This is a genomic window from Flavobacterium sp. 25HG05S-40, assembly GCF_052654735.1.
In genome coordinates, this window is sequence record NZ_CP199750.1 from 1,326,446 (window position 1) to 1,441,788 (window position 115,343).

81 protein-coding genes, 2 other RNA genes and 1 pseudogene (1 of these 84 cut by a window edge) are annotated in these 115,343 nt (G+C 37.6%); 39 read left to right on the plus strand and 45 right to left on the minus strand.

The genetic code is table 11. From position 1 onward, the window contains the following. Positions 1-4,396 precede the first annotated feature (4,396 nt). Together ACULEU_RS05700 and ACULEU_RS05705 are read left to right on the plus strand one after the other, a co-directional pair. Positions 4,397-6,121, plus strand: coding sequence for a MopE-related protein (locus ACULEU_RS05700; protein WP_445454832.1), 1,725 nt, complete (start codon positions 4,397-4,399; stop codon positions 6,119-6,121). A gap of 278 nt (positions 6,122-6,399) precedes the next feature. Beyond that, on the plus strand, positions 6,400-12,315 hold the full coding sequence (locus ACULEU_RS05705; RefSeq protein WP_445454483.1) for a T9SS type A sorting domain-containing protein: 5,916 nt from the start codon (positions 6,400-6,402) through the stop codon (positions 12,313-12,315). Positions 12,316-12,680: 365 nt separating this feature from the next. Here ACULEU_RS05705 and ACULEU_RS05710 read toward each other — a convergent pair whose 3' ends face one another. Both ACULEU_RS05710 and ACULEU_RS05715 read right to left on the minus strand, forming a co-directional pair. Further along, the gene (locus tag ACULEU_RS05710) at positions 12,681-13,268 is read right to left on the minus strand and encodes a hypothetical protein (RefSeq protein WP_445454484.1); all 588 of its coding nucleotides are present in this window, start codon (positions 13,266-13,268) and stop codon (positions 12,681-12,683) included. A gap of 5 nt (positions 13,269-13,273) precedes the next feature. After that, complete coding sequence (locus ACULEU_RS05715; RefSeq protein WP_445454485.1) at positions 13,274-13,837, minus strand: YceI family protein; 564 nt, start codon at positions 13,835-13,837, stop codon at positions 13,274-13,276. Positions 13,838-14,068: 231 nt separating this feature from the next. Here ACULEU_RS05715 and ACULEU_RS05720 point away from each other — a divergent pair, with 231 nt between their 5' ends. Then, positions 14,069-14,977: a winged helix-turn-helix domain-containing protein gene (locus tag ACULEU_RS05720; protein ID WP_445454486.1), complete on the plus strand. Its 909-nt coding sequence runs from the start codon at positions 14,069-14,071 to the stop codon at positions 14,975-14,977. A gap of 87 nt (positions 14,978-15,064) precedes the next feature. Beyond that, entirely contained in the window at positions 15,065-16,147 is a 1,083-nt protein-coding gene (locus ACULEU_RS05725) for a ligand-binding sensor domain-containing protein (protein ID WP_445454487.1), read from the plus strand. Positions 16,148-16,282: 135 nt separating this feature from the next. Here ACULEU_RS05725 and ACULEU_RS05730 read toward each other — a convergent pair whose 3' ends face one another. Then, on the minus strand, positions 16,283-17,050 hold the full coding sequence (locus tag ACULEU_RS05730; RefSeq protein WP_445454488.1) for a DUF4382 domain-containing protein: 768 nt from the start codon (positions 17,048-17,050) through the stop codon (positions 16,283-16,285). Between the two features lie 414 nt (positions 17,051-17,464). Then, the gene (locus tag ACULEU_RS05735; protein ID WP_445454489.1) at positions 17,465-17,851 is read right to left on the minus strand and encodes a hypothetical protein; all 387 of its coding nucleotides are present in this window, start codon (positions 17,849-17,851) and stop codon (positions 17,465-17,467) included. Between the two features lie 638 nt (positions 17,852-18,489). Between ACULEU_RS05735 and ACULEU_RS05740 the strand changes: the two genes are divergently transcribed. Both ACULEU_RS05740 and ACULEU_RS05745 read left to right on the plus strand, forming a co-directional pair. Next, the gene (locus ACULEU_RS05740) at positions 18,490-21,024 is read left to right on the plus strand and encodes a beta strand repeat-containing protein (protein WP_445454490.1); all 2,535 of its coding nucleotides are present in this window, start codon (positions 18,490-18,492) and stop codon (positions 21,022-21,024) included. Positions 21,025-21,511: 487 nt separating this feature from the next. Continuing rightward, entirely contained in the window at positions 21,512-27,226 is a 5,715-nt protein-coding gene (locus ACULEU_RS05745; RefSeq protein WP_445454491.1) for a MopE-related protein, read from the plus strand. Positions 27,227-27,485: 259 nt separating this feature from the next. Here ACULEU_RS05745 and ACULEU_RS05750 read toward each other — a convergent pair whose 3' ends face one another. Continuing rightward, entirely contained in the window at positions 27,486-29,258 is a 1,773-nt protein-coding gene (locus tag ACULEU_RS05750; protein WP_445454492.1) for an AMP-dependent synthetase/ligase, read from the minus strand. A gap of 119 nt (positions 29,259-29,377) precedes the next feature. Here ACULEU_RS05750 and ACULEU_RS05755 point away from each other — a divergent pair, with 119 nt between their 5' ends. Beyond that, entirely contained in the window at positions 29,378-31,303 is a 1,926-nt protein-coding gene (locus tag ACULEU_RS05755) for an LTA synthase family protein (RefSeq protein WP_445454493.1), read from the plus strand. A gap of 160 nt (positions 31,304-31,463) precedes the next feature. Here the strand turns inward: ACULEU_RS05755 and ACULEU_RS05760 are convergent, their stop codons facing one another. The 9 genes and pseudogenes from ACULEU_RS05760 to pyrE all read right to left on the minus strand — a co-directional run bounded on the left by ACULEU_RS05760 (position 31,464) and on the right by pyrE (position 38,039). Continuing rightward, positions 31,464-33,200 carry a T9SS type A sorting domain-containing protein gene (locus tag ACULEU_RS05760; protein ID WP_445454494.1) on the minus strand — a complete coding sequence of 579 codons (1,737 nt, stop codon included), beginning with the start codon at positions 33,198-33,200 and terminating at the stop codon, positions 31,464-31,466. Positions 33,201-33,249: 49 nt separating this feature from the next. Next, positions 33,250-33,336, minus strand: a pseudogene (locus tag ACULEU_RS05765) (SRPBCC family protein); the annotation flags it as partial. A 33-nt stretch (positions 33,337-33,369) separates the two neighbouring features. Further along, a complete protein-coding gene (locus ACULEU_RS05770) occupies positions 33,370-34,116 on the minus strand; it encodes an SDR family oxidoreductase (protein WP_445454495.1) in 747 nt (248 codons plus the stop codon). 5 nt (positions 34,117-34,121) lie between these two features. Further along, positions 34,122-34,664 (minus strand): NADPH-dependent FMN reductase, encoded by a 543-nt coding sequence (locus ACULEU_RS05775; protein WP_445454496.1) that lies wholly within the window; start codon positions 34,662-34,664, stop codon positions 34,122-34,124. After that, positions 34,661-35,548 (minus strand): pirin family protein, encoded by an 888-nt coding sequence (locus ACULEU_RS05780; protein ID WP_445454497.1) that lies wholly within the window; start codon positions 35,546-35,548, stop codon positions 34,661-34,663. Before ACULEU_RS05780 ends, ACULEU_RS05775 begins: the two co-directional genes overlap by 4 nt. Before the next feature lie 72 nt (positions 35,549-35,620). After that, positions 35,621-36,052: a nuclear transport factor 2 family protein gene (locus ACULEU_RS05785; protein WP_445454498.1), complete on the minus strand. Its 432-nt coding sequence runs from the start codon at positions 36,050-36,052 to the stop codon at positions 35,621-35,623. Between the two features lie 109 nt (positions 36,053-36,161). Further along, positions 36,162-36,740, minus strand: a complete 579-nt coding sequence (locus tag ACULEU_RS05790) for a Crp/Fnr family transcriptional regulator (RefSeq protein ID WP_445454499.1) — start codon at positions 36,738-36,740, stop codon at positions 36,162-36,164. Positions 36,741-36,870: 130 nt separating this feature from the next. Next, positions 36,871-37,263 (minus strand): SRPBCC family protein, encoded by a 393-nt coding sequence (locus tag ACULEU_RS05795; protein WP_445454500.1) that lies wholly within the window; start codon positions 37,261-37,263, stop codon positions 36,871-36,873. A gap of 134 nt (positions 37,264-37,397) precedes the next feature. Next, positions 37,398-38,039 carry an orotate phosphoribosyltransferase gene (pyrE, locus tag ACULEU_RS05800; protein WP_445454501.1) on the minus strand — a complete coding sequence of 214 codons (642 nt, stop codon included), beginning with the start codon at positions 38,037-38,039 and terminating at the stop codon, positions 37,398-37,400. Between the two features lie 7 nt (positions 38,040-38,046). Between pyrE and ACULEU_RS05805 the strand changes: the two genes are divergently transcribed. Both ACULEU_RS05805 and ACULEU_RS05810 read left to right on the plus strand, forming a co-directional pair. After that, positions 38,047-38,649, plus strand: a complete 603-nt coding sequence (locus ACULEU_RS05805; RefSeq protein WP_445454502.1) for an NUDIX hydrolase — start codon at positions 38,047-38,049, stop codon at positions 38,647-38,649. 101 nt (positions 38,650-38,750) lie between these two features. After that, complete coding sequence (locus tag ACULEU_RS05810; protein ID WP_445454503.1) at positions 38,751-40,115, plus strand: DEAD/DEAH box helicase; 1,365 nt, start codon at positions 38,751-38,753, stop codon at positions 40,113-40,115. On the opposite strand, the gene ACULEU_RS05815 is transcribed toward ACULEU_RS05810, so the two are convergent. Then, positions 40,112-40,642: a hypothetical protein gene (locus ACULEU_RS05815; RefSeq protein ID WP_445454504.1), complete on the minus strand. Its 531-nt coding sequence runs from the start codon at positions 40,640-40,642 to the stop codon at positions 40,112-40,114. The genes ACULEU_RS05810 and ACULEU_RS05815 overlap by 4 nt on opposite strands. A 275-nt stretch (positions 40,643-40,917) precedes the next feature. Here ACULEU_RS05815 and ACULEU_RS05820 point away from each other — a divergent pair, with 275 nt between their 5' ends. From ACULEU_RS05820 to ACULEU_RS05845, 6 genes are all read left to right on the plus strand, one after another. Then, positions 40,918-41,589, plus strand: a complete 672-nt coding sequence (locus ACULEU_RS05820) for a hypothetical protein (protein WP_445454505.1) — start codon at positions 40,918-40,920, stop codon at positions 41,587-41,589. Positions 41,590-41,797: 208 nt separating this feature from the next. Beyond that, positions 41,798-43,684: a carboxylesterase family protein gene (locus tag ACULEU_RS05825; RefSeq protein WP_445454506.1), complete on the plus strand. Its 1,887-nt coding sequence runs from the start codon at positions 41,798-41,800 to the stop codon at positions 43,682-43,684. 185 nt (positions 43,685-43,869) lie between these two features. Continuing rightward, a complete protein-coding gene (locus tag ACULEU_RS05830) occupies positions 43,870-44,409 on the plus strand; it encodes a hypothetical protein (RefSeq protein ID WP_445454507.1) in 540 nt (179 codons plus the stop codon). Positions 44,410-44,502: 93 nt separating this feature from the next. Then, on the plus strand, positions 44,503-44,889 hold the full coding sequence (locus tag ACULEU_RS05835) for a hypothetical protein (protein ID WP_445454508.1): 387 nt from the start codon (positions 44,503-44,505) through the stop codon (positions 44,887-44,889). A 163-nt stretch (positions 44,890-45,052) separates the two neighbouring features. Next, a complete protein-coding gene (locus ACULEU_RS05840) occupies positions 45,053-45,886 on the plus strand; it encodes a hypothetical protein (RefSeq protein WP_445454509.1) in 834 nt (277 codons plus the stop codon). Positions 45,887-46,057: 171 nt separating this feature from the next. Then, positions 46,058-46,486: a DUF1801 domain-containing protein gene (locus ACULEU_RS05845; protein ID WP_445454510.1), complete on the plus strand. Its 429-nt coding sequence runs from the start codon at positions 46,058-46,060 to the stop codon at positions 46,484-46,486. A 69-nt stretch (positions 46,487-46,555) separates the two neighbouring features. Here ACULEU_RS05845 and ACULEU_RS05850 read toward each other — a convergent pair whose 3' ends face one another. The 3 genes from ACULEU_RS05850 to ACULEU_RS05860 form a co-directional block, all read right to left on the minus strand. Further along, positions 46,556-48,082: a carboxypeptidase-like regulatory domain-containing protein gene (locus ACULEU_RS05850; RefSeq protein ID WP_445454511.1), complete on the minus strand. Its 1,527-nt coding sequence runs from the start codon at positions 48,080-48,082 to the stop codon at positions 46,556-46,558. A 14-nt stretch (positions 48,083-48,096) separates the two neighbouring features. Next, positions 48,097-48,558 (minus strand): pantetheine-phosphate adenylyltransferase, encoded by a 462-nt coding sequence (gene coaD / locus ACULEU_RS05855; RefSeq protein ID WP_445454512.1) that lies wholly within the window; start codon positions 48,556-48,558, stop codon positions 48,097-48,099. An 81-nt stretch (positions 48,559-48,639) separates the two neighbouring features. Next, the gene (locus tag ACULEU_RS05860; protein WP_445454513.1) at positions 48,640-49,626 is read right to left on the minus strand and encodes a D-alanine--D-alanine ligase; all 987 of its coding nucleotides are present in this window, start codon (positions 49,624-49,626) and stop codon (positions 48,640-48,642) included. Between the two features lie 547 nt (positions 49,627-50,173). Here ACULEU_RS05860 and ACULEU_RS05865 point away from each other — a divergent pair. Next, positions 50,174-50,794: a PASTA domain-containing protein gene (locus tag ACULEU_RS05865; protein WP_445454514.1), complete on the plus strand. Its 621-nt coding sequence runs from the start codon at positions 50,174-50,176 to the stop codon at positions 50,792-50,794. Further along, complete coding sequence (locus ACULEU_RS05870) at positions 50,784-51,827, plus strand: RluA family pseudouridine synthase (protein ID WP_445454515.1); 1,044 nt, start codon at positions 50,784-50,786, stop codon at positions 51,825-51,827. Before ACULEU_RS05865 ends, ACULEU_RS05870 begins: the two co-directional genes overlap by 11 nt. Positions 51,828-51,856: 29 nt before the next feature. Here the strand turns inward: ACULEU_RS05870 and lgt are convergent, their stop codons facing one another. The 4 genes from lgt to folE all read right to left on the minus strand — a co-directional run bounded on the left by lgt (position 51,857) and on the right by folE (position 55,351). Further along, positions 51,857-52,777 (minus strand): prolipoprotein diacylglyceryl transferase, encoded by a 921-nt coding sequence (lgt, locus tag ACULEU_RS05875; RefSeq protein ID WP_445454516.1) that lies wholly within the window; start codon positions 52,775-52,777, stop codon positions 51,857-51,859. A 69-nt stretch (positions 52,778-52,846) separates the two neighbouring features. Continuing rightward, complete coding sequence (yidD, locus tag ACULEU_RS05880; RefSeq protein ID WP_445454517.1) at positions 52,847-53,089, minus strand: membrane protein insertion efficiency factor YidD; 243 nt, start codon at positions 53,087-53,089, stop codon at positions 52,847-52,849. An 11-nt stretch (positions 53,090-53,100) separates the two neighbouring features. Further along, on the minus strand, positions 53,101-54,579 hold the full coding sequence (cysS, locus tag ACULEU_RS05885; protein WP_445454518.1) for a cysteine--tRNA ligase: 1,479 nt from the start codon (positions 54,577-54,579) through the stop codon (positions 53,101-53,103). 100 nt (positions 54,580-54,679) lie between these two features. After that, entirely contained in the window at positions 54,680-55,351 is a 672-nt protein-coding gene (gene folE / locus ACULEU_RS05890) for a GTP cyclohydrolase I FolE (RefSeq protein WP_445454519.1), read from the minus strand. A 157-nt stretch (positions 55,352-55,508) separates the two neighbouring features. Here folE and ACULEU_RS05895 point away from each other — a divergent pair, with 157 nt between their 5' ends. Beyond that, positions 55,509-66,056, plus strand: coding sequence for a T9SS type B sorting domain-containing protein (locus ACULEU_RS05895; RefSeq protein ID WP_445454520.1), 10,548 nt, complete (start codon positions 55,509-55,511; stop codon positions 66,054-66,056). Positions 66,057-66,456: 400 nt separating this feature from the next. Here ACULEU_RS05895 and ssrA read toward each other — a convergent pair. The 13 genes from ssrA to ACULEU_RS05960 all read right to left on the minus strand — a co-directional run bounded on the left by ssrA (position 66,457) and on the right by ACULEU_RS05960 (position 83,495). Continuing rightward, positions 66,457-66,854: a transfer-messenger RNA gene (gene ssrA / locus ACULEU_RS05900) on the minus strand. Positions 66,855-67,186: 332 nt separating this feature from the next. Next, positions 67,187-67,936, minus strand: coding sequence for a maleate cis-trans isomerase family protein (locus tag ACULEU_RS05905; protein ID WP_445454521.1), 750 nt, complete (start codon positions 67,934-67,936; stop codon positions 67,187-67,189). A 99-nt stretch (positions 67,937-68,035) separates the two neighbouring features. Next, a complete protein-coding gene (locus ACULEU_RS05910; RefSeq protein ID WP_445454522.1) occupies positions 68,036-68,953 on the minus strand; it encodes a fumarylacetoacetate hydrolase family protein in 918 nt (305 codons plus the stop codon). 67 nt (positions 68,954-69,020) lie between these two features. Next, positions 69,021-70,127, minus strand: coding sequence for a cupin domain-containing protein (locus tag ACULEU_RS05915; protein ID WP_445454523.1), 1,107 nt, complete (start codon positions 70,125-70,127; stop codon positions 69,021-69,023). Between the two features lies 1 nt (position 70,128). After that, positions 70,129-71,109 carry a carbon-nitrogen hydrolase family protein gene (locus ACULEU_RS05920; RefSeq protein ID WP_445454524.1) on the minus strand — a complete coding sequence of 327 codons (981 nt, stop codon included), beginning with the start codon at positions 71,107-71,109 and terminating at the stop codon, positions 70,129-70,131. Between the two features lie 26 nt (positions 71,110-71,135). Further along, on the minus strand, positions 71,136-71,558 hold the full coding sequence (locus ACULEU_RS05925) for an acyl-CoA thioesterase (RefSeq protein WP_445454525.1): 423 nt from the start codon (positions 71,556-71,558) through the stop codon (positions 71,136-71,138). 2 nt (positions 71,559-71,560) lie between these two features. After that, on the minus strand, positions 71,561-73,141 hold the full coding sequence (locus ACULEU_RS05930) for a T9SS type A sorting domain-containing protein (RefSeq protein WP_445454526.1): 1,581 nt from the start codon (positions 73,139-73,141) through the stop codon (positions 71,561-71,563). Positions 73,142-73,150: 9 nt separating this feature from the next. Next, positions 73,151-74,731, minus strand: coding sequence for an FMN-binding glutamate synthase family protein (locus tag ACULEU_RS05935; RefSeq protein ID WP_445454527.1), 1,581 nt, complete (start codon positions 74,729-74,731; stop codon positions 73,151-73,153). After that, positions 74,728-76,314 carry an AMP-binding protein gene (locus ACULEU_RS05940; RefSeq protein ID WP_445454528.1) on the minus strand — a complete coding sequence of 529 codons (1,587 nt, stop codon included), beginning with the start codon at positions 76,312-76,314 and terminating at the stop codon, positions 74,728-74,730. Before ACULEU_RS05940 ends, ACULEU_RS05935 begins: the two co-directional genes overlap by 4 nt. A 30-nt stretch (positions 76,315-76,344) precedes the next feature. Then, a complete protein-coding gene (locus tag ACULEU_RS05945; protein ID WP_445454529.1) occupies positions 76,345-78,633 on the minus strand; it encodes an oxidoreductase in 2,289 nt (762 codons plus the stop codon). 17 nt (positions 78,634-78,650) lie between these two features. Continuing rightward, positions 78,651-79,256 carry a flavin reductase family protein gene (locus ACULEU_RS05950; RefSeq protein ID WP_445454530.1) on the minus strand — a complete coding sequence of 202 codons (606 nt, stop codon included), beginning with the start codon at positions 79,254-79,256 and terminating at the stop codon, positions 78,651-78,653. Between the two features lie 63 nt (positions 79,257-79,319). Then, positions 79,320-79,754, minus strand: a complete 435-nt coding sequence (locus ACULEU_RS05955) for a response regulator (protein WP_445454531.1) — start codon at positions 79,752-79,754, stop codon at positions 79,320-79,322. A 93-nt stretch (positions 79,755-79,847) separates the two neighbouring features. Then, on the minus strand, positions 79,848-83,495 hold the full coding sequence (locus tag ACULEU_RS05960) for a PAS domain S-box protein (RefSeq protein ID WP_445454532.1): 3,648 nt from the start codon (positions 83,493-83,495) through the stop codon (positions 79,848-79,850). A 236-nt stretch (positions 83,496-83,731) separates the two neighbouring features. Between ACULEU_RS05960 and ACULEU_RS05965 the strand changes: the two genes are divergently transcribed. From ACULEU_RS05965 to acs, 8 genes are all read left to right on the plus strand, one after another. Beyond that, entirely contained in the window at positions 83,732-84,151 is a 420-nt protein-coding gene (locus ACULEU_RS05965; RefSeq protein WP_445454533.1) for an IS1/IS1595 family N-terminal zinc-binding domain-containing protein, read from the plus strand. A gap of 95 nt (positions 84,152-84,246) precedes the next feature. Beyond that, positions 84,247-85,503 (plus strand): DcaP family trimeric outer membrane transporter, encoded by a 1,257-nt coding sequence (locus tag ACULEU_RS05970; protein ID WP_445454534.1) that lies wholly within the window; start codon positions 84,247-84,249, stop codon positions 85,501-85,503. A 27-nt stretch (positions 85,504-85,530) separates the two neighbouring features. Next, positions 85,531-87,069 (plus strand): MFS transporter, encoded by a 1,539-nt coding sequence (locus tag ACULEU_RS05975; protein WP_445454535.1) that lies wholly within the window; start codon positions 85,531-85,533, stop codon positions 87,067-87,069. Positions 87,070-87,080: 11 nt separating this feature from the next. After that, positions 87,081-87,296: a DUF6814 family protein gene (locus ACULEU_RS05980; protein WP_445454536.1), complete on the plus strand. Its 216-nt coding sequence runs from the start codon at positions 87,081-87,083 to the stop codon at positions 87,294-87,296. 261 nt (positions 87,297-87,557) lie between these two features. Beyond that, positions 87,558-90,245 (plus strand): ATP-binding protein, encoded by a 2,688-nt coding sequence (locus ACULEU_RS05985; protein WP_445454537.1) that lies wholly within the window; start codon positions 87,558-87,560, stop codon positions 90,243-90,245. Between the two features lie 2 nt (positions 90,246-90,247). Further along, positions 90,248-90,613, plus strand: a complete 366-nt coding sequence (locus ACULEU_RS05990; protein ID WP_445454538.1) for a response regulator transcription factor — start codon at positions 90,248-90,250, stop codon at positions 90,611-90,613. Between the two features lie 114 nt (positions 90,614-90,727). Continuing rightward, entirely contained in the window at positions 90,728-92,626 is a 1,899-nt protein-coding gene (locus tag ACULEU_RS05995) for an acetate--CoA ligase (RefSeq protein WP_445454833.1), read from the plus strand. A 161-nt stretch (positions 92,627-92,787) separates the two neighbouring features. Further along, on the plus strand, positions 92,788-94,695 hold the full coding sequence (gene acs / locus ACULEU_RS06000; protein WP_445454539.1) for an acetate--CoA ligase: 1,908 nt from the start codon (positions 92,788-92,790) through the stop codon (positions 94,693-94,695). 81 nt (positions 94,696-94,776) lie between these two features. Here the strand turns inward: acs and ACULEU_RS06005 are convergent, their stop codons facing one another. Together ACULEU_RS06005 and ACULEU_RS06010 are read right to left on the minus strand one after the other, a co-directional pair. Next, positions 94,777-95,184 carry a DUF4293 family protein gene (locus tag ACULEU_RS06005; protein ID WP_445454540.1) on the minus strand — a complete coding sequence of 136 codons (408 nt, stop codon included), beginning with the start codon at positions 95,182-95,184 and terminating at the stop codon, positions 94,777-94,779. Between the two features lie 5 nt (positions 95,185-95,189). Then, complete coding sequence (locus tag ACULEU_RS06010; protein ID WP_445454541.1) at positions 95,190-95,345, minus strand: hypothetical protein; 156 nt, start codon at positions 95,343-95,345, stop codon at positions 95,190-95,192. Positions 95,346-95,375: 30 nt separating this feature from the next. Between ACULEU_RS06010 and rho the strand changes: the two genes are divergently transcribed. The 3 genes from rho to dnaK all read left to right on the plus strand — a co-directional run bounded on the left by rho (position 95,376) and on the right by dnaK (position 100,152). Then, a complete protein-coding gene (rho, locus tag ACULEU_RS06015; protein WP_445454542.1) occupies positions 95,376-97,076 on the plus strand; it encodes a transcription termination factor Rho in 1,701 nt (566 codons plus the stop codon). A gap of 94 nt (positions 97,077-97,170) precedes the next feature. Next, positions 97,171-98,067, plus strand: coding sequence for an EamA family transporter (locus ACULEU_RS06020; RefSeq protein WP_445454543.1), 897 nt, complete (start codon positions 97,171-97,173; stop codon positions 98,065-98,067). Positions 98,068-98,265: 198 nt separating this feature from the next. Then, positions 98,266-100,152 carry a molecular chaperone DnaK gene (dnaK, locus tag ACULEU_RS06025; protein WP_445454544.1) on the plus strand — a complete coding sequence of 629 codons (1,887 nt, stop codon included), beginning with the start codon at positions 98,266-98,268 and terminating at the stop codon, positions 100,150-100,152. 34 nt (positions 100,153-100,186) lie between these two features. On the opposite strand, the gene ACULEU_RS06030 is transcribed toward dnaK, so the two are convergent. After that, positions 100,187-101,089, minus strand: a complete 903-nt coding sequence (locus tag ACULEU_RS06030) for a Brp/Blh family beta-carotene 15,15'-dioxygenase (RefSeq protein ID WP_445454545.1) — start codon at positions 101,087-101,089, stop codon at positions 100,187-100,189. 108 nt (positions 101,090-101,197) lie between these two features. On the opposite strand from ACULEU_RS06030, the gene ACULEU_RS06035 reads away from it, so the two are divergent. Together ACULEU_RS06035 and ACULEU_RS06040 are read left to right on the plus strand one after the other, a co-directional pair. Then, positions 101,198-101,923 carry a bacteriorhodopsin-like gene (locus ACULEU_RS06035; protein ID WP_445454546.1) on the plus strand — a complete coding sequence of 242 codons (726 nt, stop codon included), beginning with the start codon at positions 101,198-101,200 and terminating at the stop codon, positions 101,921-101,923. 120 nt (positions 101,924-102,043) lie between these two features. Continuing rightward, complete coding sequence (locus ACULEU_RS06040) at positions 102,044-102,625, plus strand: hypothetical protein (protein WP_445454547.1); 582 nt, start codon at positions 102,044-102,046, stop codon at positions 102,623-102,625. Between the two features lie 46 nt (positions 102,626-102,671). Here ACULEU_RS06040 and ACULEU_RS06045 read toward each other — a convergent pair whose 3' ends face one another. Beyond that, complete coding sequence (locus ACULEU_RS06045; protein ID WP_445454548.1) at positions 102,672-103,727, minus strand: glutaminyl-peptide cyclotransferase; 1,056 nt, start codon at positions 103,725-103,727, stop codon at positions 102,672-102,674. A gap of 85 nt (positions 103,728-103,812) precedes the next feature. Between ACULEU_RS06045 and ffs the strand changes: the two genes are divergently transcribed. The 4 genes from ffs to fsa all read left to right on the plus strand — a co-directional run bounded on the left by ffs (position 103,813) and on the right by fsa (position 106,873). After that, positions 103,813-103,910, plus strand: an RNA gene (gene ffs / locus ACULEU_RS06050) — signal recognition particle sRNA small type. A gap of 51 nt (positions 103,911-103,961) precedes the next feature. After that, positions 103,962-104,960: an enolase C-terminal domain-like protein gene (locus ACULEU_RS06055; RefSeq protein WP_445454549.1), complete on the plus strand. Its 999-nt coding sequence runs from the start codon at positions 103,962-103,964 to the stop codon at positions 104,958-104,960. Between the two features lie 109 nt (positions 104,961-105,069). Further along, positions 105,070-105,873 carry an SDR family oxidoreductase gene (locus ACULEU_RS06060; protein WP_445454550.1) on the plus strand — a complete coding sequence of 268 codons (804 nt, stop codon included), beginning with the start codon at positions 105,070-105,072 and terminating at the stop codon, positions 105,871-105,873. Between the two features lie 343 nt (positions 105,874-106,216). Beyond that, positions 106,217-106,873 carry a fructose-6-phosphate aldolase gene (gene fsa, locus ACULEU_RS06065; protein WP_445454551.1) on the plus strand — a complete coding sequence of 219 codons (657 nt, stop codon included), beginning with the start codon at positions 106,217-106,219 and terminating at the stop codon, positions 106,871-106,873. Between the two features lie 78 nt (positions 106,874-106,951). Here the strand turns inward: fsa and ACULEU_RS06070 are convergent, their stop codons facing one another. The 5 genes from ACULEU_RS06070 to ACULEU_RS06090 form a co-directional block, all read right to left on the minus strand. After that, positions 106,952-108,361 (minus strand): TlpA family protein disulfide reductase, encoded by a 1,410-nt coding sequence (locus ACULEU_RS06070; RefSeq protein WP_445454552.1) that lies wholly within the window; start codon positions 108,359-108,361, stop codon positions 106,952-106,954. A 66-nt stretch (positions 108,362-108,427) separates the two neighbouring features. Continuing rightward, a complete protein-coding gene (locus ACULEU_RS06075; RefSeq protein WP_445454553.1) occupies positions 108,428-108,628 on the minus strand; it encodes a hypothetical protein in 201 nt (66 codons plus the stop codon). Positions 108,629-108,637: 9 nt separating this feature from the next. Then, positions 108,638-108,853, minus strand: coding sequence for a hypothetical protein (locus tag ACULEU_RS06080; protein WP_445454554.1), 216 nt, complete (start codon positions 108,851-108,853; stop codon positions 108,638-108,640). Further along, entirely contained in the window at positions 108,850-110,244 is a 1,395-nt protein-coding gene (locus tag ACULEU_RS06085; protein ID WP_445454555.1) for a radical SAM protein, read from the minus strand. Before ACULEU_RS06085 ends, ACULEU_RS06080 begins: the two co-directional genes overlap by 4 nt. After that, positions 110,234-110,971 (minus strand): prolipoprotein diacylglyceryl transferase, encoded by a 738-nt coding sequence (locus ACULEU_RS06090; RefSeq protein ID WP_445454556.1) that lies wholly within the window; start codon positions 110,969-110,971, stop codon positions 110,234-110,236. Before ACULEU_RS06090 ends, ACULEU_RS06085 begins: the two co-directional genes overlap by 11 nt. Before the next feature lie 108 nt (positions 110,972-111,079). Here ACULEU_RS06090 and ACULEU_RS06095 point away from each other — a divergent pair, with 108 nt between their 5' ends. From ACULEU_RS06095 to ACULEU_RS06105, 3 genes are all read left to right on the plus strand, one after another. Then, entirely contained in the window at positions 111,080-112,699 is a 1,620-nt protein-coding gene (locus ACULEU_RS06095) for an ABC-F family ATP-binding cassette domain-containing protein (RefSeq protein ID WP_445454557.1), read from the plus strand. A 425-nt stretch (positions 112,700-113,124) separates the two neighbouring features. Beyond that, a complete protein-coding gene (gene pyrR, locus ACULEU_RS06100) occupies positions 113,125-113,655 on the plus strand; it encodes a bifunctional pyr operon transcriptional regulator/uracil phosphoribosyltransferase PyrR (RefSeq protein ID WP_445454558.1) in 531 nt (176 codons plus the stop codon). A 62-nt stretch (positions 113,656-113,717) separates the two neighbouring features. Continuing rightward, the gene (locus ACULEU_RS06105; RefSeq protein ID WP_445454559.1) at positions 113,718-114,641 is read left to right on the plus strand and encodes an aspartate carbamoyltransferase catalytic subunit; all 924 of its coding nucleotides are present in this window, start codon (positions 113,718-113,720) and stop codon (positions 114,639-114,641) included. Between the two features lie 26 nt (positions 114,642-114,667). Here the strand turns inward: ACULEU_RS06105 and ACULEU_RS06110 are convergent, their stop codons facing one another. Next, complete coding sequence (locus ACULEU_RS06110) at positions 114,668-115,030, minus strand: helix-turn-helix domain-containing protein (RefSeq protein ID WP_445454560.1); 363 nt, start codon at positions 115,028-115,030, stop codon at positions 114,668-114,670. A 193-nt stretch (positions 115,031-115,223) separates the two neighbouring features. On the opposite strand from ACULEU_RS06110, the gene ACULEU_RS06115 reads away from it, so the two are divergent. Further along, on the plus strand, positions 115,224-115,343 hold the 5' end (the start) of the coding sequence (locus tag ACULEU_RS06115) for a hypothetical protein (RefSeq protein ID WP_445454561.1). It continues 288 nt past the right edge of the window; the window shows 120 of its 408 coding nt (coding positions 1-120); its start codon is at positions 115,224-115,226; its stop codon lies beyond the right edge, outside the window.

The window sequence follows — 115,343 nt, forward strand, 5'->3', positions numbered from 1 at the left end:
GAAGGCGTTTCAAACAACCGACTTCCAACCGCTAACCGGAGACCGTTTTGACAACCACTACTTTCGATTGGTGCAGTTTTATGAATTGCCATCCGACAACCAACGTAAAACCTGGGAAAGTCAGGGCATGGTACTCACCGATTACTTGGCGGCTAACACCTATTTCGCTGTTATTGATCAACAATTTCCAATAGCACAATTGCGACAAAGTGTTAGAGCCATCGCGCCTGTAGAAGCGGCGTTTAAAAAAGAAGCGTCTTTGTTTTTCAAGGGCATTCCGGAACACGCCAAAAAAACTAACAATCAGGCCCAATTGATATTGAGTTACTACAAGTCGCTCAATCCCAACGCAGTGATAGCAGATTTAAAGTCAAAAGGGGTACAGGTATTAGAACACCGTGACTATTCCAATCAGTTAGATGTTTTGATAGAAGCAACTCAGCTCGATGCTGTGACCAATCTTCCTTATGTGCAGTTCGTAGGCGCATCGTCGGAAACACCGGTAAATGAAACACTAGATTATCGCAATACCACCAGTAGAGCCAACTTTTTAAATACCGGCTACAATGGATTAAACTATGCTGGTCAAGGCGTCGTAATCGGAATTGGCGAAGGAGATACCTTGGGCAATGAAATCGATTTTAAAGGAAGATTCTCAGAGGTTGGTTCTAGCGGAGTACCAGGAGATCATAAAATACCCGTTACTCAAAACGCAGCCGGAGCCGGAAACTTAGACCCAAACGATAAAAACAACGCATGGGGCGCTACGATTTTGAGTCTTCCAGGAGGGCCCAATTATAGTTCTCTTTATACCACTCATAATCTGCGGTATACCAACCATTCCTATGGTTTTTCTATCAGCGGTGGGTATGATTCCTCGGCTCGAAATCATGACCTCAGAATTGCATCGTTACCGAATCATTTGGTTTCCTATTCTTGCGGTAACTCGGGCACAGATATAGGCTATGCACCATACAATTTTGCCAATTGGGCCAATATTACGGGACAAGCAAAACAAAACAAAAATCAAATAGCCGTTGGAGCCCTTTCTGCAGAAGATGTGATTACCGGTTTCAGTAGTCGTGGACCTATGTATGACGGACGTATTATTCCACAACTAGTAGTAGAAGGTGGGGGCGGTACTTCTTTTGCTTCTCCCAAAGTAGTAGGTGATTTTGCTATACTAGCCCAAGTATATAAAGATAAAAATGCAGGAGCAGAACCAACATCCTCATTACTAAGAGCGGTAATTATGGATACTGCCGATGATCTTGGTAATCCCGGACCCGATTACATGCACGGTTACGGTAGACCGAATTTAAGAAGAGCCTATAATGTTATCAACGCGAATCAGATGGTTACAAGCAGTGTTGCCAATGGCGGTACCAATAATCATTCGGTGGTAGTTCCTGCCAATACGAAACAAATCCGTGTCATGATCGTTTGGCCTGATGTTGCCGCAGCAGTTAACGCGAACCCAGCTATTGTCAACAATTTGAACCTAACGCTGACGTCTCCTTCCGCTACCGCTTTTAATCCGTGGATATTAGACAGCACGCCCAATGCAGCCAACCTCAATATGCCTGCGACTCGTGGCGTAGACAATATCAATACTATAGAGCAAGTAACGGTTGATAATCCGGATGCTGGTTCGTGGACGGTTTCGGTTAACGGGTTTAGTGTGCCTTCGGGACCGCAAACGTATTATTTGGTGTATGAGTTTTTAACAGATGAACTTCAGATAACCTATCCGCTACAGAACCAAAAGTTTGTATCAGGTGAGGAGTACTTTTTAAGATGGGACAGCTATGGCAGCACAGATACTTTTAGTATTGCTTATGAACTGAATAACAGTGGTACTTGGGTAGCTATTGCCAGTAGTTATGATGCGAACAGCAGAGTATACCGATGGAATGCACCAACGGTTAGCGGTGGGATTAATGCGATTAAGTTTAGGGTACAACGTGGGGCTTTAACGTCGATGAGTGCTGTAAATCAGATTGGAGGACTACCGGATAACTTCAGAATTGCCAAAGTGTGCAGTGATGTCGTAACCTTGAAATGGTCACCTGTAGCTGACGCGACGTCCTATAAAGTCTATCGATTGGGAGCACAATATATGGAAGAAGTAACGACTAATATTACCTATTCTGGCTCTAGCGCCGTTCTTACTGGTCAAAGTACTTCATCGAGCGAGTATTATGCCGTAAGTGCCGTGACGAATACCACAGAGGGACAACGCACCTTAGCCATTGAAAAAGTAGCGGGCGATGCCAATTGTAGCGGAATTAGCTGGACAGGAACCGTTTCCACCGATTGGTTTACACCTGGCAACTGGTCTAGTGGCGCTATTCCAACCGCTACAGATAATGTAGATATACAGTCATCGGCAACTTTTCAACCCAGTATTGCTGCGGCCGGAGCTGTATGTGCCACTATTACGATCAATACTGGAGCTTCGTTATCTATGAGTGCTGCAACAGCATACACGCTGTCGGTTTCCAACGATTGGATTAATAACGGTACGTTTACCAGCGGAATAGGAACCATCGATTTTGTAAATACAAGCGATTACCAAGAAATTTCAGGAGTTTCCACCACTAATTTTTACTTCTTAAAAGTGACCAAAGGAACTCAAGATATCGTTCTCGAAGCCAATGCGCTAATTACATTGAATGCTCCTGCCAACCCTTTAAATTTAGTGTCCGGTACCTTTAAATTATCGAGTAATTCTAATATCACACCGTTTACTTCTGCGGCAAGTTTAAGTAATTTGAACGGTATATGGAATAATGGAGGAACCATTACTTTTGGTAACTTTAGCTGGTTTCTGAATACTGGTCTTTTGAGAACATCGGCAGGCACCACCAACGTGGGAGGAGCCAGTAACAATTCGATTACCTATCTTAATAATGGGCAGCTTATTGTCGAAGGCGGTGCGCTCAATATAGCGGGTAGATTTTCACCCAATAGCGGTACATCAAGTTGTACGGTCAAAATCACTGGTGGTACGCTTACTGTTAACAGATTCGGTTCCACAAGCACTACTAGAGCGCCTTTTGAAATGACGGGCAATGCTAATTTTACCTTCACAGGAGGAACAATCGTTATACAAAGAGCTTCTTCCAATACGGCAGATTATATCAACTTGGCTAATACTAATGTTGTATCAGGCGGTACGCTTCAAATAGGAAATGCTTCAACACCCGTAAGTCAAGTCATTCGTATCAATAGCATAGTACCTATTTATAATCTTACAGTTAATGCTTTCAATGCACCAACTGCCCGATTAGTGACTAACCATTTGACGATTAAAAATGATTTGTTAGTGGGCGGAGGTACTTTTGATGCCAACGCATTCGATACCACTATTCAAGGCAACTGGATCAACAACGGAACCTTTATTCCGAATGTTGGAAAAGTTGTTTTTAACGGTGCTGTTAATCAAAAAATAGAGGGTTCTAATGCCACCACTTTCAAAGGATTAACCCTAAACAATAGCTTAGGCCTAACATTAAACAGCAGTGTTAATGCTTCCGTAGACGGTCAACTGAACCTCACTAATGGCGTACTGACAACAGCTAGTAATAAACTGATCATTACTGCCAATGGTAGTGTACTAAGAACGACCGGACATATTTTCGGTAATTTGCAAAAAGCTTTCAGCGCCGGCAGTCTCAGCAATACTTTCGAAATAGGGGATGCCCTTCTGTCTAAGTATACTCCGGTTACCGTTTCGTTTGCCTCAATTGGTACTGCGGGTAGTGTAACCGCAACAACCCAAGCGGGTGACCATCCGGAGATAGCCTCTTCAACCTTAATTCAGAATAAAAGTGTCAACCGTTACTGGAATTTGCAAAATAGTGGTGTTGGATTTTCTACTTACAATGCTGTTTTTAATTTCCTTGCTTCCGATAAAGACGGGGCAGCTACTGCGGTAAATCTTAAAGCAGGAACTTATACGTCATCGTGGAGTTACCCTACCACAGGGATAGCCAACAGCACTAGTACCGAAGTAATAGGTGCAACTACTTTTGGAGACTTTCAATTGGCAGAAAATTGCGTGGATACTTCAAGTACACAAACAGTTTCCGCTTGTACTAGTTACACCTGGACAGCTAATAATCAAACCTATACCGAAAGTGGGAGCTATGAGTACATAAGTCTTACTCCAAATGGTTGCACGGATACGAAAACCTTGGTGTTAACCATTCTACAGAATGTAATGCCAACTTTTACGCCGGCAGCACCAATTTGTTCCGGAGCTAGTTTATCGGCATTGCCAACAACCTCTAACAACGGTATCATCGGGACCTGGGCACCGCCATTGGATAATACCACCACAACTACCTATACATTTACACCAAATATTGGACAGTGTGCATCAACGACTACGATGACTATCACTGTAGTACCACAGTTGCAATGGTATTTAGATGCGGACGGAGACCACTATTACACTGGAACTGCGGTTTCTTCCTGTACTTCTCCAGGAACAGGATATACTACTACGGTAACAGGTGGTGACGATTGTAATGATGCTTTAGCATCTATAAATCCAGGAGCTACTGAAATTTGCTATAACAACCTAGACGACAATTGCAACGGTACTTCTTCGGAAGGCTGTGCCTCGGTGGTGGTCAATATGACACCATCCTATCATAATACCACATTAGTTTCATTAGCAGCAGCAATTCCGGCCATTGCCTATTCGTATCCCGGAGCTGTAAATCTTAAATACCGTTTCTCTATCAGAAATACTACAACTAACGTAACAGCTCCGGATATTATCCAGATTTCTCGTTATGTAACGATTCCAGCAATTATTCATACGCATGGCGCTAGTTATACCATTACTGCTTCTGCAGTGATTAACGAGGAAATTGTTCCTTTTGCAGGAAATACGATTACGGTAAATTCTCCAGCAGTTCCAGTGATTACGTTAAGTACTTCAAGCTGTGGTGCTACTTTAACTACTTTAGCTTCTAGCTTAACCGCAAATCCTGGATTGAATGCTACAGGATATACCTTCCGTATTCGTTTGAACGATTCTAACCCATCACCAACTTATGGTTTCTCACCATCAGCGACTCGTTTTGTAGGAGCAAATACCTTTACAGGTTTCCCATTACAATACGGATCAAGCTACAGAGTAGCGGTTCAGTATACGTTTACTGACCCTGTAAGTGGTTTACCGGTAGATTCAGGTTATGGTGCAGAGTGTGTTGTAAATACACCTTCTATTCCGGTAACGAGTATGGCTTCACCTTCTTGTGGTGGCACAGTATCCGCTTTGAATGCTAATATGGCAGCTAGAGCAGCTTCATACGCTACAGGATATAGATTCCGTATCCGTTTGTTCTCAGACAATGGCCCAACGCCAACGTATTATCAGACAGCGGTATTACCAAGTCGTTTCTCATCATTGACAGCGTTCCAAGGTATCACGATTGCTTACAGTACAGAATATGCTATTTCAGTACAGTACAGCGTCTTGAACGGAGCTACTACAGAGTGGTCAGCTTTTGGACCAGATTGTAAAGTGACTACACCATTCTTCCCAACAACAAGTTTGGTTCCATCACAATGTGGATTGCTAACACCAACGTCGTTGACTCAACAATTGAACATTACACCTTACCCAGGTTTCCCCAACTACAAAGTGTTGTTAGAAGAAATTGATGGTGAGACAGTAGTTACTTCAGAAGAAAGAGAGATTGTATATTCTAACTTTAAATTGAGTGATTTTGCTATCGCACAATTGGGTAAAAACTACAACATCTCTGTTGCTATCAAATTAAACGGTGTGTTTGGAGACTATTCAACTGCCTGTGATGTCTTTACCGCTGCGGAAAGCAAAGCGTTAATTCAGACTCCATTTACAGCTACGGCGTATCCAAACCCATTTGCGAACAACTTTATGTTGGATGTGAAAACAAGTAGCCAATCATCAGTAAGCGTAAAAGTGTACGATATGGTAGGTAGACTAATTGAACAAAGAGACGTTAGCGTTTCGGAAATGGAATCAACAACCATAGGAAATCAATATCCAAGCGGTGTTTACAACGTAGTGGTCGCACAAGAGGATACTATTCAAACGGTTCGAGTGGTGAAAAGATAAAGCTATCTTTAAATACTAATAAGAAAGACCTTCGAGAAATCGAGGGTCTTTTTGTTCAATGGAGTTAGTTATGTTATAGATACTAATTAGAAGCACCCCCAGTTATCAGAAGTATGTAAAACAAAACAAATGAGAAGTTTGTTCCTTTTAAGTGTATTTCATCGGTGAAAAAACGTATTTAATCTAAAATTTGTTTCATGTTAAAAAATAGTTAACCAAACATTATTTTTATCATCAATAACTTACCTAATTTTAAAGTTCAATTTTAAATAATACCAATGTATAAAAATTACACTTCTATTGGTTTGGGTAGGGATACCTCTTATAGAAAAGAACGAATCTCAAGTTTTGGCTTTTGGTCAAAAGGAAGGTTGTTGAGCTTAATGCTTTCATTCGGTATGCTTTTTACCGGGTTTACGACAAAGGCGCAAGTCAGCAGTCTTATGAATCCAACGTATGGATATACGTTTTTAAACACGACTAGCACGTATACTGCGTTGAGTGGTGCTACAGTGTATCAATCGGGTACTGCAATAAATACAGATGCCGTATCGAGTGCGATTACACTTCCATTTGTATTTACCTATAATGGAATAAAAGAAAGAACTATTTTCATTTCCAACAATGGGTTTATTACGTTTGGGACAGCTCCGGCTGCTGGTAATTATGTGCCAATTTCAACCACTACATCTAGCGGTTATAATGGAGCTATTGCGGGTTTTGCCTTAAATGCTGTAGCATCAACTGCTTCGGGAGCAGCTCCAGAAATAAGCTATGGAACTAATGGTGGTGGAGATTTCGTAATTCAATATCAAGATATCGCTCAAACCGGTGCTGCCGCAGGTAGAATGACTTTTCAAATTGTTTTGAAAGTCGACGGTAAAACAGTACAGATTGTATATGGTCCAAACAATGCAGGTCTTGCCGCTACAACAACAGCTCAGGTGGGATTAAGGGGGACTAATCAACAAGACTGGAATAATCGTACCATTGGTAATACAGGAAACTGGAATACTAGTGGTGGTTCTGCAGGAACATCCAATACCGATGGTATGGGACATAGAGCTGCAGCAGTTTTACCTACATCGGGACGAACTTTTCAATGGTCGCCAACAGCGTATACACCTACTTACTTAGCGAACGCTGGTGGGGTTGTTCAAGAGTTTACTACTTGGACAAACGGTTCAGGATTGGCAAACGTTCCTACGGGCAATTTTGGAACTAATGGCTATGGTAATGCCTCATGGCAAATAGACAATACCACAGCAACTACCACAACTAGTGGTTGGACAGGAACAAGCGGATCCTATTCTCCTGCAGATTATGTAGCTGCAGTGGGTGGACGTTCTGCGCGATTCCATACTTTTAACGCTACTTCTCCGCAAGTAGGTTATTTGGATTATTATGTAGATTTGAGTAGTATTTCAGGAACACCAACAGTGGATTTTTATTCTATCAATCCAACAGGAGTCGATATTTTACAAGTGTTTTTATCTACTAATGGTGGATCAACATTTACGCAGATAGGTTCCAATATAGGAACATCATCTTCATGGACAGCACGTTCTATTTCATTAGGAGCGACGAATTCGGCTACTACCATTATTCGTTTTAAAGCGACTTCAGATTTTGGTAATGATGACATTGGTATTGATCACTTAGTGGTTACACCTCCACCTGCTGTACCTACCATTACTGGTTTTACGCCAACATCGAACTTATGTGTAAACGGTGGGCAAACAGTTACCATTACAGGTACCAACTTTTCCGGAACTAATGCCGTAAAGTTTAATACTGTTAACGCCGCATCCTTTATTGTTGTTAATAGTACTACAATTACAGCAGTTACTCCAGGTGCATTAACATCAGGAACTATTACCGTTACAAATCCAGCAGGTACAGCGACAAGTGGTGCATACACGGCTGTTGCAAATCCAACCGTTGGGGTAACACCATCGATTGCTACTTTTTGTTCCCCTGGTGGAACGCCGGTAGCCTTAACAGCTAGTGGAGCTACAACTTATGCATGGGCTGGTACTGGCACTCCGGGATTATCTGCCTCTTCGGGAACTTCCATAACAGCAAGTCCTACAACTGCTACTACTATAACTGTCACGGGTACTGATGGTAATGGCTGTACCAATACGGCCACATCAAGCATAACTACTGCACCCAATATTACATTCAGTTCAGTAACTGCTACGCCTGCTACTATTTGTACAGGAAGCAATTCACAATTAGCAGCAACAGTCACTACAGCAGCTGCTTACAGCGTATCAGCTATTACTTCTCCTACTTTGGAAACACCTGGAGCAGCTACAGTTACTACACTTTCATCTGCTGCAAGTTTCCCTGTGAATACAAATGGAACTGCCGGAGACGATAGTTATTCTAATGCAATCACACTTCCATTTAGCTTTAGCTTTTTGGGTAGTTCTGTAACACAACTATGGGCAAGTACCAATGGTTACCTGACGTTCACAAATCCAAGTTCGATAAGTGCTGCTAATCAGAGAGCACCTCAAACACTACCTAGTAGCACCAATCCAAGCAATTTAATCTCATTGTTTTGGCACGATATGGATATGAGAACTGCGGGTGATATTAAATATTACACAATAGGTACTGCACCAAACAGAAAATTTGTAATGGAGTTTAATGCGATTCCAAGTTTTTCAGGAGGTCTTTTACATAGTGGACAAGCAGTTTTAAACGAAACATCTAACATTGTTCAAGTGTATATCTCATCATCAGCGGCCGCAACAAAATCACTTGGTATTGAAAATACAGGTGGTACAGCTGGATTAGCGGGTACCGGCAGAAATAATGTAAGTTGGGCTGTTACTGCACTTGAGGGATGGCAATTTGCTCCTCCAGTAGTTACTTACTCCTGGACACCAACTACTTTTTTATCTGACGCTACTATTGCCAATCCTATAGCTACAGCCGTTAATAGTACTACTGCTTACTCAGTTACTGCCTCTGTAGGCGGATGTACGACTGTTACTGCAGGTAATGCAACTGTTACAACTACTTCGGGAGCTATTATTTTAACTGACCCAGCAAACACGACAATATGTGCTACGGAAACAGCGTCACTTTCAGTAGTGGCAAATGGTCCAAGTCTAACTTACCAATGGCGTAAAGGTGGTATTGATATCCCTGTTGGCTTAAATGCTAGTGCTGGAACAAATACTTTACTATTGGCCAATGTTAGTGCTGCTGATGCAGGTACTTATGATGTTATAGTTACTTCTACTTGTGGAAGTCCTGTAACTAGTCTTGCTGCAACGTTAACCATTAATCCGTTACCTGCTGCTGTGCTAGTATCGGGAGGTGGAACTTTTTGTTCGAGTGCTACAATCACTGCTTCTAATGGTAATGATGGTACACTATATTTCCAAGGAACAACTTCAGGAGGAACATCTACTGCTACTCCTTCTGCATCAGAAACAGTAACGGCATCGGGAACTTATTATTTCACTGCCTTATCATCAGGTGGATGTTGGGGACCACAAGGAAGTACTTCTGTAGTCATTCAAACTCCAATAACCGTTAGTGGTTCGGGCACAACTATTTGTGCCGGCGATACGGGATTATTGAATGCTTCTTCTAGCTGTTCCGGTTTTATTAACTCAGGTACATCTATTACAGGTTCATGGTCTTCGACAAGTCCAACTGCTAACAGAATTACAACATCAATGGATAACAATGCCACTTGTGGATTTAGTACGACTGTTAGGAGATATACTGCAACTCAGTTTCAAGTATCTGTTACAGGAGCTTATGTTTTTGCCATGAATGAAAGTGCTTCATTTGATGGTATGGGTTATATTACGTCGGGCGCATTTACCCCTGGTAGTTGTGCAACGGGTACTTGGGTAAGAGGAGATGATGATGGTACCGTTGACGGCACAACAACAGATGAGCCAATTATTGGTTCTGCTGCTGGTGGTGGTGCCATGGTTCTTACTTCAGGTGTTACTTATACCTTATATTCAGGTCTTTTTACCAATGTTGATGCTTCTTATACTTGGACGGTTACTCCTCCTAGTGGTGGTCAAATTATGCTACCAGCTAGTGGCGACATTCAATGGTATACAAGTACAGGTACTCTTATTGGTACCGGATCACCTTTCAATCCAATTGGGGCTAGTGGCTCAGGTTTAACAAACACCAATACGCCAGGAACGACTACATACTATGCAGCTTGTTCTTTAAGTTCTGAATGTAGAACTCCGTTTGATTTTGTAATCAATCCAATACCTGCTACACCAACAATCACAGCAGGAGGTACAACAACGTTCTGCTCAGGCGGAAGTGTTGTGTTAACAGCAAGTGCTGGAGATAGTTATTTATGGTCAAATGGAGCTACTACACAAAGTATTACGGTAACTACATCTGGAAGCTATTCGGTTAGTATTATTAGTTCTTTTGCCTGTCAAAGTGCTTCATCTACTGCAACTTCAGTAACAGTAACAGCACAACCGGTTTGGTATCTTGATGCTGATACTGATGGTTATTATGCAGGAACTGGAAATGCTACAACTTCATGTACTTCTCCAGGTATTGGATATACTACAACGGTGTTAGGAGGAAATGACTGTAACGATGCTAATGATGACATTTACCCAGGTGCCCCAGAGGTTTGTTGGAATGGAATTTTAGAAAACTGTTCGGGTACGTTATCACAAGGTTGCGCACCAGTAGTGGTTAACATGACTCCTTCTTTTAACAACAGTACTTTAGCATCGTTGGCAACAGCGGTTCCAGCGGTAGCTTATTCTTATGGAGGTTTCACGAACATCAAGTATCGTTTCTCTATTACGAATACTACTACAGGCGTAACAGCTCCGGATATTATTCAGACTTCTCGTTATGTAACGATTCCAGCTGCTATTCATACGCATGCTGCTAGTTATACCATTACTGCTTCTGCAGTTATTAACGAAGAGATTGTTCCTTTTGCAGGAAATACGATTACTGTAAACTCTCCAGCAGTTCCAGTGATTACGTTAAGTTCTTCAAGCTGTGGTGCTACTTTAGCAACGTTAGCTTCTACCTTAACCGCTAATCCCGGATTGAATGCTACTGGCTACACGTTCCGTATTCGTTTGAATGATTCTAACCCAACACCAACGTATGGTTTCTCGCCATCAACGACTCGTTTTGTAGGTGCGAATACCTTTGTAGGTTTCCCATTGCAATACGGATCAAGCTACAGAGTAGCAGTTCAGTATACCTTTATTCATCCTGTGAGTGGTTTACCTATAGATTCTGGCTATGGTGCAGAGTGTGTCGTAAATACACCTTCTATTCCGGTAACGAGTATGGCTTCACCTTCTTGTGGTGGCACAGTATCCGCTTTGAATGCTAATATGGCAGCCAGAGCAGCTTCATACGCTACAGGATATCGTTTCCGTATCCGTTTGTTCTCAGACAATGGCCCAACGCCAACGTATTATGAGACAGCGGTATTACCAAGTCGTTTTTCATCCTTAACAGCGTTCCAAGGTATCACGATTGCTTACAGTACAGAATATGCTATTTCAGTACAGTATAGCGTCTTGAACGGAGCTACAACAGAATGGTCAGCTTTTGGACCAGATTGTAAAGTAACGACACCATTCTTCCCAACAACAAGTTTGGTTCCATCACAATGTGGATTACCAAATGCAACATCGTTGACGCAACAATTGAACATTACACCTTACCCAGGTTTCCCTAACTACAAAGTGTTGTTAGAAGAAGTAGAAGGAGAAGATGTCATTACTTCAGAAGAAAGAGAGATTGTATATTCTAACTTTAAATTGAGTGATTTTGCTATCGCACAATTGGGTAAAAACTACAATGTTTCTGTTGCAATTAAATTAAACGGTGTGTTTGGAGATTATTCAACAGCTTGTGACTTATTTACAGCGTCAGAAAGCAAAACTGTGGTTCAAACACCATTTACAGCTACGGCGTATCCAAACCCATTTGCGACAAACTTTATGCTTGATGTGAAAACAAGTAGCACATCATCAGTAAGCGTAAAAGTGTACGATATGGTTGGTAGACTAATTGAACAAAAAGACGTTAGCGTTTCGGAAATGGAATCAACAACCATAGGAAATCAGTATCCAAGTGGTGTTTACAACGTAGTTGTAGCACAAGAGGATACTATTCAAACGGTTCGAGTTGTAAAAAGATAAAACTATCTTTAAATACTAATATGAAAGACCTTCGAGTAATCGAGGGTCTTTTTTTGGTTCTAAGCGAAGTCACACATGTTGCAAACTATTTTTACCTAATGTAATCTAATTTGTATATTAGCTGAAGCAGAAGCAGGCTGTAATACCTATGGGCTGGTTGTGCGTCATAATAGATAGTAAAACTTTTCACAGACTGAAAATAGAAAAATGAAAATAAATTAGTCTAAGTAATTTTTGTGACAAGCAACTTCCTTTCTTGTAATGGACAAAGGAAATCTGGACAAAAACAGAAGGAAACAAAATTTATCGGCATTGGGAATATTTCTTTTAGCCAGGTAACTTTATCCTATTTTATTATTATTCATTTATTCACAACTGTTGGTTTGAAGTTTTATTTTGTCTAATGTTGCCCAGGATTCATCTCTAAATTCTTTTGGAGAAAATTTAAAATGAGGTATGTATTCTTCCTTTATTTTGCAGTAATAAGTCTCTATTCTACAATACAAATTAATAATTTTTTTAGTTGTAAAAGCATCATATGTTTTTATAATTCCTGTAAAATTAATGCTACCGTTTTTAGAGGGATCATCTATAAACAAAGCTTCAGTTTTTGGTATAATTATCGTTTTATCCTCATTTACAACTTTCATCAATCCATCATAATATTGGATTACATTTTCTTCGAAAAATTTAGCTGTAGGCTTTGTTTTCAAATTGATATCCCATGCAAAAGTAACCACCCAAAAACCATCGCTTGTTTTGTCTTCCCATCCTTTAGCAAATCTAATGTCTTCAAAACCTGTGTAATTTATTTTTGGCGCAAACCAAAAAGGAACTTCAATAATTTCTTTGCCCCAAGTACTATCTACTGCTATTAAGTTTATAGTGTCCTTATTTTGACTAAAAACAGTAATTGAACAAAGTAATGTTATAAAAATAATTAAGCTTTTCATTGTTATTATATTTTTATAGAAACTTCAAATCCAATAGCATCAGAAATGGCACTGTCTTTTAATTTGTTGTTATAATTTACTTCCCATAGTGTTCTATCAATTTTAAATCGAGTTTTTAATTCCTTTTTGTCAAAGCTAAATTCGGCTTCAAAATTAATTGGTTTTGTAATTCCTTTTATAGTCAAATTAGCATAAATTGTTGCATTTGTTTCATTTGAATATTCCACCTTGGTAATCGAAATTTTTGATTGAGGAAATTTTTTTACATCAAAAAAATCGGGATCCTTTAAATGACTTACAAGACCTTCTCTATCATTTTTGCTTTTTAGATCTGTATTTGTAATGGAATGCATATCAATGATAAATTCACCACCACTAATTATGTTGTTTTTTTTGATAAAATAGCCTTCTTTAAAAGCTATATAGCCTTCATGTCCACCAAAGTAAAACGTATAATTTGCAATCCATTTGATTGTGCTTTTTTCAACGTTGATGTGCATTTTTTCTTGAGAAAAGCAATTTGTGTTTAGTAGTAAAACAACGGTAATTAAAAGTAGCATGTTTTTCATGATTCTTGGTTTTAAGATTATTTGGTAAAACTATTTCCTGATTCTGAAAAGCATGTCAAATGACTGTAAAAAAAGTGTCAACGATTGTGAAATTTGATTGAAATTAGAAGTAATGATTTGCGATATTAATTTTTAACGCCTTTGTTTTAAGATTGAAAAGGTGTTGTTTCCCAAACTATATAACAAACTATCGTAAACTATTCGCTAAAATGTAAAACATATATAAAAAAAGTGTCAACTGTTTTAAATAATGAAAAATTTGTTTGTAATTTGTTGAACATGGGTCCACGGAAAATTTATTTCTACAGCAGTCTTTGCTTAGCACTTATTGCAGCAATAGTATTTTTAACTTCGAAAAAAAATATCGAAACCTCTCCCGAATTGGTTAAAATAGCCTTGCGAGATGTTGGAAATAAACTTTTGTTATCTAATCAAGATAGTACGTCACTTATTCTACCCGTTCAGAAAGTAAATATGTCTTTATACAAACTTTCTTTTGAAAAAACACTTGCAATTAACCCCGATAGTTTGGTTGCTATTGTAGCAAAAAGTTTTCAAAAAGCAAACCTGCCCAATCATTACCAAATTGAAGTTAAACATTGTATAGATGATGAAGTAGCCTATAGTTTTATAAAATATACCCTCGAAGAAAAAAGTATCATTCCTTGTAGTGGGAGATTTTTGCCAAAGAAGTGTTATACAATCGAAGTCCTAATTTTTAAAAAATCAGGATGGTTCACTAACGACTTTCTATGGGTTGGACTTTTATTAGTAAGTCTTATTTTATCTTTTATTTTCTTTCCTAAAAAGAAAAAGGTAACAGCTATTGATTTAAGTGCTGAAAATTGTATCCCATTAGGAAAGTTTAAATTCTTTCCTGCTGAAAATAAATTAATCGTCAAGGCCATTGAAATTAGTTTGTCTAAAAAGGAAGTTGAATTACTAACCCTATTTATAGCTAACCCTAATAAAATCATCAAACGGGAAGAACTTTCCAAAAAAGTATGGGAAGATCATGGCGTTTTTGTCGGCAGAAGTTTGGATACCTACGTTTCTAAATTACGAAAAAAATTGAGCGATGATGATTCCATTAAGCTAACAAATGTACATGGGATTGGGTATATGCTTGAGGTTAAGTAAGGATGTTTTCAAATTTTAAAGCATTTTTTTTCGTAATTAATGTAAAATACGTAATCTGGGTTTAACCCCAAACTTAAAAATACAGAAATGACAAGTAACATGATAAAAACCATCTTGATCTTTTTTGTTTCGAGTAGTTTCCTCTCCTGCAATGGACAAATGAAATCTGAACACATACAGAAGGAAACAAAAGCAATACAAATTGGTAAATTAGTTTCAGAACTTGACAAGCAAATTTGGAGAATATTTCAAGACTCAAAAGGGAAGTATTGGTTTGGAAGTAACGGAAAAGGTGTCTATTCTTTAAACGGAAACGAGTTGAAACAATTTACAACACTAGACGGATTAGTGAACGATTCCATACGTGGAATTCAAGAAGATAAAAACGGAAATATATACATCGAAACACACAAAGGAATAAGCAAATTTGACGGAAAGCACTTCACCACTTTAAAGGCAATAAAATCGACTTATAACCAATGGAAACTTGATCCGAATGACTTGTGGTTTGGTTACAATGCGAACGATTTATACCGTTATGATGGCGATTCTCTTTTTGAACTACAATTGCCACGAAAAGATTTAAAAAAAGCGTTTGGAATTGATACGCTCATCAGCCCTTTTGATAGCAATAATCCTTATTCCGTTTATGGTGTAAATAAAGACAAAGGCGGAAATATTTGGTTTGGAACTTTTGTAGCAGGTGCTTTCCGATACGATGGAAAATCGTTTTTGTGGTTTGATGAAAAAGAACTTTCTATACTTCCAGATGGAATGGGCAGAGGCGTACCATCAGCTCCTGGCGTGCGTTCCATCATTCAAGACAAAGAGGGGTATTTTTGGTTGAGCAATTTTATTAGCAAATATAAAATCGTAGCAAACGCAACAGGGTATAAAAAAATAAAGGGAATTGAAAAAGATAAACCTCAATATTTTAATTCGGGAATAGTAGGTAATGATGGTAATTTATGGATGACAACATATATAGGTATTGTCTGGAAGTATGATGGTACAACACTATCAAGTTTTAAAATCAAAAATGAGAAAGAGGTGGTTTTACTAGTTTCAATCTACCAAGACAAAAATGGTATTCTATGGTTAGGAACAGATAATGATGGAGTTTACAAACAAAATGGAGATGCGTTTGAAAAGTTTAGACTCAAAAAATAAAAGCAGCCACTAAGTGCAGTTTCCCCAAGCAGTTTAACTATAGTAGGTCACAATCACTTGTACCATCACTTAAAAAAACGCCTGCAAATTGCTTCACAGACGTTTAAAGTTTTCATTAGGTTTTGAGCGAGTATTTTACATGCTAACAGTACCGATATTGGTGGTGTTATCAGCGGTAACGACCACAACATTTACCTGTGTTACCGGAAGAGCCGGTAATTTTGGTGTAGCAGTAAACGTATAATTACCTGCTGGCAACCCTGAAATTTGAAACTGCCCTAAAGCATTTACCGAACTAGAATATACTACGTTAGAAGAAGAAGTAGCCGTTACGGTAACTTTACTCCCAATAGTATTCACCGTACCTTTGATGTTTCCCGAAGTAGAAGCTACTATCGTTCTCAATACTGGTTTTAGTTTGTAGGTTCCAGCTCCAGTTTCTACTACCGAGGTGTTGGCATCAAAATCAATTAAGATAGTGTTTTCTACATTTTCCAATAGGGTTTGGTTGATATTGATTTTCAAACCACTTTGATCCGCACTTGGCGTATCTAACGGATAGGTAATACCATTAAGACGCACCGTATTATTAGCTCCTAATAACAATCTGATTTGTGTTGCCTTTACATCACCAAGCGCACTCGTAGCAATTTGGGTGCTGATGCCATTAGAAAGCTCTAACAGATTGTAAATTCCGGCGGTCGTGTTTAACGTTATTGACTGACCATTATTCCCAATCACTTCTACAGCTTGCAAATCGATATTTACTTCGTCGTAAGGTCCGGGAGCATCCGTCATCTTCACGTTATAGGCATACTTTCCTGATCCATTAGAATCGCTACTGCAAGAATTTAAGGTAATCCCAAATACAACAGCTATTGCCATTATCATTAATTTTTTCATATTGTTTTTTGTTATGCTGTAAATTAAGTTTCACAACCTAACAAAGGTGGTGTTATTGGTAGCCAGTATGTTTTAGAATCTGTAGTAAGGCTTGTATAATTACCATGCTATGTGCAAGAAGCAAGAAGCAAGAAGCAAGAAGCAAGAAGCAAGAAGCAAGTTGGAAGCTGGAAGAAGCATATTTGTGTAGGCAGTTGTCAGAAATAATTTAAAATTTAGAATTTAAAATTCAAAATAACAACTCCCATAGTTCCACCACCAAAATACGTTGTTCAAAAAAAGCTACTGCGTCCTATTAACGTCCTATTAACGTCCTATCAAAGTGCAATCAAAGTGCAACAATACATAGTGAAAATCTCAAAAAAAAAACGCCCATGAAACTCACAGGCGTTTTCTCACTATGAAAATTACTAACTATTTCATTTTACCAATAACTAAACCAACAGCTGCTCCAACTAAAGCGCCCATCACAATCATGATGATCATGTCTAAACCCATTAATTGATAATCTGGATTGTTGTTCATAGAATTACTAAAGAAATTGCTATGCAAACCTAGAAACAGTCCTAAAACAGTTCCTGCTTTTAATCCACTTGCAGCAGTGCTTATACCAGCCCAACGAGTATAAATAAAGGAAACTAAGAATCCGAAAGTCATGCATCCTAAGAAAATAAAGGGCATATTCTCTTGGCCGTTACTTGGAAAGTTCTCCTTAAAAAGTATTCCGTAGAAAAGCCAACCGAGCAAAAAGTCAACAATGCCGCCGACGATTCCTCCAACAATAAAGTTTTTTACATTCATAATTAAAAGTTTAATTGGTTAATGTACTAAAAGTATTGATTAATGAATAATTGTTAAAAAAAGTATTGATTAATTATTAACTATTTCATAATCAGGAATGTTGATAACGTGCTTTCCTAAATATTCTGAAACTCTTATAGTATTTAAATTATTACTACTAAGTGCCAAATTCATCGTTTGTTGTCTTTTCAAATTTTCAAAGTTACTTTCCTACTTTTTGACTTCGATTGACTTCTAAAAAAGAAATTATTTCCGATGAGATGATAGGAATGATTTAGAGTACCGGATTTATCAATTATATTATTTTTTGTAATGAAAATTGCGGTTATTGGAAAAATAAGTACTTATAATTTTCAATTGAATAAATATTTAAGAAACAAAATGCTAAAAAAAACTATACATTAACAATACAATAACTGTATTTTAAACTAGTACTACAGCTAGAAATTCCTTTTTTCCTCAATCATACACTCGATTACGGCATTTTAAAACTGGGTTTTGAAAATATACCGATTGTATAGTTATTATATACTGTTAAGCAAAGACTATTCTTTAAAACTTACTTATTTTTAATATTCCCCAAATTTTAAGATGTAAGCGCTTCCTACACCAGCTTTCTAAAATTTAAAATATCAGACATGAGACCATTTCTATTTTCGGCATTTATGCTTTTTTCTTTTCATTTTGTAGGTGCTCAAGTTGGGATAGGTACCGCAACTCCCGCCGCAACATTAGATGTAACCGCCCTGAACCCAACAGGAACAACGACAGGTGTTGATGGAATTATTATTCCAAGAGTTACCCGCGAGCGTGCTCAAAGTATGACGGGAACGCCAACATCTACAATGATTTATGTTTCCGAAGTAGTCACAGGCACTGCTGCAGGAACCACGGTTAATGTTACAAGTGTAGGTTTTTATTTTTTTAATGGAGCTGCTTGGGAACGTTTAGGAACGGGAACATCAAATGGATGGACTACAATAGGAAATACAGGTATTGTAGATGGTGTGAATTACTTAGGAACAGCCGCTCTTACCAATGTTGACGTTGCTTTCAGAAGAAATAATTTGGCTGCTGGTAAAATTGGGGCTACAAGTACATCATTTGGATTAGGTGCACTTACTTCTGGAGCATCGACGAATAGTTCGGCTTTTGGTAATAATGCTTTAGCAGCTAACTCGACTGGTGCTGCAAATGTAGCAATAGGAACTAGTGCTTTGGCAACCAACACTACATCTTCAAATAATACTGCAGTTGGTTTTAGTTCATTGAATGCAAATACTGCTGCCGGGAATAGTGCATTAGGATATAGAGCTTTGGGTTCAAATTCAAGTGGTGCTAATAATACGGCTGTTGGTTTTGATGCGGGTTTTGCCTTGTCCTCAGGCTCTAATAATATCATGATTGGGGCTAATACGGTTGCTCCTAGCGCAACAGGTAGTGATCAGTTGAACATTGGAAATACCATTTATGGAAGTATAGGTGCTACAAAGAATATTGGTATTAATCAAACAACTCCTCAAGGTGCTTTAGATATTGTTTCTTCAAATAATGGTATTTTAATTCCCAGACTAGCTCTGTTAGTCGGAGCAAACTCTTCATCGCCAGTAACAACTATTGCAGACTCAGAAGTAATATATAATACGGCTTCCGTTGGTGCAGGTATCAATGCAGTTACACCAGGTTTTTACTATTGGAATACCGCTACCGCCAGATGGATACGATTCAATACAGGTGCAGCAACAGGTTGGTTGACAACTGGAAATGCTGGATTGACTGCGGGGACAAATTTTATAGGTACAACTGATGCAGTAGATGTTTCTTTTAGACGAAATAATACTGCCTCTGGCTTTATTGGAGCAAATAATACTGCTTTTGGGGTTGGTACTCTAGCTTCAAATTCAGGAACAAACAATACTGCTTTCGGAACCAATGCTCTTGCTGCCAACAATACTCCAGCTGATAATACTGCTATTGGATATAATGCTTTGGCAACAAATACTTTCAATGCTGGGGGAGGGAACCAAAATACGGCGGTAGGTAGTGGTGCGTTGGCCACTTTAAATGGAGGAATAGGTAATACGGCTGTTGGTTACAATGCTTTAAATGCATCTGCCACTTTATCTCAATTCAACACTGCTGTTGGTGCAGGTGCTATGTCAGGTACAAATAATGCTGCCTCTCAAGATAATGTTGCGGTTGGCTACAATTCATTAAGACAGCCGGGGACTATTACAAGAACGGTAGCAATAGGTTCTAATGCATTAGTGAATGCTGCTAACAGTTCAACAAGAAATACTGCTATTGGTGCTTTTGCAGGAAGTGCTACAACAACTGGAACTGATAATATATTTATAGGTAACTCAGCCGGTAGTGCCGAGGCCGGAGCTAGTAATAATAAATTGTATATTGAAAACACTAATGCCAATGCGAGCAATGCTTTAATTTATGGTGAGTTTGATACAAATATCCTTCGAGTGAACGGTACATTACAAGTAAATAATCCTGCAGGTGTAACTGGTTATGCTTTGCCCAATGTTAGAGGAAATGCAAATGAAATACTTCGAACAGATGGTGCAGGAGGTACAAGTTGGGTTGCAGCATCTACTATTGAAACCGATCCGCAAGTTTCATCAACTACCACAAATGCTATTCCGAGATGGAATGGAACTACACTTGTTGACGGCGTGATAGTTGATAATGCAACCAATGTAGGTGTCGGTATGACACCTGTAGCAGGTAACAGACTCGATGTAAGTGGTAAGACGAGAACAACGAGTTTAGAAACTGCTAATTTTCAAATGACAACAGGTGCAACAGCCAATTATGTTTTGACAAGTGACGCTACCGGAAATGGTACTTGGGTAAATCCCACAGTTAAACCTTATACTACAACAGGAACCTTAACAGGTATTTACAATGTTTCATTAGCAGAATATACTGTAAGAGTATTTAATGATGTTTCTGAGGTACGACTTCCGGCAGCAGCAGCTAATATTGGTAAAGTCTATATAATTATAGGAAGTAATTTAATTACTGCAAAGATTCTTTCTACAGCTGGAGGTGTCATTTATGATGATGTTACCAACGCTACTATCACGACTATAAACCCTAACGAAAGATATATGGTCCAAAGTGACGGTAATCTGAATTGGATTGTAATTGGACGATAATCTGAAAATCCAGGGTTAAAAAAAACACTAGTTACTATAAGTAACTAGTGTTTTTTATTTATAAAGTAGCTGTCATTGCGAATTTTGTAATTATAGACTTCTCTTATTTGTAAATAATTATTTAGGAATTTTATAAAATATTAGCATAATTTTTGCTAATTGTATTTGTTTTATAAAAAAAAGTATATTTATTACGTCTTGTTTGAGAGATTTTATGTTGATGTTGCCGAAAATAACAATAAATTAACACAACATTCATACAACAATTGATATAATAAACACGAATTCACTTAGATAAAATTAAGCGGTTTTGCGTTCGTTTCACACTACATCGATTGCGTATTGCTGATTCACAGCTTATTGGTTCTAATGTTTAGGTCTGTATAGTTTTTGTAGACTACGACAAATAGTATTTTTCAACCATAACGCTATACATTTGGAATCCTACTAAAAGTCAAACTATTAATAACAAACAAATCAAACATTTATGAAAAAAATTTTATTATTATTATTCCTAATGACTTTTTCATTAGGATATTCTCAACCAGGTGCTTCTCCCGCTGATCCACCCGCTCGTAACACATGGGATGTACTCTCCGTTTTTAGTGATTCTTATACCAATCAAACGGGTGTACAGTATCTTACTTTTGGTGGAAGTACAATTAATGCAGATTTTACTCCACCGGGAGGAACGCCTGCTAAGTATTACACCGGCCACAGTTTTTCTGGAATACAAGTTAATACAGCCGGAAGTTTAGATGTTTCACAAATGACTCATTTGCATTTTGACGTGTATTCTCCAAATTACAGTTCGATGGCCATTAAATTGGAATCCTCAACCACAACTGCCAGAGAATTAGCTGTTACAGGAAGTATCGTTCCTTCATCCACTACAAGAAATCAATGGATTAGTATTGATTTGGCTTTGAGTACTTATAATTTGGGTAACATTTTGACTAGTCTTAAGTATATAGTTCCTGTTACTTTTGGGCAAAATGCTACGTTATACATTGATAACATATATTTCTACAGAGCTGCCACTGTGCAGCCTCCAACGTTCAACTCATTTCCTGCGGTAAATAAAATTGTTACAGATCCACAATTCAATATGATTGCAACCTCTAACAGTGCCGGAGCTATTACCTATTCAAGTAGTGCTACATCTGTAGCTACAATAGACCCAAATACTGGTTTAGTTACTATTGTAGGAGCTGGAACTACTACCATTACAGCCAATCAGGCTGCAAGTACTCCTTATGGCTCTGGAAGTACAACGGCTACTTTAACAGTAACGCCTCCAGCAGCGCCAACTCCTCCAGCGAGAAATGCTTGGGATGTTGTTTCATTATATAGTGGTTCTTATACCCCTACAAGTGGCGCAACTTGGCAAGCTGGAACAGATGTTTCGATTGGTGGAAATAACGCCAGATTTTTTAATGGTTTTACTTTAGCTCGTTTAGCTTTTGCGCCAACGACTATTGCGGCAATGACTACTTTGCACATCGATGTGTATACTTTAAATCAAAATCAGCTTTGGTTCGAAATAAATGGGAATAGAAAAGTAGTATCAAGCATTCCATTGAATGGTTGGGCCAGTTTTGATATTCCATTATCAGATTACGTTGGATTAAATTTAGGAAATGTTAGTTTTTTCGATTTAAATAACCCTACGGGAGCTGCTGCTCCTGTAAAAGTTGTGTATTTAGATAACATTTATTTTTATAGAGCTGCAACCGACACACCTCCAACTATTGGAGCTTTGACAGTACCAACACCACAAGTGTTTGGCAATGCTCCCTTCACATTAACAAACCCTACATCAAATAGTGGCGGTGCATGGACGTATTCAAGTAACCCAGCTGGTGTAGTAACATTTTCTGGAAATACAGCAACTATAGTTGGTGGTGGTACAACTACCATTACTGCAACTCAAGCAGCAGTGCCTGGTTCGTTTGGTTCGGGAACAGCAACAGCAACGCTGGTAGTAAATTTTCCTGCTCCAGGTCCTTCACCAATTCCTCCAGCTAGAAATGCAATTGATGTAGTTTCTATGTATACAGGTACACCTACTACGTATGCTAATGGTACAACTGCCGTTCAAGCAGGTTGGTCAACAGGCTCAACGAATTCTAATTTTAATTTTGCTAACGGAACGAATACGTGTATCCAAGTAAACAATCTAGGTTTCTTTGGTTTGGTTACAAATGGAGCAAATTTCAGTGTAGTAGGTATGAACTTTCTTCACGTTGATATTTATGTAAATACACCAATGACCTCAATGATATTGAATCTTTTAGCTCCTGGTGATAGAAACTACTCAATAGGACCATTAGCTACAGGATGGAATTCATTTGATATTCCACTTACAACCTATCCTGGTGCGTTGAATAATATCAACGGTATTAAATTTGAACAAAGTGGAGGTACACCTAGACAAATTTATATCGATAATGTTTATTTTTTCAATGGTACTGCCAATCCAACAATCACAAATTTTTCAATTCCAACTAAATCACCTGGTGATACTACATTCACTATAACTCCACCAACATCAAATAGTGGCGGAGCTTGGACTTATTCAAGTAGCGATGATACAGTAGGACAGATTGTTAATGGCAACCAAATTCAAGTAGGTACGGGAGGTTCATGTACCATTACGGCTACACAAGCTGCTGCTGGAATTTATAATAGTGGTAGCATTACCGCTACTTTTAATGTTTTAGTAACACCTACCTTAGGTACCTTTACAGTTCCTGCTAAAGTAACGGGTGATGCACCTTTTGCTTTAACTGCTCCATCATCAGACAGTGCTGGCGCTTTTACTTATACTATATTACCAGCTGGTATTGCTACAATTAGTGGAAGCACCGTAACTATTGTGGGTCCAGGTACCGCAACAATTACGGCAACGCAAGCCGCCAATGGTTTGTTTAGTTCAGCTTCTACTAACGCTTCTTTAGTAGTTAGTTTAGGAACTCCAGCACCAACGCCACCTGCAAGAAATGCATGGGATGTGGTATCTTTATATAGTAATTCTTATACCCCAACATCTGGAGCTGTATGGCAAGCTGGTACAAACGTTGATATAGCTGGCAATGACGCAAGATTATTTAACGGATTTACCTTAGCTCGTTTAGCTTTTGCTCCAACGACAATAGCAGCGATGACTACTTTGCATATTGATGTATATACAGTAAATCAAAATCAACTTTGGTTTGAAATAAATGGAAACAGAAAAGTAGTTTCAAGTATTCCATTGAATGGTTGGGCGAGTTTTGATATTCCTTTATCAGATTACGTGGGTCTTAATTTAGGAAACGTGAGCTTTTTCGATTTAAATAATCCTACTGGAGCCGCTGCACCAGTAAAGGTGGTCTATTTAGATAATATCTATTTCTACAGAGCTCCTACAGATGCTCCTCCAACTATAGGAGCATTAAGTGTTGCAAGTCCGCAAGTGCTGGGTAATGCACCTTTTACACTAACGAATCCAACTTCAAATAGTGGAGGTGCATGGACGTACAGTGCAAGCCCTGCTGGCGTTGTAACCATTAGTGGTAATACTGTAACTATCGTTGGTGGTGGTACCACTACTATCACGGCTACTCAAGCTGCTGTTCCTGGGGTATTTGGTCCGGGTTCTGCTACAGCTACATTAGTAGTTAACTTTCCTGATCCTACTCCATCGCCGTCACTTCCAGCAAGAGACCCAGCAAGAGTTATTTCTATGTATACAGGAACTCCAGCAGTTTATACCAATGCTCCAAACTATAATTTTGGACAAGCATTTTGGTCTACAGGTGGTGGTAGAGTGTTAACGGAAGTTCCAAACGGAACCAATACTGCGCTACGTATAGATGGTCTTGGTTTTATGGGATTGATCGATATCGGTAATCCTCCACCAACAAACAGAGAAAGACGTTTGAATCTTACTGGAACTGGAATGTCACATTTAAATATTGATATTTATTTAGATGCCCCTAGACCTAATTTATTTTTAGTTCTTTTAGCTCCTGGTGATCGACTTTATAATACAGGTGCACTTGTAGCAGGTTGGAATAGGTTAAGAGTTCCTCTGACGGCATATCCTGGTGCTTTGAATGATATTTACGGTTTAAAAATTGAGCAGAATTATACTTCAGCATTCCGTATTTTTATAGATAATGTCTATTTTAGTAATGACCTTTTCACTTTCTATGCTGATTCAGATGGAGATGGATTTGGAGACTTGGCTTCATCAGTATTAGCTGAAACTGCACCTGATGGATATGTAAGTAACAGTACAGATTGTAATGATACTGACAATTCTGTTTGGACAAGTGGTAACTTTTATATTGATGCAGATGGCGATGGATATAATTTAGATTTATCTCCTGACTCATCATTAATAACGGTATGCTATGGAGCTACATTAAGCCCTTTTTATACAGCGACTACATTAGGATCAGATTGTAGTGATGACGATAGTACAGTATGGAGAAATGGAAACTTTTACAGTGATGTTGATAATGATAACTACTCATCAGATCCTGGTTTAATTATTCCAGTTTGTTATGGTGCCTCTGAACCAGATGGACTAAGTTTAGCACTTAATTTACAAGTTGATTGCGATGATAACAATGTAGCTATTAACCCAGGCGCAACGGAAGTTTGTTACAATAATATTGATGACAATTGTTCTGGTACAAGTTCAGAAGCTTGTTCACCTGTAGTGGTTAATATGCTTTCTTCATTAAACAATGCTACTTTAGTATCTTTAGCAACAGCGATTCCGGCTCTACCTTATTCTTATGGTGGTTTCACGAATATCAAATATCGTTTCTCTATTACGAATACTACGACAGGAGTAACGGCTCCGGATATTATTCAGATTTCTCGTTTTGTAACGATTCCAGCTGCTATTCATACGCATGGTGCTAGTTATACCATTACTGCTTCTGCAGTTATTAACGAGGAGATTGTTCCGTTTGCAGGAAATACCATTACGGTAAATTCTCCATCGGTTCCAGTGATTACGTTAAGTACTTCAAGCTGTGGTGCTACTTTAACTACTTTAGCTTCTAGCTTAACAGCAAATCCTGGATTGAATGCTACAGGGTATACGTTCCGTATTCGTTTGAACGATGCTAACCCATCACCAACGTATGGTTTCTCACCATCAGCGACTCGTTTCGTAGGAGCAAATACCTTTACAGGTTTCCCATTACAATACGGAGCAAGCTACAGAGTAGCAGTGCAGTACACGTTTACTGACCCTGTAAGTGGTTTACCAGTGAATTCAGGTTATGGTGCAGAGTGTGTTGTAAATACACCTTCTATTCCAGTAACAAGTATGGCTTCACCAACTTGTGGTGGAACAGTATCTGCTTTGAATGCTAATATGGCAGCTAGAGCAGCCTCTTACGCTACAGGATATAGATTCCGTATCCGTTTGTTCTCAGACAATGGCCCAACACCAACGTATTATCAAACAGCGGTATTACCAGGTCGTTTCTCATCGTTAACAGCGTTCCAAGGTATCACGATTGCTTACAGTACAGAATATGCTATTTCAGTACAGTATAGCGTCTTGAACGGAGCTACAACAGAATGGTCAGCTTTTGGACCAGATTGTAAAGTGACTACACCATTCTTCCCAACCACAAGTTTGGTTCCGTCTCAATGTGGATTGATGACAGCGACATCGTTGACACAACAATTGAACATTACACCTTACCCAGGTTTCCCTAACTACAAAGTGTTGTTAGAAGAAGTAGAAGGAGAAGATGTAATTACTTCAGAAGAAAGAGAGCTAGTGTATTCTAACTTTAAATTGAGTGATTTTGCTATCGCACAATTAGGTAAAAACTACAATGTTTCTGTGGCTATCAAATTAAACGGTGTATTCGGAGATTATTCAACAGCTTGTGACTTGTTCACTGAAGAAGCAGCTCCAAGCAAAGCGTTAGTTCAGACTCCATTTAAAGCGACGGCGTATCCAAACCCATTCGCGAACAACTTTATGCTTGATGTGAAAACAAGTAGCCAATCATCCGTAAGCGTAAAAGTGTACGATATGGTTGGAAGACTAATTGAACAAAAAGAAGTTAGCGTTTCCGATATGGAATCAACAACCATCGGAAATCAATATCCAAGTGGTGTTTACAACGTAGTTATAGCACAAGAGGATAGCTTACAAACACTTAGAGTGATTAAGCGATAATCTATAAATAGAATGCAGTAAGAAGTTATTTAAATAGACTTTTTATTTATGCTACTCCATTGCATTTCTAACTAAAGCAAAAGCGCTCGTGATATTTCACGAGCGCTTTTCATTTTTAAGACTTTCCGCAATATTAAATATTTAGAGCTTTTTTAAATAAAGTCCAAGTACACCAACCATCAAAAAAAAGGGATGTTTCAGACACAAAAAAAGCTCCTTAAAAATTAAGAAGCCTTTAAATAAAGCGTGTTATAAAATACTAACAATATATTTTTTGATAAAGGTCTTTGTATTTCTCCATTACAATTTTACGTTTGAGTTTTAGGGTAGGCGTGAGGTGTCCGCCATCAATCGACCAAACCTCTGGCGTTAGTTCAAAGCGTTTTATCTTTTCCCAATTGCCAAACTTCTCGTTGATGGTTTCTATTTCTTCGTCAATTCGTTTTACGACTTCTTTGTTTGATACAATTTCAGCATTAGAGGTTCCAATGTTGATTTGGTGTCTTTTGGCCCATTCTCTAACAAAATCAAAATTAGGCTGAATAAAAGCAGCAGGCATCTTTTCACCATCGCCAATAACCATGATTTGTTCAATGAAATTGGATTGTTTCATGGCATTTTCAATGATTTGCGGTGCTATGTATTTTCCGCCTGAAGTTTTGAACATCTCTTTCTTACGGTCGGTAATTTTAAGGAAGCCTTCGGCATCAATTTCACCAATATCTCCCGTATGAAAATAATCGTCAATAATCACTTCTTTGGTTAAGGTCTCGTCTTTATAATAGCCCATCATCACATTCGGACCTTTGCAAAGGATTTCGCCATCGGCAGCAATTTTAACTTCTACATTGCGAATCACTTTACCAACAGTTCCAACTTTGAAGCCTCTATTTCTGACATCGTTTACCGAAATAACAGGCGATGTTTCGGTCAAACCATAGCCTTCCATAACTGGCATTTCAGCAGCAGCAAATACACGAGCCAATCGAGCTTGCAGTGCAGCACTTCCTGAAACCATCACGGTAAGATTTCCGCCCAAACCTTCTTTCCATTTACTGAAAATAAGTTTTCGCGCTATTTTTAGTTGGGTCTCATACCAAAAACCATTGGCTCCGTAGGGCTCATATCGCAATCCCAAATCAATAGCCCAAAAGAAAAGTTTCTTTTTGATGCCACTTAGTTCTGTTCCTTTGGCGTAGATTTTATCATATACTTTCTCTAACAATCGAGGTACTACTGAAAAGACCGTAGGTTTCACTTCTTTGATGTTATCCGAAAGTTTTTCGATGGATTCGGCAAAGTAGATCGACACCGAATAGTACTGATAGATATATAAAATCACACGTTCAAAAATATGGCAGATAGGCAAGAAGCTCAAGGCTACACTGGTTCCTTCTTCAAATGGAATTCGCGGCGAACTGTCTAATACATTGGAAACAATGTTGTGGTGGGAAAGCATGACACCTTTTGGTTTTCCGGTAGTTCCCGATGTGTAGATTATCGTAGCTAATTCTTCCGGCTTTACATGATTTTTTCGGTCTTCTACCACATCTTGATTGCTGGTGTCTTCTCCCAAAGCCAAAAGCTCTTTCCAGTTTTTACAACCATCAATTTCGTTAAACGAATAGACATCTTTGAGATGCGTTAGATTGTTTTTGATGAGGTTTAACTTGCGCAACACTTCGGCATCTGAAACAAAACAATAGATTGCTTCAGAGTGATTTAAAATGTATTCATAATCGTCTTCTGAAATGGTAGGGTAAATAGGTACCGTCTGCGCTCCCGTTTGCAAGCATCCAATGTCCATAATGTTCCATTCGGTTCGATTATTAGAGGATATTATAGCAATCTTATCATTTTTATTTACCCCCAAGCGTAACAACGCTCTTGAAATGGCATTTGATTTATCGATGTATTCTTGAGTGGAGGTAGCAACCCATACACCATCGTATTTAGTAACAAGACAATTGGGAACATTGTTTTTTTCGAGCTGATAGTATGGAAAGTCAAAAAGTCTTGTGATTGGAGTCATTGGGCTGTTAATTTTAATGCAAATTAAATAATATTCGTTTCATTCACAATATTAATTTAAAATATAAAAAACTTACCATCGAAATATGTAGTTTTGCTGCTTCAAATTTTACTTTTTGCATGAAAAAATATCCGCGTTTTGAGGAGTATAAGGTACTGTTTTTTAGAATTTTACTGGCGTATGTTTTTTATTCTGTTGCCCGTGTTTTCTTCTTCATCTACAATAGTTCTTTAATAAAAGTTGATGGCGTAATCGATTTTCTAAAGTTATGTTACCACGGATTGGTTTTTGATACTACAACAATTCTCTATGTCAATGCCTTATTCATCCTATTCTCCATTTTTCCGTTTGTAATCAATACCCGAAAAGGCTATCAAAAAGTATTGTTTTACTTGTATTTTGCGACCAACTTCCTGGCGTATGCTGCCAACTTCATTGATTTCATTTATTACCGCTATACCTTCAGCAGAAGCACCAGAGCTTCATTGGATACTTTAGAGAACGAGGAAAACAAAGGTTTATTGCTGCTGAATTTCTTACTCAATTATTGGCATGTTTTCTTGTTGTTTTTTATAATGGCTTATGGTTGGATTTTCCTTTACAAAAAGATAAAAATAACGCATCACCATCCTAAGGTCAATATTCCTTATTTTGCTTTTTCGATTGTTAATGTACTGCTGATTACTACCCTTTGTGTGGGAGGCATCCGAGGTGATTTCAGAAAAAGTACCCGACCGATTAATATTCTTGATGCCAGTCGGTATACCAAAAACTCAGCGCAGGCCGATGTGGTTCTCAATACGCCATTTGCCATTATCAGAACCTGGAATGCTAATACGTTTAAGAAAGTAAATTTGGTTTCAAAAGCTCAGGTTGATCGTTTGTTGGTACCCATAAAACAGTATAAAAATAATCCACCCACCAAACCGAATGTGGTTATTTTTATCATCGAAAGTTTTGGGAGAGAGTATAGCGGTGCTTTTAATAAAGGAACTAAAATTCCTAATTATGAAGGATATACGCCTTTTGTAGATTCGTTAGCGCAGCATAGTTTGATTTTTAACAATGCGTATGCCAATGGCTGGAAATCCATTCATGGCGTATCTTCAGTGATTGCCGGAATTCCGTCGTTTCAGAATGCGTTTACCTCTTCGCCTTATCCTAAGCAGAAAATTGAATCTTTAGTTTCTACGCTCGAAAGTCAAGGTTACGACACTTCGTTTTTCCACGGAGCACCGAATGGTTCGATGGGATTTTTGGGCTTTGGCAATATCTTGGGTTACGATCATTATTACGGTAAAACCGAATATAATAATGATGCCGACTTTGATGGTGTTTGGGGCATTTGGGACGAACCTTTTTTCCAGTTTTTTAATAAAACGCTTTCGCAAAAGAAGCAACCCTTTATGGCGACCATGTTCTCGGTTTCATCGCATGAGCCGTATAAAGTCCCAGAAAAATATGAGGGCAAATTTCCAAAAGGTAAAGTCGATATCAATCAGTGTATTGGCTATACCGATATGGCTCTAAAACGATTCTTTGCAGCTGCTAAGAAGGAGGCGTGGTATAAAAATACCATTTTTGTATTGGTGGCTGATCATGGTAATACAATTGCATATGATGAATATAAAAAGGAGTTTAACAAACATACGGTTCCGATTTTGTTCTTTTCTCCTGATGAGAAGTATGTGGGAGTCAACTCTGATTGGGCGCAGCAAATCGACATTTTCCCGACGATAATGGATATGATTGGCTATCAAAAACCTTTCAGAAGTTGGGGTAGAAGTTTAATTAATGATACCCAGGTAGCTCCGTTTGTAATCAAGTATGGTTCTAATATGTATCAGTTTATGAGTGGTGATTATATCTGTACGTTTGACGGTAAAAAAGCAACCGGCTTTTATGATAAAAACGATAAGGGCATGGAACACAATCTGATTGCAAACCGTAATGCCGCTATGGATGTATTGGAATTACGTTGTAAAGCTTTTGTTCAGGATTATATGGAACGCGTCATTGATAAAAGGCTGACGACGGTTAAATAGAAGCAAGAAGCGAGAAGCAAGAGGCAAGAAGCAGGAAGCAAGATGCAAGAAGCAAGAAGCAAGAGAAGAGAGGTAAAACTTCTTTTATTGCCTGATTGACGACGGTTAAGTAAACAAAAAAGCCACTGAAAAGTGGCTTTTTTTGTTTTGAAGATTTACATTAGTTTATCAAAAACTTAATAGCTTTAAAATCTTGAATTTTTAGGATATAAATAGCTTTTGTTAATGACGAAACATTGATGCTGTTCGATTCCATTTTACCTTGGTAGATTTGCTTTCCGTTTAGATCAAAGATTTGATATTCTTTGTTTAACAGCATTTCAAAGTTATCAAAGACTAACTGGTCATTAAGTAAATAAAAAAAGGCAATGGTGTCGTTCTCATTGTCTATAATATTTAATACAGCACCATTTTCAGCGGCACCAATATCTACACCGGAACCTACTAATCTAGAGTTTCCGTAAACATCAGTGTCTGCGGCTGTCCAGGAGTTATTCGTGTTGGGTAAACTTAAAAGCTGATTATAACTAGCGTCAATTCCGGGACTAGAAACATTTAGCCTAAAATCTTCTGCATCTTGAGTTGTGTTTATGAACAGCGGGTTGACATCTAAATTATTTCCGTCATTAGTTCCGAAAAACGTATTCCAGGCACTGCTTCCGCCACTTCCTTGTATAATGGAATTCTTAATATGGATGTTTGAAGTAGTATAAAACTCCTTATACCAATTCGGATTTGATGGTGACGTATTTCCGTAAATGATAGTATTGTAGGTTTTCATAAACATATTATCAGGACTTACCGAGCAGTAAAATGCACCACCTTGTGTAGAGGCATTATTGCCAAAATAGGTACAGTTGATCGAGTTTACATAAGAGTTACTAACGTTATAAACTGCACCACCATACACCGCGAAGTTTTTATAAATAAGCGTATTGTACATCGTAACGATACCAAAGTTTGTATTGTAAATGGCACCTCCGGAACTACTTACTGTATTGTTGTTCATTTTGCAATTCAGGAAAACCGCATTGCAGTTATTATTGTTATAGAGAACACCACCGGATGCACCTGAATTATAGGAGAAGGTACAATTTGTAGCTTTCTGAACGGTATTGTTTAAACTTGATAAAACTCCGGATCCTCTATTCGAGGTAAAAGTGCAATTGTTTATAGTGATTAAACTGGCATCATTAGCATGAATACTGTTTCCGTAAGAAGCAAAGTTATACGTGAATTCACAGTTTTCAATTTTTGGAAAACAAGCCCCTTTATTGGTTATTCCTCCTCCAAAACTTGCGGAATTGTTATTGAATTTGGTGTTTCTAACCACCAAATTAGAAGCAATATTATTGATTCCGCCTCCATTAGCTGTGTTTACGCTATACGATCCAAGAGTGAAAGAAACGGTTCCGTTTGCATTACCACCTGTAATTCTGAAACCATCTATAAGAGCCGTGTTATCTAAGTTATAGGCAACCACAACAAAATATGCATTTTCAGTTAAACCAAAATCATTAATGCCATTGCCGTTTGTATCAGTATCATTTCCGTTAAAATCTCCGGTTAACAAAGTGATATTCGCTGTAATGTTTCTCTCGGCTAAAGTTGTTTCCGAACCATTAAATCCACCGTAAATTTTGATGTTTTTATTGATGTAAAAAGAACGCGAACGATTATCTCCGCTAATCATTTGTTGGCTAGGCGTATACGTTCCAGCCTTTACAAATAGAATATCTCCGGCATTAGCGGCATTGATAGCGTTTTGTAGTGTTGTAAATCCGTTGGCCCATGAGGAACCGGAATTATTTCCGGCGGCATCCGGATTTACATAAAGGGTCGCTGCAAAAGTGTAATTGGTTAAAAAGAATAAAATGAATACTGTAATTTTTTTCATAATGCTTTTAAAATTTAAAAGCACAAAACTACAAATAAATTTGTCAGCATTACAACTTGTGCATATTCTCCGCTAACGTCTCAATAAACTTCGAGATTGGCCCTTTAATCATCATCGCCATCATTGGATTGAAATCGCTGTTGTGCGTTTGTGCTTTTTATGTCTTGCCTTATATTCTTCCTCCGCCATTTACAATTATTTGTTGTCCGTTTATCCAAGCACCTTCTTCACTTGCTAAAAAGGCAACTACACCTGCAATGTCTTCTGGTTCTCCCATTCTTCCTAAGGTCATTGTATTGCCAATTCTTTCCATTTCCTGTTTCGATATTTCTTTTTCCATTAATGGAGTTTTCGTTGGGCCAGGGAAAACACTGTTGACGGATATTTGTCGATGTCCAAGTTCTTGTGCTAAAATTTCGGTGACTACTTTTCCTGCTGCTTTGCTTGGAGCATAAATGCCGAGACCTGCTGATGGATACACTGAGCTTGTAGAAGAAATTTGAATTATTCTACCTCCATCTTTTACTTGTTTAGCGGCTTGTTGTAATACAAAATAAGTCCCTTTGTGATTTACAGCATTGATGCGGTCAAAATCGGCTTCCATAACATCAACAATAGGAATACCCATAACTGCAATTCCTGCATTTGCAACTACAATATCGATTCTACCAAACATGTTATTTACTTCGTTAAAAAGATGCTCTATTTCTGAAACTTTACTCACATCTGCCGAAAATACTTTTGCTATACCACCATTTGCTTCTATTTCTTTGACTACTTCATCGGCTTGTGCAGAACTTCCCATATAATTTACAGCAACTGAAACACCTTCTTTTGCTAACCGAATTGCAATTGCCCGACCAATTCCAGTTGCTGCTCCTGTTATTAAGGCTACTTTTTGTGTTGTTGCTTTCATAATTTTTATTTCAGAAAATCTGCTTTTATTTTTTCAATCTTTGATTTTAGATCAGTTTCAAATTCTAAATTTACTATTCCTATTTCATCTTTGAAGTTTTCATAAAAGCTTGGTAGTGAAAAAGTGTCAATAACATTTGCTCCGTAATATGGAAGCGTAGTTTTTGCTAAATTTAAAACTGATGATCCACCTCTTGGACCTGGTGATGTTGCTATAACAAATGTGGGTTTATTGCCCCAAAACGCTTTACGGTCTTGAATTACCGAAATCCAATCAAAGATGTTTTTAAATGCAACAGTATATGCACCATTATTTTCAGCAAGTGACATAATAATAAAGTCACTTTCGTCAACTTTATTGGCAAAATCTAATGCTAATTGAGGTAAGCCATTTTTTGCTATTTTATCTACACTAAATAAAGGCATTTCATAATCATTCAAATCAAGAATTTCTATTGAATGCTCTTTAAAAAATGTTGTAATGTAAGTTGCTAATTTTTTGTTGATTGAGTTAGAACTATTGCTACCTCCAAATGCTACTATTTTCATTTTTTATAATTTTCATTTTTATTATTAATTTTTATTTCTCCGTATTTCCCAGCATAGAAATCACGGTATGCTTCTGCAATTTCTGCATGGGTGTTCATTATGAATGGACCTTCAGCAATTATAGCTTCGGTGTAAGATTCTCCACCAAAAAGCATAATGTCAATGACTTTCTCAGAAGTGTTTTTAATCTCAATATCGCCAGAATTTCTATCAAATTCTACGAAATCTCCTTTGTGAAATTCTGTGTCATTCAAAATTGCATTGTAAGTTGGTAAAAAGGCAGCTACTTCAATTTTATCTTTAAAATTTAGAGTAAAAGATTTCCCAGCTTCTAAATGAATATGATACAAAAATTGCTCTGAATAATTAGGAATTTTGGAACTTGAACTTTTATAATTTCCAACTATCACTTTTAGCCATCCGCCATTGTCTGCTAGTTGTTTTTGAAGCACTTCATTGGCTTGAATTGCTATATGTTCAGGTTTTTCAGCTTTATTTTTGGATGGCAAGTTTAACCAAAATTGAAAACCGTGTATGTATTTGCTATCCGTTTGGCTGTCGTAATTAAAATTTTCGTCGTGGATTATTCCATTACCTGCTTTCATCCATTGCATTCCACCTGAATATATTTTACCGGTATTACCAGCACTATCAAAATGCTCTACTTCGCCCTGCAAAATGTAAGTTAATGTGGCGATACCTCTATGAGGATGAGCACCCATTCCATTTTTATTGATTGTTTCCTTTATGGCTGGTGCTACATAATCCAAAAACACAAATGGGCCAACGGCATCAGCATATCGGTTTGGCAACATTCGTTGTATTTGTAGAGGGCCTAAATCTGCTCTTTGCCCTTTTGTAGAAAAACTTGTTTGCTTTTTCATTTTTATTGCTTGAAATGATGAATAATTGTAAAAGCCATTGAAGAAAATCAACGGCTTTACTTTTTTTAATTATTATTCTGCAAAATTTCCACCGCTCATTGCTTTTTGAAATGCTTGTGGATTCCAATATTCACGGTAGTTGACAATTAGATCGTTTTCAAAAGTTACAAAAGTGGCATAGCTCATTTCGTATGGATTGCCATTTCCTATAACTACACCAGATGCACTCCATTCTGCAACGGCCATATTTGGATTATCTGTGCCATAAATTTTTAACGTAGGCAAGGTCTTAACGTCAATAAAACTTGGGTAATCTTTTAAGTAGTTGTAAAGAGCTTCTTTGCCTTCAAATCTGTTTTGCATTCCTTCTGGTGCAAAAGGGAATTCAGCAACTACATTGTCTGCACATAGCTCTGACCAACCTTTCATATCTTTTGCAAGAAATTTGTCTAAACTGTTACGTAGTAATTGAGTTGCTTGTGTTTTGTTTTTTGAATTTTCCATTTTTTTTGTTTTTTAATTAATTTACAGATGCAAAGTTGCATCCTAAACGAACTAAAAAACGACCCCAAAAAGCAAATAATAACGTTGCCTTTTGTCAACAAAAAAATGGTTACTTTTTCACTCCTCTAATGCGGCTTAATGTACTTTTGGTAATGCCTATATAAGACGCAATGATATGCAATGGAAAACGTTGGATAAATTGGGGATGATTTTCGGCAAATTCTTTGTAACGTTCCTCTGCGTTGCTGTTTATTGATGAATTTAATCTTCTATGAGAGGCGATGGCGTTTCTTTCATCAAGTTTTTGAAACATTTTAACTAATGCAGGTATTTTTTCCATTAATTCAAGCATTTCTGCTCTTGAAATAATGAGTAATTCGGTATCTTCCCAAGCATCAATATTATATCTAGAAGGTGTAAGCATAATTGAACTTTCACGGTCTGTTGCCCAATAATTTTCAGTATATAAATGTAAAATATGCTCAATTCCATTTTCATCAACACTATACATTCTCATCGCACCTTTTATAACAAAGCCTGTGTATTTACAGACTTCTCCCTCTTGTAAAAAATAGTGCTTTTTCCTTAACTTTTTTAATTGAAATGAAGAAACAACTAAAAGCTCTTCTTCTTTTGTTAGTGGTTCATTGTTGTGTTTATTAATATAAGGTATGATAATTTGATGCATAAAATCTAGTTTGAAATAAGTACAAAAATAACTAAAAGATTGTCATTTATATTTATTCAATGGTGGAGAGGGTTAATAGAATCACGCACAACAAATGGATTCCCGCCTTCGCGGGAATGACAAAAGAGTTTTACAGCTTCTGCATATTCTCTGCTAAGGTTTCAATAAACTTAGAGATGGGTCCTTTAATCATCATGGCCATCATCGGATTGAAATCGCCTTCAAACTGCAATTGAACAGCACTCTGACCTTCAGAAAGGGAATCAATGTTGGCCGTAAGGGTAAACGGTAACTTATCACTCGCTGCGGCAAGATTTACTTTAGAGTAGGGCACACCTTCTTTTAATCGCAACTTGATTTCGGGCATTCCTTTTAAACCAAAATTGAAAATATCATCCCCTAACACTTCAAACTTAGCAATGTTATCCGGCATTAATTTTTCAAAGTTTTTAACATCTGATAACGATTCAAATAAGTGTTGTGCCGATTTGGCTACAGTAACTTTTGGACTTTCTAAATTCATAATGTGTTCTGTTTTTATTTGAGGTAAACACCCCTAAAGTCCCCTCAAGGGGACAATTATTTTTTTCTTGTCTCTTGCTTCTTGCTTCTTGCTTCTTGTCTCTTGCTTCTTGCTTCTTGCTTCTTGTCTCTCAATCAGACCTTCCAAGTCGACGGACTTTCACGCCATTCCTGCAAGGTTTTCAATTCTTTTTCGGTGATATAATTTTTGGCTACAGCCAGATGAAGCAAATTTTCGTAATTGCTCAGTGTTTTTAAATCGACATTCGCATTTTTAAAATTTTCAGTTGCAACATCAAATCCGTACGTAAAGATTGCAGCCATACCTTTGATGTTGGCTCCGGCTTCTTTCAAGGCTTCAACGGCCAATAAACTGCTGTTTCCGGTACTGATTAAATCTTCTACAACCACTACATTTTGTCCTTTTTGCAGAAAGCCTTCCACTTGATTTTGTCTTCCGTGTTTTTTGGGTTCCGGTCTTACGTAAACAAACGGTAAGCCCATATATTCGGCAACCAAGATCCCAATTCCGATAGCTCCTGTGGCTACACCGGCAATAACATCGGGTTTGCCAAATTCTTTTTCAATATGCTTCGAAAATTCTTCGCGGACAAAATTTCTTATCGCTGGGAATGAGAGTATTAGTCGGTTGTCGCAGTAAATGGGAGAATTCCAACCCGAAGCCCATGTAAAAGGATTTCTTGGATTCAATTTAATTGCATTTATTTGTAAAAGCAATTCGGCTGTTTTTTCGGCTGTATCTTTATTAAAAATCATAGTACAAATGTATAAAGTTTTTGTCAACGACAAGCCTCTTTTTTTAACAAACGAAATCGCCAAGGAGACCGATTTTCAGTTGTTTTTGCTGGAAAGTATTGATATTGAACAACTCATCATCAAAATGTTCCAGAACAAAATTCAGAAAGCTTCTTTGTACTATCCAGACGAAAAAGCCATTCTTAAAAAAATGAAAGAGAAAATTCCGGTTTGCAAAGCCGGAGGTGGATTGGTCTATAACAAAAAAGGCGAGGTGTTGTTCATCTTCAGAAATGGAAAATGGGATTTACCGAAAGGCGGCATCGAAAAAGGCGAAGAAATTGAAGAAACCGCTATGCGTGAGGTAGAAGAGGAGACCGGAGTCGGCAAACTGGCCATCAGTCGTAAACTCCAAAAAACCTACCATGTGTTTAAGCGCAATGGAAAATATAAATTGAAAGTAACTCATTGGTTTGAAATGCATACCGATTATGTCGGCATACCGGAACCTCAAGAAAACGAAGGCATAGAAAAAGCAGTTTGGCTTACTCCAGAAGAAATAAAAGAGGCCTTGAAAAACTCTTTTGAAAATATTAAACTGTTGTTTGAAGAAGAAAAGCTCCTTAAATAAGTACTTCTTAACAACCTAATGGTTAACTTTGAACAATTCGCTCACGTGAGTATACCTGAAGCCCACCGGGCTTCCTCCTCTTAATCTCAAATCTTTGCGCCATGATAAATCCGCACCATTCCACGAACTTGTTATTGAATTTAGGCATCGAAAGTTTAAACGACATGCAGCTTGCAGCTCAGGAAGCTATTCTGAATAATCCTAATGTTTTATTGCTGTCGCCAACGGGTTCCGGAAAAACATTAGCTTTTTTATTGCCTATTTATGAACTACTCGATGAATATGCGGCTGGAGTGCAATGTCTGATTTTAGTGCCTTCAAGAGAATTGGGACTGCAAATTGAACAAGTTTGGAAAAAAATGGGTACGGCGTATAAGGTCAATGTCTGCTACGGAGGCCATTCCATAGAAACCGAAATCAAAAATTTATCCAATCCACCCGCTGTTTTAATTGGAACTCCGGGACGTATTGCCGATCATCTTGTCCGCGGCACGTTTAAGGCGGAAAAGATTCAAACTTTAGTGTTAGATGAATTTGATAAATCACTGCAATTGGGTTTTCATGAGGAAATGTCTTTTATCATTAGTAAATTATCGAAAGTCAACAAACGCATTTTAGTTTCGGCTACGTCCGGCATTGAGATTCCAAAATATACGCGAGTAGTCAGTCCAACGGTTTTAGATTTTATTCCATCAGAAGAAGAAAAAATCAATCTTACCATGAAAATGGTCGTTTCTAAGGAAAAGGATAAGATAGGTACTTTATTCAACCTGATATGTTCCTTAAAATCGCAATCGGCCTTAATCTTCTGCAATCACAGAGATGCTGCTGAACGCATCAGCGATTCGTTGAACGAAAAAGGGATTTATGCCACCTATTACCATGGCGGTATGGATCAGGACGAAAGGGAACGTGCTTTGATTCAGTTTAGAAATGGCAGTGTAAGTTATCTGGTGACGACCGATTTGGCGGCACGAGGTTTGGATATTCCCGAAATGAAGCATGTCATTCATTACCATTTGCCTTCTAAGGAAGACGAATTCACGCATAGAAACGGAAGAACTGCCCGAATGTTGGCTAGTGGAACGGCTTATATCTTAGTCCATGACAGTGAGAAAAAACAAGACTATATCGATTATGGTATGCCTGTTTTGAAAGTGGATCATGCGACTACCTTACCCAAACCACCCGAATTCCAGACCATTTACATCAGCGGAGGCAAGAAAAGCAAGCTGAATAAAATTGACATCGTGGGTTTCTTTTCGCAAAAAGGCCAACTCGAAAAAGGCGATTTGGGACTGATTGAAGTCAAAGATTTTATTTCGTTTGCCGCGGTTAAATTTAACAAAGTGAAAGACCTGCTTACCAACATCCGCGACGAAAAGATGAAAGGGAAGAAATTTAAAATTGAAGTAGCGCGCAAGGTGGTGAAGAAGGAAGAAGATACTAAAGGGGAGAAGTATTAAGGTAATTTTTGAAGTGCGGCTTCAAGGACTAATCTCTCATTTTCTAATAACTCCTGATCTAGTTCCAACAAAGTCAGTTGCGATTTACAATCGGTATACTTTGTAATGTATGTCTTCTCTAGTGAACTTATAGTTTCCGGATCCGCTGCTTTTTTAATTTCTTCCGGTGAATTTAAAAAATGCATCAGTTCCACTGCTTTTGAGCATTTCTCCAATTTTTCCTGAACAGGCGCTATCTTTCGGGTGATTTTCATAAGCTGGTACTCATTTTCCTTTAGCCGTTTTTCTACGATTGGCTTTGTTTTGGTGTCTGCACACTCGGGCCTAGTGAGGCTTTGCAACTTTTTGGCTTTAGGCGACAGCATGTACATAAGCATTTGCGATACACGTTCGCCAATGCCATGTGGTAGCAGTCTTCCGCTTGTTTTGGAATGTGTCCATTGAATTCGTGGAATTCTTAATATCATGGCGATTTCTTCCTGCTTTAGCCCAAATTCTGATGAGCCGTTGGTTCCTTTTCTTTTCATGGCTGTTTTTTTAAATTATGCTTTTCTGAACTGTAGGTACAAAATAATCTGTACAAAATATTTTGTACAGATTATTTTGTACATTTTTGATAGGTATCAAAAATACTGCCAGTGTGTTAACCTTTTTTTGAAAAAACGATTGACACAGTTCTAAATGGATTGATACAGATTATGGATTACAGCAAAAAATGTAAGGTTAAATTGTAATAAATTTATATATTAGCGGAACTAGGGATGGGTTTTATCAGGCCTGTTTGCTAGTTAACATTAAGTTTATGACAAACAATGAAATAAAAGAGACTATCAACCAAAATAGTGCTGAAAAAAATAGTATTTATCTAAATATCGTTTTAGATAAATGTAATGCTGTATCAAAAGAAGGAAATGTAATAGCATTAGTGATGTTATTGCTCATATTGCTATATTATTTAGCCGACGCAACAAAATCAGGATCAGTTGAAATTGGTCCTTTATCATTCAGTAATTTAAATGCAATCAAGATATTTATCCCATTAGTTTTTGCATTTTTAATTTTCAGATTTGTTTTGTTAAGTGCACACAAAGCAGAACTCCATAAAATTGTAAAAGAATATACAATCGAGTTTTTTAACTATAAAAATCCAATTCAAAATGATGTTACGCAAATGGATGATTTTACTAGAAGTTTACTTCCTTTTTCATTATTTAGTGAACTTGGAACACTGAGTTACAAAGGGAAATCTAAACTTGGATGTTTTGGAGCTTTATTAATATTCCCTATAATTTTATTTTCATTTATTCCATTTCTTTTAGAATTCTACTGGATTAAAGAATTTGTTTTAAAATATGATTCATTAAATGCAACCGAAAAATGGTCTATTAACATAACTATATGGATAATAGCTCTTTCAATATATTACTTTATACATAATATAATTATAAACATTAAAGAAAACCGAGTTCAATAAAACCTAATGGTAACAGCCGTTTCTCGCAATTGCGAGTTTTGTGGTAAGTTGACGTTTGCGTTCCACAAGAATTTTTATCTTTAACAGAAAATCTAAAGTTCCGAACTTCGCCACTGACGCTAAGCATCGACCGTTAGCCGTCATTGTAAAAAAAACTCGGAAAATTCAAGAATATAATGCAATTTTCAATAAAAAAAAATGTGACACGATGATGAAAGTTAAAATCCTTTTTTTTCTATTAATAATTACCCAAATCGGACTTGGGCAGAATTTAGCGCTTGACAAAATAAGGTTTTTAAAATTTACTCCTTTCGTAGATGGTAAGTTAGATGAAGGATTAAAAAATCTTCAAGAAAAAAAATTTAATCATTTTTATCGTTTCGACAATCCAGATACAGATTCTATTGGTGTAACCTATCGTATGGCATACACACCAACGCATTTGTATTTTTACATAGAAACAAAAGCGGACAGTATTACAAACAGGGATAGAGGATTTATAAATGGTGATGGTTTTAAACTCCTACTTGCAAAACCACAAAAAGATTCCTTAACAGATGAATATTACGATATTGTATTCGCAGCAACAAAGGATAAAAATTCCCAAGCAAGAAAAAGGATTTGGGATTATAACAGACAGCAAAACATCGGAAAAAAACTTAGCACTGAAACTCAATTTGAAGAAAAATGTTATGATGGAAAATGTGGTTTTGAGGTATTATTAGCATGGAACGATATTGAGCCTTATCATCCGTGGTTTTCAGAACAATTGGGTTATAATTTATATTTCGCAAAAGCAATAAGTAATAACAATGCTTTCGGTTATTCGGTTGTAAAAGACGAAGGAATATGGGATGAGGAAATTCCTAAAAGGAATTTTATGAAGATTGTTTTTGAGAAACCAAAAACAGTAAACAAAGAATTTATCACGGCAAAAATTAAAAAAAGAAATATCAGTGTGGCTGAATCACTATTCTTAAATTTAATTTCTGTATCCGATAAAAGTTATTCTAAATTAATCGAAATTGAAATTCAAAACGACTCATCCAAAATAGTTTTCAATCGAAAAATAAATTTAAAACTCAATAAAAAATTACAAAATGAGTTATTGAAATGCGACCTTAATAGGTTACTTCCAAATCGTTATAATTTATTTGTTACATCAAACAAGGAAACTATTGCCCAATATGATTTTATTGTTTTTCCATTACTCAATTTCGATGAAATGAGATTGAAAATTTCAAATAACAGACATGCTTTAAAAATTGGAACGGTTAACACTTTGTTATTCAAAATGAATTTGATTGAAAAGAATTTAAACACACTAAAAGTGTATGAAACAGGGAAAGAACTATTCGATGAATATCTTGGGTTTGAAATTGAATATTCTCAGTTTTTAAGAGGAATTGACCCTTATCAAGGAATTACAAAATCTTATAGAAGAGCTTTTAAATCAAAATATGACAATACATATCAACCCTACACAATAAAACTACCAAAAGACTACGACCCAACTAAAAAATATCCACTACTAGTCTTTCTTCACGGTAGTGGTCAAGATGAACAAAATTTATTAAAAAGTGCAAGAAGCGGTGGAAATTTTATTGAACTGGCACCATTGGCAAGAGATATTTATCAGTGCTATGCTTCGGATAGTTCGCAGAACGATATTATAGAAGCAATTGAAGATGTAAAACTTCATTTTTCAGTGGATGCCAATAAAATAATTGTAGGTGGATTTTCTATGGGAGGTTATGGAGCATTAAGAACATTCTACCAAAATTCAGATTTATACAAAGGCGTTGCTATATTCGCTGGACACCCAGATTTAGCAAATGAATGGTTAGGAGAAGGACATCCTAATTTTTTAGACGATAAGTATCTAACCAATTTTTTGAATATTCCTGTATTTATTTATCACGGAAGAAAAGATGGTGCATTACCAATATCCAAAATAGAGGAATTAATAACTAAACTAAAATCAAAAAGTATTGCAGTAACAGAGCGATTAATCGAGAACAAAGCACATGAGTATCCAGACGAGGAGACAAATAATATTTACTTTAAATGGTTAACACAAATTGTCGAAAAATAAAACAATGAACCACTAATAGCAGCTTTGCGCAACCAGCCTGCAGGCTGGCAGGTATCTGGTCTAGTTCTTCTTAGCCGTAATTCACTAAATTGAAATTTTGCTTATCTTTCCAACTATAATTAAAAAGTCGCCACTGTTTGAAGCCGTGGCATGTTAGCTACATGTTAAAACAAATCTTTAAATAAATGAAAAATCTAACACTATTCTTATTTGCTTCACTATTTCTAGTTTCGTGTGCAACGGCACCATCAGCCCTAATTCCTCAATCATTTTCTTCAAACTCTAATGATGGAATGATTATAGGCACAATTGCTTTTGAAAATAAAAAGCCAATTTTTAATCAATACTTTTTTCATTATCTAGGAGAAAATGACAAATCAATATCAACTAGTAAAATGATAACAATAAGACCTGAACAAATGGTCGCTATGAAATTCAAACCTGATTTTTTCGATGAAAACAAAGCTGTATATTTTTTTTCAATAACTGAAGTGCAGGGTAAATATAGATTTACGACCTTACGTCTACATGAAAACGGAGGTTATATACAATCTCACGGACAAGTTCCAATAAATATAGATTTTAAAATAGAAAAAGGGAAAGTTAAATACCTTGGAGAGATTTATTTCAATTACAGTTATGGTACTCTAAAACTTAATGATGAAAAAGAAAGAGATATACAAAAATTCAAAGAAAAATATCCGAACTTAAATATCACCGAATAACACTGTAGCTAACAGCGGCTTCAAACAATAACTAGTTTGTCTTTAGCGATGCGCCGTTACCCCAACAATGCAGATAACCTAAATCAATATACAATGTCTAAAACCTTAATTGTTATCGCTTTTGTGTTTAGTTTCACTTTAAATGCACAAACTTCAAAATGTAATGCTGCCCATATTGGCACTTTCGAACTTGACTCAAAAGAGTATGGAATTACAAAAATTGAACGAACTGAAAACTCTCAAATTGAAACAAATGAGTTTATGGGATTTCAGGCACAGTATGATGTTGTTTGGATTGACGATTGTCACTATGAACTTCAACATAAAAAAGTTCTTAAAGGAGAAATCCGTCCTGAAAGCAAGCCAACAGATATCATGAAAGCTGAGATTTTAAAAATAGAAGGGAAGATAATATTCTTAAGGCTTAGTTCAAATTTTTCTGATTTTGTTGTCGATTGTGAAATGGTAAAAATAAAGTAACGGAAGCTAACCGCCGTTTAAAGCAATAGCTGACTTATATTCCTCAGCCTCTAATTACGAAGTTGAAATTTTGCTTATATTTCTGATTATAATTTAAAAAGCCACCACTGATTCATACCACGACATGTTGGTGTCAATGTTCGAAACTGCAAACAAAAAGACTATGAATATATTTAGAGTATTAATTTTAATTCTGGCATTTTCACTTGTAACAAGCTGTGAATTTATCCAAGACAGTTTGACATTTAAAGACAAAACAGAAGATTTTGTAGAAACCCTTTTGAAAAAAGACTATGACAAATGTATCTCACAGATGGCCATGGAAAGTGAAAAGGGGAAAAACACAAACCTTGATACTTTACGATTAGGATTAAATCAATTTAGAGTATTAATAGAGCGAAACTTTGGGAATAATTTTGAGTATTCACTCATGAAAGCAGAAAAAAAGATTTCTTCTGTTCCAAGTGAGAATACACCTCCTGACGCAACACTTGCTTTAATTGAGTTTTCCAATGAAAAAGAATTTGGTGTATTTGAAGTTTTGTTTGATGACAACTCCAAAAAGATAATCACTATCCAAATGCTTGAAGTAAAAGAAGAAAAACCCAATATGATGCTTTTTTGGTTCTTTGGACTTTTGCCTTTAATCGTGTTACTTTTCAATATTTATGTAATTAGAAAAATTAGAAAAAGTAGTTTGAGAAAAAAAGGGTGGAAATATTTAGCGGTGTTATTTTTTAACGTACCTGCAATTTCATATGCCGCCGTTGGAGGGCTATCATTTAAGCTGTTAAACTTTCAAATACTTTTTGGTATTAGTTTCAGTTTTATGGGGTATCTAGGTTCTGTATGGACTTTTGGAATTCCATTAGGCGGAATCTATTGGTTATGGAAAATAAAACAGCATAATGACAATGAAGTCGTTGAGAAGCATAGTATTGATAGGAAAGAAACTGAAGATGAAAGCGCAGTCACCAACAGTAGTATCGAACAGTAGCTTGTTTAGTTTTTAGCTACGCTCCGTTCGCCCACTATTGTGAACTCGGGTCTTAGCTGAAAATTACTAAGTTGAAATTTTTACTTATCTTTCCGACTATAATTTACAGAGCAGTTATAGTATCCGTCCCCGAAACAATATAGTTAAGCGTAAACAAAATTGTAAATAAAAATGAATCGAAATTTAGACCCAAAATTCGTTACATTATTAGAACATAAAGAGCCCAATTTAGTGCGCATGTTTTATGATTTGAGAGATTACATTATTGAAATGTATCCGGATTGTAACGAGTTACTCTATCACACCCATGCTTTGACCACCGTTTTTTCGATTTCTGAAAAGCTTTCGGATGCATTTTGTATGATTCCAATATATACAAATCACTTAAATTTAGGATTTAATAAAGGGACACTGCTAGAAGATGAGCATAATTTGTTACTTGGAACGGGTACTCTAATTCGACATATTCCCATAAAAACTGAAAATGATTACAGAAATAACAGCGTTGAAAAATTAATCAGAAATGCCGTTGATTTTGCTAAAAATGACATGGACAAACCAACTAAATCAACTGGGCAAGTAATTTCAAAAATAAAATAAAGCCAACTGATAAAGGTGCTTTAGCTTACGTTCCCAAAATTGCTAAGTTGATTTTATGTATCTTTAAACCTAATCCACAGACCGAAATTGCTTCATTTCCTCTACAGGCTCAATGGCGCTGTATTCCTTCCATATTTTAGGATCGTAGGATTTGAGCTTGATAAACGAAAAATCATCTTCAGCTAATTTTTGGATAGTAGCTTCTGAAGTCTCAGTACGGGAAATGTTTAGGAATTCGGTTTTCGTAATCGTGTTGGCTTCAATTTTCATTTCAAAGGCCACGACATCTTTTTCGCTATCGGTCAGTTCAATGAATTTTAGCGGTCTGTTCAGGTAAATATATTGTCCGGTTTCTTTAGAAGCATACTGCATATAATAGCCTTCTCCGACAGGATTTTTTTTGTAGATAAGTGTCCCGGAACTCACATTTTCTTGCGTTTTGACGCCCAAAAGGAATTTCATATTGAAGCCACTTACTTTCTTGCCTTCGTCTAAGGTAAAATCGGTTCTCAGTACCGCAAAATCCGACTCCGAAATGTATAATTTGCCACGGTAAATGGCTCTATTTTTTTTAGGTTTAAAACTTAAAACATAAATAAACTCATAATCGCTAGAGTAGGTAGCGCCTTCGTAGGTATACTCGTAAAGTTCGGTATCGTAGATGAATTCGAGTTTGCTTTTGTTCATCATACTCGTTTCAGATAAAAAGGAACTCAAACTGGTTTTCGTATTCGTTAATTGGCTCGTTTTTACTTTTTTCTTTTTCTGATTAAAATCTTTTCGCAAGGATAACGTATCGCGGGAACCAAAAAGACCGCTTTTAAGTCGGTAGTATTTAGTCGAATCCAAATGCGTCAACATGATGTCTCGAGTCGATTTTTCTAATTCCTCCAGCGAGGCAGAGCTGTTTTCGTTTTTCAGTTTAGTTGCTTTCATCACATCCAACTTGGCCAGATAATATGGCTTGTTGTCCTTTTCTGTTTTCAGCGTGTAGTAATTACAAAGGATGTCGGTGTATTCTTTGGGCGGCTGTGCAATTAGTTTGGAAGTATACGCACTCATTTGAGCATTAGCTTTCTTCAAAGCGTCTTTTGAAAATCCGGTAGATTTTTCAATCTCCACATCCAATTTCGAAGGTTTAAAGTTAGAGGACGTTCTGTAAAACAACATGTCTTTCGTGGGTTGTCCGTCTTTCTTATAATTGCGTACCAAATTGGCTTTGACGTTCGCCATAATTTCATTCGGACTCAACTTTTTGGCGACATTAACTTCATTAAGCTCAATGATAGCTGGAGTTAATTTAACGATATAGTCTTGGTCTTTCAATTGGCCTACGGTTAACAGACTATTCGCAAATCCGAGATAGGAGACTATTATTGGTGTAGTGTCAGCACTACTGTTTTCCGGCAAGGTAAAATAGCCTTCGGTGTTCGAAACCAAACTTTCCGAATTGTTGACCATGATGTTGGCGTAGGGAATACTTTCGCCGGTTTGCGCATCGATGATTTTTCCGGTGATGTTTTGGCTATAGCCAATTTGTATAAAAAGAAGGGTAGACAGTAAAAAGAATAGCGATTTTTTAGAGGCGTATAGCATTATTTTTTTCGTTTTTATTTTTTAGGAATTACAACACTTTCCGGTACCAAAACGGTATAATCACCGCCATTTCGGATGACATCGCGCACGATACTCGACGAAATATACGAAGTTTTAGAAGCGGTTAAAAGGAATACGGTCTCTATCTTAGACAACTTTCTATTGGTATGCGCAATGGCTTTTTCAAACTCGAAGTCGGCCGGATTTCGCAAGCCACGCAGAATGAATTCGGCATTCAATTTTCGACATAAATCAATCGTCAAGCCTTCATAAGTAATCACAGAAACCTTAGGTTCGTTTTTAAACGATTCTTCGATGAACTTTTTTCGGTCTTCTAAAGAAAACATGTATTTTTTATCGGCGTTGATACCAATAGCGACAACCACTTCATCAAAAAGCGAAATGCCTCTTTTGATAATATCATAATGACCTAAAGTAATCGGGTCAAACGAACCAGGGAAAACTGCTTTTTTCATAATGTTGAATGTTTTAAGGTACTTATTGTTGGTTAAAAGCAGCTTTACTAACAACTAACAACCTACAACCGACCACTTTATTTACCTTTTCCAAATAAGTTTCCTTTGTAAAGCTAAGCTTATTTCATTATCCAGCAAATCGCTAAACGGAATATTGGCATAAGCGGCTTGTTGCGGAAAAATACTTTGCGGCGATAAACCCGGATTGGTATTGATTTCGATGAAATGCGGAATGCCGTTCATAATGATAAAATCGGTTCGGGAAAAGCCTACCATTCCGAGGGATTGGTATACTTTTTTAGCGGTTTCGATAACTAAGGCCTCCAGTTCTTTGGAGATTCGGGCTGGCGTAATCTCTTCGGATTTGCCTAAATATTTGGCTTCGTAATCAAAGAATTCATTTTGAGATAGAATTTCGGTAATGCCTAAAACCTTAGTTGCTCCGTTAAAATGAAGCACACCCACAGAAACTTCCGTTCCATTCAAATAGGATTCAATAAGGATGTCGTTATCTTCTGCGAAAGCAAAATCTAAAGCTTTCGGTAAATCCTCCAGTGTACTCACCATCGAAACACCTAAACTACTTCCAGATTGGTTCGGTTTTACAAAAAAGGGCAGACCCAATTCGGCTTCGATTTGAGCTCCATCAATAACATCACCTTGTGAAATATAAATCGATTTTGCCTTCGGAATATTAAATTTGGACAAGACCGATAGCGTATCTCTTTTATTAAAAGTCAGACTCGATTGATAGAAGCTACATCCGGTGTACGGCAGTTCCAATAACTCCCAATACGCCTGCATGTGCCCGTCTTCTCCGGGAGTACCGTGAATGGTATTGACAATGACATCAAAAGATATTTTCTGTTGGTCTATAGTAACCGTAAAATCAGCTTTGTTGATGGGATATTTTTGACCCTCGATGACACAGTTCCAACCGTCTTTCAGGATATGAACTTCATAAGCTTGGTATTTCGATTTGTCTATATGATTTAGAATTAATTGACCACTTCGTAATGATATTACAGATTCTTCCGAATATCCACCCATTACTACTGCTACGTTCATTGAGGTTAGTTTTAGTTAAGACAAAATTATCATTTTTTTTCATATAACAGACTTGTTAGATTATTAGATTTTTAGAATCGCTTCGCTCTTGGATTATTAGAATCGGCTTCGCCTTCTAGATTATTAGAATCGGCTTCGCCTTCTAGATTATTAGAATCGGCTTAGCCTTTTAGATTATTAGAATCGGCTTCGCCTTTTAGATTATTAGAATCGGCTTCGCCTTTTAGATTATTAGAATCGGCTTCGCCTTTTAGATTATTAGAAGCGGCTGCGCCTTTTAGATTGTTAGAATCGGCTGCGCCTTTCAGATTGTTAGATTTTTAGATAAAGCTATGCCTTTTAGATTATTAGATGAACTGTGCTTTTGGATTACTGCATTTATGAGTTTATTTTTTCTAAAAGTCTAATAGCGAAGCATATCTAACAATCTAACCAATCTAAGAGCAAAGCGTATCTAAAAGTCTAACAATCTAAGAGCGAAGCGTATCTAAAAATCTATGAGCGTAGCGTATCTTTTTTATATCTTTGCGTAAATTAATTTTGCCTTATGAGTTTACGCGCGTATTTGACCAGTCGGGTTTTCGTTGCCCAAATTCTTGCCGCGATGGCAATAGTTGCGGTAATTGCCTATTTGTTTTTTCATTGGATTACGTTTACGACGCATCACGGACAGGAAATTTCGGTTCCTGATTTGAGTAAACTTTCAGCAGAACAAGCAGAAGAAAAACTAGCAGCCCTTGATTTGGACTATATTATTTTGGATACGGTTGATTTCAGACCCGATGCTCCCAAATTAACTGTTGTTGAACAAGAGCCCAAAGCCGGTTCTAAAGTAAAAGAAGGCAGAAAAATTTATTTAAAAATAAATGCTTCTACCTATACCATGGTTTCCGTTCCCGATTTAATCGAGAAAACCTATCGTCAGGCGATTCCAACCCTAGAAGCGGTTGGTTTAAAAGAAGGAACCATCAGTTACCGACCTTATTTAGGGAAGGATATGGTTTTGGAAATGCGCATGAATGGAAAGAAATTAAAATCAGGCGACAAAGTACTGAAGTCCTCCAAAATTGATTTGGTACTAGGCGACGGAAAAGTTGTTTTTGATGAAACTACGATAGATTCTACAGCGGTAGATTCAACGCAAATGCCCTCTTTAGATGCAGAATAATCCCGATAATAGTCCTGAACTAGAAGAAGAAGAATTATTTGAACACCATCGCCATGTTGCTGACAAAGGGCAGTCACTGTTGCGGGTAGATAAATTCTTAATGCAGCTCATCGCCAATGCTACGCGAAATAAAATTCAGAAAGCCGCAGAGGATGGAAACATTTGGGTTAATGATATTCCGGTAAAATCAAATTACCGTGTAAAACCTTTTGATGTCGTTCGGGTAATGCTCTCGCATCCGCCGTTTGAGAATTTGATTCTGCCGGAAGACATTCCGCTTGATATTGTCTATGAGGATGATGCTTTATTGGTCATCAATAAACCTCCGGGATTGGTTGTACATCCTGGACATGGAAATTATACCGGAACTTTGGTCAATGCTTTGGCTTTTCATTTTGAAAATCTACCTAAAAACTCCAGCGATCGCCCTGGATTAGTACACCGCATCGATAAAAATACATCAGGACTTTTGGTGATTGCTAAAACTGAAGTAGCGATGACGCATTTGGCCAAACAGTTTGAAGATAAGACAACGGAGCGTGAATATATTGCGTTGGTTTGGGGAAATGTCAAAGAGGAGGAAGGCACTATAGAAGGCAATATAGCCCGACACGTTAAAGACCGTATGCAAATGGCTGTTTTCCCCGAAGGCGATATCGGTAAGCACGCCGTTACCCATTATAAAGTATTGGAGCGTTTTGGCTATGTTACTTTGGTTTCCTGTAAATTAGAAACCGGAAGAACGCACCAGATTCGAGTTCACATGAAGTATATCGGGCACACCTTGTTCAATGATGAGCGTTATGGTGGCGATTTGATTTTGAAAGGCACTACGTTTACCAAATACAAGCAGTTTATCGACAATTGTTTTAAGACTTTGCCAAGACAAGCTTTACATGCTAAAACACTCGGATTTATTCATCCAACCACCAAAGAGTATATGCGCTTTGATACCGAATTACCGCAAGATATGACCGATTGCATCGAGAAATGGCGCAACTATGCCAAGTCCAATGCTAACGAAGAAGAATAAAAAAAATCCCCTCATTGAGGGGATTTTTTTTATTTGATGATATCGTCTTCTATAGGCTTTTCGGCGACGAATAAATAGTAGATTCCCAATAAGATAAACGGAATACTAAGCCATTGTCCGGTCGAAAATAATCCGAAGGTTTCTTCGATGCCTCCTTGACTTTCTTTCACGTATTCTACCACAAATCGAACCGACCATAATAGTATCAGGAAATAGCCAAAAATCAGACCATGCTTTTCCGCTGTTTTGGTTTTCCAATACAAGAAGAATAGGATAAAAAACACAAACACATAAGCGATAGCTTCGTATAATTGAGCCGCATGTTTCAGCGGAACTCTTTCTAATAATGCGGCGTATTTTGGATCGGTAACCAGCGTTTCATACGCTTGATTCACATCCGTAATTTTGGTAAGATTCACGACTTCTTTTGGAGAATAATAATCTCTGACAAAGCGAATTCCCAAAGGAGAATCGGTTACTTTACCCACGATTTCTGAGTTGAAGAAATTGCCAATTCGAACAAAAATAGCGCCACTTGCAACCGGAATTACTATTCGGTCTAAAATCCAAAGAATTGGTTTATGGATTACATTTTTACTATAAAAATACATCGCAATAATAATGGCTATCGCAGCACCATGACTAGCTAAGCCTTGAAAACCTGTAAAATGCAATTTTGGTTCAAACTTTACCGGAAGCAATATTTCCATGGGATTGTTTCTGAAATATTCCCAGTCGTAAAAGAATACCTGTCCCAAACGAGCTCCGAGTAAGGTCGCAATAACCGTCCAAATAAATAAGGTGTCTAATTTATCCTGAGCGATGTTTTCTCTTTTAAAAATAGGTTTCATGATGTACCAGCCTAAACCAAAGGCGATAACAAACATTAAACTATAGTAGCGAATAGTAAAAAAACCAAGATCTATTCCTTCTGTTGGATTCCAAATCATAATTATTGGGCTAAGTTTGGTTGTAAAAATAGTGATTTGTTCTAAAAAGTGTGATAAATTAAGGAAACTTTAATGCGAACACTTTTTTTCGGGAACCGGATCGTAGCCACTTTTTCCCCAAGGATGGCATCGAAAAATTCGGTGTAACCCAAGATAGGTTCCTTTGAATATACCATGAATTTTCAAGGCTTCGATAAAATAACTGGAGCAGGTAGGTTCAAATCGGCAACTCGCTGGCGTAAGCGGCGATACTACAATTTTGTAAACGTAAATCATTGCTAATAAGGGCGCTATTGCAATTTTTTTTAGCATATAATCCTAAATTAAGCGCTAAAAGTAGTACCGTCTTTGCCGTCTTTTAACTGAATTCCGAGTTCTAACAATTGGTCTCTGATTTGATCGGACAAAGCAAAGTTCTTATTGGCTCGGGCTTCATTTCGCATGCCGATCAACATCGATACTACACCGTCTAATTTTTCAGAATGATCGGTAGCATTTTTCTCATCCTTGATTCCGATAACATCAAAAGTGAACGTATGTAATGTTTCGGTTAACGTTTTTAAATCGGCTTCTGTCACCGTTTCCTTTCCGTCATTAATTAAATTCACAAATCGTATTCCGTCAAAAAGAGTTGCAATCAGTATCGGTGTATTGAAGTCATCATTCATGGCATCGTAGCAACTTTTTTGCCACGAGGCAATATCAAGGGTAGAAGTGGCACTCGACTTTAAATCTTTTAAAAGTTCCAAACTCTCCATCAAACGGTTGAACCCTTTTTCAGCTGCTAAAATTCCGTCATTGGTAAAATCAAGAATACTTCGGTAATGCGCCTGCATCATAAAGAATCGGGCTACGTTTGGTGAAAAAGCCTTAGTTAAAAACGGACTTCCGCCATTATAAATTTCGTTAGGCAAAATATTATTTCCGGTCGATTTTGACATCTTTTTACCATTCAGCGTCAGCATATTGGCGTGCATCCAATAGTTCACCGGACTATGCCCTGTGCAGGCTTCGTTTTGAGCAATTTCACATTCGTGATGCGGGAATTTTAAATCCATACCACCACCGTGAATATCAAAGGTTTCTCCGAGATATTTGGTGCTCATAGCGGTACATTCTAAATGCCATCCGGGAAAACCAATGCCCCAAGGCGAAGGCCAACGCATAATGTGCTCAGGTTCGGCTTTTTTCCATAAAGCAAAATCTTGCGGATTCTTTTTATCACTTTGACCATCGGTGTCACGTGTGTTGGTAAGCATTTCATCAATATTTCTACCGCTCAGTTTGCCATAGTGATGGTTTTCATTAAACTTCACCACATCAAAATACACCGAACCATTTTTTTCATAAGCAAATCCTTTTTCAATAATCTGTCTTACAATTTCAATCTGCTCAATTATATGTCCGGTAGCGGTCGGTTCAATGCTTGGCGGTAAAAAATTAAATTGATTCAATACATCATGAAAATCTACAGTATAACGCTGCACAATTTCCATCGGTTCCAATTGTTCTACGCGCGCTTTTTTGGCAATTTTATCTTCACCATCATCCACATCATCTACAATGTGACCGACATCTGTAATATTTCGGACATAGCGCACTTTATAACCCAAATGCAATAAATACCTGAAAATCATATCAAAAGACATGAACGTACGCACGTTTCCGAGATGTACATTGCTGTAAACCGTTGGGCCACAAACATACATGCCCACATTGCCGGCGTGTACCGGTTGAAACAGTTCTTTTTCTCCCGAAAGGGAATTGTATATTTTCAGTTGATGGTCTTTGTATCGTTGCATTTTCTTCGATTTTTTTCAGGAGCAATTTCCGGCTTTTCACTATATCTTTTTATCTCGTTCTAAAAACGAGATAAAAAGGATGCCGTTGCAATCCGGGCTATTAAAATTTAGTATCTAATTTAATGAAATCTAAAAACGCTCTTTTGGTCATTTCGTCTTTAAATTTCCCTCCATATTCAGAGGTAACCGTACTGCTTTCTATATCTCGTATGCCGCGCGAGTTGACACAAAGGTGTTTGGCGTCAATAATACAAGCCACATCATCAGTACCTAAAACCTGCTGTAGTTCTTGTACAATTTGCATCGTCAAACGTTCTTGTACCTGAGGTCTTTTGGCGTAATAGTCTACAATTCGGTTCATCTTGGAAAGCCCTACGACAGTTCCTTTAGAAATATAGGCAACATGTGCTTTACCTATTATAGGTAACAAATGGTGTTCGCAGGTAGAGTAGAGCGTTATGTTTTTCTCTACCAGCATTTCTCCATACTTATAGTTATTGGCAAAAGTAGAAGCCTTTGGTTTTTTATCCGGATTTAATCCTCCGAAAATTTCTTTGACAAACATTTTGGCCACACGATTCGGAGTACCTTTCAAACTGTCATCTGTCAAATCCATTCCGAGGGTATTCAACATGCTTTCGACGTCTTTTTTTATGAGTTCAATTTTTTGTTCGTCAGTCAAATTAAACGCATCATTTCTTACAGGGTTTTGCGCACTGGTTGCGATATGATTTTCTCCTAAATCGTCATTAATTTGGTCACTATTTGCCATTAAATTCTCTGTTAATTTGGGTTTTAAAAATAAAGTCACAAAGATAAATAATAAAATTCAATATAAACTTGTAAGTGTTAATATTTAAAATATTCAATTTTGCAGGTTGTCATTCTGTTAAATTTGTGTAAATTACGCCTCAAAAAACCAGAATACTATGAAAAGTAAAATTTTACTCTTTTTAACTTTACTCTTTATTAACGTTACATATTCACAAAATTTAATTGGAAATCCTGGATTTGAATTGGGAGGTTCTGGTATAGGTTTTGTCGCTAATGATACAGGATATAATGGTTTACTAGCGCCTTATTCAGGTACCTCTGTACCCGGAAATTTTGCGGTTATCAACAATCCAAATACCATTAATACCGCTGATTTTATTTATGAAGGTGATCATACCACCGGATCAGGTAGAATGTTGATTGTGGATGGAACTACCACAGCTGGAAGTCGCTTTTGGAGAGCTGGGAATACTGGTGCTGGAATAACTACCGCAGTAATCGGAACAACATACAGATTCAGTTACTGGATCAAATCAACTTCTAATTTAGGATCGCCAGCCAATGTTACGTTTCAGGTTATAGGAGGAACAGCTCCTGTTTTATTATCCGGATCTACGACAGCACCAGCACCAGCACAAAGTTGGAGACATGTAATTTATTCTTTTGTAGCCACGGCCACCACAGTGCAACTAGAACTTATCAATACCAATATAAGTAGCATCGGAAACGATTTTGCTATTGACGACATGATGTTGACAGACGATCTTATGATTTCTGTAAACCTTACAGACGCTGCTTGTGTTACGCCCAATGATGGATCGGTTACCGTAACAGGATTTGGAGGAACGCCTCCGTACACGAATTATACTTTAGTAGGAGGATCTATAAATCTAAATAATGCTACAGGTATTTTTACCAACATACCTCCAGGAACGTACACAGTTACTATCACAGATAGCGCAACGCCAACACCAGCAACGGTGACTATGACAAATATCAAAGTAGGACCGAAAATAACAGTCCCGGTTAATTCGCCCGTATGTGCTGGAAGTACTTTTCAACTTAATGCCAGCGGTAGTCCGTCGAATACGTATAGCTGGACATCGAACCCAGCCGGATTTACCTCAAACATTGCCAATCCAATAGTTACACCGACAGCCAATTCTACCATTTATACAGTAACTTCGACAGTAGGGGCTTGCGCTCCAATTACTAACTCGGTAACCATTACTCGTAATCCAATACCAAACGTAACTAGTACAAGTTTAGTACAGACGATTTGTCCGGGTAACAGAGCAACTTTTACCATTACAGGAACACCTAATACCACGGTTACTATAGAGGATTCAAGTGTGTTTCCGCCATTTTCTGATACATTTAATATAAATGCAGCAGGTATTGGTACTTATATAACAGGTGTACTAACAGAATCTGTTGTGTATGGATTAGTAAAGATCAAAGGATTCTTCACTTTGTGTGAGAGAGATCTTGTACCTGCAGCTATTTCTTTATCAGTAAATGTAATTCCAAACGGATGTGCTACGGTGGAAGCAGATCCAGCGCCAGGTACACCTGCATTAGATTTAACATTATGTACGCCTGGCGAGTGCAGAACATTGCAGGCTAATGTTTCACCAGTGCCTTCTACAACAAATTATACTGTATCACAAATACCATATTGTCCGCAAGCACCTTTCGCTAACCCAAGTTGGGTCCAATTGTATCCACTACCAGCAAGTGATCCGAGAACTTTAGGAGATGATGATTGGTCTGATGTGTTTAGTTTTCCTGCTGGTATGAATTTTTGTTTTTTTGGGAATAACTACAATTCTCTCCAGGTGGGTACCAATGGAATTATAACTTTTAAATATCATCCTCCGGAGCCTCCTCGTGATTTTCCGTTTTGTCGTTGGAATTATAATTTACCGATTCCAGATACATCTTATGCACCTCCTGCTTTAGCCAATGATGTAAGTAATTCGATAATGGGCGTGTTTCAAGATACTAATTTTGGTGTTGCTGATATAGCTCCCAATTCAAAAAACATTAATTATCAGGTTGTGGGTACTTATCCCTGCCGAAAATTTATTGTTAATTATAAAGATTTACCTCAATTTCTATGTGGAAATGATATTGGCGTTTCAACCATGCAAATTGTTCTGTACGAGGTGTCTAATATCATAGAAGTATATGTGCAGCGAAGAACAGCGTGTGAGCCACCATTAGCGGCTGATACTTGGAACGGAGGTCGAGGTACCATTGGTATAATGAATGCAACGGGTACGCAAGGCTATGCAGCGCCAGGTAGAAATGCAACGCCTTTTACTACTGATCCAACGCCAACAAATCCAAATAACGGAGATAACGTTTCAGAGGCATGGCGATTTACGCCAACGGGTCCAAGTGTGCCTCAAACCATCACATGGTATGAAGGGCCTGTTTCAGCTGGAGTAGTGGTAGGTACTGGACCAACAGTTACTGTTTGTCCAAATGTAACAACGACTTACACTTTGGAGTCTACCTATCAGGTATGCGGTGTTCCACAAACGGCTTCATCTACAACTACCTTAACAGTAAAAACCGATTTGACCGGCGCTCCTCGCGATTTAACGGAGTGTGGAACTGTTTTTGATTTAACAGTAAATACGAGTGTCATTTTAGGTTCATTGAACCCTTTAGAATATTTTATAACGTATCACACGAATCCAACAGATGCTGATTCAGGACGTAATCCAATTCCAAATCCAACGTCCTATTCTCCTGGAACGCTACCCGGAACTTACACCGTTTACGCTTCTATCTATTTGATTAATTTCAATTGTCACGTTGTTAAACCTTTTGATCTTATCATTAGTAATTGTTCCATTCGTATAGGGAATTTAAGTGACCTTAGAGTATGTGAGGAACCCACAAATCTAGGGACTGGAGTATTTGACTTAACACAACAAATTACACCTGCGTTAGATGGACAGATTGCTGCCAATTATACCATTACTTTTCACAATACACAACCTCAGGCTACCGCAGGAACACCGAGTATTCCTGGACCCTTGGCGACTTTTAATGGAGTAGAGGGACAAATAATATATGTTAGAATAACAGATAATAGTGATAACACTATTTTTGCAACGACATCGTTTACTTTGCATGTTAATTTATTACCCACTGCAACAATATCAGGAACCACAACTGTTTGTAGAAATGCTGCAAGTCCTAATATTACATTTACCGGAGCTGTTGGAATAGCACCTTACACATTTACTTATATAGATCCAGCTGGAGCATCTCAGACGATTTCGACAACCGTTGGAAATACAGTTACCCTTCCGGTTTCTACTTCCACGGACGGCGTATTTACTTATACCTTAATTAGTGTTCAGAGCTCTGGAACTCCCGCATGTTCTCAGTTGCAATCAGGCACAGCAACCGTAACGGTTAATCAATTACCAACCGCGACAATTTCTGGAACAACTTCAGTATGTAGAAACGATCCTAGTCCGAATATCACATTTACAGGAGCTAACGGAGTTGCGCCTTACACATTTACATATAGTACTGACGGTGGCGTCACAACAATAACATCACCTGCAAGTACAGGAAATATATTTACATTACCAGTTGCGACTGGTGCAGTTGGAACCTTTACTTATACCCTGATTAGTGTACAAAGCTCTGGAACGCCGGCTTGTTCTCAGTTACAATCGGGTAGTGCCACCGTTACAGTTACTTCATTGCCAACAGTAGCAATCTCGGGAACAACAACGATCTGTTCAAATACAAGTACTACGATTACCTTTACTGGTACTCCGACTGCCATTGTAGATTATACAGTTGACGGAACTCCTGCTCAAATTACATTAGATGGTTCAGGAGTCGGCACAGTAATTACCCCTAACCTAACAATTAATTCTGTTTACAGTTTGGTTAGTGTTAATTTGACTACTTGTGGACAAAATATAAGTGGTACAGCAACAGTTACAATAAGGGCATTGCCAACAGCAACAATTTCCGGAACAACATCGGTATGCAGAAATGCGACTAGTCCTAATATCACTTTTGCAGGAGCGAACGGGACAGCACCATATACATTTACTTACTTAGATCCAAGTGGAGCAACTCAGACGATTTCGACAACCGTTGGAAATACAGTTACCCTTCCTGTTTCTACTGCTACGGATGGAGTATTTACGTATACCTTAATCAGTGTTCAAAGTTCTGGAACGCCGTCGTGTTCTCAGTTGCAATCAGGAATAGCTACTGTAACGGTTAATCAATTGCCAACGGCATCAGTTTCCGGTACCACGTCAGTTTGTTTGAATACACCTAGCCCTAGTGTAGTTTTCACTGGAGCTAACGGAATTGCGCCTTACAGATTTACTTATAGTACTGACGGTGGCGTTACAACAATTACATCACCTCCAAGTACTGGAAATACATTTACACTTCCAGTTGCTACAAGTACTGCAGGAACATTTACTTACACTTTAATCAGTGTTCAAAGTTCTGGAGCACTTGCTTGTTCTCAGTTACAATCGGGTAGTGCAACTGTTACAGTTACTTCATTGCCAACAGTAACAATCTCTGGAACAACAACAATCTGTTCAAATACTAGTACTACGATTACCTTTACTGGTACTCCAACTGCCATTGTAGATTATACCGTTGATGGAACTCCTGCTCAAATTACATTAAATGGTTCAGGAGTTGGAACAGTAATTACCCCTAACTTAACGATTAACTCTATTTATAGTTTGGTTAGTGTTAATTTGACTACTTGTGGACAAAATATTAGTGGTACAGCAACAGTTACGGTAAGAGCATTACCAACTGCAACAATTTCCGGAACAACATCGGTATGCAGAAATGCGACTAGTCCTAATATCACTTTTGCAGGAGCGAACGGGACAGCACCATATACATTTACTTACTTAGATCCAAATGGAGCAACTCAGACGATTTCGACAACCGTTGGAAATACAGTTACCCTACCTGTTTCTACTGCTACGGATGGAGTATTTACTTATACCTTAATCAGTGTTCAAAGTTCTGGAACGCCGTCATGTTCTCAGTTACAATCAGGAACAGCAACCGTGACGGTTAATCAATTGCCAACGGCATCAGTTTCCGGTACCACGTCAGTTTGTTTGAATGCACCTAGCCCTAGTGTAGTTTTCACTGGAGCTAACGGAATTGCGCCTTATAGATTTACATATAGTACTGACGGTGGTGTTACAACAATTACATCACCTCCAAGTACTGGAAACACATTTACACTTCCAATTGCTACAAGTTCTGCGGGAACATTTACTTACACTTTAATCAGTGTTCAAAGTTCTGGAGCACTTGCTTGTTCTCAGTTACAATCGGGTAGTGCCACTGTTACAGTTATAGCATTACCTACAGCTACCATATCTGGAACTACATCGGTTTGTCAAAATGCATCAAATCCATTGATAACATTTACAGGTTCCAATGGAACAGTACCCTATACCTTCACCTATTTAGATGAAAATGCAGTTTCGCAAACAATCTCAACTACCTCAGGAAATAGCGTAACAATTCCAGTTTCTACTAGTGCTACCGGTTCATTTACTTATCAATTGGTTAGTGTTACAAGTTCTGGAACCACGGCTTGTTCCCAATTACAATCTGGCTCAGCTACTGTTACGGTAGTGCCTTTGCCCACAGCTTCAATTTCAGGAACAACGGCTGTTTGTCAAAATGCTCCAAATCCATTGATTACATTTACAGGTGCTAATGGAGTTGCACCTTATATATTTACCTATTTAGATCCAAGTGGTTCAACTCAGACGATTTCGACTACAGTTGGAAACAGTGTCACACTTTCAGCTCCTACCGGAACAGTTGGTATATTTACTTATCAATTGGTTAGTGTAACAGGCTCTGGAGCTACGGTTTGTTCTCAACCTCAAGTTGGTTCTGCAACAATTACAATCAATCCTTCACCAACAGCAACGATTTCAGGAACAACCTCGGTATGTATGGGAGCTAGTCTTCCTGTTGTAACTTGGACTGGTGCCAATGGAACTGCTCCATACACTTTTAACTATACGTTGAATACAGTTCCTTTTTCAATAACGACCACTTCAGGTGATAGTGTATCGCTTCCAATTCCATCAACTGCAACTGCTGCTACATATATCTATACTTTAGTTAGTGTAACTGATAGTAGTACAACAACATGCTCTCAAAATCAAACAGGAACTGCTACGGTAAATGTTATTGGAGCTCCAATAATTACTGCTCCAACTGATTATGTGGTTTGTGATGACAGTTTAAATAATGATGGGTTCTATTGTAGTTTTGATTTAACTACCAAAGATCCAGAAGTTACTTCAGTTGGTGGTCTAACTATAACCTATCATGAGACGCAACCAGATGCTGACTTAGGCGCTAACCCCATTACAACCGCATCGTATTGCAATATTAGACCAAGAATTCAACCAATCTTTGTACGTGTATTTGATCCAGCGGCACCAACGTGTTTTTCAACGACTTCGTTTAACTTAATTGTGAATCCTATTCCGATTCCAAATGCCACTATTGCTGATTATGAGTTATGTGATTACACTGGATTGCCAAATCAAGAGGTGTTCGATCTTTCAACTATGATTCCATCGATAACAGGTCTTTCAGGGGTAACGATACGATTCTATGATAATTTGACTGATGCTCAAAATCCAACTGGTGCGACTGCTACGCCATTACCTAATTTATACACATCCATCTCTAAACCGATTTGGTTTAATATTAGTGATAATGTCACAGGTTGTAATACAACAGGTAGTTTCAATCTAGTTGTTAATCCATTGCCACCAGCCAATACGCCGCCAACAATATTCCAATGTAGCAATGGTGTAACACCTACTGCTCAGTTTAATTTAACTATAAATGAAGCTGTAGTAACCGGTGGAACTCCAGGTTTAACGGTCACTTATTATAACAATCTTATTGACGCTCAAAATGAAAATATAGCGGCATCAATAACAACTCCTTTAACGTACACTGGTAGTGATAACGAAATTGTCTATATCAGAGTAGAAGATGCTAAGGGTTGCTATGCTACCACAACGCAATTATTAAGAGTAACTCCAGGCCCTGTTGCGAATACGCCTCCGCCATTGCAGTATTGTGACCCAAATAATGATGGCTTTGGAGATTTTGATTTGAATACAGCAACTGCTGCTATTGCAGGATCACCAGTTCCTTCTGGGGTTTCGGTAAGCTATCACGAAACACAGATTGATGCTGAGAGAGGGGCAAATCCAATTTCGTTAACAACCTTATATAGCAACATTCGCCGAGACTCACAAACTCTTTTTGTTCGTGTATTCTATACTTTGACAGGATGTGCCAATTATACTCAGTTGAAGTTAAGTGTAAACCCAACTCCAGAAGCTGTAGATCCTGCAGATTATGAGTTATGCGATGACAATCAGTTAACACCGGCTGATATTGGATTTGAGAATTTTAATTTAACAACTAGAATTCCGGAGATATTGGGAGTTATAAGTCCAACGACCGTAAATGTAACGTTTTATAACAACTTTTCTGACGCTCAATTAGGAACGGGTAACATTACCAATGTAACTTCTTATCCAAACGGAACTATCAACTCAGAAACGATTTATGTTAGGGTAGAATTTAGAGCTACTGGCTGTTTTGATATTGTACCGTTAACCTTGGTGGTTAATCCGTTACCAAATTCATTACAACCGAACTATCCACAATATTCGGTATGTGATAATGATCAAAGTTTAATTGGCTATGAGGTTTTTGATTTAGCAAGCAGAGTAAACAGCATCCTATTAGGACAACCGGGTATGACCGTTACTTTTTATGAAAGTTTTCCAGCAGCTCAAAACGGCACTACCGTAGGACAGATTTTCAATTTGTTTTACCAAAATACCGTGCAGTATGTTCAAACTTTAGGCGTTGTGATCACTAATCAGGCAACAGGTTGTCGTGTGGTTTCTTCGATGGATATCCGAGTAGAGCCATTACCAACCTTAGTTCCGCCTACCACACCGTATACGATTTGTGATCAGGATCAAGATGGAATAGCAACATTTAATTTAAACAGTCTACTTCCGGGCTTATTGGGTGGAGTAGGAACGTACATTGTTACTTTCCATGAAACACAAGATGATGCTGATAATAATGGTGCTAGTATTCCAAACCCAGCGTCGTATAACAATATCGTTCGTTATGTTCAGACTATTTATGTCAGAGCTGAAGATGCTATCACGGGCTGCGTTAGTGTTATACCCCTTGTACTAAATGTTAACCCAAGTCCAGTAGCACCAGTGTTGTTAGACGATATTGTAATCTGTGATACAGACAGCAATACTCAAAATGCCATCACTGCAGTAGATTTAACCCAGCGTACAGCGGATGTATTGGCACAACAGCCTTCATCAGGAAGCTATACGGTTACTTACTATACCAGTCTTGCAAATGCACAGACGGGTGTTGCGCTTAGTATCGTTACACCTAGAACTCATAGTGGTTCCAATGGCGATACGATTTGGGTTCGTGTAGAAGACGCCCTTACGCAGTGCTTCAATATTGGTTCGTTCCAATTGGAGATCAATATCCCGTTATTACTTACTACACCAACACCACTGAGTATTTGTGATGATGATGCTACACCGAACAATCAATTCACGGCCTTTGATTTAACGATAAAAGATGCCGAGATTAGTCAAAATCTAAATACCTCAGGCTATACAGTAACGTATTACTCAAGCTATGCTTTAGCACAAGCTGGAGGAGCAAGTGATATTCCGGATTTTACAAATTATACTAATGAAGGTGCTCATCCAGCAGTACAAACCTTAGGCGTTGTAGTGACTAGCCCTGATGGCTGTACTAGCGTTACGAGTTTGGATATCCGAGTACTTCCGATACCAACACCACGTACCAATCCACCAGCATTGACACCACAATGTGACTACAATAGTCCTGGAGATATGTTGGAGGTATTTGATTTAACGGTAAACGAAGCATACATTGCCAATGGCGTGACCAACCTTACCTTCCATTATTTCCCTACTCGTTTAGATGCGGAGAATAATACCAATGAAATCATTCCGGCTACTACAGCACTAGTGGGTAGCAATGTATTTATCCGAGTAGAGAATACTCAGGTGGATTATCTAGGAAACCGCTGTTATGTTATCGTGGAGCAAGCCTTAACGGTGAACCCGCTACCAACAGTAATACAGCCTTTGAATCCTTACAGAGCTTGTGATGACGATGCTGATGGTATTACAGTCTTTGATTTATCGAATCCGTTATTGGCACCACAGATATTGGGTAGTGCTACTACAGGACAATTGCCAGCCGATTATACCATAAGCTATTACCTAACGGCAGTAGGCGCCAATCCGGCAACCAATACCGGAGAAACACCACTACCGGCAAGTTATATCAATACGACATCACCTACTACCCAAACGATTTACATCCGTGTAGTGAACAAGGCTACAACTTGTGTAAACGCTACAGGAACACTAAATCTTGTAGTGGAGGATTATGCTGTGGCTAATGCTGTAACCCCTTATGATGCGTGTGACAGCGATACGCCAGATCCGTTTGATGGCGTGGAGGTACTTAATCTTGAGACACTGTGGAATGCAGAGGTGTTGGGGACTCAAAACCCAGCCATTTTCTTAGTGAGTTATTATACGGTTGATCCGACACTTAATCCAACAGCAATACCGCTTAGCTCGGCAGAGGCACAAGCTTATCAGACCGATCAGGATACGGATACGATTTGGATAAAAGTAGAGAATAGTAGCAACAGTATTACTCCGTTCTGTTCTGCCGTTACTCAGGCCAGTATTCGAGTAGAGCGCAAACCGAATCCTCAAATACAAACAGCCAACGGCATCACAAGCATCTGTGTTGATTTTACCGATGACACGGTACTTCGAGAACTGACCTTGAATAGTGGCATTGCCAATCCTGCAGATTATACCTTTGAATGGTTTGAAGTAGGCGATATGACTACTGTTTTAGGAACAGGATCGAGCTATACCGTAAATACGGCATTAGCAGGCGGAGGTGACAGAACCTATGTGGTGCATGTAACCAATAACTATAGTAACAGTTTAAACTGTGATTACACTTCAGCACCATTTGTGGTACGTCAGTCAGGTCCTGCAGTTATCCCAACGGGCACTACCGGATTTGTGGTAACCAATGCCTTTAGTGATTCTCAGAGTATTGTGGTGAACATCCAAGGGTATAGTACTAATTATCAGTACAGTTTGGATGATGGTCCAAGACAAATTAGTAATGTGTTTGAAAACGTTTCCTTTGAGCCACACATTATCCATGTTTGGGATATGACTGATGGCGTTGCGTACAGTTGTGATGAGTTGGAGATTCGCTTTGCACAGACGATTGATTATCCACATTACTTTACACCGAATGGAGACGGCTTTAACGATACTTGGTTTATCCGAGGATTGCAAGACCAACCAGGCGCTACTATCTATATCTTTGACCGTTATGGCAAACTCTTGAAACAGATTAGTGCCGCAGGTATAGGATGGGATGGAACCTACAACGGACATCTATTACCATCAGATGATTACTGGTTTACGGTTGATTATATTGAACCGGGCACGTCAGCACCGCGACAGTTTAAAGCTCACTTTACCTTGAAACGATAAACGAAAAAGGATACACAAAACCCCGTCTAGAAAGACGGGGTTTTTTTATGGTTGAAAGAAAATCAATAGTTGATTCTAGCCCCGACAGCAGTGGAAATCCTTTTTTATTGTTGAATAAAAACCCCTTCGACTACGCTCAGGGTGACCAACAATACAAAAGATTGCAACGTATGGCGGGAGCAATAGTGTAAAGAAGCAACTAGTGGTGCTACTGAAAAAGAAAATCCTGCCGAAGCAGGATTTCTGTGGAGTCGGGGAGAGTAGCCATGCTCATCTCTGTAGTTCCAAAATTGCAAATGCAATTTACTGCCTTTGCAAGGCAGACATCTTTAAATTAAAAAATCCACTCAAGTAAACTTGGTGGATTTTTTATTTCAAAGCTGCAATCAAATTGCGCTCGATGTGGAGTCGGGGAGAGTCGAACTCCCGTCCAAACAAGCAACTAAAGAGTTTTCTACACGCTTAGTCTCTGATTAGGTTTTCGACATCGGGTTATGCCAAAGACAGCGACCCAATGCTTAGCTCTATTAGTGTCAGAAAGGATTTAGAACATTACCTTTCCTAGGTTTACTTTTACGGTTCCCCAGAATCAAACGCCATAAACCAAGGCTTTTGAGGAGAATCCAGCTTCTCTACCTAGTAGAGACGTGGCTAATCGTACTATAATTCGGATTATGCAGCTAAAGCGTAGTTATTTTCGCCGTTTATAAGTTCGTGCCTTTGGATTTACGAGCAAAAAGCACAATGCTCGACGTGCTTACAATTCAATTCGACTTGCTGTCAAAACCAGTCGACCCCAAATTGTTTTCTTGCTAAAGCAAAAAGTATACCGCAAAAGTAGGTTAAAATAGTATAGGTAAAAAATGGGAAATGCTTTTTTATAATTTTCCGAGGAGCCAATAAATAATAATGAAAATGATAATCATCGATAAGCAGCCTCCACCCAATTTTTTGGCAGTAAATCCGGCAATAATGGTTTTAAAGAATCCGTTCATAATAATAAAGTTTTAAGGTTACTACCTGCAAATATTCTAAAAACAACAATTACATTTGTTACGAAATCTTTGTATATAGTTACATAATTACTAGGCTATTCCTTCAACTGAATCTAGAAAACCGGTCGGTAAAGGTTAGTAACTACCATTCAATAAGGCACCACCTATAGCCGACTTGGCTTCAATCCCCAATTTTTTCATCATTTCGTAGGTTGTACAAACCGCAGCTGAAGTTACAGGAATACCACATTCGGCCTGAATCAAATCTACAGCTTCTAACGATGGCATTTGAACACAGGCAGAGACAACTAAGACATCTACATCGGTTAAATCTAAACGCTTGTAAATTTCCAATAAATTCATAGGGTTTTGTGCAGCGACTTCCAGATTATCCGGAATTTCTAGCGCAATGCTTTCTTTTACTTTGATGCCTTGATGCTCAATATAATCCACCACCATGTCTGTCAACGGTCGCATATACGGCGTGATAATCGATATTTGTTGAGCTCCCAAAACCTTCAAACCATTAATCAAAGCTCCCGCAGAAGTGACTATTGGCGTTGGAAAATCATTGGCCACCGTTTCCTGATGCAAATTCACTTCGGACACACAATGATACCCTCTTCCCATACTCATTATGGCCACCAGACAGGCGTAACCCATAACATCAACATGTGCATCCGAAAGTTCCTGAGCACATTTTAAACTCATGGCATCCATGGCTTCGAGCTCTTCTTTAGTCACTTTTTTCATGCGCATTCTACTGCTGTGGAATGTAAAACGTTCAGGCAAAATCGTTTCTCTGGAACGAAAAATCGCCGGAATTTCAGTTTCCATCGTCACGTTTGAAGAAGGAACTATTTGTCCTATTCTGTATTTTCTCATTTTATTTTTATTTCTTGGGCGTTCCCTCGTTCCAAAGAACGAGGTCGGGCTTTCCGCAGTACACGGTACTTGCTACAATCCCTAACGCGGTATACTCTTTTATTTAGAAATCTCTTTAACGGTATTGACAATCGTTCCAATCCCTTCCACGGTGGCTTCCATCACATCGCCATCATACAGCCATTCCTGAGGATCTCGTCCTGCGCCAACTCCGGCTGGTGTTCCGGTTGCAATAATATCTCCGGGTTCTAAAGTAAAAACAATACTTAAATCTTCAATCAAATCGTTGATGTTGAACAATAGGAATTTAGTATTCGAGTTTTGTTTTTCAACTCCATTTACTTTTAACGATAAATTGAGATTATGTGGGTTTTCGATTTCGTCTTTGGTAACCAAAATAGGTCCCATGGGCGCAAAAGTATCCTGTCCTTTAGACACAATCCATTGTCCTTCACGACGACAGTCTCGTGCCGAAATATCATTAATAACGGTATACCCAAATACATAATCCATCGCATCTGCCTTAGCCACATATTTACCTTTTTTGCCAATAACGACAGCCAATTCCACTTCCCAATCCAACTGCGATGTTAGGTTGGTGTTCTTAATTACTTCTGTATTCGTTGCTGTTACTGTTGTCGGTGGTTTCGAAAAGATAATAGGTTTTTGAGGTAACTTCCCTGTAGTGTCCAAAGTTCGGGCACTTTCGGCTACGTGTTCGGTGTAATTCAAACCAATGCCAATAATATTTTTTCGCGGTTTTGGAATAGGAGCTAGGAAGCTTACTTCGTCCATCGTATAGGCAATTTCATCAAAGAAGGCTTGCTCGGTATCGGCAACCAAATCGTTTAATTCTTCCACCAATTCCAATCCCATGTCAATCAATTCCAACATAGTTGTTGGCAATGGAAAGTTGGATATTTCGCCAAAATCTTCCATGTCAATCACTTGGTTGTTGTGAAGGAATCCGAGACGTGGTTCGTAGTGTTCTTTTAAAGTGTAGGTAAGTAGTTTCATTATTAGCTTGCTAAGTGACTACGGAGCTGCGCTCAGAGTCTATTTTCTATATTCTATTTTCTTTTGTCTAAACAGTTTGATGACCGTTATTTTCTTCTAAAATCCTGCTTTGATAGAGTCCCAAACCTTCAATGACCGGTAAATCATTAAAGTTGAACAAACAGGCATCTTCAGTTTCCGAAGCATTGTGGTGTTCATGCCACGCCCAGGACGGAATACAGAAAATATCACGTTCTTTCCAATCAAAGCGTTGTCCGTTGATGATGGAAAATCCTTTTCCTTTGGCACATTGATACACAAATGAACCGGTATGTTTGTGCGCTTTTCCTCTGAATCCAGCGGGAAGCAGTTGCATGCTGGCCGACATGGTTTGCATGACATGACCACCGGTCATGGGGTTGGCATAGCGCATCAAAATTCCGTCAAAAGGATTTGGCTGGTTGACTTTGGCAGCTTCCAATAAAGCTGGATAGACTTTTTTCCACGAGTATTTGAACAATGGAGAATAAGGTTTGTCCCAAACAAGATCGGCCGGAATCAATCCGCTACCATCAAAAGACAACGGTAAATGATTAATCGGAGCAGTAAGGGGTTGTTTTCCATCGTATACGGCATAATCATTAGCTTCTAAAGCATTGACTAAAGGTATATCCAAACCATCCTGCCAAATACAGGTTTTACCACCTTCTTCCACGCCATGTTCGTGCCAAGTGGAGTTCGGTGTAATGACAAAGTCATTGACTTCCAGCATGATTTTATTGCCATCCACGACAGTGTAACCTTTATCGCCTTCCATGATAAAACGCAAAGCTGATGCTTTGTGTCGGTGTGCCGAAGTACTTTCGCCAGGTCGTGTTACCTGAATTCCGGTGTAAAGCCATCCTACTGCAGCGGAAACATCTTTACGTTTATCATTGACCAGATACACTACACGTCTTCCTGCTTGTTCCGGTGTTACGAGTTCGGATGATCTTAAAACCAGCTCGCGTAAGTTTTCATATTTCCAAAGCATCGGTACGGATGAGCTTCTTGGTTCCCAGGGTTCAATATCGTTGGCAACAGTCCATAACGCACCAGCTCCAAGTTGTTCAAGTTCTTTATAATAAGCCTGTAATTCGGGGGAATCCTGAACTCTAGCTCTTCCAATTTGGTCGTCTGAATGATTCTCGTTCATTTTATTTTTTATTAAACTCTTCGTGATTGTCTATAAAGGTAATCTTTCTCGTTGGTGCGGTATTCACCCGTAAATCAAAAATATCAAAACGATTGTAATGTCCTAAGATATCGTGCATTTGTTTGGGTTGAATGCATTTTTCCAAATCGATATCGGCATAAACAATGCCTTCATCATCAATTAAAGGTTCACCTACGACAGCACCGTTTGGACCTATAATTCCGGAAAAAGCAGAGTTTTTTCTAGTTAGCAATTCATCCACATTAGGAACATCCGCACGTAACGTATCTTTAATTTCCTGAGAAATCGTAGAACATGAAACTATCGTAAACAATTTTCCTTCGAAGGAATGCGCGGCAGCACGAATCTTAATCGCTTCCGCCATATTATAATCCGGCGGTGCAACAGGCAAAGATATATAATTGGCAATATGGATTAGTTCGCCTTGAGAAAGCAACGTGAACCTAGCCAATGTATTCGTATTCTCGCCACAGGCTAAAGTTCCGATTGGGCCAATTTCAGTATCATAAACTTTTAGCGAAGAGCCATCTCCTGAAGTCCAGGTTAGTTTTTCTGCCCAAGTTGGTACTAGTTTTCGGTGTTTACCGATTAGTTTGCCGTTATTGTCGATGATAAGATTGGTGTTGTAGATTTCGCCATAACTATCGCCGCGTTCGTTGATTCCGATGACAATGTGGCAATTGTAATTCTTGGCTGCTTCGTATAAAGGTTGCATCACAACATCGTCTGTTTTTACCGATGATTTATACAAAGCTTCATACCATTTGCTTCCTTGAACTGGAGTCATTATCCAGTTCCAATAGGGATAACCGGCGACAAAGACTTCTGGAAAAGCGACCAAATTGGCTCCGTTTGACGTGGCTTCTTTTATAAAAGAAATGGCTTTTTCAACTGTTTTTTCTACATGGAGAAAAACAGGAGATGTTTGAACGGCCGCAGCTTTGAATTTTTTGAACTCCATTCTGAAATTATTTTAAATTTTGAATTTTAAATTATGAATGATGAAATTTTGGTTTTCATATCATCAGTAAACGCTTCTGATTTGATAGTGTTTCGGTCTTCTGCAATGGCTACGTTTACTAAGGTTACTTCGCCTTCGAGACAGGTTTTTCCTTGTTCATCTTCAAAACGGAAGCCACACGTTACTGATGCGCCGCCAAGGTGGATGACCCAGAGTTTTTTGGTTAAGATTTCACCTAAACGCGCTGCTTTTTTGAATTGTACTTTCAAGTCTACTGTGGGAATTCCGTTGGTTTCATGGATTTTGGAAAACGGTCGGTTTAAAGCCTCTTCAAACCAATCTTCAACCAAATCGTTCAGCATTTCTAAGAAACGTGGATAGAAAACAATTCCGGCATAGTCTACGTGCTTGAATCGTATTTTTTCTTGTTTTGTAAAAGGCTGGTTCATTATTACTTTTTTATGAATTTAGTTTGGTAATGCTTTTCTCCAGAAGATACCTGAAGTAAATAAATACCGATTGATAATTTTTCCACATTTAGTTGGTTTGGGTTGCTGTTCTGTTCCATAATAATTCTGCCACTTGTATCGGCTATAGCTATTTTATCGATAGGCAGATTAGCTTTAGAAGTGATATTCAATATGTTTTGAGCCGGATTTGGATAGACTGAAAAATCATTTAATCTTAAATCAGAAGTTGACAAGCCATCGGCACCAAGCTTTACCACCCAAGCATCTAATTGGCCATTATTTGAGGTTATATCTCCATTAAAGGAGTTGGTATATCCGGATAAAATATAACCGTTATCATTGGTGACCTGTATACCTGAAGCAATATCAGAGCCGTAACCTCCGTAGCATTTTTTCCACAAGACAGTGCCGTTTTCGGACAACCTGATTAACCAATAATCTTCGGTTAAGGTAGTGGTTTGGTGATTTCCCGATACATCACCATCGTTGGAAGCCGTACTACCTAATACTACGTAGCCATTATCAGTGGTTTTCTTTATGAGCCCGAAGTATTCATTATTACTGCCTCCAAGGGATTTTTGCCATTGTATATTTCCATTGCTGTCTGCTTTCATGACCCAGATGTCTAAAGTACCGCTGGTGTGCACCGTTGTTGGTATACCGTGGTGACCGGAAACATCTAAGTCATTGCTCATTGATGTACCAACGAGTATAAATCCGAAATCATTTGTTGGAATTATTTCTCCGGCACTTTCTGAATATGATCCACCATAACGTCGTTCAAACAGCACAGTATTACCCGAGCTGTCAATTTTCTTTACAAAAAGGTCACTGTAATAATAAGTAATGCTACCTTCACGTATTCCATTTGGAGATGCCGAACCGTATGAAAATAAAAATGCATTATCGAGAGTTTCTTTAATTTCTATTTTTGCTTCACTGTAATAATTGCTCGACTGAAATTTTCGTTTCCAGGAAATATTTCCTGCAGCATCCAATTTCAATATAAAAAAACCATCAGTCGACGGTATGACAGAAGCAAAATCTCTATCTGTTGAATCAGAAAAGCCGGCTAATGCATAACCTCCATCAGAAGTTTGGATAAGGGTGCCACTATAATCGTCCTGAGTCCCACCATAACATTTTTTCCATTCTGTGTTTCCCTGAGCGTTTAGTTTTATAAGCCAACAATCTTTCAGACCATTGTTGCCTACTACGTCAAAATCACTTGAATCAGTATGGCCGGCAACCACATAACCACCATCTGAAGTTGTAATAATACTTCTGGAAATATCGAAATTTGAGCCTCCAAAAAGCCTAAGCCATTCCAATGCACCATTAGCATCCATTTTGATGACCTGGATGTCAGACTTACCATGATTGCTGGCATAGCTACCTGTATTGGAAGTAGTTTCACCTACCATAATGTAGCCTCCATCTGGAGTCTGTTTAATGTCGCTTCCATAATCGAAGGAGGTAGTTCCAAAGGACTTTTCCCACTGTATCGAAGGCGCCTGAGCAAAACAATTAATCGTAAAAAATAATAGTAGTAGTTTTTTCATGGTCTTTGTCTAAAATTTATCGACACTTGCCTTTCTCCAAAAGTACAAAAAATCTTGGGGAACGCTTTCTTCATTTAGCAAACATCCTTTGACCAATTCGGGGTAGATTTCGTAAAAGGTTTTTACTTGTGTTTTATCAATTCGTGTGCTGACAACAGTTCGGTCAACATCGTCGGGATGCGCTATTCCGGCTGACGCCATTAAATCCATCGCACTTTTCACCGTTTCGTGCTGAAAACGGGCTACACGGATACTTTTTTCTTCGGGAACAAGGCCTTTCATTAACTCAGGGTTTTGTGTGGCAACTCCGGTCGGACAGGTATTGGCGTGACATTCTAATGCTTGAATACACCCTAAGGCGAACATCATTCCGCGAGCCGAGTTACACAAATCGGCACCAATTGAAAGATTTTTGATGATGTCAAAGCCTGTGATGATTTTACCGCTGCAGATAATTTTGATTTGATCTTTGAGTCCGAAACCATTAAGTGCATCGTAAACAAAGGCCAACGCTTCGCGTAAAGGCATTCCCACATGGTCTGAATATTCTTGTGGAGCAGCTCCGGTGCCTCCTTCGCCGCCATCGACAGTAATAAAATCGATGTAGGTTTGCGAAGCTACCATGGCTTTGCAAATGGATAGAAATTCGGATTTATTTCCGATGCAGATTTTGATTCCAATGGGTTTGCCACCCGAGCCTTTTCGTAACAGTTTTACGAAATCCATCAATTCTAATGGCGTTGTAAAGGCAGAATGTGTTGGAGGAGAAATAATATCATGGCCTTTGGAGACTAAGCGTATTTCGGCTATTTCATCGGTTACTTTTTCTTTAGGTAAGATGCCGCCATGGCCGGGTTTAGCACCTTGAGAAAATTTGATTTCAATCATTTTGACATTGTCATAGGCGGCTCGAATGGTGAAGGCCTCATAAGAAAATCTTCCGTTATCGTCACGGCAGCTGAAATAGCCCGTACCGATATTCCATACCACATCGCCACCAGTTAAATGGTATTTTGACAAACCACCTTCACCGGTATTGTGGTAAAATCCACCTTGTTGGGCTCCGCTGTTCAAGGCCAGAATGGCATTTTTACTCAAGGATCCATAACTCATGGCACTGATATTAAATAGACTTGCATTGTAAGGTTGTTCACATTGGGACGAACCGATGCGAACACGCGGATTTTCATCTATTTGTGAAAAAGAGATGGCTCTGATGCTGTGATTGATCCATTCGTAGCCTTCGTCGTAAACGTTTAGTTGGGTTCCAAATGGCTGGGTGTCGTTTTCTTTTTTGCTTCTTTGGTAGACTAAGCTTCTTTGTAGGCGATTGAATGGTTTTCCATCTAAATCGGTTTCTACAAAATACTGTCGGATTTCAGGACCAAGACTTTCTAGTAAATAACGCATGCGGCCTAACAACGGAAAATTTCTACGAATGCTTTTTTTGGATTGAAACATATCGTAAAATCCCATGACTATAAGCGGGATAACTATCAGTAGTAAGAAACTGAATTTCAGATTGAAATACATCAGTATTCCGATTACAGAAAGCGATGTAATTGCAAATAGTACAAATACTTTTCTCATGATTTCAATTTAAACCGTTGTATTTTTCCGGTCTCGGTTTTGGGTAATATTTCTGTAAAATAAATAACTCTTGGGTATTTGTAGGGCGCGGCTACTTCTTTGAACCAGTGCTGAATATGGTGTTTCATATTGTCTGTAGCTTTATGTTGTTCTTTTAAAACAATGTGGGCACAAACCAGCATGCCGCGTTCTTCATCGGGCAGACCAACCACAGCACATTCTAAAATATCCTCGTGTGTTAAAAGTACGCTTTCTACCTCAATAGCCGCTATGTTATATCCTGAAGAAATAATCATATCATCGCCACGCGCCACAAACCAAAAATAGCCGTCTTCATCCTGACGGAAAATGTCTCCCGTAATGTTCCAGCCGTTTTCTACATACTCTTTTTGTTTGTCGATTCGGTTTAAATATTTACAGCCTGTAATACCGCGAACAGCCAATCTTCCCGGTTCATTAACAGCAACATGGTTTCCGTTTTTATCTATGATTTTGGCTTCGTAACCTGTGATGGCTAGTCCGGTTGCGCCGGGTTTCATATTTTCGATATTGGATGAAATAAAAATATGTAGCATTTCGGTGGCGCCGATACCGTCTATGATTTTTAGTCTAGTGGCCTCGTACCAGTCCTGCCATACTTTTAGGGGCAACGTTTCGCCAGCAGAGACACATTTGCGTAAGCTGGAAACATCAAATTCTTTCACTTTGGACGTGATGACACGCCAAGCTGTGGGAGCCGTAAAGCAAATGGTTATTTTATGGTCCTGAATTGCCTGTAATAACATGTCGGGTGTTGGTTTTTCAATTAAAAATGTGGAAGCACCAAAATACAGTGGAAACAAGACCAATCCGCCTAAACCAAAGGTAAAACCTAGTGGCGGACTTCCTGTAAAAATATCATTGACGGTTGGCTGAAGGGAATAGTTAGGAAAGGCTTCGCAAATGTTGAGAATATCTTTGTGATAATGCGCTGTCATTTTCGGCAAACCTGTCGTTCCGGAGGTAAATCCGATTAAGGCAATCGAATCTGATTTGGTGTGATAGTTATCAAATGTTTTGGGTTTGGACAGCATTAGAGATTCCAATTCGTCATAAAAAGAAGTGCTTTTTAGAAAATTTGATGTCACCAAATTCATTTCATCGTGTAAGCTCTTTTCGCACAAGGCATGAGAGATTTCGGCGCAATCTATAATCGTGGTCAGTTCTTTGGAACGAAGCAAAGGCATTGTAGCCACGACTATTCCGCCGGCTTTTAAAATAGCAAACCAACACGCCACCATCATGGGGTTATTGGTAGAACGTATCAAAACCCGATTACCCGATTGTAATCCTAAATCATCTACTAAAACATGTGCAATCTGATTGGCTTTTTGATATAAATCCAGATACGTCCATGTAGTTTCAAAGGTTCGGATACAGGGATTATTGCCACGCCCTTCTTTGATATGATTGTCTAATAGTTTGTCGACACAATTAAGCATTTCCGGATGTTGAAACTGAGGTAAATCGGTAAAAACATACTTCGGTTGTAATGCTGAAGCTGGCAAATGTACGTGGGCGAAATTGTCTTGGTAATGCTTCATAATTTAAAATTTAGCATTTAAAATTTAAAATTATTTTTTATTGCTCTTTGGTTTTAACGCTTTTTTCATACCTTCAAGCTGTTTCCTTTCCATTGCTTTTAGCAGATATAAATGAGACGTGCCCATTTTATATTGATTTGGAATATCATTGGTTTCCAACTGTTCATAGGCTTGGGCATTTCTAACAAAATTGGCATCGGCTAATAAAGGTCGGCCCAACGCCACCAAATCGGCTCTTCCGTTCAGAATGATGGTATTGATTTGGTCAATGTCTTGAATGTAACCCGCGGTAATGGTCGGAATGTGAACCGTATTTCGAACTAGATCGGAGAAGGGTGTTTGCCACATTCTACCGGTTTGCGGCTTTTGATTAGCAACGGTATTTCCGGTAGACACGTTGATGATGTCGGCTCCGGCATTTTTGAATGCTGTTGCAATGGTTATAACATCTGTTTCCGAAATTCCGTTTGCAGCCCAGTCGGTTGCAGAAATTCGCACAGACATTGGTTTTTCTTTTGGAAAGACTTTACGCATTTCGGTAAAAACGCGTAATGGAAATTGCAATCGTTTTTCGATGCTTCCGCCAAATGCATCGGTTCTGAAGTTCGTCAGAGGTGATAGGAACGAAGCTAATAAGAATCCGTGATGCGCCTGAAGTTCTATCATGTCAAATCCGGCTTTATCAGCATTTTTAGTTGCCTGAACGAATTGAGCAGTGACTCCATCCATATCGGTCAAAGTCATTTCTTTTGGGGTAGCAAAATTTTCATTGAATGCTATTGGCGAAGCAGAAAGTAATTCCCATGGATTAACAATTGGTTCGCTTTCCCAAGGTTTTTTAGAAGCGCCTTTTCTGCCCGAATGTCCGAGTTGTATTCCGATTTTGGTTGGAGTGTTTTTATGGACAAAATCAGTAATCGATTTCCATTTAACTATTTGTTCCTGAGTGTATATTCCGGTACAACCTAAAGTGATCCGACCTGTTTCAGAAACTGCCGTCATTTCGGTTAAAATCAATCCTACACCACCAGTGGCTCGACTTCCGTAATGTACCAAATGCCAATCGTTTGCTAATCCGTTTTCGGCAGAATATTGACCCATGGAGGACATCAGTATTCTATTCGCCAATTCTAAACTTCGTATTTTGAATGGGGTAAATGCAGCTGGCATTTCGATTGCGCTCGACGAGACAGCATTGAATTCAGACAACACTTTATCAGTAAATGTTTTATCGCGCAAACGAAGGTTTTCATACGTTACTTTTTTGGCACGTGTCATGCATCCAAAGGCAAACTGATTAAAGTGATGTTGGTTGTTTCGGTCCATGTTTTCGAACCAGTCTAGCGAAACCAAAGCCGCGTGTTGAATCATCTCGACCGTATTTCTTCGGGTTTTGTCATATTGTTCGAAAGCCGCTTGAACGTTATTTGGATTAGCAATCACTGCATCCGATAAACCGATCGCAGAATCCATGGCGAGTTTTGTTCCCGAACCAATAGAGTAGTGGGCTGTAGCTTTGGCATCTCCTAAAAGGACAATGTTATTATGATACCATTTTTCGTTGGTTACATGTGGGAATTGGCGCCAGTGCGATTTGTTGGAAATCAACGGATGACCGTCTAATTCTTCTTTAAAAATTTCAGAGATTTTGGAGATAGTATCTTGCTCGTTGGTCACTTCGAAACCATGTTTTTGCCAAGTTGCATCACTGCATTCAAAAATCCAAGTGCTCATTCCAGGCTCATATTGATAGGAGTGTGCAACGATAAGTCCGTGTGGCGTTGTTCTGAAAAAATACGTAAAAGCATCCAAAGGTTTTGTAGAGCCTAACCAGACGAATCGGTTTTTTTTCAGTGTGATTTTGGTGCCAAACTCGCTTTCGTATTTTGTTCTGATGGCGCTGCCTATGCCGTCTGAAGCCAAGATGATATCGGAATCTTTGAATTGGTTTAAATTATCAACGTTTTGTTCGAAATGAAGGTTTACTCCTTCTTCGATGCATCGTTGTTGGAGTAATTGCAAAAGTGTTTTTCGGGAACAACCACAAAATCCGTTTCCGGCGATGCTTACGCTTTGACCATCTCGAGCGATGATAATATCGTCCCAATAGGCAAAGTTACTTCTGATTAATTCATAGGATTTTAAATCTCTGGAGAGGAACTCGGCTAACGTTTCATCTGAAAAAACGACTCCAAATCCGAAACTATCATCGGGTTTATTGCGTTCGTAGATATCAATTTGGCAATCTGGCATTGCTTTTTTGGTTAAAATTGCAAAGTATAATCCGCCAGGACCGCCACCAATTACTGTTATTTTCATCCTTGGAGTGCTATTTTTTAGTTTCTTTTGACGGAGAAGAGTTCTCCGATTTTTGCATAATTGGAACCTGCCAATCTTGACACGGGTTTGTAATTTTCGAGGTTGATTTTGTAATTATCTGATAAAACATTATCGTCGAAATGCATCATGATGATGCGGCCAATGATGATGCAGGCACCACCATGTTTGTGATCTTCCAGAAAATAGTGATGGACCAATTCACATTCAAAAGCAATAGGGCTTTCTTTGACGCGCATTGGTTTTATTTTTTTGGAAGGAATGGGAGTTACACCTGCTAGTTCAAATTCGTCAACATCTGAGGGAACAGACTGCGCTGTAATATTCATTTGTTCTACGAGATCTTCAGTCACCATATTGACGACAAACTGTTTGGTAGCCAATACGTTATTTAGCGTGTCCTTGTTAAGGTTATTACCTCTTCCTGTGGAAAACATTACATGTGGCGGATCATCGCCAACGGCATTGAAATAAGAGAAAGGAGCCAAATTATTGATGCCGTCTTCGCTAATAGTGGAAATCCAGCCAATAGGTCTTGGAATGATGGCACCTGTGAGTAATTTGTATACAGCGGAGTACTCAAGATCGTTAGGATCAAATAGCATAGTGTTGTTTGTTGATAAACAAATTAACAAAAAAAAGGTGAAATAGTATTGCTAATTTTTGGTTTAATGTTGATACACAAATTCCTTATCAGAGTTAGTAAAATTGTTCCAATCTATAGTCAATACATGATTGACGGCTTTTTTTAAGCCATTGATAGAAGTTGGTTTTCTGATATAGAGACTGGCTCCTAAACTTTTGCTTAACTTCACATCATCGGGATTAATAGATGTTGTAAGGATGACCACAGGAATGTCTATACTACTTTTGGTGTTTTTTATTTCACGAAGCACATCAAAACCTGATTTTACAGGCATATTTAAATCGAGAAATATGATGGAAGCAAATGGAGGCGGATTATGCAGTTGTTGCAGTAGTTTTATACCATCTTGAAATAAGGAAACTTCTTGATTTATTTCTGTCGCCACTTCATTAAAAAAATCTAAATCGTCTGCATCGTCGTCAGCATAAAAGATTGTAGTGTGCGATTGATGTATCATTTTTGAGGTTTTAGTAGCGTTAAAAATAGCAATAATAAGCTTTTAAGCCAAATTTAGAGGGATAAATTTCAGGAATTGTTTACTTGTTTTCAATTAAGAAATTGCCAACCCTTTGATAGGGAAAATAATAGTGAAAGTAGCTCCTTTTCCAAGTTCGCCTTTTGCAGCTATTACACCATTGTGATTGTCCATAATTTTTTTAACAATTGCCAATCCGATACCTGTTCCCTGATAAAGTTCTTTTCCGTGAAGGCGTTGGAAAACTTCAAAAATCTTTTCGCTGTATTGTTGATCGAACCCAATTCCGTTGTCAGAAAAAGTGATATGGCAATAGTCGAGTTCCGGAATAAGTTTTTCACAGTGTAAGTCACTACCTTTTTTGATTTCGTATTTTATTTTAATGACAGGACTTTCATTTTCTTTCGAAAATTTTAAAGAATTGCTGACCAAATTGAATAATAATTGATGAAACTGAAAAGGAATAATTTCAACTTCACACTTTTTTTTATCGAATTCGATGATTCCATTTTTTTGTTGAAGCTCTTCATTTAAATCTTCTTGTATGTTTTCGATGATTTCTACAAGATTTGTTTTCGTCAGCTTTTTTTCTTGTGTATTAGAACGCGAATAAGCGAGAAGATCGTTGATTAAGGTTTGCATTCTTTTGGCCGCATTCTGCATTCTTTGGAACTTATCTTTTCCACTTTCCGATAAATTATGAGATTCTCGTTCCACTATTTGATCTGAAAAAGTTTGAATTTTTCGTAGCGGTTCTTGTAAGTCATGACTTGATATATAAGCAAATGATTGAAGCTCTTTATTCATTTTTTCGAGTTCCTCATTCTTTTGTTCCAAAATAGCTGCATTTCTTTTTATTTTGTCATCGGCTTCTTTTTTGTAGGTCAAATCGTGGGTTACTTTTGAATATCCTATGATGGTTCCAGTTTCATTATGAATCGCTGTAATTACAACACTTGCCCAAAACAAGTTGCCATCTTTTTTGACACGCCATCCTTCTTGGCCATATCTACCGTATTTTGCAGCTTGTTGTAATAAATAGGTTGGTAAATTTGATTTTCTATCTTCTTCAGTATAAAAAGCTGAAAAACTTTTACCAATAATCTCATCAGCTGCATATCCTTTGATTTTCTCGGCACCTTTATTCCAATTTTCAACAATTCCGTCTTTGCTTAAGTAGAGAATGGCATAATCTTGAACTTCACCAACCATAAGATGATACCTTTCTTCACTTTGCTTGAGGCTTTGGTTTAAAAGAACCAATTGTTTGGTTCTTTCGGTGACTTGTTTTTCAAGTTCGTTGGCAAATTCTTTTTGATCTTGAATATCGGTGCTTGTACCAACCCACATCTGAATATTACCCTCTTCATCTCGTTGCGGAATAGCTCTGCTCAACTGCCATCGGTAGTTGCCGTCATGACGTCGGAAGCGATGTTCTAGCAAAAAGTCTTCTCCTGTTGTAATGGAGTGTATCCATTTTTGTACATTTTCATCACGATCATCTGGATGAACGATGTCTAACCATCCTTTTTCATAAATTTGTTTTAAGGAAAGTCCCGAATATTCAAACACCGATTTGTTAAAATAATTTAAGTTTCCTTCTGTGTCAGCTGTCCAAATATGTTGAGGCATCGAATCAGCAAGCAATCTGAACTTACGCTCATTTTCAATCAATTGTAATTGTTGCGTTCTTTCTTTAGTAATATCCCGTATAGTGCCAATCATCTTTTCTGCCTCTCCATGAGCATCATAAAATACTTTACCTTTTCCTTCCATCCAATGAACAGATTTATCGTTCCATATCGTTCGGGCTTCATAATGTAAATATCCGGTAGCAAGTGCATCCTTCACTGCCTTATTTCTAATTCCCAAATCATCAGGATGTAGGTGCGCGAGTAATTGGTCATGAGTTAAATCTAGATGTTTGGTATATCCCCCAATAATTTGCAGGTACCTGTCTGAATATATTGCTTCCCTCGTTTTTAGATTTAATTCCCAAGTGCCTAATTCACTGGCATCAATTATTAATTGTAGTTTTTCTTCACTTGCTAATAATTTTTCTTCTGCAATTTTAGCATCTGTAATATCGATGCTTATACCCGTAAGTGTAATTGCCTCTCCTTTTTCATTAAATTGATATTGTCCAACAGATTTCATCCATCGTATGATTCCATCATTTGCTCGAAGAATTCGATAGTCAACTTCGTACTTTCTTTTTTCTTTTCGCGAATTTTCAACTTCGATAAAGCACTTTTTTTTATCCTCCGGATGGATTATGGAATGCCAATTTTCAAAATCTAAATTCTGAAGGTTTTCATCATAACCCCACATACGTTTATGTAGAGATGACCATTCTAATTTTTCCGAATCAATTTGTAGCAACCACGTTCCAACCTCTGCAGATGTTGTTGAGAGTTCAAGGTGTGAGGATGTTTTTTTTAATTGCTCTGCTACAATTACTTGTTCAGTGACATCAATATTAGTACCTACCACCCATTGCGCTTCACCTTCAGTATTAAAACGTAAAGTTTCAACTGCTTCTATATAGCAAAGTTTACCATCATTTTTTCGAATAATTTTGAAAGATCGGCTGTTTCTACTCTTGCTTTTATTTTTAATTATATTTTGCAATAATTTTTCCTGTACCTCAATATCTTCTACAGCTACAGTATTTCTCCATACAGCGTATTCAATAGTTCCATCTGGCGTAGGAGTAATTCCATAAATTCTAAACATTTGATTGTCCCAACGAACTTGATTGGATAGTATATTCCATTCCCATATTCCTACTTCTGAAGTTTCAGTTGCCAGACGTAATCTTTCTTCTGATTCTCTTAATGCTTTTTCTGCGATTTTATTAGACGTAATATCTCTTGAAACAGAAATAAATTGGATAATTTTATTTGTTCCCAACTCTTTAATAGGTGAAACGCTGACATCCCACCATTTAGGGTTGCCCTTATCAGTAGGGCAAAATGCCTGAAAATTTACTGTTTGCCCTTCTTTAACTTTTTCAATAGTTTCATTAATTAAATTTTGGTTTTCTATACCCCATAATTCAGACCAAAACTTATTATTAATTAAATTAAAATCATCTATCTCCATTAAACACAGCCCGTTAGTATTCATATATTGAATCCTACCATCTATATCTATCAATTTTACACAATCTGAACTGTTTTCTAATACGGTTTTATTAAATGCATCACCTTCTAAAACTTCCTTTTGACTCAAAATTTTATCTGTAGTTTCATTACAAGTTACAAAAACGCCTTCCGGTTTCCCAAATTCATCATTAACCGGGCTATAACTAAATGTCCAATATACATCTTCCAATTTGCCATTACGGTAAATAGGCAAGAGCATATCTTCATTCCAGCTGCCTTCGCCTTTTTGCAATACCTGGTCAATAATGGGTTTTATGTCTTTCCAGATTTCCTTCCAGTAGTCTTCAGCACGTCCTCCCAAAATATCAGGATGCTTTCCCTCATTACCAAGGCTTGCACGATAGGTATCGTTATAGAAACAGATTAATTCCGGTCCCCAAAACAAGAACATAGGGAATTTTGAATTAAGAAGAATGCTTAAAGTTGTACGTAAGTTTTGTGGCCAATTTTCGGGAGTGCCAAATGGGTTTTGGCTCCAGTCTTTTTCTCTTATTAATCGACCCATTTCACCACCTCCTGCAAGAAATTGGATATCGGAATTGGTGTTTGTTTGCATTTTGAATACTTGTTAAGATTACGAAGTTAGGGAAATTAATTGATTATAAATGAGCAATGTTATTAGAGTGAAGCAGTTTTCAAAACAATTACAAAACCGCAACTATTAATTTGTTTGCGCAAAGCATAAAAAAAATCCATTAAAATTGCAGTCTTCATAATTATTTACTAAAAAAAAATAGCAAATTCATTTTTGTATATTTGCTAAATAAGTATATTTATGCAAAATTTATATATATGGATATTTTAGCGTGTCCCAAATGTCAAAACGATGCTATTGTAAAAAGTGGTGTCATCAAAGACAGACAAAGGTTTTTATGCAAAAAATGCAAGTACTATTTCACGGTTAATAAACTAGGGAAAAAGATTGATAGTTACTATGTAACCAAAGCGCTGCAATTGTATTTAGAAGGTTTAAGTTTTAGAGAAATTGAGCGTATTATTGGGGTTTCACACGTTACGGTAAGCAATTGGGTAAAGGAGTTTAAAATCTCAAAACCCAACCACACCGATTATCATCCGACTTACAAGATATACAACCACTTAGAGTTGATAGAATTCTTAAAAAACAAGGAGGTTTTAAAAGGAGCCGGAATGATTATTACGGAACTTGGTGATAAGTTTATGTTAATCAAATGGGAGCGTTTCAAAGATTAGCTATAGTGTTTTACAGTAATATATATCATAATTTTTTTCATTCACAATTTGTTAGAATTTGGTCGGGTAATTAACCAAAACCAACTATTCAAATTATGAAAAAATTTTTACTCCTAACGTTTGCAGTTTGCTCCTTTACAGGAAACGCACAAACACCTACTGCAACTGTTGCGCCTGTTCCAGCAGAAAAGGAATGGGATGTTAGTATGTACGGGTTCATCAGAACCGATTACATTTGGGATACTCGACGTTCTGCTCAAGTTCGTGAGTATAATTTAAATCTTTATCCTTTAGACGAACAATTAGATGCTAACGGAGACGATATCAACGATGCAGGTGCATCAAATTTCCTTTCGGTTGTTTCCCGTTTAGGTGTAAAAGCAAAAGGGCCCAATGTTTGGGGCGCCAAAACTTCCGGAACTTTAGAAGGCGATTTCTTCGGAAATACAGAAGCAACTATTGGTCTTTTCCGTCTTCGTCATGCTCACGTAAATTTAGATTGGGAAAAAACAAGCTTGTTATTGGGACAAACATGGTATCCAACTTTTATTCCTGAGGTATTTCCGGGTGTAGCCAACTTTAGTACAGGTATTATGTTTAATCCGTTTGGCTGGGTATCTCAAGTTAGGATAAAACAAAATTTTACTAAAGAATTTTCTTTTTCATTTACAGCTTATAAAGAAAGAGAGTTTACCACAGCTACGGCAACCGGCGGAACGCAAAATTCGGCCTCATTTAATTCGACATTACCCACTTTACACGGACAGTTTCAATTCAAAAATAAAAACTGGATTGCCGGTTTAGGATTTGAATATAAATCACTGCAACCCCTTACAGTCAGTAACAGTTTGGCCACATCAGAAAAAGTAAATACTACTTCTGTAGTGGGCTATTTCAAATACAACAACGATAAATTTCACATCAAAGCTTACGGAATTACAGGTAAAAACATGTATAACTTAGTAATGTTAGGAGGTTTTGCAGGTTACAGTACTCCGGGTGAAGTAGAAACGTATGAAGGAATCAAAACGACAGCGATGTGGATTGACATTGCGAGCAATAGTAAAAAAATAGCTCCAGGATTATTCTTTGGGTATACTATGACTGACGGAGTAAGTAAAGACAATCCAACAACACTTTACGGAAGAGGTTTTTCAGGAACACGTGGCGTGGATAATGTAATGCGAGTATCAGCAAGAGTCGATTTCAAACAGAATAAGTTTAGAGTAACTCCTGAATTAGAATATACTGGTGCCACTTGGGGTGATTTGAAGCCGGATGCCACTTTTGACGGAAACGACAAAAAAGTAGGGAACTTCAGAGCCATGGTATCTTGTGCTTACAGTTTTTAATAAAATCAACTAAATCATTTATAAAGTATGAGCAATAAATCAACAAAAGGAATCTGGAAAGTTATTTCGGCCTCCTCATTAGGAACGATGATAGAATGGTATGATTTCTACATCTTCGGAAGTTTAGCAGTAGTACTGTCGACCAAATTTTTCCCGTCTGACAATCCCACAGCAGCGTTTTTATCAACATTGGCGACTTTTGCCGCAGGGTTTGTAGTGCGTCCCTTTGGAGCCTTATTCTTCGGACGTTTAGGAGATCTTATCGGAAGAAAATATACCTTTATGGTAACCTTACTTTTAATGGGTGGAGCCACATTTTTAATCGGATGTATTCCGAGTTATGAAACCATTGGCTTTCTCGCACCGCTATTGGTTTTATTATTGAGATTATTACAAGGATTAGCTTTGGGAGGAGAATATGGTGGAGCGGCCACTTATGTAGCCGAACACGCTCCAAAAAACGAAAAAGGATATTGGACATCTTGGATTCAAACTACGGCTACTGTAGGTTTGTTTGTGTCTCTGATGGTGATTTTGATAACTAAAGGAGCTATGTCTAAAGAAGCATTTGACGAGTGGGGATGGAGAGTACCGTTTTGGGTATCCATCATCATGGTTATTGTTTCTTATTTTATCCGAAAAGGAATGCACGAATCACCTGTTTTTGCTAAAGCCAAAGCCGAAGGAAAAACGACTACCAATCCGTTAAAAGAAAGTTTCGGTAACAAATTCAATTTAAAATTTGTCTTGCTTGCGTTGTTTGGAGCAACAATGGGACAAGGTGTCGTCTGGTATACCGGACAATTTTATGCGATGAGTTTTATGAAAACCGTGCAAAGCATTGAATCTTCTCAAGTAGATACGTTGCTGGGAATCGCATTAATATTTGGGACACCATTCTTTGTTTTCTTTGGATGGCTAAGTGATAAGATTGGTCGTAAAACCATTATGATGGCCGGGATGTTGTTCGCCATCTTGTTATACCGTCCGATTTACAGAGCGATGTATAATACTACTGATGTTGCCTTGAAAACTGAAATCATTGCTGACACTAAAGTCGTACCCTCGATAAAAGAAATCGATGCCACAAAATCTGATTCCATTTATACAACAACGAAAATGTATACTGACGGTACAGCTTTGGAAGAAATCAAAACCAAACATTTTGAAAATGGTACATTGATGAAAGACGATAAAGGAAAGGATAAAATCGAAACCAAAATTACTAAAACCATTCCTAATTCAGTTCGATGGATGCTGGTATTCTTAGTATTTATTCAGGTGATTTTTGTTACCATGGTATATGGTCCTATTGCAGCTTTCTTAGTAGAAATGTTCCCGGTGAAGATACGATATACTTCCATGTCGTTGCCATATCACGTTGGAAATGGTATATTTGGTGGACTGCTGCCTGCTATTTCAACCTATTTCGTAACCACTGCCAAAGATGCCGGTGATGTCGAATTTTATTTGGAAGGTTTATGGTATCCCATTGGAATCGCTGCAGTATGTTTTGTCATCGGAATGATTTACATCGACAGAAAAATTAATACACTTCACGACTAACACATAACGATATGAACACTATAAAAAAATATTTGGGAATTGTCTGGATAGCACTAGCTATAGCAGTCGCTTATTTTGCCATCGGGATCTTTGGCGGAAAACTAACGTCAGGAAAACAAGATGATTTGGTTTTCGGAATCATCATATTTTTCATATTATTACCTTTGGTAGTCACAGGATTAACCATCTTTGGCTGGTATGCCATAACCGATGAATATGAAGATTAAACGTAAAGTTAAATTGGTTGCCAAGAGCTCTTAATTCGTTAAGGGCTTTTGGTTTTTTATAATTCGAAACACAAATGAAACAAAGACATCAGCAAAAACTAGTAATCATTTCTATGATATTACTACTCGGATTAAACATTCCGATGGTGCTTTTGTTTGATAGCTCGAGCAGTCTCTTGGGATTTCCTGTTATTTACATTTATATCTTTTCGGTGTGGTTGTTTTCAGTCCTGTTATCTTTTATAATCTTAAAACGCTACCATGAATAGTATTGCTTTATTAGTCATATTAGCCGTTTATTTGGGAATTCTTTTCTTCATTGCTCATTGGGCAGAAAAAAAGGAAAACTCGCGTTGGACCAATAATCCCTATATCTATTCTCTCTCTTTAGCCGTTTATTGTACAGCGTGGACCTACTACGGAAGTATTGGTGTGGCAGCCAATTCGGGACTTAGTTATTTACCCGTCTATTTGGGACCGATTATCATTGTTCCGGCTTGGATTATCATTCTCAAAAAAATTATCCGCATTTCAAGGGTAAACAAGATTTCAAGTATAGCCGATTTTATTTCACTCCGTTATGGCAACAGCCGATTTTTGGGAGCTGTGGTTACTATAGTTTGCTTGTTCGGAATCTTACCTTATATCGCATTACAGCTAAAATCGATTGCAGAGACCTTTCATATTGTAACACAAACGGAATCCAATTCTAACATCTTTGATGATAGTACTACGTATGTTGCTTTCGCTTTAGCCATATTTGCCTCTATTTACGGAACGCGTTATGTAGATGCCTCCGAAAAACGAAAAGGAATAGTAACAGCAGTGGCTTTGGAAAGCGTACTAAAATTGGTTTTCTTTATTGTTATAGGCGTCTATGTTACCTTTTTTGTGTTTGATGGGTTTGATGATATTTATGCTAAAGCTTCTTTGTTGGAAAATTTTCATCAAAAAAATACCATCGGTGGATTGCCACAGGCTATCAATTGGTTTTTCCTTTGTATATTATCTATGTTTGCCATTTTCTTGTTACCTAGACAATTTCAGGTGGCTGTTATTGAAAATACTCGCGAAAACCATGTAAATACTGCCATTTGGCTCTTTCCGTTGTATTTACTACTATTCAATATTTTTGTATATCCGATTGCATGGGGTGGCAATATTTTATTCGATGGACAGAATGTTAACTCGGATACGTATTCGCTTTTGATTCCGCAGTTTTTCGATAATAAAACCTTGACGGTTATGGTTTTTTTGGGCGGATTTTCTGCAGCTATTTCGATGATTGTAGTTTCTTCCATCGGACTTTCCACAATGGTCAGCAACAATTTGATTATTCCGTATGGTTTACTCGGAAGATTACAGCTCAATGAGCAGTCTACCATCAACAAAAAAATTGTCAATATTCGTAAAATTGGAATTTTCTCGCTGATTATTGCGGCGTATTTTATTTATAGATTTTTTGCTTTAGACTATAGCTTATTTTCTATTGGATTAGTAGCTTTTGTAATTATAGCCCAATTAGCACCTTCCTTTTTTGGTGCATTGTTCTGGAGAAGAGGTTCCCGAACCGGAGCGGTTTCGGGTTTACTTGTTGGTTTTATCATTTGTTTGTACACTTTGTTAGTTCCGTACGCATTGGGAATCACATCATCCGACACGACCTTTATCACCAAAGGCTTATTCGGACTGGAACTCTTAAAACCTTTGCAATTATTCGGACTCGATTATTTACAGCCTGTCCAACACGCTTTATTTTGGAGTTTGTTTTTCAATTTTATGATTTATATCGCCGTATCGGTTAGTTTTAAAGGCAATTACCGCGAACGCAATTATGCCGAAATGTTTTTGGATATCAACAAATACATCAACATGCATGAAAATGCGTTTGTATGGAAAGGAACGGCGTACCGTAATGACATCGAAAAAGTACTGATAAAATTCTTAGGTGAAGAACGTACCAAACGCGCTATGAATATTTTTAACGTAAAATACAATGTCGATAAAAACGAAGAATTGGCGGATGCGCGGTTGATTAAATTCTCAGAAAACTTGCTCACAGGACACATCGGAACAGCATCGGCTAAAATTTTAATAGCAAGTGTTGTCAAAGAAGAAAAGATTACACTTCCGGAAGTATTAAAGATTTTGGAAGAGTCCAAAGAAAATATCATCATCAATAAAAAACTGACTGAAACCTCCAACGAACTGAAAGAAATCTCCGCAAAACTGAAGGATGCCAATGTGTCATTGATGAAAAAAGACAAGCAAAAAGACGAGTTTTTAGACACAGTCACTCATGAATTACGCACGCCAATAACGGCTATCCGTGCATCGAGTGAGATTTTGTACGACGACGATGAAATTCCGGAAGAACTGCGCAAACAGTTTTTGCAAAACATCATTTCCGAATCCGATCGATTAAACCGACTGATTGATAAAATTCTGGATTTAGAAAAGTTCGAAACAGGGCGTCAGAAAGTAAATTTTGCTACTCACAAGGTCATGGAATCACTTGAAAATGCTATTGAACCTTTACAGCAACTCATCAACAACAAAAACATCCATGTTCACATAGAAGGTAACTATAAGTTGCAAGCCGATTTTGATGAAGACCGAATTATACAAGTCGTGACTAATTTGATATCCAATGCTATTAAATTTTGTCCGGAGCAAAACGGTTTAATAGCTATTGCCATTTACGATAAATCGGATTATGTACAAATTGAAGTGAGTGACAACGGAAAAGGCATTGCGCCAAATGATTTTGAAACTATATTTGATAAATTTTATCAGTCCACCAATCAGAATTTCAAGAAGCCTATTGGCAGCGGTTTAGGACTGGCCATTTGCAAACAAATCATCGAACACCACAAAGGGAAAATTTGGGCAACCAATAATGCCAACGGTGGTGCTTGCTTAAGTTTTACATTACCCAAAATACAGTAATTATGAAAAAGATTTTAATAGTAGACGACGAACCCAATATTGTGATGTCATTGGAATATACTTTTAAAAAACACAATTTTGAAGTGTTTATTGCCCGTGATGGTCAAGAAGCCTTGGATATTTTAAAAACCCAACTTCCCGATATTATTATTCTCGATATCATGATGCCTTTGGTAGACGGATTTGAAACTTTGGAACATATCAAAAGTAACGGACAACTCCAGCATTGTAAAGTGATGTTTCTGTCAGCGAAAAACAAAGAAAGCGATATTGAAAAAGGAATGGCATTGGGTGCTGATGCTTATTTAACCAAACCTTTTTCCATCAAGAAAGTAGTCGAAAAGGTTAACGAATTACTCGAAACCTAAAGACTTAGTAACTATTTATGGAACCCTAAAGTGTCTTTTTCATGCGAAAAGGATTCCATAACTACATTCGAAATTAAACAAAAAGCAACAACAATGCCTAACCAACCCAATGCCATGAATTATCAGGAATTATACAATCAAAGCATAGCAAACCCCGAAGAATTTTGGGCAGAGCAAGCTAATGAAATCGATTGGTTCACTAAACCAACTCAAATACTGTCAACAGACGAAACGGGTTACCCACAGTGGTACAAAGACGGAATTTTGAATGCCTGCTTTTTGGCATTAGACAAACACATCAACGATGGTTTTGGAGATGAGATTGCTATCATTTATGATTCGCCTGTAACTCAAACGATAAAAAAATATACTTTTCATGAAGTCAAATCGGAAGTAGCCCGACTGGCAGGTGGTTTGCTTTCACTCGGATTGAAAAAAGGAAATACAGCAGTAATTTATATGCCGATGATTCCGCAGGCAACTTTTGCCATGTTAGCTTGTGCCCGAATTGGAGTACCGCATTCGGTGGTTTTTGGTGGATTTGCTCCCCATGAATTAGCCATCAGAATAGACGACTGCAAACCAAGAGTTATCATAACCGCTTCTTCAGGAATTGAAATTGACAGACTGATAGCCTACAAGCCGTTAGTTGATGAAGCTATTGAATTAGCCGAACACAAACCTAAAAAAGTGGTAGTGCTCAACCGAAAATTAGGCGCCAGAATTCCGTTCAAAAAATATGATGTCGATTATGATGCGTTGGTCTATGGTTCAGAAGAAGCTGACTGCATTCCGGTTGAAGCTACGCATCCTTTGTATGTACTCTACACTTCAGGAACCACTGGTAAGCCTAAGGGAATTGTGAGAGATACCGGAGGTTATGCCACGGCTTTAAAGTTTTCTATGCAAAAAATATATGGTGTCAAACCGGGAGAAGTTTTTTGGGCTGCTTCCGATGTGGGTTGGGTGGTAGGCCACAGTTACATTGTGTACGGACCATTATTCAACAGAAACACAACCATAGTTTTTGAAGGAAAACCGATACGAACTCCGGATGCAAGTACCTTTTGGCGTGTGATTGCCGAACATAAAGTCAGCGTCATGTTTACTGCACCAACAGCTATTCGTGCCATCAAAAAGGAAGATCCCAATGGAGCGTTCATCAAACAATATGATTTGTCGTGTTTGCGTACCCAATTCTTAGCGGGTGAGCGTTGTGATGTGGCCACTTTAGAATGGTATCGCGAGCATATCCCGATTCCGGCTATCGATCATTGGTGGCAAACGGAATCAGGCTGGCCCATGATAGCAAATATGATGGGAGTAGAGTATTTAAAAATTAAACCAGGCTCTTCGGGGAAAGCGGTTTCGGGTTATGATATTCGGATTTTAGGTGAAAACGGACATGAATTGAATGCTAATGAAGAAGGTTATGTTGTTATTAAGTTGCCCTTGCCTCCCGGAACGTTATTAGACATATGGAATGATAACGAACGCTTTCAAGCTGGGTATCTGAATCGATTTCCCGGATTCTATTTTTCGGGAGATGGTGGATACAAAGATGAAGAAGGCTACATTTTTATAACGGGCAGAGTAGATGATGTAATTAATGTAGCAGGACACCGATTATCCACAGCCGAAATGGAAGAGATAGTGGCTTCGCATCATGCTGTTGCCGAGTGTGCCGTGATTGGAATTAATGACGAGTTGAAAGGGCAAATTCCACTGGCATTAGTAGTAACCAAATTTGGAGAAGGAATAGAACATTTTCAACTGCAACACGAAGTGGTACAATTAGTCCGTGAGCAAATTGGCGCTGTAGCTTCTTTAAGAGATGTAGTCACAGTAAATCGTTTACCCAAAACACGTTCCGGAAAAATTTTGCGCAAGCTTCTAAGAAGCATAGCCGACGGTGACAATTTCCAAATTCCGTCTACAATTGATGATGAAGCTATTATCGATGAGGTAAAAGAAGTTTTGGAGTTGGCGAAAGTTGGAAGTTTTAAGAGATAAGGTATGAGAAATCAATAGTTCAGTTATCAACTGATATTTCATCCGACAACCGATAACTGCTAACCATCAAACAACTATACTTATTTAGCAAGAAAATTAAACGTCACTTCAATAGAATCTATATATTTACATAACAAAACGATATTTAAAGAAGATTTATAATGAGTTATTACAAAATCCAAAATCTGGAGCATTACTTCAAGATGTATAAAAAATCAGTCCGTGAACCCCGAAAATTCTGGGACAGGATTGCCGACGAAAACTTTACTTGGTATCAAAAATGGGATAAGGTTTTCGAATTCAATTTTCAGGAAGCAAAATTCAAATGGTTTTTAGATGCTAAAGTCAATATTACTAAAAACTGTATCGATAGGCATTTGGCTCGAAGAGGTGATAAAACCGCGATTATTTTTGAACCTAACAATCCCGATGAAGAAGCACTACACATCACCTATAACCAACTATATGACAAGGTGGCCCGAATGTCGAATGTATTGCGTGAGCAAGGTGTTAAAAAAGGAGATAGAGTTTGCATTTATTTACCAATGATACCCGAATTAGCAATTGCTGTTTTAGCTTGTGCCCGAATTGGTGCTGTCCATTCTGTTGTCTTTGCAGGATTTTCTGCTACTGCTGTTGCTGCGCGAATTAATGATTGCGAGTGCAAAATGGTCATCACTTCTGACGGAAGTTATCGTGGAGACAAAACCATCGACCTCAAAGGAATTGTGGATGAAGCATTAGAAAAAACACCTTGTGTGGAAAAGGTTTTAGTGGTTAAAAGAACCAACAGCCAAGTGACTATGAAAGAAGGTCGTGATATTTGGTTACAACCCTTATTAGATGACGCCGTTCCCAATAATGTAGCCGAAATTATGGATGCCGAAGATCCGTTATTCATATTATACACTTCAGGATCTACCGGAAAACCAAAAGGAATGGTACATTCCACCGCAGGATACATGGTCTATACAGCCTACACCTTTAAAAATGTTTTTGCTTATGAAGAAACTGATATATTTTGGTGTACTGCAGATATTGGATGGATCACGGGTCATTCTTATATTCTTTACGGACCTTTATTAAACGGAGCAACAACCGTAATTTTTGAAGGTGTTCCTTCTTATCCGAATTTCAGCCGTTTTTGGGAAGTTATCGAAAAGCACAACGTAACGCAATTTTACACCGCACCAACTGCCATCCGTGCATTAGCGAAAGAAAATCTGGATTATGTACAAAAATACCCTTTGAGTTCTTTAAAAGTTATTGGTTCGGTAGGTGAGCCTATCAACGAAGAAGCTTGGCATTGGTACAATGACCACGTTGGAGGAAAGCGATGTCCTTTAGTGGATACCTGGTGGCAAACAGAAACCGGAGGAATCATGATTTCGCCAGTTCCTTTTGTAACGCCAACAAAACCTACATACGCCTCACTGCCATTACCCGGAATTCAGCCTGTATTAATGGATGAATTGCGCAACGAGATTGAAGGAAATCAAGTTACAGGAAGTCTGTGTATCAAATTCCCATGGCCTTCCATAGCAAGAACCATTTGGGGTGATCATCAACGTTATAAGGAAACCTATTTTACCGCTTTCCCAGGTAAATACTTCACAGGTGATGGTGCACTTCGGGATGAGGTTGGTTACTACCGAATTACGGGTCGTGTGGATGATGTAATCATTGTTTCGGGACATAATCTTGGAACAGCACCCATAGAAGATGCGATCAATGAGCATCCGGCTGTAGCAGAAAGTGCGATTGTAGGATTCCCACACGATATCAAAGGAAATGCTTTGTATGGCTTTATTATCCTAAAGGAAGTAGGAGAAAGTAGAGATAAAGATAATCTTGCCAAAGAGATTAATCAACTTATTTCGGACCAGATTGGGCCAATTGCGAAGCTAGATAAAATACAATTTGTATCAGGTTTACCAAAAACCCGTTCCGGAAAAATCATGCGTAGAATTTTGAGAAAAATTGCTGAAGGTGACTTTAGTAATTTCGGTGATACATCAACGTTATTGAATCCCGAAATTGTTGATGAAATTAAAAGCGGAAAGCTATAAGAGATTTATTATTCAAAATTAAAAAACCCGTCCGCTTAGCGGACGGGTTTTTTGCAGCACTAAAAAACTAAGTTTATAGGTTTATCGCAATCGATCTACAGATTTTACGAGATCTTCATCCTTTTTGATGGCTTTGTTGGCCAAAACCAAAAATACGATAGAAAAAATAGGTAAGAACATCCCAACACCTTTCTCAGAAATAGCTGTTTCTCCAGATGCGTTTAGTGTTCGATACACAAATAATCCTAATAAAATTAAATTCAATATCATATTCAATCTGCCCATGACAAATTGCTGTTGTCTTTTTTTGTGTGATAATATGCTCAATAAAGTAAGTGTAGTACTCAATCCGAAAAGAGTAACATAGACCATATCCATCATAAAATAGAATGCTTTACCTGCTGTATCAGTCCACAATGGAAATACAAAAGGCAACACTCCAGTAATGATGAAGCATAAAATCAGGTAATACGTTTGAGGTCTAAACATTCTTTTTAGTTATAATATGTCGCAAAAATAAAGTTTCTTTTTAAAAAAATACTATTGCATGATAAAATTTTATTTGTATTATTGCAATGCAAATCCGCAAGAACTTCATCAATCGGATTTTTCCAATCATTGAATCTACCCACATTTTCTTGTTTTCCCATTTAAAATCATTTACGATATAAATACTATTTATGTTTGATATTTCTGCCCTTAAAGAAATGAAGCTGCCTGAGCTTCAGGAGATTGCCAAATTAGCCAAAACGATAAAAGTTAGTGGTGCCAAAAAAGAGACACTCATTGCCCAGATTTTGGAGCATCAAAATAAAGCCGTTGCTACTGAAAAACCTGTAGAAACCGAGAAATCAGGTGAAGTGAAAACAAAACGAACCCGAATTGCTCCGGAAACAAAAAAATCAGAAGAAACTTCTCAGAATGATTTGTTTACAGCAGATTCGGCTGTTAGCAAAGAATCGGAACAACCTTCAATAGAAATCGCTCAGGAAAAGCCGGTTTTTCAAAGTAAAAATCCAAAGTTCAAGAAGCCTTTCGAAAAAAAGAAAGCGAATCAGCCAGTAATAGTTTCAGAAGAAGCAACAGAAGCCAATCCAAATGAAACCTCTATTACAGAAGAACCAGAAGCAGGTCAGAATCCAAATCAGAATGGCAATCAAGACCAAAAGCAAAAGCATCCGAATGGTAATGCCAATAGCAATAATCCAAATCATCCCAACTTTAAAGCGAAGAAGCAAAACAATTTCAGAGATTCTGATTTTGAGTTTGATGGAATCATAGAAAGCGAAGGTGTTCTCGAAATGATGCCTGATGGTTATGGTTTCCTGCGTTCCTCGGATTATAATTATTTGGCTTCGCCAGATGATATTTATCTGTCCACTTCTCAAATCAGATTGTTTGGTTTAAAAACTGGAGATACGGTTAAAGGTGTGGTTCGTCCACCAAAAGAAGGAGAAAAATTCTTTCCGTTAGTAAAAGTTTTAAAAATCAACGGTCATGACCCTCAAGTTGTTCGCGATAGGGTTTCATTCGAGCATTTAACTCCGATATTTCCACAAGAAAAATTTAATATAGCTGACAAACAGGCAAGTGTTTCTACACGAGTAATCGATTTGTTTTCACCAATTGGAAAAGGCCAACGTGGAATGATTGTAGCCCAGCCAAAGACGGGTAAAACCATGTTGTTGAAAGATATTGCCAATGCCATCGCAGCCAATCATCCCGAAGTATACTTAATTGTTTTACTTATCGACGAGCGTCCAGAAGAGGTAACGGATATGCAACGCAGTGTTCGTGGGGAAGTTATTGCTTCAACATTTGACCGTGAACCACAGGAACACGTAAAAATTGCGAACATCGTCCTCGAAAAATCAAAACGTTTGGTAGAATGTGGTCATGATGTCGTGATTTTATTAGACTCAATTACACGTTTGGCAAGAGCTTACAATACGGTTCAACCGGCATCAGGAAAAGTACTTTCGGGTGGAGTTGACGCTAATGCTTTGCAAAAACCAAAACGTTTCTTTGGTGCAGCTCGTAATGTAGAAAACGGTGGTTCTTTGAGTATCATCGCGACAGCACTAACCGAAACAGGTTCTAAAATGGACGAAGTAATCTTCGAGGAATTTAAAGGAACTGGTAATATGGAGTTGCAGTTGGACAGAAAAATTGCCAACCGTCGTATTTTCCCAGCAATCGATTTGACTTCATCCAGTACGCGTCGTGATGATTTATTATTAGATCCAAATACACTAAAGCGTATGTGGATACTGCGTAAATTCCTAGCCGATATGAATCCGGTAGAATCGATGGACACTATCAACGACAAAATCAAAAAAACCCGAAACAACGAGGAATTCCTCATTTCAATGAATGATTAACCTATAAAATCCCAACGGAGTAGTTGGGATTTTTTTTTGGGACTATTTACCATCTTTCTCTTCATTGTGCCTACTTTTGCAGCAAATTATCTTTGTGCAACTCAATAAATACTTTTTATCGGCATTATCATCCTTTATTATTTGGGGATTTTTTAGTTTGGCTTTGAAACCACTGAAAGATTATCCGTCATTGGATATTTTGATTTACAGAGTGTTTTTAGCGACTGTTTTACTGTTACTAATTAATGTAGTTTTCAGAAAAAAAGCACTTCAAGCGGATTGGCTCGCCTTTTCAAGTTTAGGGACAAAGCAAAAGTATAGCACCTTATATCTCACTATTATTGGTGGTTTTTTACTTATAGTCAATTGGTTTTTGTTTATATATGCCATAAACCATGTTAGTTTACAATCGGCTTCGTTTGCTTATATGATATGTCCCATTTTGACCACCATTCTAGCTTTTTTTATTTTGAAAGAAAAACTTTCCCATTGGCAGTGGTTTTCGATTTTGTTGTGCGTTATCAGTTGCGCCATATTATCGTACGGACATTTGAAGGACTTGCTTTATAGTTTAACAATTGCACTTTCATTCGCGTTTTATTTAATCAGTCAGCGCAAAAACAATCAATTCGATCGATTCGTCATTTTAACGGTTCAAATGTTGATTGCGTCGATTTCGATTGTACCATTTTTATCAAACTATAGTGTAGTAATTCCAAAGGAATCCTTGTTTTATGTTTTGTTGGTTGTCATTGTTATAGTTTTTACGATTATTCCGCTTTTCTTGAATTTGTATGCTTTGAAAGGAATGAATTCCTCAACGGTTAGTATTTTGATGTATACGAATCCACTCATTCATTTCTTTTTGGCTGTTTTTTATTTCAAAGAAGCAATGAATACAGCTCAAATTGTTTCCTATGGCTTGATACTAATATCGATACTTATTTTTAATGAAAAATTTATCTTCGGGCGTCAGGCTTCAAGTTCATAATGAGTTATATTCATTTAAGAATTTTGAGGAGATAAAATGGATAAAGTAAGTCTTAAAAATGTCATCTTGTCATATAATTTTCTATAGAAGCGCTCAAAAACTGACAATTTAATCTCATTTACTGCTTGGCACAATACTTGACTTTGCACAATCAAGTTTTGAAATGAAACACACAAACAAGAATATAAAATAATAAAAATGGGAAAAATAATTGGAATTGACTTAGGAACAACCAACTCTTGTGTATCTGTAATGGAAGGGCAAGAAGCCGTAGTAATCCCTAATTCAGAAGGAAAAAGAACAACACCATCTATCATTGCATTTGTTGAAGGTGGTGAGATTAAGGTAGGTGACCCTGCAAAAAGACAAGCAGTGACAAACCCAACAAAAACAGTTGCGTCTATAAAACGTTTTATGGGACACACTTTTGCTGAAACTCAGGAAGAAGCTAAAAAAGTACCTTACTCAGTAGTTAAAGGCGACAACAACACACCGCGTGTGGATATTGACGGTCGTTTATATACAGCACAAGAATTGTCAGCGATGACACTTCAAAAAATGAAAAAAACAGCGGAAGACTATTTAGGTCAAACCGTTACAGAAGCAGTTATTACGGTTCCGGCATATTTTAATGACGCTCAGCGTCAGGCTACAAAAGAGGCTGGTGAAATTGCAGGTCTTAAAGTAATGAGAATCATCAACGAGCCAACTGCTGCAGCATTAGCTTATGGATTGGACAAAAAAGGGCACGATCAAAAAATTGCAGTTTACGATTTAGGTGGTGGTACTTTTGATATTTCTATCCTAGAGTTAGGAGATGGAGTTTTCGAAGTATTGTCTACTAATGGTGATACACACCTTGGTGGAGATGATTTTGACCAAACAATCATTGATTGGTTGGCAGACGAATTCAAATCTGAAGAAGGAATTGATTTGCGTTTAGACCCGATGTCATTACAAAGAATTAAAGAAGCTGCTGAAAAAGCAAAAATCGAATTGTCCTCTTCTGCTGAAACAGAAATCAATTTGCCATACGTAACAGCAACTGCAACAGGACCTAAGCACTTAGTGAAAAAATTAACCAGAGCTAAATTTGAGCAATTGTCAGATTCTTTAGTAAAACGTTCTATGGAACCCGTGGCTAAAGCATTGAAAGATGCCGGTTTATCAACTTCAGACATTGATGAAGTTATCCTTGTTGGTGGTTCTACAAGAATGCCAAGAATTGCTGACGAAGTGGAGAAATTCTTTGGTAAAAAAGCATCAAAAGGAGTAAACCCTGATGAAGTTGTAGCGATTGGAGCTGCTATTCAAGGTGGAGTTTTATCTGGAGATGTAAAAGATGTATTGTTGTTAGACGTTACGCCTTTGTCTTTAGGTATTGAAACTATGGGGAATGTAATGACAAAATTAATCGAGTCAAACACAACCATTCCAACTAAAAAGTCACAAGTGTTCTCTACTGCTGCGGACAACCAACCAAGTGTTGAAATCCATGTATTGCAAGGAGAAAGAACGATGGCTGCAGATAATAAAACTATCGGTCGTTTCCACTTAGACGGAATTCCACCAGCACCAAGAGGTGTTCCTCAAATTGAAGTTACTTTTGATATTGATGCCAATGGTATCATCAAAGTTTCTGCTACTGATAAAGGAACTGGAAAATCACACGACATTCGTATCGAAGCTTCCTCTGGTTTGACCGCTGAAGAAATCGAAAGAATGAAAAAAGATGCTGAGATGAATGCTGATGCTGATAGAATTGCCAGAGAAAAAGCTGAAAAATTAAACGAAGCTGACAGCATGATTTTCCAAACTGAAAGTCAACTGAAAGAAATCGGAGATAAATTATCAGACGATCATAAAGTGGCTATCGAATTAGCGTTGACAGAGTTAAGAATGGCTCATCAAAATCAAGACTTGGAAGCGATTCAAAAAGGTCTTGACAATGTAAATGCTGCCTGGAAAACAGCAACCGAAGCTATGTATGCTCAAGGTGAAGCTGGACAAGCCCAGGAAGCAGCACCACAAGCTGACACTCAAGGTGACAACACACAAGATGTTGAATTCGAAGAAGTGAAATAATTAATTGCGCTTTTATATTATAGAAAACCGGATATTACTTATCCGGTTTTTTTTGTGTTGCACTGAACATTCTTTCGATAACAAAAACATGAGGAAATGTTACTGCAGCCAAAAAGGTAAAAAATAGGGAGTCAAAAATTTTATAATCTTTAAATAATAAGTAAGATACTGCTATTCCGATTACTGATATAATCCAATACGGAAGTGCTGACCAGCAGTACTTTGTAAAAGTTTTAAAAGATAATTCTCTATATAAAAATTTTATCTGATCCTGTAATGATGGCAAACTATGCCAAATAATGAAATAAATCGTAAATCCCCAAATTAGTGTTCCTACTTTAAAAACAATTCCAAATACAAGTAAATATAATAGCTCTTCAAGCAAATTAGGCCAATGAATCTTCGACTTGTAGATAGCGTAACAAAGCGAAATAAATAGAATCAAACTAACTGTTTTCAGAACATTAAAAATCAGAACCGCATTGATTTCAATAGCAGTAATTCCCTTGATTATTTTGATTACCTCTTTATTGTGAAAATGTAACAGTAGCATTATTATAAATAAACCATAGATAGTTTGAAATGCTACATTTTGCAATCTGATTTGTTGAAATAATTTGTTTTTCCAATGTTGCTCACCAAAATGATAACTACTAACAACTATAAATAGGAATAGTCCAAAAGATGGAATTACAGTGAAAAGAATTATTGCTAGTACTATAACACTAATATACAAGTATACAATTCTTTTGTAAGAGGAAGATTTGTTATTAGTGATTTTTCTTACTATTAATAAATCATTAGCGCCATGAGAGATACCAAATAAAAAGATTAATAAAAAACCTATAAATATTTGAGTATCGCTATTAACATATGACGTTAACCACAACCCAATAAAGGTCAAAAGAATTGATATTTTGGAATTTTTAAGTATCATTTAATTTATTTTGTTTAAAAATAAGCAAAAAAAATTAAACAAAATGCTGTTTTATTGTTTAACATTTTATAGATTTAATTAAACAAAATAATCTAAAACATTTAAATTATGTCAAATTCTATTTTACCTTCGGTTTTAATTGGAAAGTTGTTGCCTACTGATTATGTAGGTTTTACTTTTTTTGTTGGCTGTATGGCCATGATGGCAGCATCTGCATTTTTCTTTTTATCCTTAAATCAGTTTGATAAAAAGTGGAGGACATCGGTATTAGTATCTGGACTGATCACTTTTATTGCAGCTGTGCATTACTTTTACATGAGAGATTACTGGGCTTCATTCCAAGAATCTCCCACTTTTTTCAGATATGTTGATTGGATACTAACCGTTCCATTGATGTGTTTGGAGTTTTATTTAATTCTTAAAGTTGCTGGAGCCAAACAAAACTTGCTTTGGAAAATGATTTTCTATTCAGTAGTTATGCTAGTTACTGGATATTTTGGTGAAGCTGTGTTCACAGAAAGTGCCGCAATTTGGGGTCTCATTTCGGGTCTTGCTTATTTTGCGATAGTCTATGAAATTTGGTTAGGTAGTGCCGCAAAACTAGCCAAAACTGCAGGTGGAAATGTACTTGCAGCTCACAAAATTTTATGTTGGTTTGTACTCGTTGGTTGGGCAATTTATCCTTTAGGGTACATGATGGGTACAACCGGATGGTATAATTCGTTTATACCTTCAGGAAATATTGATGTCGCTTACAACATTGCTGATGCCATCAATAAAATTGGTTTTGGTTTGGTTATTTATTCTTTGGCAATCAAATCGCAAAAAGATTAAATTTTCAAAATTTTGAAAATTGAACCGCTTTAGTTTACTAAAGCGGTTTTTTATTTAACATCAATTAAATAGATTATTTTGTACATTGGCATGCTATTATTAACCAATTATTGCTTTGCTATGAAAAAAATATTTTTGTTGGTCTGTTTCGGTTTGTTGACTTTTAATGGGTTTGCCCAAAAAAAGAAAGCTGTAACGAAGAAACCTACTACCACTGTTTCAGCTTTACCCAAACTCGATAATCTTCAGGTTGAAATCAAAAACGGAAAGTTTCAGGTCTCAGTTAGTGAAAAAGGAAAGACCAATGACATGCTCATCATTAAAGATGTTGATGCTACCTTTAGTCCAAAAGAGTGCAAATTAAAATCGTTTACTGCCAATGGCGTTACGTTGTATTTGTTAACATGGACCGAAATCAACACTATAAAAACAGGTGATAAAACCGAAAACAAAACCACTGTTTATAACGTTATTTATGAAATAGCTTCCAAAAAGCAAGTCTATTCTAATTATCAGCTGACCAATCATATTACCGAGAAAGTATTTTTAGGTGGGACCGGAGCTTCAGAAACTCAGGAAAAAATCAGAAGAGAAGGATTTGAGTTTGTCTTGAATCCAGATGGTTCTGTAACGCAAAAAAGCAAAAGTCAACAAGCTACTTTTGTCTACGATAAAGACAAAATGGAGTTTAAAAAGAAATAAAAAAAGCGAGCATTTAGCTCGCTTTTTTTATGAATAGATTCAAGGTTTATTCCGAAACTTTTATTTCAAACATCTTGTTCCAGTTTTTACCGGTCACAAAAAGGGTATTTGTTTTTTTATTGAAGGCAATTCCGTTAAGTACTTCGGCTTCTTTATTAGTTACTTTAGCGCGTAATGCCGACAAGTCTAACACTGCTTCAACGGCTCCAGTTTTGGGATTGATTACTGCTATCGCATCTTTCTGCCAAATGTTGCCATATATTTTTCCATTGATCCATTCCAATTCGTTAACAGATTTAATTTTACTGTCGTTGGTATATACATTGATAAAGTCGGTCAGCTTTTGGGTTTCCGGATTCATGGTCCAGATTTTCTCGGTGCCATCAGAGTGGTAAATGTTTTGGCCATCATTGGTCATTCCCCAACCTTCTACTTTTTTGCCATAAGGGAACTTTTTTATCAGTTTTAATGTATTCGCATCATAAATAAAACCAGTAGCGTTTTGCCACGTTAACTGATAGATTTTGTCATGGATTACGGTTATTCCTTCTCCGAAATATTGTGGGTCTAAGTCAACTCTTTTGAATGTTTTTCCGGTTTTGTGGTCAATTTTAGCAAAGTAACCTTTGTAACCTTGTGGTGTTCCTGTACTTTCAATTAATGTGTCACGGTAGAACTCAAAGCCTTCCGTAAACGCGTTGACATCGTGGTCATACGTATTTAGAACAGTATATTTTAAAAGTTTTGGAACGATTCCCGAAGCCACTTCAACGCGGGTTTTAGTCGACACCGTGTCGTTTTGAAAATAAACCAAAGCTTTGATATTTTGATACCCTAATTTTTTCCCGTTCAAATCTAAGGTAAATTTACCATTCCCTTTTACAGAAGCCATTCTTTTACCGTCTACAAAATAAGCGATGCTGTCGATGATTTTGTTTTCATTGTTCAGTAAAGTGAAATCGACCTTATCGGTAGCTTGGTATAAGGGCTTCATAGCGTTTTCGTCAAAGCTGAAATAACTTTCTTTTTCTTTTTGAGTATCGCCACAACCGACAATGTTTAAGGCTAATAAAATGGTAATTAATGGGTTACAAATTTTCATTTTTAATAATTAAATTTTCACTCACAAATATATTTATATTGCTCTTAAATTCTTGCAAAAAAATAAAAAGATTGTATCTTTGCACCGGCAAGTCCTACACGACCAGCTCCTACAAAATCCTCCAGGATGGGAACATAGCAAAGGTATGTGGTTGTAGCGGTGCGATGTAGGTCGCTTGCCATTTTTTTTTAAAATCTGTCCCGAAGTTCTCGGGATTTTTTATTTTCACACCCTATGGTTTTATCATGGCAAATAGTACGCTTTCAACTCAAAGAAACCTTTGCTATTGCTTATGGAAATTATACTCACAGAGAAGCTTTAATCGTAACACTCGAAAAGCATGGGACTAAAGGGTATGGCGAATGCACGGCTATTGATTACTACAACATCAGTCTCTCTGATTTTGATCATATTTTACTAAAGGTCAAGTCGAAAATAGAAGCAAGAGCCATTGTTCCGCCTGCTGAGTTTTATGCTTTTCTATTGCAATTGGATTTACCAAGTTTCCTGCGTTCGGCCTTGGATTGCGCTTATTGGGATTTGTTTGGGAAGCTGGAAAAGAAGAGTTTTTTAGCATTAAATGCTATTGATTATAAAAATCTTGTTGAGTCTTCTATAACCATTAGTGTGGCTACTGTTGACCATCAAATCGAGAAAATTCAAGCTTCATCATGGCCTAAATTCAAAGTAAAATGCCATCATTTTGACGAAAGTACCATCACTAAATTATCGGAACTTGATAAAGATATTGCACTAGATTCTAACGGAAGTTTTACAAGAGAAAATTGTCTTTGGCTACAAAATAATGCTTTGATTTCTCAATTTTCTTATTTGGAGCAACCTATGAAACCTGGATTTGAGCAGTATCAAGTTTTAAATACCAATAGTTTTGCTAATTGGATGGCTGATGAAGATTGTCAGGATGTGTCTCATTTACAAGAGTTACAAAATCATTACAAGAGCATCAACATCAAATTGATGAAGTGTGGCGGACTTACTCCAGCTTTAGAAATGATTCATACTGCTAAAGCATTTGGATTTAAAATCATGATAGGTTGTATGACCGAATCAACTGTTGGGATTTCAGCAGGAGCGGTTTTAGCCCCTTTTTGTGATTACGCCGATTTAGACGGAGCTAATCTCATTGCTAACGATATTGCGGAAGGCAGCAAAGTTATAAACGGAAAGATTCATATGAATCAAAATCATGGTTTGGGTATCAAAATAAACTAATTATCTTTAACCGAAAATAGACGGATAGATAATAGACGAATAGATAATAGATATTCCGTCTTTAAATAATTCTATCATCTTTTCGTCTCTTATCTCTTATCTAAAAAAAATGAGTAAAGTAGTCTTAATAACCGGCGGTTCTTCGGGAATTGGGAAAGCCATTGGTGAGTTTTTATTCCACAAAGGATTTACAGTTTACGGAACGAGTAGAAATCCGGAAAAAATTGTGAATTCGGTTTTTCCTTTAATAGCTTTGGATGTCAGAGATGTTGACAGTATTCAGCAGGCAGTTCAGCAAGTGATTTCGATTGCTAAACGAATTGATGTGGTCATTAATAACGCTGGAGTTGGAATCACGGGACCAATAGAGGAAATACCTACCGATGAAATGCGAAATAATTTCGAAACCAATTTCTTTGGACCAATAGCAGTTATGAAAGCGGTTTTACCTCAAATGCGAGAACAACAATCGGGTTTGATTATCAACATTACGTCGATAGCTGGTTATATGGGTTTGCCGTATCGTGGGATTTATTCAGCTTCCAAAGGTGCTTTAGAAATTGTTACTGAAGCTGTGAGTATGGAAGTGAAAAGTTTTGGAATTAATATCGTAAGTGTTGCGCCGGGTGATTTTGCTACTAACATTGCTTCGGGTCGCTATCACGCACCAGTTATAAAAGGTTCTGCTTATGAAAGTTCGTATGGCGCTACGTTACAACAAATGGATGAACACGTGGACAGCGGTAGTAATCCCGATGAAATGGCCTTGGCAATTTACCAGATTATCAACGATAAAAACCCGAAATTGCATTATAAAATTGGTGTGTTTATGCAAAAATTTTCTATTGTTCTGAAGCGGATTTTACCGGACAGAATTTATGAAAGTATGTTGATGAACCATTATAAATTATAGCCATGTTAAACTGGACAGAACTTTTAATCAGTTGTATACCTTACTTTATTATTATAATAATTTGGGCTGTTATTTTTTTAATATTTAGGAAATCACAAAAGAAAAATAAAGCACAATTTGAAGATAAGCATACGGAGATGATAGGTGTGTTAAAGGAAATTCGGGATGAGTTGAAGGAGTTGAATAAAAACAATTGATATTAGCAATAATATATTTGTACTTTTGCAATGTTTTGCGTTAAGGATGGGAGCGAAGTGCCGTGCACTGCGGACAGCCTGACCCCGTTTGAAGAACGGGGGAACGCCCAAAATAATTTTGAACACAACTTTTTAAAAATAATTTTATGAAATTTTTTATTGACACTGCCAATTTAAACGAAATCAAGGAAGCTCAAGATATGGGCGTACTTGACGGCGTTACAACTAATCCTTCGTTGATGGCTAAAGAGGGAATTACCGGAAAAAATAACATTCTGAAGCATTATGTAGACATTTGTACTATCGTGGATGGCGATGTAAGTGCTGAAGTTATTGCGGTTGATTTTGACGGAATGATTAAGGAAGGTGAGGAATTGGCTGATTTGCATCCGCAGATTGTTGTTAAGTTACCGATGACCAAAGAAGGCGTTAAGGCGTGTAAATATTTCTCTGATAAAGGAATAAAAACCAATGTAACGCTGGTTTTTTCGGCTGGTCAAGCTTTGTTGGCTGCTAAAGCAGGTGCGACTTATGTGTCTCCGTTTTTAGGAAGATTGGATGATATTTCAACAGATGGATTGGCTTTGATTCAGGAAATCAGAGAGATTTATGATAACTATGCTTTTGAAACTCAAATCTTAGCAGCCTCTATCAGACATACCATGCACGTTGTAAATTGCGCTAAAATTGGTGCTGATGTTATGACCGGACCGTTATCGTCTATCACTGGATTGTTAAAACATCCTTTGACTGACTTAGGTTTGGCTCAGTTCTTAGCGGATTATGCTAAAGGAAATCAATAAAGTATTTCGTATTCAGTTATAAAAAAAGCGGTTTTCATGAAAACCGCTTTTTTTATTGTATAAAATTAGAACTTAAAGTTACCTTAGATTTTCTTCAAATTGGGAATCGAAAATGTTGACAAAAGCATTTTTTATCAATCCTTTATCGCCGATGATGATGGTTCGGTGAATCTTATTAATGGCCCACTTGTTTTTAATGAACTCAAAATTATCGCTGTGGAGTTCGGTTACGCCTTTAAAATTATACGTGTCGAGCGTTTTCTTCCAATCTTCTGTTCGGTCGTTGATATTTACGCCAACAAAATTATATTTAGGATATTTCGATTTTAGTGCCATCACTTTTTTATGAACAGCTTCAAAATGCGATTTGGCGTTTACAGTCCAAAAGAAAAATATGGTATTGGGTTTGGTGAAGTTAGTCGATGACACTTTTTTTCCGTTACTATCAACCAGGCCAACTTCGGGTAAAGTGCCGTCCACCTTGAGCATTTGGATTGCATTACAAATAGTGGTAATCTCGTTGGTTTTACTTTTATCCGTAGAAAGTTTTGTATAACAGTCTAAAAATTTATTGTTGTTGACTACATTCTGGTCTTCCAGCAAATAGGTAAAAGCAATATTGTTGAGAATATTGTTTTTTACGGTTTCGTTTTTTATCAACGTATCAGCAATGGTCATTTTGTTGATGTTGGTTTTCAAGGCCAAATCGGTTTCGGTAAAATGATTGTGGTAATTAATCGTACCCATATTATTCAGCATATACGATAGATACGTAACATAAGGTGCATAACTTGAAAGAGCTACATTATTGAAATTGATGGTCTTTCGGTAATCGTAATAATCCGATGGTAATTGCTCAATGACATCTTCACCAGTTCTTATTTTGTGAACCAAAGGATATAATTCTTTTTTGGAATAGTAATTAAAATCTAACGAAGCTTTGGCAAAAATATCAAAATCATCATTCCATTTAATTTCGGTTTTTCGGGTAGTGTAAAACTGATTGGCTTTTGCATAAGTGGAATCGATTTCTTTAGAAAAGTCGGCAAAATTATCGTCAAAATACTCAAACATTTTGTATTTGTCTTTTTCATTTTTCAGATATAATTCCATTAAGAAATTATTCTTTTCATAACCACGACCACAAAAAACAACTGATTCATCAAAGTCTTTAGAATTGACTCTAACCATAATACTGTCGTTCTTGTCAAAATAAACATATTGGTATTCCGGCTCATGCTTGAAGCTGTAAAGTCCGGGTGCAAGCGAATCAAATTGAATAAAAAAACGATTGTTTTTGTCGAGTTTTATGCTGTCAATCACTTCATTGTCTTTGCAAAAAAGGACATAAGGATTGTTTGGGTTTACAATCTCGCCACCAAAATACGCTACATATTCGCAACCTTTGAATTCGTTTTTACACGAAGTCAAAAGCAGTAACATAGGTAGTAGATAAACAAAAGCCTTTATATTATTATTCTTGTGCATTCATTTGGGAATAGTAAACAAAATTAACGTGATAGTTTTGATAATATTGTTAACCTATAGTTAAAGTTAAATATTGCCTTGAAGCGGAATAACGCTGCAAGTTCCCAAACCAATAATGAGACAAATCGTGGAGTAAGTGAGCAGTTTTACACCAAATGCTTTGTCTTCCTGATCAGAAGGAAACGAAATTTTATACAATCCGATTAAAAATGCAATTGCTCCAAAAAACACAACAATTGCCATAAAAAACAAAACGGCTAACATCATAATATAAATTTAATGCATTCCACCAATACTGAGATTGGCAAAACAGGTTCCGAAGCCAATAATAAAGGCTATGACAGCACCAATCACTATTTTGATTCCCAACTGACGGTATTCTTTTGAAGCGGCAATCATGATTAATCCAACGATAAACGCTATCGGACTCACTACAAGTAAAAATAAGATGATACCACCCATAATATCCGACATTAAAACGATGTTTTTCATAAAGATTGATTGAGTTGTTTTCTGATTTCTTCAATTTTATTATCTCGATAAAATAGGTTCATCGTTTCAAACGGAACTATTTTACCTCGTTTATCAACGATGTGTACACAGGACTTTTTCACGGCTCTGACATCAAAATCATAGGCGTCCATGAAATTCATGATTATAATACGAAAAAGATGCTCATAATGTAAACTATCCGATTTAACTCGAGGCAAGCAGCACATCAGTTCACCAAATTCTTCCTCCGCACAATCCACAGAAATTCCGGTGCTGAAAAGGGTCAGCATATGATTTTTCAATTTTTCGTCATTTTCAAAAACAATAGTATTTTTTGAATTGTTGAGCAAGTCCTCTGGATTGATTAAATGCGTCATCGGTAGAATTTCACCATCAATTTTCAGCGCATACGCCATACACAAGGCATCGGGATTACAGGGAACGGGAATAAGGTCTTGCGGAGTAAAAACAGGATATTGTTCGTATATTTTTCTACGTACTTCAGTTAAAGTGATGCGTCCTTGATGGTCATCATAATTGTCATTTCTGCCGGCAACCTGTGTGGGTTGAAAGGTTACGCCACGAACGCATTTTTGTTGCACCGCATATTCCAGAATTTTTCCAATTTCATCGTCATTTTCTCCTTTTTGAAGGGTAATTACCAAAGTGGTGGAGAGGTTGAATTGATTCAGATTGGCAATTGCTTTCTGACGTACTTCGGTTAAATCTTCGCCTCGTAATTTTTGTAATACTTCTGGCTTAAAACTGTCAAACTGGAGATAAATTTCGAAATCAGGCATGTAGGAAGCGAGTTTTTCCACAAATGAAATGTCTTTGGCAATACGTATTCCATTCGTATTTAGCATCAAATGGCGGATTGGCTTGCTTTTGGCGATGTCCAAAATTTCAAAAAATTGTGGATGTACTGTTGGTTCGCCGCCCGAAATCTGAACTACGTCGGGTTCGCCTTCATTCGCTACAATGATGTCAAACATCTTTTCGATTTCCTCCAAAGTACGGTGTTGACCATAATTGGGACCGGAACTTGCATAACAGGTAGGACAAGCTAAATTGCATCTATCCGTGACTTCTACAATGGACAGGCAAGAATGTTGTTCGTGATCGGTACACAACCCACAGTCATACGGGCAACCGTAATGCACTTTGGTATTGAATTTTAAAGGCACTTCGGATTGTTTATTGTAGTTCCGAAGCTGACGATAGTATTCCACATCATCGGCAATCATCACTTTGGAATCGCCATGAGTTTTGCAATGTTTTAGCATCCATACTTTATCGTCTTGAAATACTATTTTGGCATCGATAGTATGCAAACATTCGGGACAAAGGCTTTTGGTGTAGTCGTAGTAAATGTAATCTCTATTGGGCATATCGAATTTGTCTTAAAATAAATGTATAATAATACGCAAAAATGAAAAGCGCACTCCATTGAATGCTGCTTAATCCTAAAAACAGCGGATGGTAAGGCTTCAGGAACTCTATTAAAAACCGATACAAAAAGTACAAAACCATGAATAGCTTGAATCGGTCGCCGTTCATCATTGCTTTATATTGGGTTATTCGGAACACAATAAAAAGCACTATCATATAGGCCATTTCATAAAGTGCTACCGGATGTCTGCTTTTGCCATCACCCAAATCCATGCCAAAAATAGTAGTGGTTTCAATGCCATAGGTCGTTTCGGCAACGCCCATAGAAAAACAGCCGATGCGTCCGATAAATAACGCTACGATGATTGGAATCACATAAATATCACCTGAAGCTGTTTTGACTCCAATGATTTTCTTCATCAATTCTACTCCAAATAATCCACCTAAAAATCCTCCGGCTACGGTCTTGTTTTGGTAAAAGATGAGCCAGGTTTGCTGCATGATTTCTGAAGGATTCTCAAGCATAGCAATTACTCTCGACCCAACAAAGGCGCCAAGCATAGCCCCTAACATGATCCACAATCTATCTATTTCGGAAATAGCATCGACGATGCCTTTTTTTAAATAATAATACAACCGTACCCCGATAATAAAGGCTAAAGTTTCAAAAATGAAATGAAAATAAACCGTATCGCCAAAGAAATCGAATTGAAAAGGGAACGTCATGAATAGCGGTTTAATTGGTGTCTAATATAATAAAAAAACTGAACACTATTTGACGCAACACTCAACAGTTTTAACTACTTTTGCACCAAATTTTAATACAATCATTTCATGTTAACGGTAAACAATTTATCTGTCCAGTTTGGAAAAAGAATATTATTCGACGAAGTAAACACGACCTTTACACAAGGCAATTGTTATGGTGTAATCGGGGCCAATGGTGCTGGAAAATCGACATTCTTAAAAATACTGGCGGGTGATATCGACCCTACATCGGGAAGAGTTTTCTTAGAACCTGGTAAACGTATGTCGGTTCTAAATCAGAACCACAATATGTTTGATGAGCATACGGTTTTGGAAACGGTGATGATGGGGAATAAAGTGTTGTTCGCTGTGAAGTCGGAAATGGATGCTTTGTATGCCGATTATGATGATTCTAATGCGGATAGAATAGGTGAATTGCAGGTGCAGTTTGAAGAAATGAATGGTTGGAATGCTGAATCGGATGCTGGTGCGATGTTATCAAACCTTGGAATTCCTGCCGATATGCATTACACTTTAATGAGTGAAGTAGAAGGGAAGCTTAAAGTACGTGTCCTCTTAGCACAAGCCCTTTTCGGGAATCCTGATGTATTGGTCATGGATGAGCCTACGAATGACTTGGATTTTGAGACAATTTCTTGGTTGGAAAATTTCTTGGCTAACTATGAAAACACCGTAATTGTGGTATCACACGACCGTCACTTTTTGGATGCGGTATGTACCCATATTTCAGATATCGATTTTTCTAAAATCAATCACTTCTCCGGAAACTATACCTTTTGGTACGAATCCAGTCAGTTAGCAGCGCGTCAAAAAGCGCAACAAAACAAAAAAGCTGAAGAAAAGAAAGCAGAATTGGAAGAGTTTATCCGTCGTTTTAGTGCCAACGTTGCCAAATCAAAACAAGCGACTTCGCGTAAAAAGATGATTGATAAATTAAATCTAGATGAAATCAAACCATCAAGTCGACGCTATCCTGCCATTATATTTGATGTAGAAAGAGAAGCTGGAGATCAAATTCTTCATGTTCAAAATTTAGCCGCGTCAGCCGATGGAGAGCTTTTGTTCAAGAACGTCGATTTGAATATGGCGAAAGGCGATAAGGTTGTGGTGTTTTCGAAAGATTCGCGTGCGACTACAGCATTCTATGAAATCCTTAACGGAAATCAACAAGCCGATGCCGGAACTTTTGATTGGGGTATTACGACTACACAATCCTATTTACCCAATGATAACAGTTCGTTTTTTACCGATGGCAGCCTTAATCTGGTAGATTGGTTGCGCCAATTTGTAAAAACCGAAGAAGAGCGCGATGAAGTATACGTTCGTGGATTTTTAGGCAAGATGATTTTCTCAGGAGAAGAAGCCTTGAAAAAGTGTACAGTTTTATCAGGAGGCGAAAAAGTGCGTTGTATGTTGTCCCGAATGATGATGATACGTGCCAATGTTTTAATGCTGGACGAACCTACCAATCACTTGGATTTGGAGTCGATTACGGCTTTCAACAATTCACTGAAGAACTTTAAAGGATCGGTATTGTTTACGACGCATGACCATGAGTTTGCGCAAACGGTTGCTAACAGAGTCTTAGAAATTACACCAAACGGAGTTATCGATCGCTACATGACTTTCGATGAATACTTAGAAGACGAGAAAGTACAGGAATTGAGAAAGAAAATGTACAAGTAATATATACTTAAAACTCCTGCTAATGGCGGGAGTTTTTTTTGGGGATGTAGGGAATGTAACCTTAATTTCTTCCTACAAAATCCGACAAAGTTGTATCATCTTGATGATGATGCTTTGCCCTCGGGACTGCCCATAAATACAGGGGTTCAAAAAGTACCGCATCAACTAATCAGTTTATCAGCATCAATTCATCAGTTTATCAGCATAAACCGAACAGTTTATAGGCATCAATGGAACGGTTTAGTAGCATCATTTTTTAGGGATGGTATAGTGTATTATTATTTTGTAAGAATAAAATAAGTTCATTTTCTTACTTAAAATACCAAAATAGTTAACCCAAAACGCATAACTCCTACTTTACGACTCATAACTAATTTGACTCACTCAATAAAAAGTACTACTTTTACACTCCAAACAACACTACCATGAGTCAAAAAGTATTGCTCACTTCCAAAGAAGTCAATATCATACTCCATCGTTTGGCTTGTCAGTTAATCGAAAATCATCTTGATTTTTCCAATTCAGTACTTATAGGTATTCAGCCACGCGGTGTTTCATTGGCACAACGATTGAAATCTATTTTAGAAACCGAATATAACATCAAAAACATTCCGTTAGGATTCCTAGATATTACTTTTTTTCGCGATGATTTCCGCAGAGGAGAGCCATTAGATGCCAACAAAACACAAATCGATTTTTTGGTAGAAGATAAAAAAGTAGTTTTTATAGATGACGTTCTGTTTACCGGAAGAAGTATTCGAGCAGCATTAACTGCCGTACAGTCCTTCGGGAGACCTGCTGAGATTGAGCTTTTGGTTTTGATAGACCGACGATTCAGCCGTCATTTGCCGATACAACCCGATTATCGAGGGCGACAGGTAGATGTAATTGCAAATGAAAAAGTAAAAGTATGCTGGAAAGAAAAGGATGGAGAAGACGCAGTATATTTAATGTAAAAGCAAGAAGCAAGAAAAAAGACTATAGAATATAGATACAACACAACTAACTATACAACAAATTGGAACTATCAGTCAACCATTTATTAGGCATAAAATATCTGAAAAAGCAGGATATTGATTTGATTTTTGAAACGGCAGACCATTTCAAGGAAGTCATCAATCGTCCTATTAAAAAAGTGCCTTCTTTGCGCGACATTACCATTGCCAATATCTTTTTCGAAAACAGTACTCGAACTAAACTGTCTTTCGAGTTGGCTCAGAAAAGACTTTCTGCGGATGTCATTAGTTTCTCAACAGCCCAGTCATCAGTAAAAAAGGGAGAAACCTTAATTGATACGGTAAACAACATTCTTTCGATGAAAGTTGATATGGTTGTCATGCGTCATGCCAATCCGGGTGCGGCTTATTTTCTATCACAAAACGTAAAAGCCAGTATCGTGAATGCCGGAGACGGTGCACATGAGCATCCCACTCAGGCTCTTCTAGACAGTTATTCTATCAAAGAACGATTGGGTGAAGTAGGAGGAAAGAAAGTAGTTATTGTGGGCGATATTTTGCATTCGAGAGTAGCGTTGTCCAATATTTATGCTCTTCAAATGCAAGGCGCTGAAGTAAAAGTTTGTGGGCCAAAAACACTGATTCCGAAATATATTGAGAGTTTGGGAGTAACCGTGGAACCTAATCTGAGAAAGGCTTTAGAATGGTGTGATGTTGCCAATATGCTACGTGTTCAGAACGAACGTATGGATGTCAACTATTTTCCTTCAACAAGAGAATATGCTCAGCAATATGGTGTGGATAAACAACTTTTGGATTCGTTGAGTAAAGAAATAGTCATTATGCATCCCGGACCAATAAACCGCGGTGTTGAAATCACTTCGGATGTTGCCGATTCCAAACAATCAGTCATTTTGGACCAAGTTGAAAACGGAGTGGCCATCAGAATGGCGGTCATTTATCTTTTAGCTTCAAAAATACAGTAATAAAAAACCCCGATTATTTTCTTTTATTAATATTGGTTTCCGCCAATTTTATTTATTATTAAATCCATTTTTCTATTTAAATCATCAAAAAAATGGTTTGGTGCTTTGATGGTTATTTCAAATGCATTTATAGAATTATCTTTATTATCATTATTGTTTACAATATTAATAGTCCTTGATTCTGACTCAAAAATTTCTAATTTATTTACTTCTAATGCTAGTGCAAATCTATCCCATTCTTCATCGGAAATAGTAACTTTTCCTGATTCTCGTCTACTATATTGTGATTGATCCATATAAACTTTTTCAGCAAATTCCGTTTGTTTAAAACCTTTTTCAACACGTAATTTTTTAAGTTTTTCCTTTACTATAAAATTTGATTTAGCCATAATTCATTTTTTTATTGAGTTATAAAAATAGGATAATTTTGTTTAAATTGCGCATATATGCAAAAAAAAACTTACATATATGCTGTCAAATTCACATAGGAAATTTATTATTTAATTCTGAATTTTACAAAACAAAATTTATCTCGAGGAATTTTAGTAAAAAAAATATTTATAACAATTAAAATTTAATAAAATGAAAAATTTGATTTTTGGCTTTTTAGCCGTTGTATTATTTAGTTGTAGTTCTGTAGCTCAAACTGACAGCAGGCCTGGTCCAAGCTTATATGTGCAATCTGATCTCGTAGATGCTGTT

Coding starts and splice junctions, on each gene's coding strand:
- ACULEU_RS05700 (WP_445454832.1), top strand. CDS start 4,397: ATGACTATCACTGTAGTACCACAGTTGCAATGGTATTTAGATGCGGAC.
- ACULEU_RS05705 (WP_445454483.1), top strand. CDS start 6,400: ATGTATAAAAATTACACTTCTATTGGTTTGGGTAGGGATACCTCTTAT.
- ACULEU_RS05710 (WP_445454484.1), bottom strand. CDS start 13,268: ATGAAAAGCTTAATTATTTTTATAACATTACTTTGTTCAATTACTGTT.
- ACULEU_RS05715 (WP_445454485.1), bottom strand. CDS start 13,837: ATGAAAAACATGCTACTTTTAATTACCGTTGTTTTACTACTAAACACA.
- ACULEU_RS05725 (WP_445454487.1), top strand. CDS start 15,065: ATGACAAGTAACATGATAAAAACCATCTTGATCTTTTTTGTTTCGAGT.
- ACULEU_RS05730 (WP_445454488.1), bottom strand. CDS start 17,050: ATGAAAAAATTAATGATAATGGCAATAGCTGTTGTATTTGGGATTACC.
- ACULEU_RS05735 (WP_445454489.1), bottom strand. CDS start 17,851: ATGAATGTAAAAAACTTTATTGTTGGAGGAATCGTCGGCGGCATTGTT.
- ACULEU_RS05740 (WP_445454490.1), top strand. CDS start 18,490: ATGAGACCATTTCTATTTTCGGCATTTATGCTTTTTTCTTTTCATTTT.
- ACULEU_RS05745 (WP_445454491.1), top strand. CDS start 21,512: ATGAAAAAAATTTTATTATTATTATTCCTAATGACTTTTTCATTAGGA.
- ACULEU_RS05750 (WP_445454492.1), bottom strand. CDS start 29,258: ATGACTCCAATCACAAGACTTTTTGACTTTCCATACTATCAGCTCGAA.
- ACULEU_RS05755 (WP_445454493.1), top strand. CDS start 29,378: ATGAAAAAATATCCGCGTTTTGAGGAGTATAAGGTACTGTTTTTTAGA.
- ACULEU_RS05760 (WP_445454494.1), bottom strand. CDS start 33,200: ATGAAAAAAATTACAGTATTCATTTTATTCTTTTTAACCAATTACACT.
- ACULEU_RS05770 (WP_445454495.1), bottom strand. CDS start 34,116: ATGAAAGCAACAACACAAAAAGTAGCCTTAATAACAGGAGCAGCAACT.
- ACULEU_RS05775 (WP_445454496.1), bottom strand. CDS start 34,664: ATGAAAATAGTAGCATTTGGAGGTAGCAATAGTTCTAACTCAATCAAC.
- ACULEU_RS05780 (WP_445454497.1), bottom strand. CDS start 35,548: ATGAAAAAGCAAACAAGTTTTTCTACAAAAGGGCAAAGAGCAGATTTA.
- ACULEU_RS05785 (WP_445454498.1), bottom strand. CDS start 36,052: ATGGAAAATTCAAAAAACAAAACACAAGCAACTCAATTACTACGTAAC.
- ACULEU_RS05790 (WP_445454499.1), bottom strand. CDS start 36,740: ATGCATCAAATTATCATACCTTATATTAATAAACACAACAATGAACCA.
- ACULEU_RS05795 (WP_445454500.1), bottom strand. CDS start 37,263: ATGAATTTAGAAAGTCCAAAAGTTACTGTAGCCAAATCGGCACAACAC.
- pyrE (WP_445454501.1), bottom strand. CDS start 38,039: ATGATTTTTAATAAAGATACAGCCGAAAAAACAGCCGAATTGCTTTTA.
- ACULEU_RS05805 (WP_445454502.1), top strand. CDS start 38,047: ATGTATAAAGTTTTTGTCAACGACAAGCCTCTTTTTTTAACAAACGAA.
- ACULEU_RS05810 (WP_445454503.1), top strand. CDS start 38,751: ATGATAAATCCGCACCATTCCACGAACTTGTTATTGAATTTAGGCATC.
- ACULEU_RS05815 (WP_445454504.1), bottom strand. CDS start 40,642: ATGAAAAGAAAAGGAACCAACGGCTCATCAGAATTTGGGCTAAAGCAG.
- ACULEU_RS05820 (WP_445454505.1), top strand. CDS start 40,918: ATGACAAACAATGAAATAAAAGAGACTATCAACCAAAATAGTGCTGAA.
- ACULEU_RS05825 (WP_445454506.1), top strand. CDS start 41,798: ATGATGAAAGTTAAAATCCTTTTTTTTCTATTAATAATTACCCAAATC.
- ACULEU_RS05830 (WP_445454507.1), top strand. CDS start 43,870: ATGAAAAATCTAACACTATTCTTATTTGCTTCACTATTTCTAGTTTCG.
- ACULEU_RS05835 (WP_445454508.1), top strand. CDS start 44,503: ATGTCTAAAACCTTAATTGTTATCGCTTTTGTGTTTAGTTTCACTTTA.
- ACULEU_RS05840 (WP_445454509.1), top strand. CDS start 45,053: ATGAATATATTTAGAGTATTAATTTTAATTCTGGCATTTTCACTTGTA.
- ACULEU_RS05845 (WP_445454510.1), top strand. CDS start 46,058: ATGAATCGAAATTTAGACCCAAAATTCGTTACATTATTAGAACATAAA.
- ACULEU_RS05850 (WP_445454511.1), bottom strand. CDS start 48,082: ATGCTATACGCCTCTAAAAAATCGCTATTCTTTTTACTGTCTACCCTT.
- coaD (WP_445454512.1), bottom strand. CDS start 48,558: ATGAAAAAAGCAGTTTTCCCTGGTTCGTTTGACCCGATTACTTTAGGT.
- ACULEU_RS05860 (WP_445454513.1), bottom strand. CDS start 49,626: ATGAACGTAGCAGTAGTAATGGGTGGATATTCGGAAGAATCTGTAATA.
- ACULEU_RS05865 (WP_445454514.1), top strand. CDS start 50,174: ATGAGTTTACGCGCGTATTTGACCAGTCGGGTTTTCGTTGCCCAAATT.
- ACULEU_RS05870 (WP_445454515.1), top strand. CDS start 50,784: ATGCAGAATAATCCCGATAATAGTCCTGAACTAGAAGAAGAAGAATTA.
- lgt (WP_445454516.1), bottom strand. CDS start 52,777: ATGATTTGGAATCCAACAGAAGGAATAGATCTTGGTTTTTTTACTATT.
- yidD (WP_445454517.1), bottom strand. CDS start 53,089: ATGCTAAAAAAAATTGCAATAGCGCCCTTATTAGCAATGATTTACGTT.
- cysS (WP_445454518.1), bottom strand. CDS start 54,579: ATGCAACGATACAAAGACCATCAACTGAAAATATACAATTCCCTTTCG.
- folE (WP_445454519.1), bottom strand. CDS start 55,351: ATGGCAAATAGTGACCAAATTAATGACGATTTAGGAGAAAATCATATC.
- ACULEU_RS05895 (WP_445454520.1), top strand. CDS start 55,509: ATGAAAAGTAAAATTTTACTCTTTTTAACTTTACTCTTTATTAACGTT.
- ACULEU_RS05905 (WP_445454521.1), bottom strand. CDS start 67,936: ATGAGAAAATACAGAATAGGACAAATAGTTCCTTCTTCAAACGTGACG.
- ACULEU_RS05910 (WP_445454522.1), bottom strand. CDS start 68,953: ATGAAACTACTTACCTACACTTTAAAAGAACACTACGAACCACGTCTC.
- ACULEU_RS05915 (WP_445454523.1), bottom strand. CDS start 70,127: ATGAACGAGAATCATTCAGACGACCAAATTGGAAGAGCTAGAGTTCAG.
- ACULEU_RS05920 (WP_445454524.1), bottom strand. CDS start 71,109: ATGGAGTTCAAAAAATTCAAAGCTGCGGCCGTTCAAACATCTCCTGTT.
- ACULEU_RS05925 (WP_445454525.1), bottom strand. CDS start 71,558: ATGAACCAGCCTTTTACAAAACAAGAAAAAATACGATTCAAGCACGTA.
- ACULEU_RS05930 (WP_445454526.1), bottom strand. CDS start 73,141: ATGAAAAAACTACTACTATTATTTTTTACGATTAATTGTTTTGCTCAG.
- ACULEU_RS05935 (WP_445454527.1), bottom strand. CDS start 74,731: ATGAGAAAAGTATTTGTACTATTTGCAATTACATCGCTTTCTGTAATC.
- ACULEU_RS05940 (WP_445454528.1), bottom strand. CDS start 76,314: ATGAAGCATTACCAAGACAATTTCGCCCACGTACATTTGCCAGCTTCA.
- ACULEU_RS05945 (WP_445454529.1), bottom strand. CDS start 78,633: ATGAAAATAACAGTAATTGGTGGCGGTCCTGGCGGATTATACTTTGCA.
- ACULEU_RS05950 (WP_445454530.1), bottom strand. CDS start 79,256: ATGCTATTTGATCCTAACGATCTTGAGTACTCCGCTGTATACAAATTA.
- ACULEU_RS05955 (WP_445454531.1), bottom strand. CDS start 79,754: ATGATACATCAATCGCACACTACAATCTTTTATGCTGACGACGATGCA.
- ACULEU_RS05960 (WP_445454532.1), bottom strand. CDS start 83,495: ATGCAAACAAACACCAATTCCGATATCCAATTTCTTGCAGGAGGTGGT.
- ACULEU_RS05965 (WP_445454533.1), top strand. CDS start 83,732: ATGGATATTTTAGCGTGTCCCAAATGTCAAAACGATGCTATTGTAAAA.
- ACULEU_RS05970 (WP_445454534.1), top strand. CDS start 84,247: ATGAAAAAATTTTTACTCCTAACGTTTGCAGTTTGCTCCTTTACAGGA.
- ACULEU_RS05975 (WP_445454535.1), top strand. CDS start 85,531: ATGAGCAATAAATCAACAAAAGGAATCTGGAAAGTTATTTCGGCCTCC.
- ACULEU_RS05980 (WP_445454536.1), top strand. CDS start 87,081: ATGAACACTATAAAAAAATATTTGGGAATTGTCTGGATAGCACTAGCT.
- ACULEU_RS05985 (WP_445454537.1), top strand. CDS start 87,558: ATGAATAGTATTGCTTTATTAGTCATATTAGCCGTTTATTTGGGAATT.
- ACULEU_RS05990 (WP_445454538.1), top strand. CDS start 90,248: ATGAAAAAGATTTTAATAGTAGACGACGAACCCAATATTGTGATGTCA.
- ACULEU_RS05995 (WP_445454833.1), top strand. CDS start 90,728: ATGAATTATCAGGAATTATACAATCAAAGCATAGCAAACCCCGAAGAA.
- acs (WP_445454539.1), top strand. CDS start 92,788: ATGAGTTATTACAAAATCCAAAATCTGGAGCATTACTTCAAGATGTAT.
- ACULEU_RS06005 (WP_445454540.1), bottom strand. CDS start 95,184: ATGTTTAGACCTCAAACGTATTACCTGATTTTATGCTTCATCATTACT.
- ACULEU_RS06010 (WP_445454541.1), bottom strand. CDS start 95,345: ATGGGAAAACAAGAAAATGTGGGTAGATTCAATGATTGGAAAAATCCG.
- rho (WP_445454542.1), top strand. CDS start 95,376: ATGTTTGATATTTCTGCCCTTAAAGAAATGAAGCTGCCTGAGCTTCAG.
- dnaK (WP_445454544.1), top strand. CDS start 98,266: ATGGGAAAAATAATTGGAATTGACTTAGGAACAACCAACTCTTGTGTA.
- ACULEU_RS06030 (WP_445454545.1), bottom strand. CDS start 101,089: ATGATACTTAAAAATTCCAAAATATCAATTCTTTTGACCTTTATTGGG.
- ACULEU_RS06035 (WP_445454546.1), top strand. CDS start 101,198: ATGTCAAATTCTATTTTACCTTCGGTTTTAATTGGAAAGTTGTTGCCT.
- ACULEU_RS06040 (WP_445454547.1), top strand. CDS start 102,044: ATGAAAAAAATATTTTTGTTGGTCTGTTTCGGTTTGTTGACTTTTAAT.
- ACULEU_RS06045 (WP_445454548.1), bottom strand. CDS start 103,727: ATGAAAATTTGTAACCCATTAATTACCATTTTATTAGCCTTAAACATT.
- ACULEU_RS06055 (WP_445454549.1), top strand. CDS start 103,962: ATGGTTTTATCATGGCAAATAGTACGCTTTCAACTCAAAGAAACCTTT.
- ACULEU_RS06060 (WP_445454550.1), top strand. CDS start 105,070: ATGAGTAAAGTAGTCTTAATAACCGGCGGTTCTTCGGGAATTGGGAAA.
- fsa (WP_445454551.1), top strand. CDS start 106,217: ATGAAATTTTTTATTGACACTGCCAATTTAAACGAAATCAAGGAAGCT.
- ACULEU_RS06070 (WP_445454552.1), bottom strand. CDS start 108,361: ATGCACAAGAATAATAATATAAAGGCTTTTGTTTATCTACTACCTATG.
- ACULEU_RS06075 (WP_445454553.1), bottom strand. CDS start 108,628: ATGATGTTAGCCGTTTTGTTTTTTATGGCAATTGTTGTGTTTTTTGGA.
- ACULEU_RS06080 (WP_445454554.1), bottom strand. CDS start 108,853: ATGAAAAACATCGTTTTAATGTCGGATATTATGGGTGGTATCATCTTA.
- ACULEU_RS06085 (WP_445454555.1), bottom strand. CDS start 110,244: ATGCCCAATAGAGATTACATTTACTACGACTACACCAAAAGCCTTTGT.
- ACULEU_RS06090 (WP_445454556.1), bottom strand. CDS start 110,971: ATGACGTTCCCTTTTCAATTCGATTTCTTTGGCGATACGGTTTATTTT.
- ACULEU_RS06095 (WP_445454557.1), top strand. CDS start 111,080: ATGTTAACGGTAAACAATTTATCTGTCCAGTTTGGAAAAAGAATATTA.
- pyrR (WP_445454558.1), top strand. CDS start 113,125: ATGAGTCAAAAAGTATTGCTCACTTCCAAAGAAGTCAATATCATACTC.
- ACULEU_RS06110 (WP_445454560.1), bottom strand. CDS start 115,030: ATGGCTAAATCAAATTTTATAGTAAAGGAAAAACTTAAAAAATTACGT.